Annotated in this window: 61 protein-coding genes, 2 pseudogenes and 1 riboswitch; of the genes and pseudogenes, 13 read left to right on the top strand and 50 right to left on the bottom strand. The window is 52.2% G+C overall.

Annotation, left to right across the window (positions count from 1 at the left end; translation table 11 throughout):
* The coding region (locus QET40_RS06525; protein ID WP_280126371.1) for a hypothetical protein at positions 1-7,009 on the bottom strand (7,009 nt) is incomplete at its 3' end.
* 510 nt (positions 7,010-7,519) lie between these two features.
* Here QET40_RS06525 and thrS point away from each other — a divergent pair.
* A complete protein-coding gene (gene thrS / locus QET40_RS06520; RefSeq protein ID WP_280126370.1) occupies positions 7,520-9,412 on the top strand; it encodes a threonine--tRNA ligase in 1,893 nt (630 codons plus the stop codon).
* Between the two features lie 40 nt (positions 9,413-9,452).
* On the top strand, positions 9,453-10,091 hold the full coding sequence (infC, locus tag QET40_RS06515) for a translation initiation factor IF-3 (RefSeq protein ID WP_280126369.1): 639 nt from the start codon (positions 9,453-9,455) through the stop codon (positions 10,089-10,091).
* A gap of 106 nt (positions 10,092-10,197) precedes the next feature.
* Here the strand turns inward: infC and QET40_RS06510 are convergent, their stop codons facing one another.
* Positions 10,198-11,148, bottom strand: a complete 951-nt coding sequence (locus tag QET40_RS06510; RefSeq protein ID WP_280126368.1) for an RluA family pseudouridine synthase — start codon at positions 11,146-11,148, stop codon at positions 10,198-10,200.
* Positions 11,149-11,175: 27 nt separating this feature from the next.
* Positions 11,176-11,955 carry a Nif3-like dinuclear metal center hexameric protein gene (locus tag QET40_RS06505; RefSeq protein ID WP_280126367.1) on the bottom strand — a complete coding sequence of 260 codons (780 nt, stop codon included), beginning with the start codon at positions 11,953-11,955 and terminating at the stop codon, positions 11,176-11,178.
* A 176-nt stretch (positions 11,956-12,131) separates the two neighbouring features.
* Between QET40_RS06505 and pheS the strand changes: the two genes are divergently transcribed.
* A complete protein-coding gene (gene pheS / locus QET40_RS06500; RefSeq protein WP_280126366.1) occupies positions 12,132-13,142 on the top strand; it encodes a phenylalanine--tRNA ligase subunit alpha in 1,011 nt (336 codons plus the stop codon).
* A 30-nt stretch (positions 13,143-13,172) separates the two neighbouring features.
* Entirely contained in the window at positions 13,173-15,665 is a 2,493-nt protein-coding gene (pheT, locus tag QET40_RS06495) for a phenylalanine--tRNA ligase subunit beta (RefSeq protein ID WP_280126365.1), read from the top strand.
* Positions 15,666-15,796: 131 nt separating this feature from the next.
* Here pheT and QET40_RS06490 read toward each other — a convergent pair whose 3' ends face one another.
* From QET40_RS06490 to QET40_RS06455, 8 genes are all read right to left on the bottom strand, one after another.
* Positions 15,797-18,148, bottom strand: coding sequence for a beta-galactosidase (locus QET40_RS06490; protein ID WP_280126364.1), 2,352 nt, complete (start codon positions 18,146-18,148; stop codon positions 15,797-15,799).
* A 91-nt stretch (positions 18,149-18,239) separates the two neighbouring features.
* Complete coding sequence (locus QET40_RS06485) at positions 18,240-19,274, bottom strand: oligopeptide/dipeptide ABC transporter ATP-binding protein (RefSeq protein ID WP_280126363.1); 1,035 nt, start codon at positions 19,272-19,274, stop codon at positions 18,240-18,242.
* Between the two features lie 42 nt (positions 19,275-19,316).
* Complete coding sequence (locus QET40_RS06480; RefSeq protein ID WP_280126362.1) at positions 19,317-20,300, bottom strand: ABC transporter ATP-binding protein; 984 nt, start codon at positions 20,298-20,300, stop codon at positions 19,317-19,319.
* The gene (locus tag QET40_RS06475) at positions 20,297-22,558 is read right to left on the bottom strand and encodes an extracellular solute-binding protein (protein WP_280126361.1); all 2,262 of its coding nucleotides are present in this window, start codon (positions 22,556-22,558) and stop codon (positions 20,297-20,299) included. The genes QET40_RS06480 and QET40_RS06475 overlap by 4 nt, the downstream gene beginning before the upstream one ends.
* Before the next feature lie 20 nt (positions 22,559-22,578).
* On the bottom strand, positions 22,579-24,189 hold the full coding sequence (locus tag QET40_RS06470; RefSeq protein ID WP_280126360.1) for an ABC transporter permease subunit: 1,611 nt from the start codon (positions 24,187-24,189) through the stop codon (positions 22,579-22,581).
* Between the two features lie 7 nt (positions 24,190-24,196).
* A complete protein-coding gene (locus tag QET40_RS06465) occupies positions 24,197-25,582 on the bottom strand; it encodes an ABC transporter permease (RefSeq protein ID WP_280126359.1) in 1,386 nt (461 codons plus the stop codon).
* A gap of 158 nt (positions 25,583-25,740) precedes the next feature.
* Positions 25,741-26,823 (bottom strand): ankyrin repeat domain-containing protein, encoded by a 1,083-nt coding sequence (locus QET40_RS06460; protein ID WP_280126358.1) that lies wholly within the window; start codon positions 26,821-26,823, stop codon positions 25,741-25,743.
* Between the two features lie 52 nt (positions 26,824-26,875).
* Complete coding sequence (locus QET40_RS06455) at positions 26,876-27,295, bottom strand: pyridoxamine 5'-phosphate oxidase family protein (RefSeq protein WP_280126357.1); 420 nt, start codon at positions 27,293-27,295, stop codon at positions 26,876-26,878.
* Between the two features lie 106 nt (positions 27,296-27,401).
* Between QET40_RS06455 and QET40_RS06450 the strand changes: the two genes are divergently transcribed.
* Positions 27,402-29,189, top strand: coding sequence for a sialidase family protein (locus QET40_RS06450; protein ID WP_280126356.1), 1,788 nt, complete (start codon positions 27,402-27,404; stop codon positions 29,187-29,189).
* Between the two features lie 225 nt (positions 29,190-29,414).
* Here the strand turns inward: QET40_RS06450 and QET40_RS06445 are convergent, their stop codons facing one another.
* The 14 genes from QET40_RS06445 to QET40_RS06380 form a co-directional block, all read right to left on the bottom strand.
* Complete coding sequence (locus QET40_RS06445) at positions 29,415-31,760, bottom strand: glycoside hydrolase N-terminal domain-containing protein (RefSeq protein ID WP_280126355.1); 2,346 nt, start codon at positions 31,758-31,760, stop codon at positions 29,415-29,417.
* A 373-nt stretch (positions 31,761-32,133) separates the two neighbouring features.
* Entirely contained in the window at positions 32,134-35,106 is a 2,973-nt protein-coding gene (locus tag QET40_RS06440) for an autotransporter outer membrane beta-barrel domain-containing protein (protein WP_280126354.1), read from the bottom strand.
* A 160-nt stretch (positions 35,107-35,266) separates the two neighbouring features.
* Positions 35,267-35,851, bottom strand: a complete 585-nt coding sequence (locus QET40_RS06435) for a prepilin-type N-terminal cleavage/methylation domain-containing protein (RefSeq protein WP_280126353.1) — start codon at positions 35,849-35,851, stop codon at positions 35,267-35,269.
* 15 nt (positions 35,852-35,866) lie between these two features.
* The gene (locus QET40_RS06430) at positions 35,867-37,144 is read right to left on the bottom strand and encodes a type II secretion system F family protein (protein ID WP_280126352.1); all 1,278 of its coding nucleotides are present in this window, start codon (positions 37,142-37,144) and stop codon (positions 35,867-35,869) included.
* A gap of 69 nt (positions 37,145-37,213) precedes the next feature.
* The gene (locus QET40_RS06425) at positions 37,214-38,881 is read right to left on the bottom strand and encodes a GspE/PulE family protein (RefSeq protein WP_280126351.1); all 1,668 of its coding nucleotides are present in this window, start codon (positions 38,879-38,881) and stop codon (positions 37,214-37,216) included.
* A 30-nt stretch (positions 38,882-38,911) separates the two neighbouring features.
* Entirely contained in the window at positions 38,912-40,597 is a 1,686-nt protein-coding gene (locus tag QET40_RS06420) for an ATPase, T2SS/T4P/T4SS family (protein ID WP_280126350.1), read from the bottom strand.
* 129 nt (positions 40,598-40,726) lie between these two features.
* A complete protein-coding gene (gene dusB / locus QET40_RS06415; RefSeq protein ID WP_280126349.1) occupies positions 40,727-41,698 on the bottom strand; it encodes a tRNA dihydrouridine synthase DusB in 972 nt (323 codons plus the stop codon).
* A gap of 18 nt (positions 41,699-41,716) precedes the next feature.
* Positions 41,717-42,445, bottom strand: a complete 729-nt coding sequence (locus QET40_RS06410) for a metallophosphoesterase family protein (RefSeq protein WP_280126348.1) — start codon at positions 42,443-42,445, stop codon at positions 41,717-41,719.
* 52 nt (positions 42,446-42,497) lie between these two features.
* Positions 42,498-43,382 (bottom strand): hypothetical protein, encoded by an 885-nt coding sequence (locus QET40_RS06405; protein WP_280126347.1) that lies wholly within the window; start codon positions 43,380-43,382, stop codon positions 42,498-42,500.
* A 21-nt stretch (positions 43,383-43,403) separates the two neighbouring features.
* A complete protein-coding gene (locus QET40_RS06400) occupies positions 43,404-44,327 on the bottom strand; it encodes a 2-dehydropantoate 2-reductase (RefSeq protein ID WP_280126346.1) in 924 nt (307 codons plus the stop codon).
* A gap of 87 nt (positions 44,328-44,414) precedes the next feature.
* Positions 44,415-46,037: a formate--tetrahydrofolate ligase gene (locus QET40_RS06395; protein WP_280126345.1), complete on the bottom strand. Its 1,623-nt coding sequence runs from the start codon at positions 46,035-46,037 to the stop codon at positions 44,415-44,417.
* A gap of 72 nt (positions 46,038-46,109) precedes the next feature.
* Positions 46,110-47,105, bottom strand: a complete 996-nt coding sequence (locus tag QET40_RS06390) for a hypothetical protein (protein WP_280126344.1) — start codon at positions 47,103-47,105, stop codon at positions 46,110-46,112.
* 98 nt (positions 47,106-47,203) lie between these two features.
* The gene (locus QET40_RS06385; RefSeq protein WP_280126343.1) at positions 47,204-47,584 is read right to left on the bottom strand and encodes an ApaG domain; all 381 of its coding nucleotides are present in this window, start codon (positions 47,582-47,584) and stop codon (positions 47,204-47,206) included.
* A gap of 11 nt (positions 47,585-47,595) precedes the next feature.
* Positions 47,596-48,444, bottom strand: a complete 849-nt coding sequence (locus tag QET40_RS06380) for a hypothetical protein (protein WP_280126342.1) — start codon at positions 48,442-48,444, stop codon at positions 47,596-47,598.
* 130 nt (positions 48,445-48,574) lie between these two features.
* On the opposite strand from QET40_RS06380, the gene QET40_RS06375 reads away from it, so the two are divergent.
* From QET40_RS06375 to ptsP, 5 genes are all read left to right on the top strand, one after another.
* Complete coding sequence (locus QET40_RS06375; protein WP_280126341.1) at positions 48,575-50,083, top strand: glycosyltransferase family 2 protein; 1,509 nt, start codon at positions 48,575-48,577, stop codon at positions 50,081-50,083.
* A gap of 116 nt (positions 50,084-50,199) precedes the next feature.
* Positions 50,200-50,949, top strand: a complete 750-nt coding sequence (locus QET40_RS06370) for a L,D-transpeptidase (protein WP_280126340.1) — start codon at positions 50,200-50,202, stop codon at positions 50,947-50,949.
* Positions 50,950-51,009: 60 nt separating this feature from the next.
* Positions 51,010-51,984, top strand: coding sequence for an HPr(Ser) kinase/phosphatase (gene hprK, locus QET40_RS06365; RefSeq protein WP_280126339.1), 975 nt, complete (start codon positions 51,010-51,012; stop codon positions 51,982-51,984).
* A gap of 66 nt (positions 51,985-52,050) precedes the next feature.
* Complete coding sequence (locus QET40_RS06360; RefSeq protein ID WP_280126338.1) at positions 52,051-52,320, top strand: HPr family phosphocarrier protein; 270 nt, start codon at positions 52,051-52,053, stop codon at positions 52,318-52,320.
* A 102-nt stretch (positions 52,321-52,422) separates the two neighbouring features.
* Positions 52,423-54,213, top strand: coding sequence for a phosphoenolpyruvate--protein phosphotransferase (gene ptsP, locus QET40_RS06355; protein WP_280126337.1), 1,791 nt, complete (start codon positions 52,423-52,425; stop codon positions 54,211-54,213).
* A gap of 85 nt (positions 54,214-54,298) precedes the next feature.
* Here the strand turns inward: ptsP and fucU are convergent, their stop codons facing one another.
* The 4 genes and pseudogenes from fucU to QET40_RS06335 all read right to left on the bottom strand — a co-directional run.
* Entirely contained in the window at positions 54,299-54,718 is a 420-nt protein-coding gene (fucU, locus tag QET40_RS06350; RefSeq protein WP_280126336.1) for an L-fucose mutarotase, read from the bottom strand.
* A gap of 34 nt (positions 54,719-54,752) precedes the next feature.
* Positions 54,753-56,177 carry an L-fuculokinase gene (fucK, locus tag QET40_RS06345; RefSeq protein ID WP_280126335.1) on the bottom strand — a complete coding sequence of 475 codons (1,425 nt, stop codon included), beginning with the start codon at positions 56,175-56,177 and terminating at the stop codon, positions 54,753-54,755.
* A 115-nt stretch (positions 56,178-56,292) separates the two neighbouring features.
* The gene (locus QET40_RS06340; protein WP_280126334.1) at positions 56,293-58,065 is read right to left on the bottom strand and encodes an L-fucose isomerase; all 1,773 of its coding nucleotides are present in this window, start codon (positions 58,063-58,065) and stop codon (positions 56,293-56,295) included.
* A 635-nt stretch (positions 58,066-58,700) separates the two neighbouring features.
* Positions 58,701-60,047 (bottom strand): annotated as a pseudogene (locus tag QET40_RS06335) (sugar MFS transporter); the annotation flags it as partial.
* A gap of 275 nt (positions 60,048-60,322) precedes the next feature.
* On the opposite strand from QET40_RS06335, the gene QET40_RS06330 reads away from it, so the two are divergent.
* Complete coding sequence (locus QET40_RS06330) at positions 60,323-61,285, top strand: bile acid:sodium symporter (RefSeq protein WP_280126332.1); 963 nt, start codon at positions 60,323-60,325, stop codon at positions 61,283-61,285.
* Positions 61,286-61,359: 74 nt separating this feature from the next.
* Positions 61,360-61,878, top strand: coding sequence for a ferritin (locus tag QET40_RS06325; protein ID WP_280126331.1), 519 nt, complete (start codon positions 61,360-61,362; stop codon positions 61,876-61,878).
* Positions 61,879-61,998: 120 nt separating this feature from the next.
* Here the strand turns inward: QET40_RS06325 and QET40_RS06320 are convergent, their stop codons facing one another.
* The 10 genes from QET40_RS06320 to QET40_RS06275 form a co-directional block, all read right to left on the bottom strand.
* Positions 61,999-64,767, bottom strand: coding sequence for a Sip1-related alpha-galactosidase (locus QET40_RS06320; RefSeq protein WP_280126330.1), 2,769 nt, complete (start codon positions 64,765-64,767; stop codon positions 61,999-62,001).
* 65 nt (positions 64,768-64,832) lie between these two features.
* Entirely contained in the window at positions 64,833-66,362 is a 1,530-nt protein-coding gene (locus QET40_RS06315) for an arylsulfatase (RefSeq protein WP_280126329.1), read from the bottom strand.
* 260 nt (positions 66,363-66,622) lie between these two features.
* The gene (locus QET40_RS06310) at positions 66,623-67,930 is read right to left on the bottom strand and encodes a hypothetical protein (RefSeq protein WP_280126328.1); all 1,308 of its coding nucleotides are present in this window, start codon (positions 67,928-67,930) and stop codon (positions 66,623-66,625) included.
* A gap of 103 nt (positions 67,931-68,033) precedes the next feature.
* Positions 68,034-68,777, bottom strand: coding sequence for a hypothetical protein (locus tag QET40_RS06305; RefSeq protein ID WP_280126327.1), 744 nt, complete (start codon positions 68,775-68,777; stop codon positions 68,034-68,036).
* Complete coding sequence (locus QET40_RS06300) at positions 68,774-69,949, bottom strand: serine hydrolase domain-containing protein (RefSeq protein WP_280126326.1); 1,176 nt, start codon at positions 69,947-69,949, stop codon at positions 68,774-68,776. Before QET40_RS06300 ends, QET40_RS06305 begins: the two co-directional genes overlap by 4 nt.
* 4 nt (positions 69,950-69,953) lie before the next feature.
* Positions 69,954-70,625 carry a tRNA (N6-threonylcarbamoyladenosine(37)-N6)-methyltransferase TrmO gene (gene tsaA / locus QET40_RS06295; protein WP_280126325.1) on the bottom strand — a complete coding sequence of 224 codons (672 nt, stop codon included), beginning with the start codon at positions 70,623-70,625 and terminating at the stop codon, positions 69,954-69,956.
* A 77-nt stretch (positions 70,626-70,702) separates the two neighbouring features.
* Positions 70,703-71,974 carry a dihydroorotase gene (locus tag QET40_RS06290; RefSeq protein WP_280126324.1) on the bottom strand — a complete coding sequence of 424 codons (1,272 nt, stop codon included), beginning with the start codon at positions 71,972-71,974 and terminating at the stop codon, positions 70,703-70,705.
* A gap of 13 nt (positions 71,975-71,987) precedes the next feature.
* Positions 71,988-72,914: an aspartate carbamoyltransferase catalytic subunit gene (locus tag QET40_RS06285; protein ID WP_280126323.1), complete on the bottom strand. Its 927-nt coding sequence runs from the start codon at positions 72,912-72,914 to the stop codon at positions 71,988-71,990.
* Between the two features lie 66 nt (positions 72,915-72,980).
* The gene (gene pyrR, locus QET40_RS06280) at positions 72,981-73,514 is read right to left on the bottom strand and encodes a bifunctional pyr operon transcriptional regulator/uracil phosphoribosyltransferase PyrR (protein WP_280126322.1); all 534 of its coding nucleotides are present in this window, start codon (positions 73,512-73,514) and stop codon (positions 72,981-72,983) included.
* 55 nt (positions 73,515-73,569) lie between these two features.
* The gene (locus QET40_RS06275) at positions 73,570-73,980 is read right to left on the bottom strand and encodes a 5-(carboxyamino)imidazole ribonucleotide mutase (protein WP_280126321.1); all 411 of its coding nucleotides are present in this window, start codon (positions 73,978-73,980) and stop codon (positions 73,570-73,572) included.
* 364 nt (positions 73,981-74,344) lie between these two features.
* Here QET40_RS06275 and QET40_RS06270 point away from each other — a divergent pair, with 364 nt between their 5' ends.
* Positions 74,345-75,391, top strand: a complete 1,047-nt coding sequence (locus QET40_RS06270) for a tyrosine-type recombinase/integrase (RefSeq protein WP_280126320.1) — start codon at positions 74,345-74,347, stop codon at positions 75,389-75,391.
* 157 nt (positions 75,392-75,548) lie between these two features.
* Here QET40_RS06270 and QET40_RS06265 read toward each other — a convergent pair whose 3' ends face one another.
* From QET40_RS06265 to QET40_RS06215, 11 genes and pseudogenes are all read right to left on the bottom strand, one after another.
* Positions 75,549-75,944, bottom strand: a complete 396-nt coding sequence (locus QET40_RS06265; RefSeq protein ID WP_280126319.1) for a hypothetical protein — start codon at positions 75,942-75,944, stop codon at positions 75,549-75,551.
* A gap of 51 nt (positions 75,945-75,995) precedes the next feature.
* Positions 75,996-76,763, bottom strand: a complete 768-nt coding sequence (locus tag QET40_RS06260; protein WP_280126318.1) for a hypothetical protein — start codon at positions 76,761-76,763, stop codon at positions 75,996-75,998.
* Positions 76,764-76,795: 32 nt separating this feature from the next.
* Positions 76,796-77,620 (bottom strand): 1,4-dihydroxy-2-naphthoyl-CoA synthase, encoded by an 825-nt coding sequence (gene menB, locus QET40_RS06255; protein ID WP_280126317.1) that lies wholly within the window; start codon positions 77,618-77,620, stop codon positions 76,796-76,798.
* A gap of 217 nt (positions 77,621-77,837) precedes the next feature.
* Positions 77,838-79,442, bottom strand: a complete 1,605-nt coding sequence (locus QET40_RS06250) for an aspartate:alanine exchanger family transporter (RefSeq protein WP_280126316.1) — start codon at positions 79,440-79,442, stop codon at positions 77,838-77,840.
* An 81-nt stretch (positions 79,443-79,523) separates the two neighbouring features.
* Positions 79,524-80,249: an anaerobic ribonucleoside-triphosphate reductase activating protein gene (locus QET40_RS06245; protein ID WP_280126315.1), complete on the bottom strand. Its 726-nt coding sequence runs from the start codon at positions 80,247-80,249 to the stop codon at positions 79,524-79,526.
* A gap of 112 nt (positions 80,250-80,361) precedes the next feature.
* A pseudogene (locus tag QET40_RS06240) lies at positions 80,362-82,677 on the bottom strand (ribonucleoside triphosphate reductase); the annotation flags it as partial.
* A 230-nt stretch (positions 82,678-82,907) separates the two neighbouring features.
* A riboswitch (cobalamin riboswitch) is annotated at positions 82,908-83,034 on the bottom strand.
* 216 nt (positions 83,035-83,250) lie between these two features.
* Entirely contained in the window at positions 83,251-84,246 is a 996-nt protein-coding gene (locus QET40_RS06235; RefSeq protein ID WP_280126314.1) for a LamG-like jellyroll fold domain-containing protein, read from the bottom strand.
* A 180-nt stretch (positions 84,247-84,426) separates the two neighbouring features.
* Complete coding sequence (locus QET40_RS06230; RefSeq protein ID WP_280126313.1) at positions 84,427-85,656, bottom strand: LamG domain-containing protein; 1,230 nt, start codon at positions 85,654-85,656, stop codon at positions 84,427-84,429.
* A 186-nt stretch (positions 85,657-85,842) separates the two neighbouring features.
* Positions 85,843-87,639, bottom strand: coding sequence for a hypothetical protein (locus QET40_RS06225; RefSeq protein ID WP_280126312.1), 1,797 nt, complete (start codon positions 87,637-87,639; stop codon positions 85,843-85,845).
* A 35-nt stretch (positions 87,640-87,674) separates the two neighbouring features.
* Positions 87,675-88,268, bottom strand: a complete 594-nt coding sequence (locus QET40_RS06220) for a hypothetical protein (RefSeq protein WP_280126311.1) — start codon at positions 88,266-88,268, stop codon at positions 87,675-87,677.
* Positions 88,269-88,270: 2 nt separating this feature from the next.
* On the bottom strand, positions 88,271-89,926 hold the full coding sequence (locus QET40_RS06215) for a hypothetical protein (RefSeq protein ID WP_280126310.1): 1,656 nt from the start codon (positions 89,924-89,926) through the stop codon (positions 88,271-88,273).
* Between the last annotated feature and the right edge of the window lie 225 nt (positions 89,927-90,151).

Raw genomic sequence — 90,151 nt, 5'->3', positions numbered from 1 at the left:
CCAGGGAACCGCCTGTGAGGAAGACTTTGTTGGCGAGGGTTTTTCCGTTGACGTCCAAGGCGCCGGTGCCCGACACGTCAATGTCGCTGTTCCCCAGGGCCGTGTTCGACCCGGCGCGCAGCGTGCCGCCCGAGACCGAGACGGCGCCGGTAAAGGCGGAATCTCCGGTGTTAGCGCCAGAAATGGTCACATCGCCTCCCGTGACGGAGAAGGAGCCATTGCCGGACAGATCGGAGGCATTCATGTTGCCTTGGAGGGTCAGCGAAGCTCCGGCACCAACAAGCAGTTTGCCGTTGAAGTCGGCGTTGTTGCCCGACAGGGTCAGTTTGCGGTTCTCTGCGACTTCGACCGTTCCGCTTCCTCCGTCGTAGCCGGAGAGTGTGTTCCCGTACAGATACCCCGTTTCCTTGATCGTGTCGAAAACGAGTGTGGCGTTTTCCGCAATGGAGATACCGGTGGCATTCAACGTTGCATCGGCATTGCTCAGAATCAATCTGCCTTCATGAATCTCAATCGTTTTGTCGATGGAGTACTTCCCGGCAATGTTCATCGTGCCGGCTCCCTGCTTGATCAGGGTACGGGTGACAGCTTCCTGACCGGCCATAATGAAATCACCGGAAACAAGCAGGTCATTGGCGGCGGCGCCATCTGCAACCTTGAAGACGTTGTCATTTTGGCGAAGCGTGACTTGCGTCGAAATGACGGATTCCTTGTCGGATGCCAGGGTTTCCAATCCCGTCGTCGTACCGTAGAAGTCAATACGGGAACCGTCAACGCCGGAAATTGTCCCACCCTGCAGGGTGATGGCAAGGTCTTTCAATGTCTGGTTGTTTGAGGTCGTCAGCTTGATTTCGCCGTTTTCCCTGACAGCCAGGCTTGATATTCTGCTTGCGGCATCGTCTCCGTAGCCGGTGAGGTCTCCCGCATCAAGGGAGAGAATACCGTTGACTACGTCAATGCCGCCCTTGACCGCAGCGGCACCGTTGTTTCCGCCGCCTGTAATCGAGACAGTTCCGCCGGATACGGTTTGGGTGCCGATCGTCAGGGAACCGGAGATGCGTCCTGCTCCGTTCAATGTTAATTTACCGTCGCCGAGTTTTGTCACATGGCCCTTGTTGGCAACAGATGTTCCGAATAGGACGTTGTCATCGGAACCGGCAACGTTGAGTGAAACGTGGGAATCATCACTCCATGTGAGGCGGGACGACACATCCTGCGCATTGCCGGTCAGCCAGGTCAACGTCGCTCCTTCGTTCAAGGTAATTTTTCCTGTTCCCAGGGCACCGTTGATGAACTTCAGTTCGCTGCCGGTTACGCTGATCTCACCGTCCCATCCGGCATTGACCAGGTTCATTGTCAGGCTTCCGCCTTTCAGCGACAGGGAACCGCTCCCGGAAATGGTCCCGTCCGTTTCGGCATTGAAGGTATAGTCCCCTCCCGTCACTTCCATGGAACGGGGCTTGACCGTTCCCTTGATCAATACCGTTTTCTCGGCGGCAGTATCGGTAAAGACGACTTTGTCGTTGCTGTAGAACTGATTGTCGTCGCTTCCTTCGGCGATCCAGGGAGTCAGGCCGCCCTTTGTCTGCCACGTATTGCCGTCGGAATCCCCGGCCCATGTCAGCGTGACGTCTGTCTTGTCGTAAACGAGCTGGAGCAGATTGTCGGCTCCCAGACGATAGTCGATTTTGTCGCGGGAATCCTCGTCGATCGACATCCCGGTGATGGAAATCCTGGACTTATCCAACCCACCGGTCAGCGTGAACATATTGTAGGTATAGCTCCCGGAGCCTCGGGAAGCCAATGCGGAAATATCGAAGACAACACCTGATCCAAGAGTGATGCTGCCGCCGTCCGAAACGGCATATTGCAGCGTGTCCGTATCATCCAGGACGACGATGCTGCCGCCGTCCAATGACAACGTCCCCGTCAACGAGCCATTGGAGGCCGATGTCGTCGTCAAGGTGGAACCGGCGATCAACGACGGGAAACTCAATTTGCCGCCGTCAAGATTGAACCGGGTACCCGAACCCACCACGGGAAGAGTCGTCCCTTCTTCTGCTCCGGCAACCGCTTTGCCATTTACCGTCAGCTGTCCGTCCTGCGCCGTGAAGGTACCGTTGAACGCGGTCAAATCGCCATCAAAGATCTGGGTCCCCGTTCCCGTTTTGACCAAATTCACACCTGCCTCAATACTGCCGGCATAGGTCATGTTATCCGTTCCATTGTAATGGACAATCAATGAGGCGGAATCCAATCCCGATTTGTTCACGATCCCGGAATTAAATGCCGAAGTCAAACCGGCAATGGTCGTTTCGGCAACACCCAGGGCAAGCCTGGTGCCATCATGATCGAGAGAAATCACAGCATTTTGAGCTGCAAATTCATGACCCAAAACAAGATAAAGTACTTTATGAATATTGCCTCCCGTAACTCCTCCATCCCCATTACTCAGGTGAATTGTTCCCGTAAAACGATTGCTTTCAATAGCATCGGCACCGTTGATTTCCAATCTATTTTGATCATTAGGAGAGCTATCCGAAGCGCCTGCTTGCCGTTCGACAAGAAGATTTCCGGCACCATTCAATTGGGAAAGAATCAGAGGCTTGCCCCAGTTATTCAAGTTGATCTTCGCCTGATCCCCTTCCTCAGCCGTCTGCTCAATCGTCAATCCGCGATTGATCCTATTGTTGGCGGCACCCATCGTCATGGTGCCTCCTTCCTGAAGGGTAAAGGCTGTATCAATGTTATTCAGACGATTATCTCCACCTGCTTCATCCGGAAGAGTGATCACAAGAGTAGCACCGGAAGAAACAACCGCTCGTTCACCCAGTCTAAACACCGTATCCAAAGGCATGGAAGCATGATCATTCGTCGTATTCTGCCAGGTTAATGTACCGGACAGAACATTGACCGTTTCCACGTCAATGTCCGTATCGACAAGTTTCAGTGTCGTACTGGACTCGATCGTCCCCAATCCGTTTCCGACAATATTGCCTTTAAAGGCAAAATCAGCATTCATGGTCGTACCGCCGAACACAAGCTTGCTTCCGTCCTGAAGAGTCACGACGGCATTGTCTCCGCCGAGGGTCTTGTTATTGTCGCCCGTAGCCGTCAAGGTCGCTCCCGATTCAATAGTGATACCTCCTTGATAATTACCGTTGGCACCGGTCAGGATCACTTCCCCTTTCCCCGCAATCGTCAAGTTAGCCGTACCGGCAACGCCCGTCAGGCCGCCGCTGATCGTAATCGTCCCCACCCCTCCCAGATAACCGTCGTAATCGGAACCTTGGGCTGTTGTGTCCGGTGTATATTTGTCCGTATTAAGCGTGACGGAACCTCCGATAGTCATTGCCTTGACTCCTGTCCAGGAATCCACGGTATTCAGAATACCCAGTGTTCCTCCATTGAGATTCAATGTGAAATTGGCATCATTGTCCGTTTTAATACCATCTCCACCGATATTGATTGTGCCGCCTTCGTTGAGGATGACGGATACTCCCGCTCCTGAGTCTCTTTTGTATGCCAGATACAAGCCTTTAATATTCAGAATGCCACCTTCGTTAACGTTGAGCTTTGCCTGGTCTTTTGTTGCGGTAACCCCGCTGAAATGAGCCGACAGAACATTCATTACCCCCGATAAGTTAATAACGGAAGGCCTGCCCCAGTGTCCTACGATAAGAGCCCCTGTTCCACTTGTTCCGTCGCTAGTGCCAGTGATATTGAACACGTTGCCGGGCTTGATATTCATGGTTGTGTTCGTGGAACTCCCATCACCACCGAGAAACCTGATGGTATTTAGAACACCTGTGCTTCCGCTATCATCTCCTAAAGTAAAGGAAGTCTCATTGCCTCTTAAGTTCAGGTTTTCCAGCGTCAGGGAAGAACCATTCTTCAGAACCAAATTGGTATTTGCCGTTTGGTTGAATCCTTTCTCTGCAATGATTTCAGCTTTTTCATCATTACCATTCCCTAAAGTCAACGTCGTACCATTAAAGTTCAGACTCGCCAATGTTGTCGTCCCCGACTGAATGATCGTATTTTTGGATACAACGAGTGAACCGGATCCCGTAATACTCCCTATCGTAGACGCCGTATTCAACGTCAGTGTTCCCGCCCCAAGAAGGGAAAGCTGTCCCGCTTCGAGACTACCGGCAGTCTCACCATCATTGATTGCATAAGCGTCGGAAGAGGTAAAAGTCAGAGAATCCGCAGAAAGAGCCGCTCCGTTCAGGATGATTTCATCCGTCGTCGCCTCATCGGCATCACCGTTGATCAGAAGGGAATTCATCGAATATTCCGACTGGGACAGGGTAACGGAACCTCCATTGCGGTAATAGTATTTGTCGGCACCGGACTCACTCTCATTCACCAAAAGGTCAATTTCGGAGAAGGAGACATTATTCCCTGTATAACCGCTTGCCGTATACAACTTGTTGCCGGCGGATACCGTCAAGGAACCTCGAAGAACATCCAAAGACGTCCCCGTAGCAGTCAGGGAAAACTGACTGAGATCATCGGTATTGGACAGATCGATCCGCAGAAAATCACCTGTCGTTCCGATGCTAAAATTCCCCAAATCAAGAGTTCCCGCCGAGGAATTCAAATCCATGCCGATCATTCCAGCACCCGTTACCGTCGTCGAAGCGAATGCCGATGCAGTTCCCGTGACAACAATTTGCCCTCCGGCAGTCAGAGATAGAGTCAAAGATGATGAATCGGCCGAGAGCAAATTCACTTTCACTCCCGTCGTTAAATTCCCCTGGCTCATGGACAGATTGACTCCATCAGCGGAAGAACTTCCCGAAAGGGTCAAATTGGAGGCGGTATTGTCGGCAACAGTAATCGTTCCGGTGAAAGCGCTCAAATCTCCCGACAGAACATGCTCCACTCCTCCGGCAAGGTCTAGACTGAGGTTTCCGCCTATTTTTCCGGCGTAATTGGCAATTCCCTTGACGGTCAGAGTATAGGGAGTTTCGTTCGTTAAATTAGGGAGAACTTCAATTCTGGCTGTTGCCTGTGGCGATTCCAAACCGGTGACAATAACATTATCCGCCCCAAGGAAAAGGCCGGAAAACGTACCTTGCAATGATATCTTGGCTTTTTGTGCCGCAAGTTGATGATTAAGCGACAAATAAGTATATTTAGTTCCGTCGTTTGGACTATTGACGACGATTTCTCCCGTAAACCGATTGGTTTCATTATCATCAACTCCATCAATGGCGAAGGTTGATTGACTAAAGAGACCTGGGTCGTTGTTATACCCATTTAATCTTTGAATGGTCAGTGTACCGGAACCATTCAACTTGGATGTCGCAATCCCTCTCATGTAACCAGGAACTTTGATGGTAGCGGAATCATCTGTAACACCTTGGGTCTCTACAATCGTAATCCCATTCGTATAAGTAGCATTAAACTTATTGCCATTGACTACACCATGAGACAATGTCCCCCCCTCGGAAAGATTGATGGTTGTCCCAATGAGGCGAGATGCAGCCTTGTCATCAGGAAGACGCATATTTAAAGAAGCTCCCTTCGCGATATGAAGGACCATGCCATCCATACCAAGGGTGAGAATTTGCTCTAAAGGCACGTTCATGCTGCTGTAATCGAAAACAGATTCTCCTGCTCCTTTCAAAGTCAATGCCCCACCGAAATTGTCTAAAAGCGTATGTACTTCGGGAAGAGTATCTTTGTTAAATCCCATGGCTGTCGCCAAAACAAGTTCACCATTCCCTGAAAGGGATGTTACATTCAGAGTATCAAGGGGACTCTGATAGAGGAATACGGATCCCCCCTGTTCAATAGAGAGTGAGCCAGTCGTAAGAGTCCCCCCATTTGCAACACTTACGGAACCACCCGATGAAACAGTCACTGATTGGGCATCGAAAGTAGCAGTATTTCCTATCCATATATTGCTTTCATTCCGTACTGTCGTATCTCCCGAAACATTGAGAGTACCTCCCGTTACATCCACAGAAAGAGGAAGATACGATAAATCCGAAATCTCGTATGTGCCTGAACCCGATAAGACCAGGGTACCACTTGAAGTAACGGTGGTTCCATCAAACTTGATCGTGCTTGCCTGCCCCGTCACAAACGCGGCCGGTCCCGTCATATTAAGCGTTCCTCCGGAAAGAATCAATTTCCCGGATTGAAGGATAACGCCGTCCGATACGACCGTCCCGGACAAAGTCAATGTCGATCCGCCTGCGTCCGCCTTGAGAACGGCTCCATTCCCCGCTCCACCCCAGGCAAGAGTACCGGCTGTACCATCCGTCTCAGACCATAGAGCATCGGACCACGCCCCACCCGTGGAATCAAGCGTCCGATACAAATAGGTTCCCTCATATGTATCGACAACCTGTATCCCCGCAATCGTCCCTCGCCCAGAGCTAAGTACATTAGAAATGGAAATGTTGCCCCCGATAATGTCATCGACCTGCAAGACATTGATTCCCAATGTCAAAGTTCCTTGATTGGCGCTGCGATTTCCCCAAGCTTCGGTTCCCTCGGCCATTGCTCCGTCTTTATAAGTCCAGTTGGTTCCATTGACATTCATGGCGGTGAATTTTCCTCCGTCGCCGGACATGATTAAGTAGAGTGTCGAGGACAAATAAGGAACTCCGGCTATGGACACGGAGTAGGAATTCCCTGCCGATGCATCAATATAGCTTGAGAGAAGCTTGTCTGTCTGAGTTGTCGTCCGACCGGGATGCCAGTCATTGACCGCCCGAGTCGATGTGACGGTAATTCCGCTCATCTCCTGCCCCAGATTATTTAGAGTCACACCGTAAGCTTTGTTGGCTTCCGTCGGTGAAATATTATTCCAGTATTTCGCTGCTGTTTCCACTCCTTCCATGCCTACCAAGTCGTCACCGCTCAAAGTAGCACCTCCAATGGAATAAAAATTGATACTGAAACCATTGGCAGTGTCAGCAGAGAGAGAAACATGGGAATAGCAAGCCATAACGGCCGCAGCCAGCAGGAGAGGTAGTCTGAGTTTCATCGCAAAAGAGAATACGGTAATATTTTTCTCTTTCGTAGCAGTTTGGTAATCCGTTGTCAAGGCCAAATTTCTCTCAGAAAATAGCCTCAATGTATGTTTCTACAATAAGTGTTTATTCTTCTTGTTATTGTATTATTAACTATTTATAATAAGCGACTTATTGTTACTCATAACGGATTACCAAACCGCTTCAACAAAGTCGGCATAATGAGGGTTAATTAACTGTAATTTTTCCCCACATCCACCAAATAATTAATCATAACAAACTTATAATCAGTAAAATGAAATCAATTGCAGATTATGACAATATTCCTTATTAGCCTAGGCAAGTACTGTTGCCTGCTTCGGTGAGTGAAATGTTGCAAGAATTGACGAAGAAAGGTCTTGTGGAAGAGGATGTAACCCAACCGGAAAGAACTGCTGTGATACAAGGAAAACGGGTGAAGTTTTTGTCAGATGTTGTTTTTTTGCATTGATAATCCGGGCGGAATGGGGTTTGTAGAGGGGCGTATGTCTGAACACAAGGAGCGAAAAACTCTCGACGAACGCAATCAAGCATCCGATTTGGAACGGCTGCGCCATTCGTGCGCGCACGTGCTGGCCCAGGCTATCAGCCATATCTGGCCCGAGGCTCAATTGGCCGCCGGCCCCTCGGTCGACAACGGTTTCTACTACGATGTGGAGCTGGACCACCGGATCAGTACGGAAGATTTTGAAATGATCGAGGCCGAGATGAAGAAAATCGTCAAAGCCAACTATCCCTTTGAACGCCAGACAATTACTCGTGAAGAAGCGATGCGCATGGCAATGTCGGGTGAACTCGGCTCCTGCGGCTCCCGTGATGTGTGCTCGCAGTTCAAATTGGATTTGTTGAACGACATCCCCGAAGGCGAGGAGATTTCCCTGTATCGCAACGGCGATTTTGTTGATCTGTGCGCCGGCCCCCATGTCGGGCGTACGGGCAATTGCAAGGCGTTCAAGATTATGAGTGTTGCCAGCGCTTTCTACAAGGGGGACAAGAGCCGTCCCATGCTGCAGCGTGTGTACGGGACGTGTTTCCCGAACAGGACCCAGCTTGACGAACATCTTCAGCGTCTCGAGGAAGCCAAGCGCCGCGATCATCGCCGCATTGGACGCGAAATGGGAATTTTCGCCATTGACGAAGCCGTCGGGCAGGGGTTGATCCTCTGGAAACCGAAGGGGGCTCTGATCCGCCGTTCCCTTCAGGATTTCATTACCGAAGAACTCGATAAGCTGGAGTACTCGCAGGTCTATACGCCCAATATCGGCAAACTGGATCTGTACCGGACCTCCGGCCACTTCCCATATTATAAAGACAGTCAATATGCCCCCATCCCGGAACGGGACATGATGCAGAAGTTGTGCGAGGAAGGGGCTTCCTGCGCGGAACTTTTCAACGGATTGAGCGACGGAACGCTGGAAGGCTACATGCTCAAGCCGATGAACTGTCCGCATCACATCAAAATTTATGCCAGCGATGCCCATTCCTATCGCGATCTTCCCGTGAGACTGGCCGAGTTCGGCACCGTGTACCGCTGGGAGCAGAGCGGGGAGCTGGGAGGCATGACGCGTGTCCGCGGATTTACGCAGGACGATGCCCACATTTTCTGCACGCCCGACCAGCTTGCCCATGAAATCCAGCAGTGCCTCGGCATCGTCAAGACGATCTTCAGTACGTTGAACATGACGGACTACCGCGTCCGCATCTCCCTCCGCGACCCGGACAGTACGAAGTACGTCGGTTCTCCGGAAAACTGGGACAAAGCCGAAGAAGCATTGCGCGAAGCCGCCAAGTGGCTGGGTGCCAGCTATACGGAAGAACCGGGAGAAGCCGCCTTCTACGGTCCGAAGATTGATTTCATCGTCAAGGATGCCATTGGCCGCGAGTGGCAGCTTGGAACCGTCCAGGTGGATTACAATCTGCCGGAACGGTTTGACCTGACTTATACGGGATCGGACAACAAGCCTCACCGTCCGGTGATGGTGCACCGCGCTCCCTTCGGTTCCATGGAACGTTTTACGGGGTTGCTTATTGAACATTTTGAAGGAAAATTCCCGACATGGCTTGCTCCGGAACAGGTCCGAATTCTGCCTATTTCAGAGAAAGTACTGGAAAATGCAATATCTCTGAAGAAGCAGCTTGCTGCTGAAGGAGTTCGGGTTTCCCTTGATGAATCTCCGGACAAAATTGGAGCCAAGATTCGCAATGCCCAGTTGGACAAAGTGCCCTACATGGCCGTTATCGGCCACCGCGAAGCGGAAGAGGGTACTGTATCCGTTCGTCACCGTGATGCAGGAGACTTGGGATGTTACCCAACGGTGGAATTTGTTGACAAAGTGGCTTCTGAAGTCAAAAATAGGCTGATTAAGCCAGCGAATTGAGTTGCTTTTTCACACTTGATACTTTAAAGATCCTGACAACGTGCCAATCAAGCCATCCAATAATAATAGAGATAACCGTCGCCGTGATAATGGCGACCAGACCCGAGTCAATGAACGCATCCGTGCTCCTCGCGTCCGCGTGGTGAGTGCTTCCGGTGAACAGCTCGGTATTTTAAATACTCGTGAAGCTTTGGAAAAAGCCAAAATGCTGGGTCTCGACCTTGTCGAAGTTGCTTCCACTGCGGATCCTCCCGTGTGCCGACTTGTCGATTACGGCAGGTACAAGTACCAGCAGGCCAAACTCCAGAAGAACAACAAGAGCAAGATCGTCCGCATGAAGGAAGTGAAGCTCCGTATCGGTACGGATACCAATGACTATAACGTCAAGATGGCACGCACGGAGGACTTTCTGGATCACGGTCACAAGGTACGCTTCCAGCTCCGCTTCCGCGGTCGTGAGAATGCCCACCATGAATTGGGCTTCGACATGATGCAACGCGTTATTGACGATCTAAAGACGATGGGTCAGGTAGATCAGGCTCCCCGCTTGGCGGGCAATACCATGAATATGGTACTGGCTCCGTTGCCTGCCGCTCAGCGCGTCAAGAAGTTTAGAGCGCACCTCGACGAAGGTTTCGATTCGGAATCGGAAGAATTCGATGCCGCCGACGATGAATAAGAGGGTTTTCTAAACACCAGTTTTCAACCAACCTAACAGCCTGCCCTGCATCATGTGGGGCAGGCTGTTGGCATGAATGGATACAGGAATCAGCGGCAATTGGGACTTAGGGATTCGGATGTTCATCGTGAACTTCGGGTATGCTGCCGGGGAAGGATTGCATCCAGGGCGTGTATTCGGCAGGGATGGGAGCTTCGAGTTCGACTCTTTTCCCGGTACGCGGATGGTCGAAACCGAGCCTCCAGGCGTGGAGCATGAGGCGGCCCGGTCGGGCTTTTTGGCGTTTGGGGTTGGAGTAGATGGGATCGCCGATGAGAGGGTGGCCCAAGTGCAGCATGTGGACGCGGATCTGGTGCGTGCGTCCGGTGTGGAGGGTACAAAGGACGAGGGATGATTCGGTGGCGGGATCGGTACAGAGCACTTCCCAGTCCGTGATGGCCGGCTTGCCTGTGCCGGGATTGACGACAGCCATTTTCAGACGATTGACCGGGTGGCGGCCGATGTGGGTGAAGACGGTGCCGGTGCGTTCCTTCGGGCACCCTTGGACGACGGCGAGGTAGAGTTTTTGGGTGGTGCGTTCGGAAAACTGTGTGGTGAGGGATTGATGGGCATTGTCGTTTTTGGCGACAACGAGGCAGCCGGATGTATCTTTATCAAGCCTGTGGACGATTCCGGGGCGTTCGATGCCACCGATGCCCGATAGGTCGCCGCAGTGGTGGAGCAGGGCGTTGACCACGGTACCGTCCGGGTTGCCTGCGGCCGGATGGACAACCATGCCGCTTTCCTTGTTGATAACGACGACGTCGGCATCTTCGTAAAGAATGTGGAGAGGTATGTCCTGGGGCTGGGCTTCAGCGGGTTCGGGTTCGGGGATGTTGACGTCGATGGTGTCTCCACGTTCAACGGGAGTTTTGGCCTTGGCGGGTTTTCCGTTGAGTGTGATGTCCCCGCTTTTGATGAGGCTCTGGATGCGGGAGCGGGAGAGGTCGGGAAGGAGTCCGACGAGGTATTGATCCAGCCGGGTTTTCCCGTCGGCATCGTCCGTGGTGAAAATCATGATGGAAAGCGTATCGGGGGGGGGAGATTAGGCAATGGGGGCGGAATAACGGGAGGGGGGAATGTCAAGATCGGAACAGGGGAGTCCGAAACGCTCCGAAAGCAGGCGGCCCAGGGCACGGACTCCAAATGTTTCCGTGGCGTAGTGGCCTCCGAAGATGAGGTTGACGCCCAGTTCTTCCGCCATCGGGATGTTCCAGTGGGCTCCCTCGCCGGTGATGTAGGTCTGCGCTCCTTCGAGGACGGCTTCTTCCAGATCTCCCCCGGCTCCGCCGGAACAAACGATGATGTCGCCCGGGGTGTCATGGGGAAGGTGAAGGTAGGATTCGACGGGAGCGTTGACGGCTTGTGCTACGGCAGCGGCCAATTCGGCGGCGGTGCCGGGGAAAGTTCCACGGATGCCCATATCGTGTCCCTTGGAGGGCAAAGCCCCTCCTGTGATGGATATTCCGCATGCCTTGGCCAGCAGGACATTGTTGCCGAGGGTGGGGTGGATGTCGAGCGGGAGGTGGACGGAATAAACGGCGAGGTTGTGATCCATGGCGAGCTGGAGTTTGCGTTTCCAGGCTCCCGTGACAGGCCGGAGCCCCGACCAGTACAGTCCATGGTGGACAATCAGCAGGTCGGCGCCATGATCGACGGCTTCCCGCATGGCGCGTTCGGAGGCATCGACAGCGGTGGCGATGCTGGATATTTCTCCTGCATTTTCGATTTGCAATCCGTTGAATGCATTCGGGTAGTCTTGAATTTCGCCGAGTTTGAGCTCGTCGTTCAGGAAGGAGACGATGGTCTGCAAGGGGCAAATCATGATGCGGGAAGAATAGGGTAGTCCGAGCCCGAATTCAAGAGAACACGTCGCACTGTACCTTCTTCGGGTTCCGGTATGTCATGGTGAGACGGAGAAATGCGTTTTTCTTGCACCTCCGGGGCAAGCCTCCTTGACGCTTGCCATTGGCGGAGGTAGGTTGTCGGTAGCAGAAATTTATGAAAGACCAGATCACACGTATTGAGAGCGAAGCCTTGGCTGTCATTGCCGCGGTGGCCGACATGCGCGGATTGGAAGACGCCCGCGTCGCCATCCTCGGCAAAAAGGGGACGCTGACCCTGGCCCAGTCCGGAATGAAAGATGTCCCCAAGGAAGACAAACCGGCCGTGGGGCAGATGTTGAACGATGCCCGCAGAACGATCACGAATGCCTTGGAGGAAAAGCAGACTGCTCTCCAGAAGCAGGCCGATGCAGCCGAAGTGGCGGGGGTGGATGTGACTCTTCCTTCCCGCAAACTTGAGAAAGGCGGCCTGCATCCCTTGAGCATGATCCGCGATGAAGCGGTAGGCATCCTGCGTCGCATGGGGTTTTCCGTGGCGGAAGGTCCGGAAATCGAAGACGAATTCCACTGTTTCGATGCCTTGAATACTCCTGCGGACCACCCGGCTCGCAATGAGAAGGACTCGTTCTACTTTGATTCCGGCAAGCTCCTGCGCCCCCATACTTCTTCCGTGCAAATCCGTGCGATGGAACGCCTGACTCCTCCGGTACGCATCATTGCTCCCGGTTCCGCCTACCGTCGCGACGAAATTGATGCTACTCACTTATCCGCTTTCAGTCAGTTGGAAGGCTTGTATGTAGACCGCGACGTGAGTGTAGGAGATTTGAAAGGTACGTTGGAATACCTGCTGAAGGCTCTTTTCGGGCAGGAGACGGAAGTCCGTTTCCGGCCTCACTTCTTCCCGTTTACGGAACCGAGCTTCGAAATCGACGTGAAACTTCAGGCTACCGGACAAGCTCCCCGCTGGATTGAGATTGCCGGTTGCGGCATGGTGGATCCTGCTGTGTTTGCTGCGGTAGACAAGGAACGCGGTGTCCCCATGTATGAGGGGCTGACCGGTTTTGCCTTCGGTATCGGCCTGGAACGCCTGGCTATGATCCGCTGGGGCATCAAGGACATTCGTGCCTTGATTGAGAATGACGTGCGTTTCTTGTCCCAGTTCCAATAATTCCATCCTATTACCCCTTTTTTTACCAATATGAAGATTTCCCTCAACTGGCTTTCCGAATACCTTGACCTGGACGGGCTGTGCGTGAACGAAATGTCCGACATGCTCACCTTCGCGGGTATTGAAGTGGAAGATATCCACCAACAGGGTGTTGATTCACCCCTCGTCGTTGTTGCCCAGGTTGTTGCTGCGGAACAGCATCCCCAGGCGGATCGTCTCAAGGTCTGTAAAGTGGATGTCGGCGATGGAGGCCCTCTCCGTCAAATTGTCTGCGGAGCCCAGAATTACAAGGTGGGCGACAAGGTGCCTTGCTCTCTGCCGGGAGCTATCCTGCCCGGAGGCATTGAGATCAAGACGGGCAAATTGCGCGGGATCGATTCCTGCGGGATGCTTTGTTCCGCCTCGGAACTCGGTCTTCCGGACAAGGAACACGGACTCTGGATTTTACCGCAGGATCTCAAACTCGGGACTCCGATTTCCGAGATTGTCAAGGCAGACACGATTGTGGAAGTGGAAGTGACGCCCAATCGTCCGGATTTGCTCTCTCACTGGGGCATGGCCCGTGAATTGTCCGCCATTACAGGACGTGCGCTGAAGAAGGATCCCTCTTGCAAGCGCGCCACCTGTGCCGCTGGCAGCCTTATTACGCTGGAAGCTCCTGAAGTTTGTCCTTTTTACACGGTGGTGAGGATTGATGGGGTGAAGGTACAGGAGAGTCCGGAATGGATGAAGGAACACCTGGCCGCCATCGGTCTCCGGCCGATCAACAACATTGTCGATATTACCAACTTCGTACTTCATGAACTGGGGTCTCCCCTGCATGCGTTCGATGCGGACAAGATCCAGGGAGGCCTGGTTATCCGATCTGCCCGCAACGGGGAAGAATTCCTGGCTTTGGATGGCGTTACGTATGCATTGAATGAATCCGACCTTGTCATTGCCGACCAATCCGGTCAGGCCAAATGCCTGGCGGGAGTTATGGGGGGGGAAGAGAGCGGCGTTTCCGACGGTACGACTTCTATTTTGCTGGAGGCGGCCTGGTTCCTTCCTTCGAGTGTTCGAGCTACGTCCCGCCGTCTGGGGTTGAGCTCCGATTCTTCCTACCGTTTTGAACGCGGTACTTCACCGTGGAATGTATTGCGGACCTCCGGTCGCGCGGTGGAATTGATCCTTGAGCTGGCGGGCGGCACGGCCAGTCCGGCGCATGTTGCGGGTAAAGCTCCGTCCATGTATCCGGGCGACGATGTGACCGGCCGCAAGAATGCAACATTCTCCGAACAGGGGACGGAGGTTTCCGTGACACACCTTCTGCATACCGTCAAGCTCGATTGGAAACAGCTCGACCAAATTAGCGGCGGTGTCATTCCCCATGAACGGGGAGCCGCCATTCTGAAAGGACTTGGTCTCGAATCTCCCGATAACGACGGTATTTGGGTCATTCCTCCGTGGCGTCTGGATCTGGGCCGTCCCTGCGACCTGCTGGAAGAAATCGTCCGTGTTTACGGTATTGATAACATTCCTTCCCGTTACTCCGGTCCCTTCTCGGAAGAATCCGCCTGCGACAAAGCTCACAATTATCAGATGCAATTGCGTTACAAGCTGGCAGCACTGGGCTTTTACGAAACTCAGACGATCAAGCTGATTGCTTCGGAAGCCGGTGACAATACAATTGCCCAGGTGAAGGATGCTCTTCCGATCCGTCCCTTGTTCGACGGGGATTTGATCCGTGTCTCGTTGCCACTTAGCGAAGATCATGCCGTGATGCGCCCGGCACACACCCCCGGTTTGATCGCCGCCGCCGTTCGTAACTCCAACCAGGGGGCAGAATCTCTGCGGTTCTTTGAAATCGGTCGTGTTTTCCGCAATACCGGCGGAGGCAAGGGCAAGGATATCGAGCAGGATACTCTCGGTATTCTGATCTCCGGTTCACGCGAAGCTTCGTCCTGGAGGAATCCTCGTCCGGAAACCGCCTCTTTTGAAGATTTGCTGGCTGTTCTGGAAGCTCTGGCTCCTTCCCATACCTGGACGGCTGTTCCCGCCAAGCCTCGCGACATGGCGGCCTATGGAGCCGACGTCCAGATCGATGGCAAGCCCTGTGGCTACATGGCCAGATTGTCCCTTTCCCGATGCCGGGAACTGGGGTTGGACCGCCCCATGTATGTGGCGGAACTGGATCTCCGCAAGCTTCAGGAAATCGCGACGTCATCCGTCAAGGCAGCCGATTTGCCCCAGTTTCCCGGGTCGTCACGCGACGCAGCTATGGAAGTGCCCGCTACGACAAAGAACTCCGATATCGAGAAGGCCATTGGATCAGCCCGGCAGAAGCTGTTGGTAGACCATTCCTGTTTCGATGTGTTCTCCGACCCGTCCGGTGTGAAGTTGCTGTCCGATCGCAAATCCATTGCCTACACGTTCCTCTACAGGGCTGCCGACCGCACTCTGACGGCAGCTGAGGTGGATGCGGCACACAAGGCTCTTCTGGAACACCTTGCCAAACAAATCAAGGGATTGAATTTCAGATAAACACTTTCATCGCCGGCATATGAAACCGGCTTTTCCCGCAAAGGGGCTGCCTTGCAGGATGGTTTCTTCGGAAACTGGCGTGAGGACAGCCTCTTTCTTTTTGTCTCCGAATGAAAAATTCTCGGGGCGCTTTATTCTCCAGGAGGAAAGGGTGTCGTGGAAGCGTAAATTTCGAAGTCTTTGATGCGCCCGTTGGTGGAATGCTGGCGAGGCAGGTAACGGAAACCGGACAAGGTGTGTTCCTTCCCCAGATCAAGGACGATCATGTGTGGATAGCAGGGGGCGAGTCCGTTCCACTGGGTATGCCAGTGTGTGTTGGGCTGACCGTCCATGATTTTGTCGGCCTCGGCGGATTCCCCGACGGTTTCATGGGAGTCCGCATAGACGATGGACCACGGGGCGCGATTGATGAAACCACCTCCAGCATCAATCAGATTCAATTCGGCAATGGCGGCGTAAGGAAGATCCTTGTGGGAGGAAAGAGCTTTAAAAGCAATGTATCTGGCTGTTACCAGTGAACTGAACAGGATTTCCTGTTCTTCACTGCCTGGAGAAAACGTGCCCTGATAGATGCGTTGGCTGCGGGACGGTGTGACGGGCTTGCCCTCGCAGGAAGACTCGGCCATCGATGGGTCGCGCCGGACTTGGTAGAGGGGCTCTTTATTGCCCTTGACGGAACCGAAGCCTCCGTCAAGTTCCAGAACAACGATTTCATTGTCTCCCTGCTTCAGGAAGGACGCGGGGCAATAAAGGGTTTGTTGAGAGCCGATGAACCAGTAACGGCCCAGATTGTGACCGTTGACCCAGACGACACCTTTTTTCCAACCTTTGTACATATTGATATAAGTATCCTTGGGAGATTCGGTCTTGAAGTGAGACCGATGGAAGACGGGTTGGTCACCCGCAGGCGCTTTGTCGGAAAACCGGAGTTGCCGGATGGCTTCGGTAGGGCAAGGAAGGGAGTAAATTTCAAAGTTTTTTACTTCTTTATCATTCCATGTGACAGGTGCGGCGATTCCTTTACGTTCTGTCAGCATGGGTCGGCCATAGTTGATGCGTCCCATGTTTTCGACGAGGATGTCGAGCGTATGTTCTCCATCCGGAACGGAGAGCTGGCAGGAGTTTTGTTTGAAGCGCCTATCGAGGATGGCAATCTGTTTGCCGTCGATGTAGATGGAGGCGCGATCCTGCATGTGTGGGAAATTGAGCTGGCCTTCACCGGGGCCTTTGACTTTGGTACGGTAGAGGATAAAACCGTAGTTTTGTCCGACGTCTTCCATAGATTGGGGCTGTTGGGAAGCAATCGCCGTGGGAAGGTTGTCGAACATACCGGCTTTTTCCGTGAATACGACTTCGGGGAGGTCCATCATAACGGGTTGCGCCGGGGGATCGGGAAGTTTGAACGATTCTCCGTAATATTTCTGGATAATGTCCCGGATTTTAAAGAAGCGTTCCGTGAGGAAACCGTTTTCCGCAATAGGTGCTCCGTAGTCGTAATTAGTGACTTCGGGGGCGTATGTTTCCGTCATATTGGCTCCGTTCATGAATCCGAAGGTGGTTCCCCCGTGGGCCATGTAGATGTTGGGGGATGTATTTTTATCCAGCATCCATTGGAGGTCTCTTTCAAACTCGGAGGTGTCGGCGTCGAAGTATTTCGGTTTACCCCATGTGTCGAACCATCCTGCCCAGAATTCGCTGTTCATCTGAGGAGTTTTTCCTTTGACCTTCCGGACAATATTAAAGGCATTGTCTGCACCGTGTAGGAACGTGACGGAAGCGAGGACATCGGGTAGGGAACCGTATTTGAGGCTCCATTCGACAGAGGTATCCGAGGTAAAAGGGATGATGTCTGGGAGATTTTTTTTGACGGTTTCAAGATGTTTTTCCAGATAGGATTTATCGGAACCGAACGAGCCGTATTCGTTTTCGATCTGTACCATGATTACGGGGCCTCCTTGCGTGATCTGGAGCGGAGCGAGCATGGAAGTGACCTTATCCAAGTAGTTCATTGCCGGGGAGAGATAGGCAGGATCGCTGGAACGGAGGGCTGCGGCAGGTGTTTTCAGAAGCCATGCCGGAAGTCCTCCCAGTTCCCATTCTCCGCAAATGTAGGGGCCGGGACGGACGATTACCCAGAGGCCTTCACTGCGGGCTTCCTTGATGAATTCGATAAAGTCGAGATTTCCCGAGAAGTCCCATTGTCCGGGGTGTTGTTCGTGGGCATTCCAGAATATGTAGGTACTAATGGTGTTGATGCCCATGGCTTTCATGCGCTGGAGGCGGTCTTTCCAGTACATGCGGGGGACACGCGGATAGTGGAGTTCCCCGGAGATTATTTTGACGGGTTTACCGTCCATGAGGAAGTTTTCCTCGTCCATCGAGAATGTATGAGGCTGCCCGTCGTTAGAGGGCGGCATGGGCATGGGGGCAGCCCATCCCGTGTGGATGGATAATAGCAAAATGAAGAAAAGAATGAATTTCATGATAATACCTCCCCTTATGTTCCCAAACATATTACGGGGAAAAATTTCGGAATCTTGCAGGTATTGTTCCATGGGATGGGGGAATGTGTGTTTACCGTCGGATGGTTTGGGGGGAACGGTTGCGCTCTCTGATCATCTGAAGGTTTTCCGGGGACAGGGAACAGGGATCGGGCGCGACGCGGTGGCCGGGCTCGATTTCCAGAGGAGTGAGGTTGAGACCGATCGTGTCCGCGTAGCCGGGATGGTTGATGCGATGGCCGAAGGCCGAGCCCAAAGGTGGATCAATGGGGGAGGGAACATCGCCGGGCAGAGGTTCGTGTTCATTCCTATGAAGGGGATCAGGTTCGGGAATCGCGGAGAGGAGGGCTTTGGTGTAGGCGTGGCGCGGGTTTTTGTAGATTGTTTCAGCATCGGCTTCTTCCACGATTTTACCAAGGTACATGACGGCGACGCGGTCAGAGACGTGTTTGACGACGGCGAGGTCATGCGCGATGAAGAGGTAGGAGAGTTTGCGCTCTTCCTGAAGTTCCAGAAGGAGGTTGAGGACCTGCGACTGGATGGAGACGTCGAGGGCGGAGACGGGTTCGTCGAGGATGATCAGACTGGGGTTGAGCGTTAGAGCCCGGGCGATGCCGATGCGTTGCCGCTGTCCCCCGGAGAATTCGAACGGGAAGCGGTCGATGGCGCTGGCAGGCAGGCCGACGCGATCCAGCAGCCCCAGCACCCATTCCCGGCGCTGGATGGCTGAACCGAGTCCGTGGATGACGTAGGGTTCGGCAATGATCTGGCCGATGGAGAGGCGCTGGTTGAGGGATTCCGCCGGATCCTGGAAGACCATCTGAATGTGGGAACGCAGGGGGCGCATTCTGCGTTGGGAGATTTTCGAGATATCCTGTCCTCGGAAGTAGATGTGGCCGGATGTAGGGGCAAGGAGGCGAATCAGGCATTTACCCATGGTGGATTTGCCACAGCCGGATTCTCCGACAAGTCCGAGCGTTTCTCCCTGCCGGATGGTCAGGGAAACGTCGTCAACTGCTTTGACCCACCCGGCGCGGCGCATGAAGACGCCTTTGCGGATGGGAAAGTACATTTTGAGGTTTTTGGCTTCCAGAAGTGGTTCAGACATGGATGAGAAAACTAGTGGGATGTAGGCGAAAGGGGGAGAGTATTAGCGGAAACTCCGGCAGCGGGGGCAGTCTTCCACCCAGTGACCGGGTGCGACTTCTATCAGACGGGGGCGTTCCGTCAGTTCTTCCACAGGGATACCCATGCGTTGGCAGAAGCGGCAGCCATTGACATATTCGCTGATAGGGGCTACCTGGCCGGGGATGGTGGGCAGGTAACTCTTGGGAACTGAGGTCAGGCGCGGGATGGATTCCAAGAGACTGCGGGTGTAGGCGTGCATGGGATTGGCAAAGAGTTCCCGGACGGGAGCACGTTCCACAACGCGTCCGGCGTACATGACGACGACAGAGTCGCAGGATTGGGCGATAACTCCGAGGTCGTGGGTGATGAGGATGGATGAAGCGTTCATTTCTTCCCTCAGTTCCTGGAGAAGGTTGAGAATTTGAGCCTGAACAGTGACGTCAAGAGCCGTTGTAGGTTCGTCGGCAATGATGAGGTTGGGGTGACACGCCAGAGCGATGGCGACGACGACTCTCTGTCTCATGCCGCCGGACATTTGATGGGGAAATTCATCGACTCGCGATTCCGGGGCGGGAATACGTACTTTGCGAAGTAGTTCAATGGCTGCCTGGCGGGCCTCTCTGGCGTTGAAACCACGGTGGAGCATCAGGGACTCTCCGATCTGTTTGCCGATGGTGTGAACGGGGTTGAGAGCTGTCATAGGCTCCTGAAAGATGACTCCGATATCTTTGCCCCGGATTGAATACATGTCATCGACGGAGGCAGTGACGAGATCCTGTCCTTTGAAGATAATTTTACCGCCGACGATTTTGCCCATGGGCTGAGGCAGGAGGCGGATGATGGACATGGCGGTGACACTTTTGCCGCAACCGGATTCTCCGACAATGCCGACGCATGAACTACGGGGAACATCAAAGCAGACACCGTCCACAGCTCGGAGCAGGCCGGCTTCCGTGTCGAATGCCGTACTGAGGTTGCGGACTTCGAGGAGGTTTTCAACAATCATGGCTTGTCTGGTTGGCTGGGGGGTGATGCGGGGGGAACCTGAGGAACTGGCACGGCTTCCGGTACTGCCGGGACGGAGGGAAGGGCATTGTCCTCCGTATTTCTTTCGGCATCGGGGAGGCTGGTTTGATAGCGGTATTGGTCGTACACGGCATCGACTTCTGGAAACGTGATGCCTTTGTGTTTGGCATTGAGGGTTTCTTTCTCCAAGTCTTCGTCAACCCAGTAGAGATGGCTTTCCGTGGGTTCGAAAATGAGGGGATAGCAAAACTGGGTCGTTTTGCTATTGGGCCAGCGGACCCACCTCCAGTAGCAAAGACGGGCGAATTCCGTGGTCCATCCCGGTACCCAGAGTCCTTCGTCGTGGACCATGCGCTGGATAGCATGGGCGTTTTGTTCCAGTTCAGCTTCGGTATGGACGTGTTTCTCCGCATCGAGCAGGCGATCCATTTCCGGGTTGGCGTATGAGTTGATGTTGTTGGTGTAAGGGATTGTATTGCCTTTTGTATCATAGGCATAGAACGAATGGAAGCACTGTGCCAGGGTGGGATGCGGAGGCGTAAATCCCCAGGCCATGAAACATGCTTGGTGGCGTTTTTCCATAAGCTTGCGGAAGTTGACCATGGAGTCCAGGGGATCGAGTTGGAGATCCAATCCGCATTTACGTGCATCTTCCTTGAGCTGGCTCATGATAGTGGCCAAGGAGGTGGAGGCGTTAGGGAAGGTGACTTCGGCCGTCAGGCGCGTACCGTCCGGTTTGCGGAGGATACCGTCGGGGCAGGTGATGGTGAAACCGGCGGCGGAGAAGTATTGGCGCGCTTTTTCAGGGGAGAATTCGCGGGCTTTGATCGATGCGTCAGTGTACCTGCCGTAGCCGGAGGCGATGGAACCGAGCCTCTGGTAGTCGCCGCGGAAGTTGATATCGATGATTTTCTGAATATTGAGTGCGTGGTGGAATCCGAGGCGGATGTTTTTATCGTTGAACGGAGGACGGGCCGTGTTGAGGAAAATGCCGAAGGGTGGCCTCGGATAGATGGTGAAGAAGGTGGCGCGCTGGATGTAGCCGTTGTGGACTTCGGGGATTTCCATGCGTTCGTGCCAAAGTTCCGGCTTGTTCATGAACATGATGTCGAGTTCACCGATGCGGAAGAGTTCCAGAGCCTTGGATTCTTCCGCGATGAAATTGTACACGATGCGGTCGACATTGAAGGTATTTTTTGTGTACTTTTTATCGCGAGCCCACCAATTGTCGACCCTCTTGAGGGTAATCTGGCGCCCGCGGATCATGTCCTCCGGACTGATGGTGTAGGCACCTGTCGTGGGTGGGACGCGCCACTGGTATTTTTCTACGTAGTTGGGACCGAATTCGCTGTAGAAATGAGGTGGTGCCGGGGTGAATATCGTGCAATAAAATGGCAGGAGAGGACGAGCTTCCGGGAGGGTGACGGCGATGATGTCGTCACCATAGAGCGTGACGTGGGAGACTTCCTCTTTGTACATGGTTTCGTAGAGAATGTCCTTGGTATAATCCGAGGTCCGCACGAACATGTTGACGATGAAGTCGATAGCTCTTACCTTGGCTCCGTCGGAATAGGAAGCGGCGGGATCGAGGTGGAAATAGACCGTCCGTCCGTCTGTCCCGACTGCCCAACGGTCCGAGAGGGAGGGAATGACCCGGCCGGTTGCAGGATGGATGTTGATCAAGCCCATGTCGATTTCATCGTAGAGCCTGCCGCGGAAGGAATTGTTGCTGTTGGGCCCGATCGGACGGAAGGTGTCCGGAAACGAACCTGCTTCCCACAAGCGGATGGAACCTCCTTTTTTGGCGTTCGGATCGCCGATTTCAGGTTCGTCCATGCCGTCTTCCCAGACGAGTTCCGTGGGGAGCTCTTCCCCTTTCCGTATTCGGATGAAGTCGCCTTCCGACAGGCGTTGCCTCATGATCTCCAATTGAGAAGTTTTGGCGACGAGACGGCTTTGAATGGATTCCCTTTCCTTGGTGTCCTGGGTGTGGAAGTAGGTGTTACGGAGTGAGTTGACTTCTTTTTCGAGCGATTCTACTTCTGTACGGAGCCATTTATCGACTTTCTTGTTCCATCGGGGGATGAATGTGTCGAATCCATGCGGCATGGTTCCTTCCGGGAGAGTAGAATGCCAGCCGACGCCCCGGGAACGGGAGTTGTCGGTGCAGCCCGACAACAGAAACAAAGCGGTCAGGGATATCAGCAACAGGCGAATGGTAAGGGAGATTTGAACCATGGAGGGGGACGGCGTTTCCTTTATTTGTAGGTGGTGAATTTCTTTGGGTCGAAGGCTTCCCTGATGGCTTCTCCGATGAAGGTGACGAGCAGGAGAATACTGACCAGGGCAACGAAAGCGGAGGTAACGACCCAGGGAGCGGACAGGTTGGAAAGTCCGTCGTTGAGGAGCCGGCCCCAGCTGGCATACGTATCCGGCAAGCCGAAACCGAGGTAGTCCAGAGATGCAAGAGCCAGGATCAGGGCCGAAACACTGAAAGGTACGAGTGTGACGAGGATGGCGACCAGGTTGGGGAGGATGTGGATGAAGAGGATGCGGGCAGTGGAGGCTCCGAGCACGCGGGCGGCAGAGACGTAGTCCCGCGATTTTTCCTTCATCGTGGAGGTACGGAGTTGATAGGTCATTTCCATCCATCCGAACATGATGAGCAGACCGAGAATGAGGAACATGCCTTTCATTTCCAACGGCACCATGTCTGAGATGATCATGATGATGAAGAGGAAGGGGACTTGGGAGAGGATTTCGATCAGGCGTTGGAATGTGATGTCGAATTTGCCTCCAAAGTATCCCATGAGCATGCCGAAGGTAATGCCGATGAAATAGACGAAGGGCAGGTAGAACAATGCCGCTTTGATGTTGACCTGGAGACCTCCGTAGAGGTAGGCGAGGATATCCGCTCCCTGAGTGTTGGTACCGAGGAGGTGTCCGCTCTTCAAGGGAGGAGCGGGATGGTAGTAAATCATGTAGATTTTGCCGGGGTCGCTTCCTTTCAGAAATTCTTCCCTGGTCCCGGGACCCGTGTATTGTTCCGAGACGAGTTTATTGTTTTCGTAGGTGGCGGAATAGACTTCACTTCTGTCGGGCAGCCAGCCAATGGTGCCTTTTTCCAATTTTCCCTGACGGTAGCAGTAGCGGATGTGGGGCAGGGCTTCTTCTTCGTTGTAAAGGCGGGCGGCGAGACCGGAGTACGGTTTGTGAGTGTCGGGATTCAGAACGAGGCCGTCCGGGGAAATTTCCAAGAGTTCCGTGGCAGGGTTGGCGGAGTCTCCCGTGGGATCGTAGGGAACAAGGGGCATGATGACGCACGAAGGTCGTCCAGTCTGGCCGGATTCGCGTTTCAGCTTACGGTAGTCGGCTTCGGCTTCGGCACTGTCGCCGTTCTCTCCGAAGGTAGCTCCGTTGTACGGTGAACGGACGAGTGCCGGGAAATAGGGATGACCGTCGTAAAGAACAAAAAGTGCTCGTTTGCCGACGAGGCACTGGTCCATGCAAGCCAGGAGAACCATGGTGACGAGGATCATCAACGAGATGTGACCGCGGCGGATTGTTTTGAAACGGGCTAGCCGCCGGGCGGTGATGGGAGTGGGCTGGAAACGGTGCTTCGGCTGGCGGTAAAGCCAGAGGCCGATGAGGAACAGGACAAGCGAACAGACCCATCCGAACCACAGGAAGCTGCCTTGGTACAGGAAGGGATTGGCACTGTCCGGCATACCGCAGTGCCATTGCAGGATGGACATCTCCCGGGCAACGGTGAAAGGCCAGCTTAGTGTAGGGATCAGAAGCCCGAAGTATTCTCCCACTGCGGAGAGAATGGCACAGGCGATGAGGATGAAGGCAATCTTGCGAACCATGGGGGAGTTATTCGAATTTGACGCGGGGATCGACGGCGGCGACGATGATGTCCGAGAGCAGGTTGCCTAGTACCATCAGGAAGGAGGTGAGAAGCAGAGTGCCCATGATAAGCGAGTAATCCTTGTCCATCAGGGCTTGGTAGCTCAACATGCCGAAGCCTTGAATATCGAAGACGCGTTCTACGAGCATGGAACCTGCGACGATGACGCTGATGAGGCTGCCCAGAGTGGTGGCTATCGGGATAAAGGAGTTGCGAAAGGCGTGTTTGTATACCGCTCCTTTGAAGCTGACGCCTTTGGCCATGGCGGTGCGGACGTAGTCTGCCGAGAGATTGTCCATGAGGTTGTTTTTCATCATCATGGTAGTGACGGCAAACGAACCGACGACGTAGCAGAGCAGGGGAAGAACGGTGTGGTGCGCCAGATCCTTGATTTGTCCGGCGAGGTCCATCTGGTTGAAGTCCGGGGAGGTCAGTCCGCACAGGGGGAACCATTCCAGGCGGGCTCCCAGGTATACGACGAGGAGGGCTCCCAGAGCGAATCCCGGAACGGAATATCCGAGGAAGATCAGGACGGAAGAAAGATTGTCTGCCAGGGAGCGGTGGTGAATAGCCTTGAAGATGCCCAGAGGGATACAGACGGAATAAGTCAGAATAGCGCTGAGAATGCCGAAGTAGAGAGAAATGGGGATGCGCTCCTTGATCATGTCCCAGACAGGCTCATTGTATTTGAAAGAATTGCCCAGGGTTCCCTGAAGCAGGCCATCGAAACGGTTTTTATAGATTTCAGCACGCCAGGCATAAGTTCCGGCCTTGTCGTCGATGACGTTCTGGTCGCTTTCCCTCATGCGTTGCGCCCAGCGTTCGGCGCGGTGCCGGGGGGATTCCAGGATGATGTTCCAGCCTTCGTCGGCTGCTTTGCGAGCATGGTTTCCGGCAAAGAAGGCATCTTTGACGGTTTCACTGTCGGGAGACGTGCGAGTGACGATGATTTCTTCTCCCGTTTCAGGGACGAGGACGCGCGTATGCAGGCGGGAGCTGCCTCCGTAAGCTGGATCCGGAGTATCATCTGCCGGTGTGGGATGGGAAAGGAAGTCTTCCTTGGCAATCTCAATTTTCCGGGGCAGGATGCCCAGCCATTGGGCATAGGCGACGAGGATAGGTTCCTGAAGCCCGAATTGTTCCTCCAGTTTTTCCATGTCCGCCTCGCTGATGGAGGTGTTGCTTTGCTGGCCTCCGGCTTTTTTACCGGAGAGGGCGCTCATGGCCTGTTGCTGCATCATTTGCTCTACCGGCCCGCCGGGGACAAAACGCGTGATACAGAAGACAATGAAGGTGACGCCAAGCAATGTGAAGGGCATGAGCAGGAGGCGTCGCAGGATATAAGTCTTCATGAGGGCGCGGGGATGTTAGCCCAGACTATGATTCGTGACAAGCTTGTAAATTGCCACGGGCGAAGCCCAGAAAAAAGAAGCTGGTGCTTGGATTTACCGGGTATTCCGGATAGACGGATGCAGGGGGACGTTGGGAAGACGTTGGAAAATACTGGTGGTCAGGATTCGGAATTAACTGGCTTTTGTTGCGTTCTTTCTTTCATCCGGGTTTCGATCAATCGGATGAGTTCGTCGTTATCCTTGAAGTTCAGGAACATGTCGCTTGCCGTTACTCCATTAGGTGTTTTGGCGAACAAGTCGGCTCCTTTTTTAATCATGAATAGAGCTATTTGAGTGACGGCATCCCTGTTTTGGGCGTTTCGAATTTTTTGACCGAGATAATGCAAGGCGGAGAGCCCATCTTGATTGACGGCGTTGATGTCGACTCCGTGTTGCAGGAGCAGATCAATCTGGTGGATCAATTCTTGTGCCTGGTGTTTCCCGTTTGCCTGCATGTATATATTACCTGTTTTGAACAGATGATGGAGGAGAGTATTCCCCTCTTGGTCCTTGAGGGTAGCGTCGGCTCCTTGGCTGAGGAGGATTCCGGCAACATCGAAGGAATAGCTGGTGATGGCATTTTGCAATGCATACTGACCGGCTTTGCCTTCGAGCAGGGTATTGCCATATTTGGAGAGGAGGTAGCGTGTCATTTGGACATTGTTATTATCGGCGAACATCATGAGAGGGGTTTCTCCATCGCTGTTGTATGCCTCGGGACTTGCTCCCTTGTCGAAGAAGAGCCGGGCGATTTCATTGTTTTCTGATTCCACAACTCGGGATACAACGGAGGTCCATTCTTCCCCTGCTTCTACCTTGGCATTGGGGTCGGCCCCGGCGGCAAGTAACAGGCGCACGATTTCCCAATTCTGTTTTCCGAGCGCTGTCCACAGCGGGAAGGTAGCTTCTTCCTCGGAATGATCTTTCAGATTGGGATCCGCCCCCATTTTCAACAGGAGGGCAACGGTCTCGTATTCACCTAGTTCCGTAGCAAGGTTCAGTGCGGTTTTGTTGTTGAAGTACGCATTGATACCAGTTTCTCCGCGCTGGAACCTGTTGAGCTGGAAGCCGAGCTGGCGAGTGGCGGGCTGGCTTTTCAGTTCCTTGATGGTGTCGTGGAGTTGTTCTTTGTTTTCATCGCAGGCCGTGAGGGCAAGCGCTAGTATCAGCAGGATGGGAGAGTGTACGAATTGAAGTTTCATTCTATGAAGGATAACGGTCCGGAGATCAAAATTTGTTTTCATATAAAAGCAGTTAAATAATCTTGAAATCTTCCGATTTGAAATTGGCATAGTATCGTCCCGATTGTGCTGTGAAACATAGGACACAGTAATCCGGATCCGTTACTCCTCCGGGATAATACATGGTGTCTCCATCCTGCCAGATCATTTTCTTGCTGACTTGGTCTTCGAGCACATTCATTGTTCCAATCAGCATGACGCCGCGGAAGAAGCGTCTGTCGCAGAAATATATGCAGGCTTTGGGGTTTTTCTTGTATTGGGCGACTCTCATGGACGAAGTGTTCGTCGTGAAATAGAATTTTTTGATTCCCTCTCTTTTTCTGGGGGGAAGCATGGCTTTCGCGTTGGGGAAAGCGCTTTCATCAATGGAAGCAATGAAAGCGACACCCTGTTTATCGATCATGTTTCCGATTGTTTGTTCGGGATCTTTCATGGTAATTGATCATCCTTGATTTTTTGATAAAGACAATGAGTAAATTCCTTTGTCTTCGAATTCTTCTTGTCTGCCGGAATTCTGTTTTTTATCATATATATCCCGTATGAAAGTACTCCCCCTGATATTGATTGCCTGTTTTCCGGGTTTTTGCGAGGCTCAACATCCTGCGGCTGCCGGATTGGAACCAATAGTTGTCGCAACGCCTCCATCCGATGCCGGACGAGGTTTGGTGCGTGTCAGTCAGAAAGAGATCCGTCACTATTCCGGGACGCGGAATGCTCCCGATTATCTTGTGAGCCTGGACAACGGGAGTACTTGGGAGATGCGGAATGCTTCGGATTCCTATCCTCCCAATTTCGGGGGGATTCCCAAGGAATCTCCGGCTTTTTCCCGGAATCCTGCGACAGGGGAGTGGATTCGTGTTCAGCCGATCGGTGGTTTCATCTTTATCTCCCGGGGTGGTTTGGACGGGACATGGCTGGCTGTAACGAATGATGGGAAGCTGGAAGCTGACTGGAAGGATCCGGAGAAGAGGAAGAATTTGAAAAAACTGGGAGGAATCATGCGAACGCCCCTGTTTATCAATAAGGGGAAAAGGATTCTCATCCCGTTTCATGTCATGGCTAATGGAACCCGGTTTCATATTTCCGACGACGGAGGATTGACGTGGAAGGTGTCCAAGGATGCCATTACGTCTCCACGGCACGACGTAAAGCCGCCGCACCAGGGTACCCGGTGGTATAACAATGCGGTGGAAGCTACGGTTCTGGAAATGAAAAACGGTATGTTGTGGGCTCTTGTCAGGACATCTCAGGATCAGGCGTGGCAGTCTTTTTCCAAGGATGGAGGGGATACGTGGAGCAAGGCAGAACCTTCCCGTTTTTTCGGAACATTGACGATGAATACTCTGGCTCGCCTGAATGACGGAACTATCGTTTCCCTTTGGACTAATACCATGGCTCTGCCTGAGAATGCCGAGGCGGGGAACGGGCAGTGGGAAGATGTTTTTACCAACCGGGATTCCCACCACATTGCCATGTCCGATGACGAGGGTAAATCGTGGTACGGTTTCCGTGAAATTATCTTGGATGAATTACGGAATCACCCGGAATATGCGACATTGAACGGTCCGGAAGACAGGGGCAAGCATCAGAGTGAACTGGTACAACTGGATAAGAACCGCATGCTTGTCTCCCTCGGACAGCATAAGAATCACAGAAAGCTGGTTATTGTAGATCGCCGATGGGTGGCAGGGAAAGAACGGAGTACCCAAACCGGAAAGGATCTGGATGCACAGTGGACTGTTCATACCTACATTCCGCAGAAGAGGGGACATTGCAGCTATAATCGCAAGCAGGGTGCGATACTGGTGGAGGATCCGGATGATGCATCACGCCGCGTGTTGCAAATTCGTCGTCTGGATGATTCCTCTCTTGTTAATGAGAAAGCGAAGGTGGATTATCAAAACGGCGGAGCAACCTGGAATTTCCCCAATGGAACGACAGGAATCGTGAAGTTCCGGTTCCGCGTGCCATCCGGAGGACAGACAGATGATTCCGGCTTGCAGGTTTCCCTGATGGACCGTCTGTTCAACGCGTGCGATACAACGGCGAAGGATTATGCCTTGTTCACGTTTCCCATACGCTTGTCTCCTTCTCCCCACCTGTCGATTGGGATGAAGAAGGTACCTTTTAAGACCGACTCCTGGCATGAAGCGACAATTGCCTGGAAGAATAAAGCCGCCCTGGTTTTTCTGGATGGCGTGAAGGTAGGAAATCTGAATATGTCGACTCCGTCTCCCAATGGAGTGAGCTACATTCATTTCATTAGCACGGGAACCCATCCTGATACCGGCGTGTTGCTGGATACGGTGCATGCGAAGGTAAAGTAATGGAAGAGGATTTACTTTCAGAATTCCGGAATCCAGCCATGGAGCATTGGGAACAGAGGTAAATTTGGGGAGAAGAGGTTGGAATTTACCTGTGAGTACCCCAGTAGAACGATATTGGGGCTGGTTTCGACAAACAGGGAGTAGACGGCAATAAAAAACTCCGTCCATCCAGTATAGTTGCCGGATAGACGGAGTTGTATGGGGGGATAGACGGGGTTATTGGGATTATTGCCGAATCCGAGGGAATGTGACCTGGCGGGATTCTCCCTGCTTCATGCTGGTATTAAGGAATTGACCATTGTATTCCAGAAGGAAGGTTCCGGGGCGCGTGGCACGGATGTCGGCGGTGATTTCCTTATCCGTCCAATGAATGTCTACGTTGATGCCTCCGCGGGCTCTGAGACCAGTGACCGAGCCTTCCTTCCAATCTTTGGAGAGGGCGGGTGCAATGCTGATGACGCGTTTGCCGTTTTTGACAATCTGGCTTTGGAGCATGCATTGGGCGAGGCCGGCCGTCATGCCGAAGTTTCCGTCGATCTGGAATGGGGGATGCATGTCGAAGAGGTTGACTCCGATACGTGTTCTCAGCAGTTTGTCGATGTATTCGGCTGCTTTTTCTCCATCCCGGAGGGAAGCATAGAGGTTGATGAGCCAGGAGGCGCTCCAGCCTGTCTGGCCTCCACCGTGCGAACAGCGGTAGTCGATGGACTTGCGGACGGCATTGGCGTAGTCCGGCGTGTTGAAGACGTCGAATTCATTGCCGGGGAAGATACCGTAGCAGTGGTTGAGATGGCGGTGTCCGGGATCCTGAATCGTTTGTCCACGGCGCCATTCCTCCAGGCGTCCGTCCGGGGCGATGGCCGGGATGGCGACACGAGGCAGGGTTGTCCTGACTTGTGTGTAGAGTTCGTCGTTGGTTTTTCCGAGTTCTTCACAGGCTTCCAGGTAGTTACGGAGGGCTTCCCGGGCAACGAGTATGTCGTGAGTAGTACCGTTGCTGATGGTGGCTTTAGCTTGTTTGCCTTCCTTGTCGGTATAGATGAAACCGCATTCGGGCGAGTTGGCGGGGCCGGTGATCAGCAATCCGGTTTCAGGTTCGGGCTGCAGCCAGGAGAGCAGGAAACGGGCACTTTCCCGGAGGATGGGAAGGGATTTGGCAAGGTATTCCTTGTCGCCTCCATAGCGGTAGTGTTCCAGAATGTGGCTGGTTGCCCAAGCGCCGTTGAGGAGAGCCGGAGCCGCCGTAATGACCCTGTGACGGAAGTACGACTCACGCCAGCAGTCCGTGTTGTGAGCCAGACAGAATCCGGGGTAACCGAGCGTTTTTGCCAGTTTTTGTCCTCCGGGCAGGAGGCCGTTGACGAAGTCGGTAAAGGGGATGTGGAATTTTCCGAGATTGGTTGTCTCAACAGGCCAGTAGTTCATCTGACAGTTGATGTTGAGGAAGTAACATGATTGCCAGGGGGGATTCATCGAGGGGTTCCAGAGGCCCTGCAAGGTACTGGGGAGACCGCCGGGACGGGAATTGGAGATCACGCAGTAACGTCCGAATTGGAAGAGTTGTTCGACGAGATCGGGATCCTTTTCCCCTTTCTTGATGCGTTTGATGCGTTCCGGAGTGGTCATGGCACGTACTTCGTCAGGACTGTCGCCGATGTCGATGCTGCAACGATCCATGAGAGGGGCATAGTAGGATTCCGCTTCCCGGGCAAGCTTGCTCCAGCCGAGTTGGCTGGCTTTGTCGAGAATGGCTTTGTTGGCCTGTGAGAGGTTTATATCGAGCGGCTGGGAAGGGGTATCAATGTTGTAATCGGTGACAGTGGATGCAAGCAGGATGAGCTCATTGCCGCCGGTAACGACCAGTTTGTCTCCATCCTGTTGGATGACGCCTTTGCCGGGAAGAATGCGGACGCGTGTTTCATACCGCGTACCTCCGTTGGGAGCTTGTCCCTTGAGGACGAGTTCTCCGCGTTTTTCGTCGAGGTCGGCTTTAAGCTGAGGGTGATCCAGCGAGAAGGAAAGACGAAGTGACTTACCGGAGTTGGTTGTGATACGGGTGGCGATACAATCCGTTTTGGGAGCTGCAAGAACCTGCATTTCCTGGGTGCCGTCCGGCAGGGTGAATCCGTTAGTGGCGACACCTTTGCGCATGTCGAGAGTACGGAATACGTCGAAAGCGGCGTCTCCCGAGGGGAAGCCGATGCGCAGGAATCCGGCTGGCAGGTAGCTGCCGCTTTCCGAAGGTGGAGTCAAAATGCGTTCATTGAAGACTTTGTCGGCCTGTTGGTATTCTCCCTTGTTGCAGAGCTCCCGTGCTTCGCGGATGGCTTTGTCCACATTCGGGGGAATAGAGAAGATCTTTTTGGAGAAGATTGAGCTTTCGTTCAGCAGAATGACGGCATTGGGAAAACCTTCGTAGACAAGGGCGGCCACACGGCCATTGCCGACACCGTATCCCTGGTCCCATTTCGGTGCTGGGGCGTTGTCTCGCAGAATGAGTTCGGAGGGGGATGCCCATGCGCATGTCAGGCACGTGGCGGCAATGAGAAGAGCATGAATGGAAAATTTCATGAAATAGACAAATCGTTCAGTGTTGATACGGTGGCATGCTTATTGTTCTTTCAACAAAAAGAAGGAGCGACTCTTGGTTGAAGTATTTCTACCACCATCTTCCTCAATATTGTAAAGCACTGTTCGGTCATTGTCTTGAACAGAATAATGAAAAATATATTCGCCTCATTGTCAATAGATTAACTCCTCCGACTTTCGGCTGAAGGTCGGAGGAGCTTATTTTGGAAGCGACCCAATCTACGGTTTTGCAAGAGAACCGTCCTGAGCCTACTCCCGTTTCCGGATCTCAGAGAATACCGCAATTCTCTTCGAACGGAAAATCAAGGAACCTCTCCTGGTTCTCCGGTGAACCGGAGAGGTATCCGGAAGAAACTCAGAATTCGTAAATGAGACTGACGCTTCCCGTCTGCATGAGGCTCTTCTCGGCCGCTTCAAGATTGTAGTTCGCCGAGGCGCTCAGACCTTCCGTAAGCTGCAAACGCATGCCCGACGCCGTGCTCAGCGACGTCCTTCCCGGTTTACTGCCGCAGGCTGTCCAGAAATGGCTATTGCCCTGGACGTCGACCCGGGGCGTCTTACGGTTCAAGTCCTGGATCACTCCCGCCTTCGCGTAGGCCGTGAAGGCCTTGCTTCCTAGATGACCCCGGTAACGGAGACCGGTTCCCACGGTAGCGCGCAGCTCGTTCATGCTGCCGTCCGAGAGACGGTACTGGTACTTCTCGCCGCTGAGGGTGTAGTCGTTCTGGTCGGCGAAGGTGTACTGGAGCCCGGTGAAGGTTTCCAGGAAAAGCCTTTCGTTCAATTGATGGCTCCAGATCGCCTTCACGTCCAGCATCCAGGCCTGGTCGGTCCATTTCCCGCCCAGGTTGTCCTCGGATACGGCCTGCATCCTCGTTGTACCTTTGTTGCTGGAGCGGGCATAGCCGGCCTGCATGTCCAGGATGAAGGCATTTTGCCGGTTGAGAGCCATCCCGTAGGTTCCGTAGAGGAGGCCGATGTTGGTGTCTTTGTCGATGCGCCCCAGGCCGTTGTTGACGTCATGGTCTCCCCAGAGGGTGCCGACGGCCATGCCCATCGTCCAGTTGTTGGCGAAGGCGTACTCGCCGCCCGCCGCGTATCCCAGGGAACGGTAGCGGTACCCCGTGGAAAAGTCCTGGTTTTCCTGGGTGTAGTAGTTGCCGATGCCGGAAACCCAGAAGGCCACGTTGCGTTCCAGCTTGAGGTTGTACCGGGTATTGGTCCGGGCATTGTCGGAGAAGGACCAGAGAGACCGGACGGAGGTCCAAAGCGTGTTGACCTGGACGGTGCCGACGCCGAGGGGGGCGTTCCAGGCCGGAGCGGGAGGCGTCGGAGGATCTACCGGGAATTCAGGGTCGACCGGGAACTCCGGATCGATGGGGGATGGTGGCTGGGGGAGTTCCACTCCGTATTGACCGGACAGGAAGTCGAAGCGGTCGTAGGTCGTCCCGTTGGCGGTATAGGGTTCGTATTCGAGGGACCATCCATCGTCATCGACGAGGTAGACGTGTTTGGCACCGGCCACGCTTGCCTGGGTGGTTTCGGTGGATTGCGTGTGGGAGAAGATGAAGGGGTGGAGTTCCTCCGGCCTGGACTGGATGCCGCTGATGTCCAGCACGAAGACGAGCTTGCCCGGCCCGGCATTCAGAGAGGAGCCGTCGGCGAAGTTCCAGACGGGGTTGGTATCCGTGGCGGCGACCATGGCGTCGTTCATCCGGACTCGGATGGTGTGTTCGTCTTCCGTTCCCGTGACATTGTAGTTTCCGTCCGTGCCCGGAGTTGGGGGTCCCAGGATTTCCAAGGCGAACTTTTCTCCCTGGGCTATGGTAGTGAATCCGTCGATCAGGAGGGCGGTGCCCGTCCTTGCGTTGACGGTTCCCTTGATGAAGGTTTTGTCGCCGACGCGGAGGGAACCGTTGTCCAGGTTGACCGTGAAGTTGTTGACGGTTACGCCGTCGTTGAACTGTACTTCTCCGTCATGGGAGTACGGGTTGTCGACCTTTTCATTCGTTTCGTTGTTCAGAGCGATGGTATCCGGGTTGATGTTGAGTGGCGTGTCATTATTGGCAGCCATTAGGGAGTCGTCGAAAACGATTTTGGCCTGGGAGGCGGCGACGAGGTTGAGGAAACCGCCGGCGCGTGTTGTAATGGCGTTGGAGAGTCCGTCTTGGGCCAGCCCGTTTTCGACTTGGGTGACGAAGTGCCTGTTGCCACTGAAGACGACGTCCTTCGTTTCCGCAATCAGGTTGAGAGGTCCGGCAGTGTCGATGGCTCCACCGTAGTAGTTGGAAGAGGCGTTGAAATTATTGAAGAAAGAACTGTCGATGATCGTGTTGAGAGCTGTCCCCCGGAGGCAGATGGCTCCCCCCATGGCTTGGCGATAGAGAGTCTGGATGTAGTTGTTTTCGAAGACCGAGTTGCGAATGGTGAGAGAATTGATGGAATTCAGATCGCAAATTGACCAGATAGCCCCGCCGTAGATGGCTGCGCTTAAGGCAGCAGTATTCCCGGTAGAAACGACATGGTTGCCCGAGAAAGAACATCCATCAATTTCCATGGGACCAAAGTCACCAATAGCTCCTCCTCCGGAGGTATTACCCGTTCCCATTTTGTTGACGATTATGTAATTGTTGTTAAATACGCATTGGCGTACTATGGAAGGAGATATTTCATCATTGTAGAAAGCGCCACCCTGAGCCGAGTGATCGATAGCGGGATCGGTTGTGGCAAAATTGCCGGTGAAGGTGCAATCGATGAGAAGGGTTGTACTGGGTCTTATCGGATCATTTTGGATGGGCCAGGCCGAGGCAATAGCTCCTCCGCCGCAGAATCGGTCATATCCTCTGATGCCGTTGCCGTTAAAATCGCAAGAACGAACTTCCAACGTTCCTCCGAAATTAGCGATAGCTCCACCGAGGGGAGCCGTTCTTCCTTTCCTATAGTAATAGCAATTGTCGAATGTGAGATTTTCCAGTTTCATGCTGGCTCCATTCTGGTTGAGTAGAGGCCGGGTCAAATCGACGAACTCCGTTCTTTCTCCGCCGGTGAAAGACGATTTTTGTCCATTGCTTTGAAGACCGGAAATTTGAAGTGTGACTCCTTCGGGATTGATGATCGCGCCCCACTCTTGAGCGGCATAAGGATCGCCACCGACCTGATGAGAAGGTATGAGGATATCTTCCTGAATTGGGAAATCTACGGTTTCTCCCGTGGATGCCTGTTGAATAGCTTGATTGATAGTGTCAATGGTTGATACGGCAAAAGAAGCAGGCGATCCTGTAGCAAGAAGTGCTGCGAGGAAACGTCTGAGAGAGTATGAATTCAACATGAAAAAATAATAGCGGATTATTCATCCGTCTTTTCCGCCAAATTAGGATGATGATTATGATTCAATTTTGTGTTTTCTAGCTTCGGAAAATACAAAAAAAGGCTGTTCCACCAGATGATGGAACAGCCTTTTTGAGTAATTGTTGAATAAGTTGGTAGCTTTACATGTTGCCGATATTATCGGCATTGACGCCAAGATTGCTTTCCGTCAGATTCCCCTGACCGTCCTGACCCAGGGACCAGAAGTCAAAGTCGGGATTGATTCCTCTGCCGAAGGCTCCCTTGGAATCTTTTTCTTGGAAACCGAGGCGGTAACGGTAGGGTGCCCCCCAAGGATCCATCAGACAGAATTTGCCTTTGAATTTGACGACATAAGGCTCACTCTTGTTCTGCTGGAGCGGATTGAGTTCCTCCACATAAATGGGAAGGCGAGCCTTGGTTACAGGATCTTTATCCGGAATGCCGTCTTCGTTGTAATCGCCGAAGAGGGCTTGGTAAACCGTATTGGTGCTGCTTTCAGAACCGTCACCGTCGGGGAGGAATCCGTTGTCCATTTTGAATTCCTCAAGAGCCGAGGAGATTCGCTGGACAAACACCTGCGCCGTGCGTTCCCGCTTGCTGGTTTCGACCCAGCCGAAGGCTGCTACGACGAAGGTCATCAGGATGACGATGATGAACATCACCGTCAGGATTTCCACGAGTGAAAACCCCCTGCGGGCGCGAGTTGTATAGGATCCGAGTTTCATGAGCTGATTTTCTCTTTAGCCCATCTTTTCGATAACCTGAAGGAGGGGCAGGAACATGGCGAACACGATACCACCGACGATGACGGCAAGGAAGACGATCATCAAGGGTTCCATCATGGACGTCATGGCACCGACGGCGTTATCCACTTCATCATCATACACATCGGCAACTTTCAGAAGCATTTCCGGGAGCTGACCTGTTTCTTCACCGACGTCCACCATGGAGATGACCATCGGCGGGAAAATATGGGAAGATGTCATCGGGGTTACGATAGATTCACCTTCCTTGACGGAGTTATATACGCGTTCAATAGCATCGGCGACGATGGCATTGCCTGCGGTGTCCTTGGTGATGTTCAGGGCCTGGAGGATGGGTACACCGGAAGTCACGAGAGTACCGAGCGTACGAGCGAAACGGGCAACTGCGCTACGGCGTTGAATCGGGCCGATCAACGGGATGTTGAGGATGGTTTCATCGATCTTGCGGCGTCCCTTGGGAGATTTGCTGAGCGTCCTGTATACGCCGACGAAAACGGGTACGAGGATGATGAGCCATGCTCCGTTGGGAAGCAGGAAGGCAGGTTCCATGAACCAGTCACTGATACCGAAGACGAACTGGGAGATGGCGGGCAAATCCGTTCCCATATCGGCAAACATGGTTTTGAACTTGGGCACGATAACCATCATGAGGAAGATCAAGATACCGACGGCGATGCAAAGCACGATGGTCGGATACACCATGGCGGAGACGATCTTGCTCTTAAGCTTCTGAGCCTTTTCCTGATATTCGGCCAGTCGGTTCAAAACGATTTCCAACACACCGCCAAGTTCACCGGCCTTCACCATATTGACAAAAAGTTTGTTGAAAATCCTCGGGTGCTGAGCCAGAGATTCGGAGAAAGTAGCTCCACTCTGGACGGCATCTCCGAGAGCATTGATTGTTGCCTTAAGGTTTGGGTTGGCTTCCTGCTTGCCGAGAACGGTAAGGGATTGGAGGAGGGGAAGGCCAGCATCAATCAGGGTAGCGAGCTGGCGTGTGAAGATCATGAGGGTTTTGGTCTTGATCTTGCCGCCTGTTTTGCCCTTTTTGCCTGAATCTCCCTTCTTTTTAGATCCTGACTTTTTAGGTTTGGCTGTAGCCTGGAGCTTGCCTTTGCCTGCTTCAACGATTTCCGTTGGATATAGGCCTGTGGCGCGGATTTTTTCCAAAGCTTCTGCTTCGGAATTGGCCTCGAGAGTTCCCGTCTGGGTTTCGCCCTTGTGGTCAAGAGCAGCGTATTGGTATTTAGCCATAGGTTGTTATTGGTAGTGTTTAAATCAATGAAGTTTGTAACATGGGGATACGAAGATTCGGAGATGTCTTTAGGTGTATTTGAGAACTTCTTCGATGGTTGTTCTACCTTCGTAAATGTTCCGGAGACCGTCTTCGCGAAGTGTCGACATACCCATTTCGATGGCCTTTTGCTTGAGAACCACGCTGGGGGCTTTCTCCGTAATCATGTCGCGAAGAGTGTCGTTGATGTCGAGCAGTTCGTAAATACCTTTTCGCCCCTTGTATCCGGAGTTCGAGCAGCGATCGCACCCCTGTCCGGTGTAGAACTTCTTGTCTCCCAGTTCATAGGGAGATACTCCCAATTGGCTCAGGATGGTGGAGGATGGTTCGTAGGGGGTCTTGCAGTCAGCACAAATGGTACGGACGAGTCGCTGGGCCAGGACGCCTTCCAGAGATGCGGCGACGAGGAAAGGTTCGCAACCCATGTCAACAAGTCGTGTGACGGCACCGGCAGAGTCGTTGGTATGGAGGGTGGAGAGAACAAGGTGGCCTGTCAGGGATGCCTGGATGGCAATCTGCGCGGTTTCCATGTCTCGCATTTCCCCCACCATGATGCGGTCGGGGTCCTGACGGAGGAAGGCTCGGAGTACCATGGGGAAGTCAAGCCCGATGGCTTCATTGACGGGGATCTGGACAATGCCGTCGATATCGTATTCGACGGGATCTTCGGCGGTGAGAACCTTGGCATCAATGGTATTGATTTCCCGGAGAGCGGCGTAGAGTGTCGTTGTTTTACCGGCGCCGGTCGGTCCCGTCACGATGAAGATGCCGTTAGGCTTGTTGACGGTTTCCAGAATGTATTCATGGATGTGTCGTGGAAGCCCGAGGTTATCCAGATTGAGGTTGACGGAGGAGCGGTCAAGAATACGAAGCACGACGGACTCACCATATTGAGTGGGCAGAGTCGATACACGCATATCCACCGAGTGGTCTCCAACCTGTTTGACGATACGACCGTCCTGCGGGACGCGGCGTTCGGCAATGTTCATGTTGGACATGACTTTGACGCGGGAGATAACGGGCACGGCAAGGTGAATAGGCGGAGGCTGCATTTCCAGCAAGGCCCCATCGACGCGGTAACGGATCTTGAATTCCTTTTCGAAGGGCTCGAAGTGAATGTCGGATGCGCGTTCCTTGATGGCCTGAAGGAGGACGAGATCCACAAATTTGATGATGGGGGCGGCGTTGGCTTCGTCAGTTCCGTCACCGTTATCTGCTGTCTGCATTTTGTCCAACTCGCTCATGAGGTCGTTCATGGCGGCTTCCGCACCTCCGTAGTATTCGTTAATGCGGGCCTGGACCTGATAGTCCGGGGCAACGAGCAGGAAGATGTCTTTACCGGCGGCAAAACGGAGATCTTCAACCGTTTGCGGATTGAGGGGATCGACGAGGCAGACGTAGATGCCTTCCGGACCGACACGGACGGGAAGGGCTCCGTGCAGGCGGACGAGGGAAGCGGGCAATTGATTGAGGATGACAGGATCGGGCGTGAAATTATCCAGATTGATGCATTCGACGCCGAGGTCGCTGGCGATGACTTGCCAGATGTCGTCCTTGTTTCCGATGATGCCGAAGTTGGAGAGGACTTCCGGGAGTTCCTTGCCGCTGTTCATCATTTCTTCTTTGATGTCGCGGGCAAGGGAACGGTCAATCATTCCTCTGCCGATGAAAAGTTCCAGTGTAAGATTGGTGTCCATGGAAAATAGCTGTTGTGAGTGGCAATAGGATTAGTTGGAGTCGCCCATGGTGACATGGAATACTTCATCGGCGGAGGTGAGCCCGGCCAGGATTTTACGGACGCCGTCTTCGCGGAGGGTTCTCATGCCGAGTTCCCGCGCCCGGTGTCTCAATTGGGGCGTGGTGAGGTTGTCATTGATCATGTTGCGCACTTCGTCGTCGATTTCGAAGATTTCAAAAAGTCCCATACGGCCTTTGTAACCCTTGTTGCGGCATTTGTCGCAACCGCGCGGCCCCTTGATCTGACCGGGGACGAGGCGGGAAACGTCGATATTGAGTGTCTGTGCCTGGCGATCGGTGAGGGAACCGTCCCGTTTGCAGTTGTCGCAAAGTTTGCGGACGAGTCGCTGGGCCATGACGGCACGGACGGCGGAAGCGATAAGGAATCGCTTGATGCCCATGTCTGCGAGACGGGCAACGGAGCTTGGAGCGTCATTGGTGTGGAGGGTCGAGAGGACAAGGTGACCCGTCAGGGATGCGTTGATGGCGATATTGGCAGTCTCGGCATCTCGAATTTCCCCGATCATGATGATGTTGGGAGCTTGTCGGAGCATGGCTCGGAGGGCTGCGGCGAATGTCATGCCGATGTCGGCCTTGACCATAACCTGATTGATCCCGGAAAGTTCGTATTCGACAGGGTCTTCCACGGTGATGATCTTCTTGTCCGGACGGTTAATGTAGTTCAAACAGGCGTAGAGCGTCGTTGTCTTACCGGAACCGGTGGGACCCGTTACCAGAATGATGCCGTCGGGCAGAGTGATGAGACGGTCAAAAGTAGCTTCATCGTCCGAGAAGAAACCGAGCTGAGGGAGACCGAGAACAAGAGCGGATTTATCCAGAATACGCATGACGATACTTTCGCCGTGGTTACTGGGGACGGAGGAGACACGGAGGTCGATTTGCTTGTCTTCTCCGACATTGGCTTGGATTCGTCCGTCCTGAGGCATTCGTTTTTCGGCGATGCTCATGGTAGAGCTCATAACCTTGATACGGGCGATGATAGGGCCGAGGAGCTTTTTGGGGTGCGTGGCGGTTTCGATGAGTTTGCCGTCCACACGGAAACGAATGCGAAGGCGGTCTTCCATCGGTTCGATATGGATGTCGGATGCCCGCATCTTGTGGGCGTCGACGAGCATTTGCTGGACGAGGCGAATGATAGGAGCGTCTCCGTCTTCGTCGCCGAAGGACATACCGGCAGCCGGCATGATTTGTTCCGGATAGTATTCTTCGAGGGCTTTTTTGATAGCCGATGCCGTGGCGACATGGAAGATGACGTCACGCTTCAGGATGGCGGGAAGGCTGTCGAGCGTTTCAAAATTGAGCGGATCGGCAATGGCGATGTTGAGCGAAAAACCGTCGTCTGCAAAGGGAATAGCTTTGAAACGGCGGGCCGTATCAGCTGGAATCATGGCGATGATTTCCGGAGGGACAGACATGGAAGCCAGGTCGATGACAGCCATTGCTGCGTTGTTGGCGCATACGGCGGCAATGATGTCTTCCGTCAGGTACTGAAGTCTGATCAGGGCATCAATCAGTGATTCGGGCGGAGAGATCTGGCTCTGCGCGTACTGAATGATTTCCGGAGACAGGTAGCCCGCCTCCGTTAGAAGCTCAATGAGATAGGATTCGTTAGAATACACGTCGGGATGAGGATTGATTTTCGAGAGAGACAGCACGTTTCCGCACCGTATTCAATATCCCTTATTCTATGACAGATGGGAGGGGGAAAGTCAACCGAAGGAAGCCCGGGAAGTCGTTAAAAGTGCTATTTTTTTGTAGGATAGGCACTTTGGTATGTACATTGGCTATACAGACTGGGCTAAATCTATGAGTTCGTCCATTGTTTTGATGTGAACGAGCCGGGATCGGAGGTCTTTTGCTCCCGGGAATCCTTTGGTGTAGGCGACGAAGCGGGCGCGCATGAATTTCATGGTGTGAAGTTCGTCTCCGTATCTGCCGGATTCCAGAGAAAGCCTGGCGTGCCGTATGATGAGATCCCATTTGTCGCGGATACTTTTGCGGGGGAGGTGTTCGCCGTGAGTGAGGTAGTGTTTGGCTTCGGAGAATATCCAAGGATTTTCCATGGCGGCACGGCCAATCATGATTCCACGGACGGCGGAGGTGTTCCGGATATGTTCTACCATTTGAGCGGAATTGACGTCGCCGTTTCCGATGATGGGAACGGAAGCGGCGCGTGCGCAGAAATCGATCATATCCCAGTCAGCTTTGCCGGAGTATTGCTGGGCGCGCGTTCTGCCATGGATGGTGATCATGGAGATACCTTCATCCGTGAGGATCCTGCAGGTTTCCGGAGTACAAATGGAGTCGGCGTCCCAACCGGTTCTGATTTTGGCGGTGACGGGGACGAGGTCTCCGACGGCCAGGATAACTCCCCGTGCGACGGAGGCAAGGAGGGGAAGGTTTTTGAGAAGGGATGAACCTCCGTTTTTACCGACGACTCTGGAGACGGGGCAGCCGCAGTTGATATCAATGAAGTCCGGGCGGAGTTCGTTGACAATGATTTTAGCGGCTTCGCCCATGTTGCGACCGTCCGCCCCGAAGAGCTGGATACCAATGGGGCGGTGGACTTCTTCGAATTCTGTGTAACGCCTGTTGCGTTCCCAGCAGGCAAGAACGCCTTCAGCAGAGACGAATTCTGTGACGACGACATCGGCCCCCATTTCTTTGCACAAGGAACGGAAGACTGGATCGGTGACTCCGGCCATGGGAGCCAGGAACAATGGGAATGCTCCGTTGTCGAACCAAGGCTGATGCATGGGTATTGATTGGCGGGGTCAGACGCCCTTCCCAAGACGTTCGGCCAGCATGGGTGGAAGGCCGGCATTCAGAATTTTTTGCTGGGTTTTGGCAATGTCGTATTCGACGCGGCGGAAGTACACGGCATTGGTATCGGTGTCGAACACACAGTAGCTGGCGCGCCAGTCGTTGTCGCGCGGCTGACCGACGGAACCGACGTTGATGAAGTATTTCTTACCGGGTTCCGGGCAGAAGTCGTTGGCCGCGTATTCGGTGGCTCCTCCGTTTTCGAAGACGAAGATTTTGGGCACGTGGGTATGCCCGTGGAAGCAGATGTTGGTAAACTGGAAGTTGAAGTTGGAAACTGCGTCGAATTTATTGACGATGTAATGCCAGAGGGAGGGCTGGTCCAGTGTGGAGTGGACGATGGTGAAGGGGGGGACGTTACGTACCATGCGGAGCCGTCTCAGCCATTCCTTTTGTTCTTCCGAGAGCTGGCTGCGCGTCCACATCAGGGCGTTGTAAGCCACGGGATTCATTTTTTCCGGGTTGTTGTCGCTGGAGGCGGCTTCGTCATGGTTGCCTTTGACGACTGGGCAATCGAGGGTTCGGATGATTTCCAGGCATTCGGATGGCGATGCATTGTAACCGACGATGTCTCCCAGGCAAGCGATGGAGGTACACCCCATGGCCTGGATGTCTTGCTGGACGGCTTCCAGGGCTTCCTGATTGGCATGAATGTCGCTGATGATTGCAAATCTGCTCATGGTACTTGGGACAATATGAAGGTGAAGAGAGGCTTTGCCAAGCCGGGAATGCTTATTTTTTCTTCTCCGGTGCGGGAGGGAGGGCATCCAGAGCTTCCCTGATTCCGTCCGTCGGGTAGCCGAGGCCGTTGGAGAGCTGGTTGATGAAGGAGACCCTGGCTAGTTTGTCGGAGGGGAAGAGTTCCCGGAAAGGGATTCTGTCCTTTTCCGGTACGTTCAATCTGTTTTGCAAGGCAAAGAGAGTTGTTGCCATGCTGGGGAGGCGGTTATCGGGGGTTTTGTAGAGTTCTTTTCCGAGTTCCCAGGCTTCTTTCGCCTTGCCGGGGATGCGCGCGAGGGAATAGAATTGCTGACGGGAAACAATAGAAGGGGCGCCCAGTTCTTTGGCGCGGGCATAGGCATCGGCGGCTTGCTGGAAGTCGGGATAGCGTTTGGTGTCGCTGAGGATGTTGCCGAGGCGGGACTGGACTAACCAGTCGTCGGGGTTGGTTGCAGCTCCTTTGCGGAGGAAGTTCTTGCCTTTGTCGATGTATTCTCTGTAAAGGCGTCTTTTTTCCGACATCGGGAGGTGATCGTGGTCGTCACGCAGAAATGAGGATGCGGCGTTGTAGGCCAGATGCCAGGCTCCCGTGTCCCAGTAAAAGGCTGTATGGGGGGCCAGGGTAACAATTTGTTTGTAACGGCGTTCGACTCCGTGCCAGTCTCCCTGGCGAAAGCTTTCGAAGGCTTCCAGACTTAGGAATGCGGCAACGAGGGAACGTAGTCCTCCAAGGGAGATCATGGCCATTTGCTGGTTGAGGGCATCGCCGCCGGCAAGCGTCTCCTCGGGGAGAAGTCCTGCTTGATTTTCTCTCCTGAGGATGGAGTTTTCCCAAGGCATGAGAGCTGTACCGAATAAGCCGCAGGAGATCAGAAGGACGAGAATGTTTTTCAACATGGGAGGGAAGGCAGGGGAAAATCAAGAGGGTTGCATGCCAAGACGTTCGCGGATCTCACGGTCGAGTTGTTCCCATTCCGGGATGCTGGCTCCGGCTTCGCGAGCTTTGGCTATAGGAGCCCCCCAGATGGCTTCGTACTCAATGGGGCGGCCCATGTTGTAGTCGATAGCGCTGGACGGGGTGAAGCCTCCCATGGTTTCCGTCCTCTGCATGTGGTAGTCGACGAGATCGTCGCGGAGGGTATAGCCCCGGGCTTTGGCCGCAGAAACTACTTCTTCCATGATACGGCGTGCACGCTCGACATTGGATGGGTCTTTGTAGAGTTCACCGACAGAGATGCCGCCCTTGGCCAGGCACATGCCGTTGAAGGGGATGTTCCAGACGAGTTTGAACCACTGGATTTTTTCCGCTTCGGCAAAGGCTCGGGTCGGGATGGGGGCTTTACCGAACAGTTCGGCCAGCTCTTCCGCTTTGGCTGTGCCTTCCGGGGTTGGGATGAAGGGGGCGAACTGGATGTTGCCTCCTTCCAGATGGGAAATGACGCCAGGATCAGTCCTCATGGCACAGATGAAACAGAGTCCGACGAATATTTTTTCCGCAGGGATGACTTGTGCGATGGCTTCTGCATTGCCCATGCCGTTCTGGAGCGTGAGGACGATGGTGCCGGGACCCATCAGGGGAGGCAGGGCTTCCTTGAGATGGGAATTGGCTGTTGTTTTCCAGGCTACGATGACCAGGTCGACCGGGCCGACTTCTTCCGGAGTTCGGTATACTTGTACGTTAGGGAGACTGATGTCCCCATGGAGGCTGCGGACTTGAAGTCCATGTGTTTTAACGTAGTCGTATTCCGACCGCATGATGAAGCGGACGTCGTTTCCGGTTTCGACGAGGCGGGAGCCGTAGTAACATCCAAGGGCTCCTGCTCCGAGAACGGCTATTTTCATAATTGATGGCAATGGCTTGAATCGTATCGTCAGAGTAGTTTTTGACGACAATGAGGGAAATAATGCTGTGGAGGAGGCGGCAAAACGTCAGACGCCGTGGATGGTGCCGTCGTCGTCCAGTTCAATGCTCGTGGCATTGGGAATGCGGGGCAGGGCGGGCATGCGCATGATTTCCCCGCAGAGGGCGACGAGGAAGCCTGCTCCGTTGGCAATTTCGAAGTCTCGTACGGTAACGGTGAATCCTTTGGGGCGGCCGCGGAGTTTGGCATTGTCGGAGAGGGAATTCTGCGTTTTGGCCATGCAGACGGGAAGATTGGTCAAACCGCAGGACTCGAAGAGTGCGAGTTTTTTGCGTGCAGCAGGGGTTAGTTCCACTCCATCGGCACCGTAGATTTTCGTAGCGATCGTGCGGATTTTTTCTTCGACGGGAATGTTGACTTCATACAGAGGTTTGAAGTTGGGGCTGGGGCGGTCGGCGGCGGCGATGACTTTTTCCGCGAGTTCCCTGCCTCCTTCTCCTCCATTGGCGAAAATGTCCGCCACGGCGCAGTCGACTCCGCGGTCTTTGCAGAATTCGCGGATCGCCAGGAGTTCTTCTTCGTTGTCATCTGCAAATTTGTTAATGGCGACGACAACGGGCCGCTGGAAATTGGCTGCGGCATCCAGGTGGGCTGCCAGATTGGGAAGGCCGGCTCGGACGGCATCGACATTGGGGACTTTGAGGTCGGCCAGGGCCGTACCTCCGTGCATTTTGAGGGCGCGGGCCGTGGTGACGATCACGATGGCGTCTGGAGCGAGGCCAGTCTGACGGCATTTGATGTCGAGGAATTTTTCAGCGCCGAGGTCGAATGCGAATCCGGCTTCCGTGACGGCGTAGTCCCCATATCGGAGAGCCATCCTGGTGGCCAGGACGGAGTTGCAACCGTGGGCGATGTTGGCAAACGGGCCTCCGTGGAGAAAACAAGGGACTCCTTCCATGGAACGAACGAGGTTGGGCATCATGGCGTCTTTAAGGAGAGCCATGACGGCTCCCGTGATACCGAGTTCTTTGGCGAATACGGGTTTGTCGTCTACGGTGAAGCCGATGACGATACGGTCGATGCGGCTTCTCATGTCGGCATAGGAAGTGGCTAGGCAGAGACAGGCCATGATTTCCGAGGCGGGCGTAATGTCGAACGAGCTTTCGCGAGGAAATCCTTGTTTGTTGAGACCGACGATGATGGAACGCAGGCAACGGTCGTTCATGTCCATGACCCGCTTCCATGTGACTTTGCGCTCATCAAGGTTGATGGTACGGTAGAAAAGGGCGTTGTCGATGACGGCGCTGATGAGGTTATGGGCGGAAGTGATGGCGTGGAAGTCGCCGGTGAAATGCATGTTGATTTCTTCCGTCGGGATAATCGTACTCTTTCCTCCGCCGGTAGCGCCGCCCTTACGTCCGAAAACGGGACCCATGGATGGCTGGCGCAGAGCTAGGCAAACTTTTTTCCCCAGAACCTGCAATCCCTGTGCAAGGCCTACGGAGATGGTGGTTTTCCCTTCTCCCGATGGGGTGGGGGTGATGGCGGAAACCAGGATGAGCTTTCCCTGCTTATGATTGTCATCCAGTGCTTTAATGGAGACTTTGGCTTTGTTGCGGCCCATGGGCAGAATATATTCCGGTTCTGCACCGATGCGTTCCAGACAGTCTGAGAAAGTAGATTGTTCCATAAATGAATATCATGCAGAATATTCGCGGGAAATCAACAATTCATCGCGTTTATTCTTCCATGAGACGATTCATTAGGAAAAACTGGAAATCCTGCGGGACGACTTGAAGAAGGCGAAAAGCGTTAGTGCCGCGATAATTCCGCAAATGGTTAGGGACGCTTTCTTAATGTCGGAGAGCCGGATGCGGTTTTCTTCCATGCGTTTGCTGAGGATGGTGCCGGCTTCGAAGCGTTTGCTTTCCAGTTCGTCGCTGATGCGCGAGCATTCGATCTGGGCGGAGTGAAGAATTCCTGTCAGAATGTTGCGTTCCATCTTGTATTCTTCTTCCAGTTGCTCCAGAAGGTTGATAGAGACTATGGTTCTGGAATGGTTTTGCCTGCTGTTTTTGACGGCATCGGAACGATGGTCTATTTTTCTGAGGAGGGTGATGAGTTCTTTTCGTTCCTGAGCGTATTTCAATTCTCCTTCCTTGATTTGAAGCTCTTGCGAGAGGCGATTTTTATAATCTTCCTGTTTGAGTGCCCTGTGTTTTTTATTCATGTTGTTTCTGGCCTGGGCGACGACGCTGGGGACTGTGCCGGATTGTCTGCCGCGGAAGATGCGGTGCTCTTTTTTGAGGTTTTCCAACAGTTGCCAATCCCGTGAAATGATATGGTCGATTTTGGCGGAACGGTCGGACATCCTGGTTTCAAGGTTCTGGAGGGTTTCTTCAAATTGAATTTGCTTTTTTTCCAGAGCTTCTTCGATGCATCTGCGCTGGGCTCGCAGACGGTTCAATTCGTTTTGGACGGTTTGCGAGCGAACCTTGGTTTTGGATTTGTTCAGTTCTTCCTCCTTGCGGATGCTGGTTTTGATGGTGCGGTATTGGCTGGCGAAGGTTGTCTCCGTCTGTCGGATTTCCTCCTGGGTGACAGTCAGATAGATCTGGGCGTGTTCCAGCGATTGTTCAAGTTCCTTGCATTCTTCATGGAGACGGTTGATTTCTGCCTGAACAAGGGAAGGGGAGAGCTTTTTTTCCTGGACGGAGTAGTAGTAGAAGCCTGAACAGCAGACAAGAATAAGAACCATGAACAAAAGGTACCGCATGCAGAAAGAGAAGATTATTGCCCGGAATACATACAAATTTTCCGGTGTAACTCAACTAAAAAATCGAGATAGGATGGCTTCTAGGAGGATTTATCGATCCTGATAACCAAAGGAGGAGTAATGAAATTTTCTCCGTGATTGTCTTTTCCAAGGAGAGTAAGACTGAGAGATGCTGGTTGACGGACGATATGGAAACCGGAGATGCTGAATATCTGACCGGGGCATAGCAAGGGATGGGTGTTGAACACGGTATCTCCCTCTACCACATCCGACTGGTCTTCCGCCGAGTTGATAATCCACTTGCGGCCGATGAGTCTGACTGGTTCCTTGGAAATATTGCGCATGCTGATGTTCAGCATGATAGAGTCATAGCCATCAGGCAGTGAAGAAGGCTGCTCCGACACCATCACGGAGGCCGCGATGCGGAATTCCAGACATTCGGATACGGGCAGTTGCTTCATGACGGGGTCTGTCAGGCGGAGAAGCCCCCGAGAGCCGTTTTGACGAGGCTGACGGCGGTCTCGCGCAACTTTTTGATGGTTTCTTCGGTCGGTTCCGGAGTTTCCGGGGAGAGCGTCATTTGTGCCTGGATGCGTTCAAGGAGTTTTCGGATACCCTGAATGTCGCGGCGTTGCTGCATTTCCGGTTCCAGTCCGCCAAGGATTTCCACAAAATATTCGGGGACGTCGGGTTGGAAGACGACTTTTGCCTGATCCGGCGAGAATTTTTTGTCAAGCGCGGCAGTGGCGGCGTCAAGGGCGCGGATCCATCCTCCGAGTGCAATCAGATGGGCCATATCGGGATCGCGAAGGGAAGCGAGTTCCTGTTCGACGTCGTTCTGGGTCAGGGCCAGATTGTTTTTAAAGTTGGTGAGATCTCCGTCTTCCGCGTTTTTCAACAGGCTGGCCGCATGGCGGTTGACGCGTTCGCCGGCGCCCATGGCTTTGGCGTAACGAGAGAGATCAAGAGCGATGGGACGTACTTCGTTCATTTTACCGCACTGGACAATGATGAATCCGTCCGCCATCAGGAACCCCATTTCCAGAGCGAGGGAGGAACGGTCGACTGGCAATTTGTCCGGGCGTTTTCGGATGGCTGTTTCTTCCGGGATCGGGGGAAGGCCTTCCAGGTCTTCAAAGATCTTTTTGATAGATGGCGCCGTGAATTCATTGACGCCCAGCTCTTCTTTCATATGTGATTCGTCAAGCAGGCGTTCAGGAATGACCGGTTGACTCTTTTCTTCAACTACAGGTTTTTCCTGGGCCCAGGCATACGTCAGAGAAGCAGCGCCTGCCAATGTCAGCATAGAAAGTTTATTCATGGAAGCTGGTGAGAAAAGGTGTGATGTATCAATGTACTTGACTCCGCCCTCATGGTGGCTTATGCAAGCCGTTCGTCAAGAAAATCTGCCAAAATTGACGCAGATGTGACAAAGAATCCCTCTCCACGCCATGCCTACTCAAGATATCATCTGGTATTCTGCTTATATTCTCGTCCTCATTGGAATGTCAGGTTATGGCTTACACCGTTTGATTATTGTGTACCTCTATTGGAAAAACGTACGCAACCGGCCCGAACCACGAGCTCATTTTGACGAATTGCCGGTTGTGACTGTTCAACTTCCGATGTATAATGAAATGTTTGTGGTGGATCGTCTTCTTGAATCCGTGGCTGCGCTGGATTATCCCAAAGAGAAGTTGGAGATACAGATTCTAGACGATTCTACTGACGGGACAACGGAACTGTGCATGAAGAAAGCAGAAGAATTGCGTTCCCGTGGCTATGATGCAGTTTGCCTGCATCGTACGGACCGGACAGGTTTTAAGGCCGGAGCCCTTGAAGAGGCCACGCAGGTGGCCAAGGGGGATTTTCTGTTTATTCTTGATGCGGATTTTCAGCCTCATTCCGACGTTCTGATGAAACAGATCCATTATTTTACCGATGACAAGGTGGGACTGGTTCAAACACGCTGGGAACATATTAACCGCAATTACAATCTGTTGACCCGCGTGCAGGCGTTGTTTCTGGACGGTCACTTCATGATGGAGCAAACTGCCCGCAACCGTTCCGGACGGTTTTTCACCTTCAACGGAACGGCCGGCATTTGGCGCAAAACAGCCATTACCGATGCCGGCGGCTGGGAACACGACACGCTGACGGAGGATATGGATCTTTCCTACCGTGCCCAGATGAAGGGGTGGCATTTCATCTTCCTGAACGATGTGGTGACTCCGGCGGAGCTTCCCGTGGATATGAACGGCTTCAAGGCTCAGCAGCATCGTTGGACGAAAGGCTCCATCCAAGTGTGCCAGAAAATGCTCTTCGATATTCTTCGTTCGTCCGCCCCTCTGAAAGCCAAACTGGAAGCGACGACGCACCTGACAGCCAATTATTCCTATCTTCTGCTCATCCTTTTGTGTTGCCTGATTTATCCGGTTGCCATGGGGAATTTTAATTTTCAGCATTCGATTTATATTATTTTGATTAATCTGCTTCTTTTTTTCTTTGCTTCGATTGCTGTTTGCATCTTTTATGTGAGCGCCCAGATTGCCATCCGTCCTCGTAGTTGGTGGAAGGAACTGCCTTACCTCCCCGTGCTCCTGGCACTGGGTATCGGTATGGCCGTCAACAATGCCAAGGCAGTACTGGAGGCTATTGTGGGACACCAGTCCAGTTTTGTGCGTACTCCCAAATATGGTATCGGAGGCGAAGACGGACGCAAGGAAGGATCGCTCTTGAAGAAGCGCGGATACAAGGCGATCAAGTCGGTGATTGTGCCCGTTCTTGAACTGGCGTTTGGTTGCTTTTTCCTGTGGATGATTATTGAGTTATTGATCAGAGGCAATATCATTTCCGCCGTGCTGATGAGCCCGTTCCTTGGTTTTTTCTATACGTCTTTGTGTTCCTTTGGACAGATGTTGTCCTGTCTGTCCTCGAAAAAAGATGAGGTCCAGGCATAATTGTCCTAGGCAAGAGTGATTTTTTTTGCTTTATATTTCCTAATTAATCCGTTTTACTACTTTTATTAGGTTTATCTATGTTTAGCCGTCTCTTTTCATGGGCTGTTATATCAGGCATGGCTGTATGTTCCATGGTGTCCTGCCGCCATTCGGAGCCTTCCCCTTCGGCTGTTGTTACGGATGGGGTTGTTATTAGTGTCAAGGATCAGAAACTTGCCTTGATGCGTAAGGGAAAAATTGTTCGTACCTATCCCGTTAGCACTTCCAAATTCGGTTTAGGCGACCAGCGAGGCAGTTGCCGCACGCCTTTGGGCGTTCACAGCGTTGCCGCCAAGATCGGAGATAACCAGCCTCGTGGCATGGTTTTTAAGAGCCGGAGGCCGACAGGCGAAGTTGTAGTTCCCAATTCTCCCGGCCGCGATCCCATCGTGACGCGCATTCTCTGGTTGAAAGGCGAGGAAAACCGTAACAAAAATGCCTTTGCCCGCAATATTTACATTCATGGCACGGCCGAGGAACGTTCGATAGGCAGGCCTTCGTCCTACGGTTGCATCCGGATGAAGAGCAGCGATATTCTGGACGTGTACCAGTATGTACAGAGGGGGGAACCTGTCGTGATTGACCGTTGTTCTCTGGCTGCTTCTGAACAGATGGCAGGCAAACTCATGGTGGATCGCAATATGCAGGCCCAGGCCATACAGTCGGCGAATATGAATGCGCAACGCCGTTCATCCCGATCCTCTTCTTCCAAGGCCATTGCTTCGAGCAGAAAGTCCGGCAAGGCGAAAAAGAGCCGATCCTCTCGCCGGGTCGGAAATGAATTGGCAAAAATTTCTCGTAGTGGCGGACGGGTGAGTAAGGGATGAATCCCCCCCCTCTGCGAGAGACTTCCCCTGTCCATTCGGTTACTTCGATATCTTTGAATTATGTTGAGAACATCCCGCATCAAGAAAGTCGATTTTGTTACGGTTCACCAGTTTTACACGAAGTACAAGGATTCCTTGCAGCTTGAACTGATCAACAGCCCCGCCGGGTTGACCCGGAAGATTAGCGAACCGGCTATTAATCGTCCCGGTCTGGCTATTGCTGGATTTTATACCTATTTCGCCCACAAGCGCATCCAGGTGTTTGGCGCGGCGGAAGTGGCCTATCTGTTCCGCCTTCCGGCAGGAATGCGTCGTTCGCGCGTGCTTAGGATGTACAAGTGCGAAGTGCCTTGCATTGTCTTTTCCCGCGACCAGGAACCGCCGGCCGAAGTTTTGGAATTGGCCGATGAAGCGAATGTCTGTGTGTTCCGGACGAGCTTGGTTACAATGAAATTTGTCAATGCGGCAACGATTATTCTGGAAAACGAGTTTGCCGAAAGTACCACCGTGCATGGCTGCATGTTGGATTTGCGTGGAATCGGCATTCTGATTTGCGGCAAGAGCGGCGTAGGGAAGAGTGAAGCAGCCTTGGGATTGATCGAACGCGGAGGGGCTCTTGTCGCCGATGATGTTGTTCAGATCCGCAACATTGGCGGAGAACTGGTGACGAGCGCTCCGGAGATGAGCCGCGGCTTTTTGGAAGTGCGGGGCCTTGGCATCGTCAATGTGACAAACCTGTTCGGATTGAAGGCTTCCCGCAATCACAAGAGACTGGATCTGATTATTACTCTGAAAGCGGCTGCCGATATGTCTGATGTCGATCGTCTGGGACTGGAACGGAAAAAGATTACTGTCATGGGAGAACAGATTTATCACGTTGAACTTCCCGTGGCTCCCGGCCGTGATACGGCGCGTTTGATTGAAGTGGCTGCCATTGACCAGCAGTTGAAAAGCAATGGATATGACATGGCCGGCGAGTTTAATAAACGACTTTTGGACAAACTCTCCGAGGGCAGTGTCGAGGAAAGAAATTAAAAAAGAAGCTTGGAGTCTTTCGTCATTTCGTGTAGAAACCCTCTGAAGCAATCCCTCGAACTCTCCATGGTCACCAAGGAACTTACCATCATCAATAAACTCGGTATTCACGCTCGTCCCGCTGCTCAATTCGTGAAAGCGGCCAGTAAGTTCGTTTCCGATATTATTGTTGAAAAAGATGGAGAAGAAGTTGACGGGAAGAGCATTATGGGATTGATGATGCTGGCGGTAGGACATGGCTCCAAGATTACGGTTTCTGCGACCGGGGAGGATGAAGAGGAAGCGCTCAATGCATTGGAATCTTTGATCGAACGCAAGTTCGAAGAAGACGAATAAAATTTTCCACATGATTGTTCCGGTTCTCCGGATCGGGGCTATATTCTTCCGGGAGAATTCCGGGAAACCTCATCATTACTAACGAAGGGAAGACGAAAAACGATGCCATCCCAGACGATTGGGCTTACCTCTGAAGAATTGTGTTTGAAGGGGGTAGCTGTATCTTCCGGTATTGCCATCGGCGAACTCCTTCTCCGGTTTTCCTCCCATTTGTGTCCGGAAAAGTTTCCGATTACGAAAGATGCCGTGGAGCAGGAATTGGAACGTTTCCAGAAGGCTTTGGAAATTACTGAACAGCAAATTGAAGCTCTTCAGGAAAGAACCCGGACTGTTTCCGGTGAGAAGAACGCTTCGATTTTCGATGCCCACATTCTGTTTCTGAAGGATAGCATGATGCTTTCCCAGGTCAGGAAGGGAGTCGAGGAATCGCTATTGAATGTGGAGTATGTGTTCTACAATACGGTGCAGAGATACTTGCTGGTTATGCAAAGTCTCGGGGACGATTATTTGAGGAACCGTGGTATCGATCTGGAAGATGTCCGTTCCCGCGTCCTGCACAACATGCACTTGCAACAGGAGGACGAACTGGCAAAAGCTTACTATGCCAGCAGCCATATTCTAGTCGCCAACGACTTGAATCCATCCGACACGGCGGCTATGGATGTGGACCAGGTGCTGGGATTTGTTACCGAGCAGGGGTCTGCCATGTCCCATACCGCTATTCTTGCTCGTTCAATGGGTATTCCGGCTATTGTCGGTATGGAGGATGCCATGCAGAGGATTACTGACATGCACGCCCGTTGCGCCATTCTTGATGGCTATGAAGGGGTGCTGATTATTAATCCGTCCCAGGAGACGATTTCGAAATACAAGCGGATCCAGATGGAGAAGAAACGCGCATACCGTGCGTTGGAGAAGATGAAGAATCTTCCAACCGTGACGCTTGACGGCCATCATGTCTGCCTGGCTCTCAATGTGGAATTCCCGCACGAACATGAAGGGATGCGCGAAGTCGGGGCCGAAGGAATCGGATTGTTCAGAACGGAGTTTTTCCTTCTAGGGGACGGGGAACACCCGATGCCCGGAGAGGATGAACAAACGCGCCGTTATGAAGAACTCGTGACGGGATGTGCCCCCTACGAAGTCGTTTTCAGGACGCTTGATGCGGGAGGCGATAAATTGCCGATGGAAAAATCCGATCCCGAACCCAATCCATTCCTGGGATGGAGGGGGATCCGTGTTTCTTTGAGTTGCCGGGAAATGTTCAAGACCCAGCTGAAAGCGATTTTGCGGGCTAGCGCCAAAGGGGCTGCTTCCGTGATGTTTCCAATGGTGTCAGGTCGCACCGAGGTAATTCTGGCTAAGACGATTTTGCAGGAATGCCGGGATGAATTGGATGCTGCGGGCATTCCTTATGGCAAGGATTTGAAAGTGGGGATCATGGTGGAAGTGCCGAGTGCCGCCATGCTGGCGGATGTTCTGGCACAAGAAGTGGACTTTTTCTCCATCGGAACCAATGATTTGACTCAGTACGCCATTGCCGTGGATCGCATTAACAGCCGTGTTGCCCATATGTTCCGTCCGACTCATCCCGGAGTCGTACGCATGATGGATATGACGATTCGGGCCGGTAAAAAGCATGGGATTCCGACCACGATTTGCGGCGAGGTAGCGGGGGATATCCTGCTGCTTCCCCTGATTGTAGGTTTGGGAGCCAGGGAACTTTCCGTTGGGGGGCATTTAGTGCCTATTTTGCGTTATGCCATTCGGAGCTTGAATTATGAAGAGTGCAAACGCATTGCTCAGGAAGCCCTGATGGCTCCGGATAGCCACACCGTTTTCAAACTGAGTTCGGAACTGGCAAGAAAGTCGTACCCGATTCTTTTTGAATAATCGGACGAGGACATGAAAAAAGCTGTGCCTGCCTTGATGATGCAGATCACAGCTTCGATATATGGAAATGTTTCCAAAGAGAAATTCAAGAAAGAGGCGTTACTCCCTTTTTCAAGATGATGTTGCCGTATTTGGCTGTTTCTCCGGAAAGAACAACGGCATAGGCGGACATGGCGCGTTCGTAGAAAGCGAAACGTTCCATACGTTCGATTTCTCCTTCGTATCCGAGGGCTTCCCGGTATTTGGCTTCGACTGTCGGGTCGAGCGTATCTCCGGGAACGGCGTCCATCATGACGACGGGCGTGGCATAGGCATCCAGTTCGAACAGGGGAATGATGCCGGAGAGCAGAGTGGTTGCACCGATCCCGTCCGCGCGGACGACATTGGCATTGAAGGTGTGGGCGGGGAAGTGGGCGTCGGAGATGACGATTTCGTCTCCATGACCCATTTCGGCGAGGATCTTGAGTAGTTCAGGGCTGATGGCCGGAGAAATTCCTTTAAGCATATGATTTGGTTGTGAATTGGTTGAAAGGGGGGTATTAGCGCGAAAAGATGTTCCGGTACAGAGCGGCATCCGGACCGGGTTCGTAGGTTTCGTAGGCGATGCCGAAGGCATCCCGGGCTGCTTCCGGAGTGGGATAGATTCCTGCACCGGCAAAGGCGAACATGGAAGCTCCCAAAACAGTACTTTCAGAAACTTTGGAGACTTTGACAGGGATATTGAGGATGTCGGCACGGATTTGCGTCCATACTTTGTTGCGGGCTCCCCCTCCGACGAGAACGAGGCATTTGCTTTGGAAGCCTCCGACGGATTCCAGGCGTTCCAGGCGGGATTTGAGCCTGAGCGTGAGAGCTTCCATGGCTGCCCGGTAGATATGAGCGCGCGTCCTTCCGAGGACAAGGCCGTTGATGGAGCCTTTATGTGGATCGGAGGGTAGGAAGTCGGGGACAAGCGTAACTCCGTTGCTGCCGGGCGGGATGGCTGCGGCTTCGGCATCCATCGTGTCGTAGGATTCGCCATTGAAGCAGGTGCTCTTGACCCATTCGATGATGCCGGAACCGATCCACTGGAGACCGGGATTGCGCAGGGCGGGGTCGGCATCAAGTTCGGCAGTGGCTCCGTCATGGTAATCCTCGGGAGAAAGACTGGCCTGAGCGGAGCGAACCATGAGAATTTCCCAAGTTCCGGAGGAGAGGACTGGCTGGTCTTTTTCCGCTCCCGAGCCAAAGACGGCAAACTGAGTATCGTGGCCGGTGGAGATGACGGGGACGCCAGCCAGGGGAAGTCCCAGGGCTTCTGCGGCTTTCGAGGTGATTGTTCCGATGGTTTCTCCAGCATTGACCATGGCAGGGAAGAGGCTGCGTTCCAATCCGAGAGCGGAGAGTATTTCCGGGGAAAAATCTCCCGTGGAGAGATCCGTCATTTGAGAGGTACCGGCCATGGTGCGGTCCGTAGCCATGATTCCTGTGAGGCGGTAGGCCAGGATGTTTGAGATGAAGAGCCAAGCATGGGCTTGCCCGATGAGTTCCGGGCGATTTTCCTTGAGCCAGATCAGTTTGTAGATCGTGTTGAAAGCGAAGGCTCCGACGCCGGAAATACGGTTCAGTTCCTCTTGGGGCATATAGGAACCTACTTGTTCCATCACGTCTGCCGTCCGGGGACATTTCCAGGAAATGACGGGATAGAGGAGTTTTCCTTCCCGGTCAACGAGGGTTCCGTCGACTCCGAATGTTGTGATTGTAACCGCCTTGATTCGTGTTGGATCCAGTCCCTCCAGAGTTTTGCGGGCACAGGCGGCAAGCTGTTCCAGGATGCGATCCGCATCCCAGACATGGAAATCGGGATTTTCGCTTCCAGGGGTGGTACTGTTGGGCTGGGAGGCTTTGGCGACGATGGTTCCCTTGTCGTCGACGACCATGGCTCGCACGTTGGTTGCTCCGCAATCAAGACATAAGACAAACATGATGAATGAGTATGGAAATTATATATTCGGAATGACAGACCCCGGCTGAGGATAGGATATGAAAAAGAAGCGGGGGAGGCAATACCTCCCCCGCCCACACGCGGTACGGAATTAATTAATACTTGCCGTAGATTGGGCCGTAGGCTGCACAGGCACGGTAGTCGGAACCTTCCTTGTCCATTCCGAAGGAAGCCCAGGCGGACGGACGGAAGATTTGGCTGTCTTCGATGTTGTGCATGCAAACGGGGATGCGAAGCATCGAAGCCAGTGTAATAACGTCGGCACCGATATGACCATGAACGAGAACACCGTGGTTGGCTCCCCAGTTGGCCATGACGGAGTAAACGTCCGTGAAGGCTCCCTTGCCGGTCAGGCGGGGAGCAAACCAAGTGGTTGGCCAGGAGGGGTCGGTACGCAGGTTGAGCGTATTGTGCACGTCTGCCGGGAGGTCGACGCTCCATCCTTCGGCAAGCTGCAGGACGGGGCCGAGTCCCTTGACCATGTTGACGCGCAGCATGGTGAATGGTACGCCTCCTTTCGTCAGGAAGCAGGAAGAGTAACCACCTCCACGGAAATATTCCGAGATGGCCGGACACCATTTAGTGGCTTGCATGCAGAGTTTGGTGTCTTCACAGGTCACTTCCCAGTGGGGCTTCATGGTCGGCTTGCCTTCGGCATCCGTCATGGCGCAGGAACCGTCGAGGGCGGCAGCACCGGAGTTGATCAGGTGGATGAACCCGTTGGAAGCGGTACCTTCCAGAGTGTGTCCGGTAACGCGCTTGACGGCATCCGGAGACCAATAGGTTCGGACATCGGCGAATATGGAGGCCTTGCCAGTCAACTGATAACCCAACAGGAGGCAGATGCCGTTGAGTGAGTCGTTTTCCGTGGCGACGGGCATGGGCGCACGGGGACCGTTCCAGTCGAAGGTGCTGTTAAGGAGGGCTTCCATCGTGTCGCCGTTCGGGTAAAAGTCCGTCCAGTGGCGCTGGCCTTGGAACCCGCCAAGGATGGCGTTGTAACCCATGCCTTCTTCGATGAACCCTTTGTCGCGGACGGCTTTGTTGCCCTGCATCATGTCGCGGACGATCATGGTCATCATGACGCATTCTTTGAGGATCTTTTTGTTTTCTTCCGGAGTCTTGCGGCTCTTTTCCGAGTTGCGATCCTCGCCCATGATGAAATTATCATTTACCCAGGACATGGCGAGCTGGAGTTCCTGAACATCGTAGATGCCCAGTTCCATGCGGCGGCGAAGTTCCGTCATGTCAACGGCTTGAACACGCATGCCGAGGTAGTTTTCGAAAAGACTCTGGTCCACGATGGAGCCGGCAATGCCCATAGAGCAACCTCCGAGAGACATGTAGCTCTTGCCGCGGATGTCGGCGACGACAAGGCCTGCACGGACGAAGCGGAGGATTTTTTCTTCGACATCGGCAGGGATGGTATCGTCCTGAGCGTCCTGGACGTCATGACCGTAAATGGAGAATGCGGGCAGACCTTTTTGAGTGTGCCCGGCGAGGGCGGCAGCCAGATAGACGGCTCCCGGCCGTTCCGTGCCGTTGAATCCCCAAATGGCCTTGGGGAGCAGGGGATCCATATCCATCGTTTCACTGCCGTAGCACCAGCAGGGCGTTACCGTGAGCGTCATGCCGACATTGTTGGCCTTGAATTTATCTGCGCACATGCAGGCTTCCGCCGTACCGCCGATGGTTGTGTCGGCAATGACGCATTTGACGGGGGAACCGTCAGCGTGGCGAAGAGTTGATTCGATGAGTTTGGCCGCACTGCGAGCCATGTTCATGGTCTGTTCTTCCAATGATTCGCGGACTCCGCGACGACGTCCGTCAATGACTGGACGAATACCTATCGTGGGATTTGTTTTCATATGATGAGAAAGATGTATCATTATGTATAATATACAGCAAGTGATTTTTATGCGGCACCATCTTCATTTTCTTCTTTGATGTGAGCATTGCGGAAGAAAAAGGCATAGAGAAGGACGATAGCGAAGCAAATGACGGGAATGAAGAAGGATTCGCGAACGGAAGATTCTACAATTTGCTGCTGCTGAGACTGGAATGCATTCATCTCCAGAGGCTTGGCGACAAGATCCGAAATTAGGGACGCCTGACCGGGGCTTGTTGAGACGAGAGCGGGAAGAAGTGTGAAGTTTCGGATTTGTTCCGTCCGGTCAGAGGGGGAGGGCAGTTTGGCCAGGTTGCCTTGGAGATTCTCGATTTCGGCATCGGAGATCAGAGCGCAACCGGGCAGAGTTTTGACTGCTACCTTGAATTGATCGCCGGACAGGGTCGGGAGGGTGTTGAAGGTGGCTAGATTTTTTTCAAATTTATCGCGTGTCTGCTTGTCCTGTCCCGTAGCATCGGCAGGGATTTCGGACATTTTGTAAATAGCCAGCATGGAGCTGGTAATGGACTTTTTGGCGTCTGCCTCTTCAGCACGGGCAATGACGGGTCTGTTGATGGAGTCGAAGTACTGTACCTGGTTGGAGACGGTTTGCTGGTCGATGAAATCGCCCATGAACGGGGTGATGATGGCTCCCCCGAGAATAGCCATGATCAAGCCGGCGGCTCCTAGTTTGACTTCATTGCCCAATCCTCTCAGGGCAATACCGTAAATGGTGGGGAACATCAGGGACATGCAACCGGAAATGGCAACGAGGGCCCAGACGGACAGAGAGGAAGGAAGCCACATGGTTCCCAGGCAGCAGAGGATACCTGCTATGGCGAAGAGGGCCATCATATTGGCCGGATTGAATTTCTTCATCAGTGCGGTGGCTGTGGCTCGGCAGATAATGAAGAGAACGATGGAACAAAGGTAGTAGTTGGCGGCGGCGGCTTCCTGGGTACCCGGGAAGACGGCCATGACATATTTTACCGTCCATGTCCAGACGGTGATTTGGAGTCCGACATAGAAGAACTGGGCTATGACGCCGAAGCTGTAACGGGGAAGGCGGAGAAGCTTGAACAGAAGCTCCCGGTAATCGCGCATGAGCAAAAGGCACGCGAAGGGTCCGATCATCATGATCAGGATTTGGTTGATACGACCAAAGACGATACCGAACTGGTAATTGCAAACGATTTGGAAGATGAGGGGGATGATGATGCAGACGATGCACAGCCCGATACGTCCGAATTTGCGTCCGAGGTTATCTTTTCGGGACAGTGACGTTTCGTCCGTTGGCTTGTAGCGCATGAAGAAGAACCAGATAACGGCGGCAATGAGGACGAGGCCGACATAGGGAACGCAGACCCAGAAGAGCTCGTTGTTGACGATCTCGTTACGGATGGCAGGATCCATTGCCTTGCGGGTGTCGATGTCTGCGTCGCTCAGGTGGGAAAGGATGAAATACTGAGCCAGGAAAATGCCCGTCAGGGAACCGATCGGATTAAATGCCTGGGCAAAATTAAGTCGGCGTACGGCCGTGTCGTCCGGGCCCATGGAGAGGACGAACGGGTTGCATGTCGTTTCCAGCACGGACAGGCCGCCGGCAAGGATAAAGATGGCGTACAGGAAGAAGTCGAAACTCTGGCACCCGGCGGCGACGATGTAACCCAATGCTCCGATGATGTAGAATCCGAGGCCGATGAGAACACCTGTTTTGTAGGAGAACTCCTCAATCAGGATCGAGGCGAAGATGGCGAGTACCGCGTAAGCTCCGTAAAAGGAGATTTGAACGGCAGCCGATTCACCGGCATTGATCATGAAGATCTTACTGAAAGCGGGAACGAGGTTGTCCGTCATGTTGTTCAAAAGCCCCCATAGCGCGAAGCAGGAGACAAGCATGGCGAAAGGCACAAGATATTTCTTGGGTACAACAGGAGAGTTGGTAGGAATTGGCTTATCCATATTTCATTTGATGCTCTCATATTCTTCATGTCACGTCAATTTGGAAGTAAGCTGACGGCGCTTTTCATGTATAATGTCCTATTTACAACAACATAGGGCATTTCCAGTGGTGTGTTTTTGACGGGATTCGCGTTTTTGGAGGCTGTCCGGCATGAAAAATCCGGGGGGGGCCGATTTGAAAGAGTCGGCTCTTGTCCTGGAGGGAGAAGGGTGCTAGTTTCCGGCAAGCACGCCTGTTTTTTTTCCCTCCGGCGTGACGTACCTTCCTCAAAGTTATGGCAGCAGCTCTGATCCGAACATTGGCGATCATCCTGGCCTTCATCGCAGGCTATTTTCTTCCTTCCCTCAGTGGCCTGAGCTGGATGATCCGGTGGTTGATTGTCGGCATGCTGTTTATTACGTTTCTTGGGGTAAGGTTCGGCAAGTTGAAACCGGAACGCCGGCACTGGTTCATTGTCGTCGTGACTCTGGCAATGGGGCTTGGCCCCTTTTTTCTTTTGAAATGGCTCGGGTATGAGGATATTGCTATTGCCGCATTTTTTGTCGGTATTACCCCGACTGCGACGGCGGCTCCCGTCATCATGGGTTTTTTGAAGGGGAATGTGGAGTTTGTCCTGACTTCCCTGATTGTCGTGAATGCATCCATTTGTGCATTGATGCCTCTGATAATGCCCTTGGTGGTCGGGCGGGGAGGGATTGAAATTTACGGACAAGTAGCTGGGAGCGTCGGTTTTGTGATGATCGTTCCCTTCGTTCTGGCTATGATTGTGCGGAGGTGGAAACACAGATCTGTCTTGTGGCCCCGCAAGTTGAAAGATGTGTCTTTTGGAGCCTGGGTAGCCTGTCTTGTCCTGATTGCGGCGCATGCTTCGGACGATATTCATAACCGCCCCGAGCTTTCCCATTCCATTCTCTTGTGGATCGGGATTTTGTCTTTGGCAATTTGTGCGCTGAATTTCGGCATTGGTTATTTATTGGGAGGGCCGGATAGGAGGAGGGAATGCAGCCAGTCCCTGGGCCAGAAAAATACGACGCTGACTATCTTTCTGGCTATGATATACGCACCATCTCCCATTGCCTCCCTGGGGCCGACTTTTTACGTCCTGTGGCACAATTTGTGGAATGCCTGGCAGTTGAACCGTGCTGGCAGAGACAAGATGCGGGTTGTTCTCATGGATAATGAACGAACCGGCGAGTTGGAGAGTCTTTCCTATAAAGCCCGGAAATCCGGACGTTAACACTCTTCCCCGTAAATTCCTTGCGGGAGAAGGGAATGAATAGTATATCGGTGTCAACACCTAGGAGAATTAATATGATTAGCGATAAGATTGTCGAAGCACTCAATGAACAGTTGAAGTGGGAACTTTACTCTGCCAACCTTTACCTTTCCATGTCTGCATGGTTTCAGAATGAAGGCCTTCCGGGGTTTGCCAACTGGATGCGCGTGCAGTATCAGGAAGAAACGGCCCATGCTCTTAAATTCTACGATTTTGTCCTGAGTCGTGGAGGAAAGGTTAAGATGAGCTCTATCGAAGCTCCCGACCACAAATGGAAGAATATTCTGGATGTGTACGAGGCAACAGCCAAGCATGAAGCCGAAGTTACCCGCCGTATCAATGCCCTCACGAAGCTTAGCCGTGATGAAAACGATTATGCTTCGGAAATTTTCCTCCAGTGGTTTGTGACGGAACAAATCGAGGAAGAAGAAAATGTGAAGGAAATTCTCGGGCAGCTCAAGCTCATCGGCGGAGACGGTCAAGGCATCCTGATGCTGGACAAGGAATTTGCCACTCGTACCTTCGTGGCTCCTCCTGCCAATGGGAATAATTAATTGATTCCTTCGTCAATAATTTATCGGAGGGGCTGTCTCAGTCGGATTTTTCAATCCTTCGTGAGACAGCCCCTTTTTTAGGGATCACCGGGATGTTGGTAATGCTGTTTCAATCGTATTTCATTGCCTTTCGTTCAGGATGGTTACCCGGCGGACAGGCAGTTCCTCGGGAAATTCAACCAGATAAAAATCCGAACTCCCAGGCAGTTTACGGACAGAGGCTCCTTTCACAACGGGGCTACCGCCTTCCCGGTATATCAGGACACAGGCCGAATCCTTCAACGTAAAGATTATTTTCTCGTCTGTTCGGACGATTCCCTCTTCAATGCAGGAGGGAGAAAGATACTTGTCCGGATTTCCCAGAACTGCCCATCCTTTTTCAATGGGGGCAAGAAGGTAAAAAATGTCCTGCATGACGCCGCCCCGGAGGTTCGGCAAGCTCAGGGAGATCCCTTTGTCCGGCAGTTTGACTCCCTTCCGGTTTCTCCAATCATAGGCGACAAGACCTTCCTCAGGAATGTCCCATGAAGAAGTTGCTTTTTTACCCTGTATCATAGAAGGAGCCCATTTATACACGGAAGGCAACAACTTTCCGGAACGAGTGGAAGGTTCCGTGTTCAGATTATAATATACTACGGCCGCACATTTATTGTTGAGCGGAGCAATGACTCCATACAGGCTGTCGCTTTCCAGCGGATGGATGAAGCAGGATTCCGGGAGAGCCGTGGCCGGTGCCAGAGGGCGCAGGATCTTTCCCTTCTTGTTGATCAGGGGCCAAATCCTGTCCGGTTGGAAGTCCTCGGGTTTGTCAGACAAATAGACGGGAGCCCCGGAAAGAGCTTTGGATAGGGCCATTACATCCCCGCAGACGGGATCGGAGGAATGGAACATGTCGTGGTCCGGCCATACCGTTTGTCCTAGCAGGAGCGTATTGGTATAAGACTGAAAAAGATGACTGCGCGAGGCATTCAGGTTATTCAGGGAGTAGTCTATGCTGCATCGGGTGACCGGGCTGGTTCCGGTGTTGAATATGTGGAGTGTTCCCTGTGCCATGCAATTGATCATGCCCAGCAGACCGGAAGCATCAACCGCCCGATTGAGTGACCGGGAACACCAGACGGACTGCCTGGAGGGATTTCCGGTACCCGCCACTTTCTTGAGATATTCCGTTTGGTAGTCCACTTTGATGAAATCAAAGCCTTCTCCCTTCCGGTTGCGGACGGAATTCATGAAATCCCGGTAGAAATCCCGCGTGTCTTTCATGCTTTTTCCTGGAAAATACGTATTGTTTTTCCTGATGAATCTGGAGTTCATTCCCAGATCATTGTTTACGTCAATGCCGCCCGTGTCCCCATAAAAACAGTGCCAGAGTCCCATCCACCGAATTTTATCGGGACGGGAAGAATTACGCTGTTTCAGGAGAGGCTCCCATCCCTGAGGAAATTTTTTCTTGTCCGGCAGGAATGACCGTAGTTGAAACTGATTGCTGGTATTCTGAAATCCCGCGTCCACCAGCATCCAACGTACGGGCAGAGGGGATTCATTGATGGACTGGGCAGTGCGTAGCAGTAGATTCGAATTGATGCCATGGCGGTATTGTTCCCAGCTGCACCATCCCAGGTAACGGAAAGGCTCGGGATAATGGGAGTCCTTGGTCCATCTCCAATTAGAATGTCCTTTCAACTGCGGATGTGAGACGGCTTTTTTCCATGTCGCACGCATAGCTTCGTACAGGTTACCGGAAACACCGAAGCAAAGCATGGGCTCCTTTTCATTCGTGATGGATTCGGAGCCCAGAGTTCCGCTTTTAACCTGTAGAGCGTTTCCTTCCACCTCAAGCCAGGAGACTGACCCGTTGCCACACAATGGCAACATGACAAGATAGTTGCCGTTTTCCAAACGGAACAGGGCCAGCATGCCGTGGGAATCCGGACTGCCGCCAGCTGCCGGATTCCGCAAATTCAATGCCTCTTCCAATGAAGCCGCACTCCAGGGCAATACCCTGTTGCATCCTGACGGCCAACGACCGGCCTCTGCCGCAAACCATGTGACGCTTTCATATGGAGGAAGATTGATTCGCAAGGAATATTCCTCGCCTTCCTGGGCAGGATGGATTTTTCCGGCGGAGGAAACTTCCAGAAGGGCTGGCGCCTTTTCCGTTCCCCGGATGTCTAGTGAAGGGCTTGTGCCTTTCTCCATCCCCGTCTCCGGGGTCAGCACTATGCCGTTTAAGGAGCCGAAACCACCTTCCGCTTTTACCGTGAAAGCCAAGGTGCGGGAATCAGAGGATACCGTAACTACTTTGTTGAAATAAAGGCCACGTTCATTTTCTTGCGTTCCTACGGCACAGTTTCCGCCCACGGACAGTCCCGGAGTTCCATTCACGGCAATGGTCATGTGGGCGACTTTTTCAACGGAGCGTCCTGCAAAAATTTCCAGTCTGTAGGTTCCCGGTTTCAGGTTGGAAAAGGTCCAGGTCTGGGAGCCGTCTTTCAGGAAAACCCCATCCATCGCAGCGGAGGCCGGCCATTTTCCTACAGCGGTTCCCCCCAAGGCCATCTCAGGAACGTCTTCCTTCAGTGGTTCATACTTTTTTTGATCCAGTCCGGGTGTGCCATAAATACCTCCTTTTCCTGTTACGGTCAGGGAAAGGGGGGCAGCAATAGGATCAACGCTCAGAGAAGAAGCAATAAACACGACATTCTCCCGGGGTGCTTCTGTGACGGGACTGTCTAAAAACAAGGGAATCTTTTCCTGTGCGGATTTGTTTTGATTCTCCAAGGCAAGCTGATGCCATCCTTCTTTCTCCGTGCGGCCTGCATAACGGCCCAAGTCAAGCCGAAGGGATTCCGCTCCGGAAGAGGCGGAAAACAATATGCAGCCAATCACACAGAAAACATTAAAAATATTCTTTGAAATCCACATTTTTTACTATGAAACAGTATAATTTATTACTATTTAGCGGGTTGTTGTTGCTGTTTTAATTCCCGGTCCATCATTTTGGCAACATCGGGATGCCGGGAAATAATATTGCGACTTTCCCCCAAGTCATCCTTGAGGTTGAATAAAAGTCCATCGGGAGCATTTTTTCTTTCTTCCGATGAGAGGCTTTCCGGGGGGATGTACTTCCAATCTCCTTTGAGGAAAGCCAGATTTTTATCTCCGAACCCGTGTTCGACAAGTTCCTGACGTCCTTTCTTGCTGTGTCCTAGCAAGGCTGGCAGAAGATTCTGACTGTCGGGAAAAGCTCCGGCAGGTATGTTTTGTTTAGTCAGAGAGGCAAGAGATGCTCCCAAATCCATTTGGCAGACCAGGGCATCACTTGTTCCTGGATCTACTTTGCCGGGCCACCAAACGATGAAAGGGATCCGGGTACCTCCTTCGAAGACTGAGCATTTGCCTCCCCGCAGGTTTCCGGCAGGCCGGTGGTTGTTTAAATCCCGTTCGGCTCCATCGGCATATCCGTCGTCGACCACAGGGCCATTGTCACTCGAAAAAATAATGAGCGTATCGTCTTTGATTCCCTGTTGTTCCAGTACTTCCATGATCCGTCTCAGGCAATCGTCCATCTGAACGGTTGCATCTCCTCTGATACCGCATTGGCTTTTACCCAGAAACCTCTTATGGGGATCCCGGGGAACATGAATATCATTGGTGGCAAAGTACATGAAGAAAGGTTTTTCACTGTTGGCCCGAATGAATTTGACCGCCTCGTCGGTCAATGTATCGGCCAGATCGCCGTCTTTCCATAATGCGGCTTTCCCGCCTTTCATAAATCCGATCCGGCTGATGCCATCAACGATGGTTCCGTTATGCCCCATGCTGGGATGGAAACGCAAGAGTTCCGGATGATCCTTGCCGGTAGGTTCTCCCGGGAAATTCTTCTTATAGCTGACTTCAATCGGGTCGTTGGGATCGAGATTGACGACTTTGCCGTCCCTGAGATAGACGCAGGGCACCCGGTCGGCGGTGGCAGCCATAATAAAACTTTCGTCAAATCCGACTTCTTTGAGGCCGGGTGTTATGGGTTTGTTCCAGTCGATGTTACCCTTGCCCAAACCCAGATGCCATTTGCCGATGGCGCATGTTTTGTATCCGGCCTGTTTGAGCATGGAAGGAAGAGTCATTCTTTGATCGGCTGTGGGAACAACCATGGCTGCGTCCCCCGGCAGGATATGGACTCCTTTCTTTCTCCACGGATATTCTCCGGTCATGACGGCATAACGGGACGGGGTGCAGACCGATGTCGTACTGTGTGCGTTGGTAAACCGCAATCCCTGATCGGCCAGCTTGTCAATATTCGGAGTCGGTATCTTCGTCGCCCCATAACATCCCGTATCTCCATATCCCAGATCATCCGTGTAGAAGTAAATGATTGCTTTGGGGGCTTTCGGCAATGGCTGTTCTATTTCCTGATTGGCGGAAGGAGGCAATTGACCGGGTAATGGTTCTGCCTTTCCCGGTATGAGTGAAATGGACACCATGGCTGCGGCAAACCATAATTTTGGACGAAGCATCCAACAGGAATTATAGAGATAGGATCGTATTTTCATCAGTTTTTCATATCGTATGCATGGAGATGAGTAAGTCAATAAAACATCAATAATTAAAAAAATTAACATTCGGATTAGACGATGATCAAGAGTGTTGAAGCGGTAACATTCTTGGAGTTTGAACTGTCCGTAATGCTAAAATAGTTTCTTCAAACTATTCGGCAATAAGAGAGATAATTACCCTTTTTGTATTACGGTTGTCTATTATATGATCCCTTGAGCGTCCGGATGGCTTTGTTGTTGGAGAAAAGAATAAGGATGACGCAGAGTGTGAAAATGACCAGAGAAATGTACCATAGATAAGTTGGAAGCATCATTTCCGTACTACAAATCATAAATATTTGCATGATGATGCAGACGATGAAAAAGTTTCTGGTGTTACGTATCATGGGGATGTCGGCCCATTTGCCTGTTGAATAAACAACGAGGATGAGAAAGGAGGGCAGGAAGGAAACGATGAGGACGATGACGTTGATGATATAGTAATCAGGTGTCCAAAAGGATTGGGTCAGCATGCCGGGAAAGAAAGGAAAACCTGCTGTCAGGGAATTGGCTGCAAGTAGTACGACTAAACAGGTTATGGGAGACAGACTGGGGAAGATTTCAGTTCCGTCGGATAATTTCAGGCGAATTGCCAAGGTAAAACTCAAGGAGAGAAAGAACAGTAATTGTAGAAACCAATTCCAGTTGACGACAGTCAGAAATGCGAAATTATCATAAATAGAAAAGAAGGGAATCGATGATTTTAATAGAATTACTCCTATAATTATACCGGCTGCCACAAAACATAACAATGTCAGGATAAGCCATTTGGGAATGATGAGCGGAGGCCATTCCCGGAAGGCTGGTTCTCCTTTGTCCTGTCGATAGATGATAATGAGTTTGTTGGTAAGATAGACGACTCCCCCTTGCACGATGAAGGTACTCACGGATGAGATCCAATGAGAGTTCTCCTGGTAGAAGCTCAGAAAGCCCTTGAAGTTGTACCATTTGTCATTCTCAAACATATTGGCAGTTTGCATGAGCGCCAAGAGAATCAACAGGGATCCACATGTTTTGACCTGTTTATATCTTTTCCATTTGCCGTATGTCATCGTAATGGCCGGCACAAGGAGGGCGGCAAGACGTATGGGGGAGCGTAACTGGTAGCAGGAGAAAGGAAGTGAGGTCGCCAGAATGTTGAGACCGATGACTATTCCGGTGATGATCCATGGGTTGGATATGCGACTTGTGGATCGGTCTTCCATTCTCCTGATGACCATCAATCTGTAGATGCTGATGTAGAATAAAATATGCAGAATATACATCAGGTTGTCAAAGATACCTGACGGACCGCGAAGAGAGATTCTGTCTCCATAAAGGGTTGGCAGGGAGGGCCAGTTCCAATAAGGGGTAAGAGACAGTCCCAGAAGGAGCATGAATAAACCAGCCCATTTGAGTAAAGACGGCGAAATGGGGATGGGCAGTAAAATCCGGGAAGAATTTCCGATTTCTTGCATGATAGAACTACTTTTAGTCCTATTTGTCTGGAAGTAAAGAGGTAAAGGTAAGGGATAGATTCTCCCGGAAAGAAATCGTCCTTATTTTGGGACGGCAGTTTCTTTATCCACATGAAGAGTTCGGAACGGAGAGGGCAGGACTGCCGTTCCTGTAATAGCGGGCAACGAGCATGCGAGCTTCGTCCATGTTGTCTGTGAAGGCGAAAAAGTCAATGTTCCGGCATTTCAGTTGAAAGTAATGCGGGAAGAAAAGGACATCGGTGATGTCTTGCCAGTCTGCACTTTCTACGGTGCAGTAGTTGCCTGTGGTCAGCCAGTTGTTATCGTCTTTACCCGGGATAATCCAACGTACTCCCCGGTGGTCGACGAGGGAAATCATGTTTCCCTCTTTCATGTTCAAATACAGTCGTTTATAGTTTTTGAAAAGCCATATTCTCAAACCGGCCAGACAACACACGGCTATGATGAATAAAATGAGGTGGGAGGTAAGGTATGCATAGACGCCGATCCAGACGAGGAGGAGAAGGTTCAAAGAAGAACTAATGGGCATTCCCCAAGGAGAAAAGACGAGGTTCCATAGGAAATATCCGATGTGATCGGGATTGTTGTAAAGAGCCATTTGAGGAACATCCGACCAGTTTTTGGGACAGGAACCTACCTCTTTGAGGCGAATGATCGAACGATAAACTCCATGTCCCGACCAGAGTATGGCACAACCTAGCGAAAGCCCGGATTCCCAAGTAATCTTGCTGTTGTCGATGATCCTCATAAAGAGGAAGACAAGGGACACCAACAGACTGGCGCTGATGATGAGTCCTGCTGTGGCCCTGGTTTTGGTGACTTTCATCGGAGAAGGGAGGGGGGGGAGTGGTTGACCCTGGTGAGGGAGTTGACTAGGGCTTGGGTTTTGGTGCCGGGCAGGACATTGAGATCCATGTGGTTCATGGTGTAGGCGAAGGAGAGTCCATTGATGGGATCTGCAAAGGCGTGGGAGCCTCCAGCCCCTGCATGACCGAAACCCTCGTAGCCGAAAAGGTGGCGGAGGGGTATGCCGGTAGCTGGATCACGGGGATCCAGCATGAAACCGCAGGAATAGGCTGTGGGTGTGAGCATGGTTTTGTCTTCTCCGTCTGTAACGATCGTCGTCATCCAGGAACGGACTTCATCCGGAATGAAGGGAGAAGATGTACCAGGCGGATTCAGGCTGCCGAGGCAAATCTGGTAGAAGGAGGCCAGTCCTTGTGCGGATGCGACGGCACCGAATGCGGGGGAGGCGCATGTCCAGCCGGCTGGGGTATTCATCTGGCGGACGGTGTTGATGCCGACGAGGGAATGAAAGGCGCGGAAGATGGGCGTGCCGGGCTGGAGGTATTCCTTGTAGAAGGGGGTAGAGAGGCTTTCCTTGTCTGCTTTGCCGGGGTAGAGTGTCGCAACCCGGTCAAAATGCTCTTCCGGTAGCCCGATGAAAAGGTCCAGCCCGAAAATGGTACGGATATTGCGCTCCCACCAGGTACCGATGCGTTCTCCCGTGAGACGGATCATGAGTTCGTCCATGATGGGACCGTAGGTATGCGGGTGATAGCCGTGATCGGGAGGGTACCAGGCGGGGTCGGTTCTTTCGATAGCAGCCACGCAGGCTTCATGGTCGAACAGGTCTACGGGTCTGTCGAAGGCTGCCAGGCCGCACTGGTGAGACATGAGCTGGCGGACTGTGGCTCCGGGCATGGGGAAAGACGGCCAGATGTCTCCGATGACGAGCGAAGGATCGGCACCCTGGGAGTGCAAGGCCAGCAGGATACAAGCGGCGGCGGGTCCTTTGGTAGCGGAGTAAACGGGGACGAGTGTCCGGTTTGACCAGGGCGTTGTACGGGCGTGCGTCGTGTAACCTCGGTGGAGGGATAATATTTCCCGGCCATCCTTCCAAACGGATACTGAAGCTCCGATTTCGCCCCGAAAGTTGAAGTTGTCGTCAAAAGCGATATGCAGCCTTGAGGGGCGATTGGATAGGGAGGAAACCATTTTTTTATACGGGTTGGATGCTGCAAACGGTCAGAACGTTGATTTTGACTCGGAATTTGATGTCAAACCCGCCGTAGGTGAGGCCGTAGATACGGTCGGGGTCGTCCTGGTAGGAGGGGCGGGGATCCTGGGAGAGTGTTTGGCGTAGAGGGGAAAGATAACTTGGAGGAAGAACAGCTTCCCATTCGGGAGGTATCAAGACATCAAGGTTGTGGTCGAAGACCTGGCCAGCGAAGCCGTCTGATGCATCCGGGATACAGTCGGCAAACGGAAGGTAGGGTTTGATGTCCAGAATGGGGGTTCCGTCCATCAGGTCTGCTCCGAGGACATGGAGCAAGGGACCGAGTTCGGGGTGTACCTCCAGCCGGTCCAGTTTGACGGCAGACAAGCCTATGGGATTGGGGCGAAACGGGGAGCGCGTTGCAAAGACACCCATGCGCGTGTTGCCTCCAAGACGCGGCGGACGGACGGTGGGGCTCCAGGTGTCGCGTATGTTTTCACTGAACAGCCAGATGAGCCACAGATGGGAGAAGCCTTGCAGGCCGCGAATGGCATCGGGATTGCGGAATTCCGGCTCGAAGCGGATGGTTCCCGGATCATCGGGGATCAATCCGCTTTGCCGGGGAATTCCGAATTTTCCCGGGTAACATGTACGGATGGTCGCAATCGGGCGCATGGTCTGCGGCGAGGAGGAAATGGAGGGGGGACTGTTGTGTTCCGGAAACACCCTCAGACGGGAAATGTGATCCGGTTTTAGAACAGGTGCGCTTTGCCGTTGACGAAGACAGCCTGGACTTTACCGGGAATGGTTTGCCCGAGGAAGGGGGTGTTGCGGGAACGACTCTTGAGAAAGTCTTCCGTAACGACGGTGTTTTCGTCGGGATTGAAGAGAACGAAGTCCGCGCTGACGCCTGCTTCCAGAGTGGCGTTGGGGAGGTGCATGAGCTTCCGGGGGGTGTCACAACAGAGTGTGACGATCTGATGCCAGGTGAGGAGACCGGGTTTGACCAGATGGGCATATAATGCGGGCAGGAAGGTATCCAGAAGGGCCATTCCGTGGGGAGCGACGCAGAAGTCCTGCTTTTTCTCGAACGGGGTAGCCGGGGTGTGGTCGGAGACGATGCAGTCGATGGTGCCGTCCTGAAGAGCGGCGATCAGGGCGTCTTTGTCCTTTTGGTCGCGGAGGGGAGGAAGAGTTTTGTAGGTCGTGTCGTAGTCTCCAACGTTTTCATGGGTAAAAAGAAGATGATGGAGAGCGACTTCCGCGCTCAGGTTCGGACGTTCTTTTTTCCATTGGCGGATGGCTTCGGCTCCTCCGGCGGTCGAGACGGTCTGGATATGGAGGGAGGCCTCCGTAGCGGCGGCCAGGCGGATGATCGTGTCGATGCCGATTTCTTCTGCACAGACGGGAGAACCGGCCAGGCCGAGGCGGTATGAAGTGGGAGAGGGGTGCATGACTCCTTTGGCGGTCAGAGCCGGTACGTCTCCGCGTAGGGCGAAGGTGATGCCCAGGGGGGCTGCATACTGCATGGCTCGGTAGAGAAGGAGCATGTTGGACGGAACATGGTCCGCATCGGTGATGAACTGGACGCCTTTGGCTCTCAGGGAATCGTAAGAGACCTGTTCTTTTCCTTCAGCTCCTTTGGTGATGCATCCGGTCGGGATGACTGTTACGGGGGATTGTTCCTGGCACAATTCCAGCAAGGATTGGATTTGTGCGGAATTGTCCATGACGGGGGAAGTATCCGGCATGGCCTGGAGACCGGTGACTCCGCCGTGCAGGGCTGCGGCGGTAGCGGTGGCGATACGTTCGCGGTTTTCGTAGCCGGGCTGTCCGAGATGGGCGTGCAAGTCAAAGAGGCCGGGAAGAACGAGGGATCCGCCGGCATCAACGAGCGAGGCTCCTGAAGGGGCGGTCTGGGAACCGGCGGGAGAGATGCTTTCGATCATGCCTCCGGCAACCGTCATGTCGATTTTGTCTCCTGTCGTTGCGACGCAAGCATTGCGAATGAAATAGGTGCTCATGGAAAGAAAGGGCTCAGTGTTGGGTTTGGGGGCAAAGGTGGTAGAGGACGGACATGCGGCAGGCGATGCCGTTTTCTACCTGCGTGTTGATGAGGCAGCGTTCGTACTCCATCGCGGCATCGCAGATTTCCACGCCGCGGTTGACGGGACCGGGGTGCATGATGTACATGCCTTCGCCGGCGATGCGTTCCAGGCGTTCTTCCGTGACGCCGTAGATTTTGTTGTACTCGCGCGAGCTGGGGAAGAAGGGAGCGTCCTGGCGTTCCTTCTGGACGCGGAGGAGGTAGATGAAATCAGGTTTCCAGGCAAAGGCCTCGTCGAATGTTTTGAAGATCGGTATGCCGGAATGGGCTGTCGGAGGTACGAGCGAACCCGGCCCCAGATAGGCGACCTGGGCGCCCAGCCTTTTCAAGATGAGGGAGGTGGAACGTGCTACGCGGGAGTGGAGGATGTCTCCGATGATGACGATTTTCCTTCCGGCGATGCTGCCGGAGGCCTCGCGGATGGTGAAGGCGTCCAGCAGAGCCTGGGTGGGATGGGCGTGGGCGCCGTCCCCGGCATTGATGACACTGGCGTTGGTAGCACGGGCGATCACGGCGGGGAGGCCGCTGTTGTAGTGGCGCACGATGATATAGTCCATTTTCATGGACTGGAGGGTTGCGATCGTGTCGTGGACGGATTCTCCCTTGACGACGGATGAGGTGGATACTGTGAAGCTTGTGACATCGGCCGAGAGGCGTTCCGCGGCGACTTCAAATGAGGAGTGCGTGCGAGTGCTCGGTTCGTAGAACAGGGTGAGCACGGATTTCCCTTTGAGGGCGGGTACTTTTTTGACGCTTTTGGTGAACAGTTCTTTCATCGGCATGGCCGATTCAAGGAGAGTCGCAATTTCTTCGTCGCTCAGGGAGGATATGTTTAGTAGATCCTTGCGTGGATTCATTGTCGGTAGAGGAAGAATGTATTTCTGGGAAAACCTTGGGATGCGGATATGAAAAAGGGCCTATGATTAGGCCCTGGATTGAAGAAAGACAACGTCGATGTCGTCGATTTCCTGGAGTTTGACGATGACTTTATCGTCCGTGTTGTCCATTTGGTGACCGACGTAGTCAGGCTGGATGGGGACTTCCCGTCCGCTTCGATCAATCAGGCAGGCCAGTTCGATGCGGGCCGGACGGCCATAGTCGAAGATGGCGTTGAGAGCTGCACGAATGGTCCGGCCCGTGTTCAAGACATCATCGACCAGGACGATGCGCATGTCGTCAGTCGAAAAGGACAGGTTGGACGAACGCAAAGCAGGTTTTGCTTCGAGCTTGTAGATGTCGTCCCGGTAGAGTGAAATGTCAATGGCGCCGCACATGGTGTCGACGCCGAGTTCACGGATCATGGTCGCCAGGCGCATGGCCAGGACGTCTCCCCGGCTGAGAAGGCCGACGATGCCCAACGGCTCCCCGTTGTTGCGGGCAGCAATGCCCATGGCTATTCGGGTGAGAGCCAGCCGTATGCCTTCCTCGTCCAGAATCGGTTCAGTGATGTGTTTCATGGCTGGAGTGGATGGATGATCCCGGCAATGCCGGGGTGGGGAGATTGAAAGGCCTTTATTTGGCGGCCAGTTTGAGAATGCGGTGTGCAGCCATGGCAGCGTTGACGGGAGCCTTCTTGTGAAGTCCGACCGTCGTGCAGGGAACTCCGCCGGGCACTTGTGAAATAGCCAGCAGAGCGTCGATGCCGTTCAGGGGGCCGCCGGGAACCGGTACGCCGATAACGGGTAGGGAACAACTCATGACGACGACTCCCGGAAGGGCTGCGGAAAGGCCGGCTACGGCTAGAATAACAGCTTTTTCTCCGCTGTTTTCAAGATCTTGAAGGTACTGCATGAGTTCGGGAAGATCTCTGTGCGCGGAAAGAACCGTTTCCTCGTAAGAGACATGTTGCTCGTCGAAGTAGACGCGTGCGGGTTCCATGAAGGGTTTGTCGTTGGCGCTTCCGTAGATCACGATGACTTTCATTGTACAAATAAGGTTGAGTGGATGGGGTCTGGATGAGTTATTCCACGATTGGGGCATTCTGGCAAGAACGGAGTCAGGGTATTTTCCCGGAGGTTGTTTCCGGGGAGAAGTTCGTATCGGACATGTGGCTTATTTGAATATTTCCTTATTATAGGAAAAATATTCGATAAAACGGGAAATATATTTATATAATTATTCCAATTCAAGATTATATTTGCAAATTAGTGAATGATTTTGGATTTTGCAGTCTCACAGAAAGACTCGATGTCAAAATTTATAATAACCATTCTTGTCTTGAAGCTTTGAAAATTGAAATTTGAATTGTCACATATGAGAATACATGCCTCTCCAACTTAACCGATACATGCAACAAAACACAGAAATGAGACACAGTGAAAAGGACATCGCAGCCGCCCTGTTGGACGGAAGCGGCGTCAAGCTTCTGGATGCAGTATTACTTGCCTTGGATCTGCTGCGGGAATGCGGTGGACGAGGCAATAAACTACGTCGAGCAAGAAAAGGTATAGCCATGGGGGCGGATGCCCTTAGGCGACTTGAAAAAACAGTTACGTTTGACAAGGCTCTTCAAGCGACAATAGAAGCTAAAAGCCACCGGCGTTCGCGAACGGTGCGGGATATCCGCTACGTGATGGGGACGCTGATGCGTTCGTGTCCTGAAATTAAAAGGAGACATATCAGTGCCATGACCCCGGAGGAATGCCAGGAATATTTGGACAAGGCGTTTACCACAACGCGCCAGAAGTTCAAGGCCCGCGTGATTATGAATGGGATTTTTACATTGTCCCAGAAAAGAGGTTGGTGCGCGGACAATCCGATCGACCGGGTGGACGTGCCTGTCGTATATGAGCGGCAGATACGGGCTCTTTCGATCGATGAGATTCTTCAATTGAGGAATGTAGCCCTTGCAGATGAGGAATCCGGCTTATGTGCGCCGGCTTTCGGATTGATGCTCTATGCCGGGATCCGCCCCCGGGAAGTGGAGCGCCTCCGTTGGAAGGAACTGGACTTGAAGGACGGCGTGGTGCATATCATGCCCAATCACAGTAAGACCGGAGGGATGCGTCATGTGACCCTCTATCCTGTACTGAGGCGCTGGCTTGCCAAATTCCCGACCGGCAACCCCGATCAGAAGATCTGTCCCGTCCTTTGGCCTAAACGATGGAAGAGGATGCGTGCATTGGCCGGATGGGGAACGGAAAAGGGGCAGCGTCCCTGGCTTCAGGATTGCCTGAGGCATACGTTCGCATCTTACCATGCCAAGCATTTCAAGAGCCTTGACTCCCTCCAGATGGAGATGGGTCATCATTCCTCACTGTTGCTGAGAACCCGCTATCTCAATATGAGCGGAATCAGTGCAAAAAACGCAGAGGAATTTTGGAATATGGAATAAATTGAAAGGTTGCCGACTATGTGTAGGCTCCTCCATGGCTGATACCTGAGCGGGAATTGGCCATAAAAATGACCGGTAACGCTGCAGGAAGCGTTACCGGTCATTTTTTACTTTTTAAAGGGAGAAGGGCTGTCCCGGGGGATACCTCTCGGATTTGTTAAAAGATATTTATGTCGTTCGGGAGATAGAAGACTTTGCCGTCGTAGGGATCGATTACTTTTTGTCCGGGTTTCATACCGGTCGTATCCAGTCTGCGGTAGGGCTGATAGGGGGAATGGACGCAATTGCGGTACCCGGATTCCAGGCCATAGGGAATTTGGTCTCCTGCGTAATCAATTTTTCGAGTAGAAAGTTCGGAAGAAGCGGGCAGTTCATAGGGATCGACAGGCAGTAGTTTGACGTGTTGCTGGGTTCCTTCATAAGGGATGACTGTGGCCGGTTTGTCACCGACGTATTCCGGTTTGGGGCTCAGGTGGTCATACCAGTAGCTGACGCATGACGACAGTCCGGCACAGAGCGGAAGAAGCAGAAAAGAAAAAAACCGCAGGTTCATGGTAGAATGAGTCTTGGAGAGAGTGTAACGTTCAAATGCAGACCGGGAAAATCAGAATGTTTGCTGGGGTAGGGGGAGTAAATCTACACGGCCTTCGGAAATGCGGATGATTTTGCCGCTATCGACAATGGAATCCAGAATATCCTTGTAGGCATGTGCCAGGTTTTCAAAAGAGGGGCGCAGGAAGATCATGTAGCCTTGTGGAACGACGAGGCGTCCCAGGGTGCCTCCACGGCTGACAACGTTGTTTTTTTCAGCCGAGTCGCAGAATTCCAGCCGAGTGACGGGCAGAGAGGAATTGCCTGCAACTTCCTGCACGATGGTGATGTACATGGAGACGGTTTGCAAGGTGCTGATGCCGATACGGCGTTCGATGATGATTTCCATGTAGTTGTCATGGAAACGGATGCCGACGCCGTTAGGACGGGCCAAGGGGGAGAGGATACCGTTTTGCGATGCCTTCAACGTTGAGGCAAGGTACCGGTTTACGTCGCTTTCCGTCAGGGTCAGGGCTGCATTTTTTTTGTTAGCTTGGCGGAGGAGTTCCGGGATATTGGGGGCGACGTCTGCCTGGCGGTAGCCCGGCAAGTCGGAGAGGTCCTGGGGGAGCCACGTTTGGTACACGACCCAGCCGATACCGAGAATGATGGACAGTGTGAAGATGAAGATCAGATTGCCCAGAAGGGAAAAAGGAGTCCGTACAGGACGTTCTTCTTCCATTTCTTCATCGTCGTCGTCTTTACCGTACAAGCCTTCTTCCACACCGTTGCGGCGCGGATGCTGCTTGTTTTTGTCTTTCTTGTTGCGGAATAGTCCCATATGGAGAGCTCCTGAATCGATACAACTGCCGGTCAGGGCAGGCGGGGGAATTTGCTGAAGTCGGGTTTCCGTTTCTGGACGTAGGCATCACGGCCTTCCTGGGCTTCTTCGCTCATATAGTAGAGGAGTGTGGCGTTGCCGGCAAGGTCAAGCAAGCCCATTTGCCCGTCGCAGTCGGCATTCATGCAAGCCTTCAGGCAACGAAGGGACATTGGGCTGTGCTGAAGCATCTGACGGCACCAGGAGAGGGTTTCTTCTTCCAGTTGATCCAACGGGACAACCGTATTGACCAGCCCCATGTCCAATGCCTGCTGAGCATTGTACATGCGACAGAGATACCAGATTTCACGGGCTTTTTTTTGCCCGACAATGCGGGCGAGGTATGAGGAACCCAATCCTCCGTCAAATGAACCGACACGGGGGCCGGTCTGACCGAATTGGGCGTTGTCCGCAGCAATCGTCAAGTCACAGACGACATGCAGGACATGTCCGCCTCCGACGGCATAGCCGGCTACCATGGCAACTACGGGTTTGGGGATGGTGCGGATGGTGCGCTGGACATCAAGGATGTTCAAACGGGGAACTCCATCATCACCGACGTAGCCGGCATCGCCTCGTACCTTTTGGTCTCCTCCGGAACAGAAGGCGAGCGGGCCTTCTCCGGTCAGGATGATGACGCCGACTTTGGGATCTTCATGAGCCAGGTTGAAAGCATTGAGCAGTTCCTTGACAGTCTGGGGGCGGAATGCGTTGCGGACTTCCGGTCTGTTGATGGTGATTTTGGCAATGGCGCCGTGATCGGTCGTCTCGTATTTGATATCCGTGTAATCTTTAACCTTGATCCATTCTGTACTCATACCTGTGGTGGGATTGTAAAGTTACGCTTTCCAAAGTGAAGCATAAAATCAGGATATCATGGCGGGAGCAGGATGTTTTCCCCGATACGGAATACGTCCATAGACGTTCGCTTTTTGTCACAACGATTCATGAAAGGCGCACCAGGAAAAAACGCTCCGATGCTTTTCCCTGAAACAGGTGAAAAAGCATCGGAGAGGGAAAAGAGGTGTAACGGATTTAGGCGCCCAGCACGCTGATGATAGTCTTGGCTCCCAGCGTCATCAGAATCAGAGCGACGGGGTAGGCCGTGGCATAGCTGACGACCGGGGCCTGGGAATCCGTCTTGCTGGCGATGGCTCCCAGAGCGGGAGTTGACGTCATACCGCCGCAGATGCCGCCCAGGCATTCCAGAATGTTCATCTTGAAGTACCGCATGCCGATGACGTAGGCCAGGAACATGGGGATGCAGGTGACGAGCATGCCCATCAGGAAGACCGTTATCCCGTATTGCTGGACGGTGACAACGAGGTCGGCGCCGCCTTTGATTCCGGCGTCCGCCAGGAAGAAGACGAGCCCCAGGTCCTGCAGGAGCACCCGGGACGGGCGGGGGATGTATCCGACGAACGGCCCGAATTTGCCGAAGTGCCCCATGATCAGGGCAACGATGAGGGGACCTCCTGCCGTACCCAGGGAAATAGAGGCCCCGCCGGGCAAGCCGACTTCGACCATTCCGAGGATGATGCCGGCGCAAAGTCCGAATGCGAGGGACATGATGTCGGTGGCATTGATGGCACTGCTGCGGTGACCGATCTTCTGGGCGTATTGATCGATTTTTTCAGAAGTTCCGACGACAGTCAGTACGTCGTTTCTTTGGAGAATGGTACTTCCCGTCGGGATAAAAGTGAAGCCGAGCCGGGAGATGCGGGAAATGATGATGCTATCGTTGCTGAGGAGATCCAGTTCCTTGATGGTTTTCCCGGCATAGGACGGCGAGGTCAGGATGAGTTCCCGGCGTTCGTGGTCGGTATCGATCGCGTAGGGGTTGTCGCACATTTCACCGAGGTAATCGGCAGCCATGCGAAGGTCTTTTTTTGTACCGACGACCAGGATTTCCACACCGGGGTGGAATTCGTCCCGGGGTGTCAGGGGGAAGAGGCGGTTGTCTTTAACAATGCGAGTAATGCGGCAGTGGATTTTATCCATGATCCGGCAAGTGGAGATATTGGTGCCGTTCAGATCTTCACGCGTAACGCGGATGAGCTTGGTGGCAATGCTGCCATTGGAGCCTCCTTTGAAGTTGCGGGCTTCTTCCGTAAGGTTGAATTTGAACAAACGGGGAATGAGTTGTACGAACAGGACGACTCCGACTACGCCGAAGGGATATGCAATGCCGTAGCCGATACTGACGCCGGACGATTGTCCGGTTACCGTCGACATGACTTCCGAAGCGGCCGCCAAGGCTGGCGTGCTGGTACAGGCTCCGGCAAAAATACCGGATGATATGCCGCCGGGAACACCGAGCAATTTACCGAAAAGGCAGGTGACGATGGCTCCTGCGCCAACGATAATAGCGGAGAGAATAGCCAGTTTGCTTCCCTGTTTGGCCAGGGATGAGAAGAAGCGGTTGCCTGCACTCAACCCGACGCAATACACAAAGAGGGCCAGACCGAGGGAACCGACTCCTCCGGGGATTTTCAAACCATGGTGACCAGCCAGCAGCGCAGCAAACAGAACTCCTGAGAGCCCCAGGGAAAGCCCTTTGATTTGGATGCTGCCCAAGGCAATCCCCAGAAAGATGATTCCGAACAGGACTATGAGTGGTTGGTGGAGGATTTGGTCCATAGGAAGTGATTAGGAAAGATAGGAATGATGGAGAGAAGTGGAGGGGGGACAAGAAATGATACTTGAATTGTATTTTCAAGACTATTTGTCCGGCTCTGTCTTGAAATGGCGTAATACGACCGGAATGTTTCCGGGAAGCTTTCCGGGATCGAATGGCCTGACAGGACGTTCCAGCTGATCCATATTATGATCCGTATGGAAGTAATGCTGGAGATAATATGTACCGCGGTAACCGCGTGCCGCCAGATCCTTGATGATTCTGCCGACGGCCTTTTCATCAAGGAGGTCAGGATGGACTGTCGTTCGGACTTCAAAGGGGAATTCGCTGCCGATTAAATACTGCAACGTTTTGCCGAAAGCGGCGAACAAGTTTGCGGAACATCCGCCGGTGATGTTGGCAAACTCGTCGGACGGAGCTTTGTAATCCAGGGCAATGTAGTTGACAAGGCCCTGTTCGACAAGGAATCGAACGGTGTCGGGGCGGGTACCGTTTGTATCCATTTTCACCTCGTATCCGAGGGATTGAGCAAGCCGGCATATTTCCGGAAGATCAGGGCAGAGAGAACATTCTCCGCCCGATAGGACGACTCCGTCGAGGAATCCTGCACGTGTCTTCAGGAATTCTTCCAGAGATTTTTCCCGGAGATGGCTGGGAAAGGCTGCCTTCGCCTTACAGCCTTTCGCCAGGTCTGCGTTGTAGCAGTACCGGCAGCGCATGTTGCAGCCGCCGAACCACAGGATGCAGGCCGCCTTCCCCGGGTAGTCCAGAAGGGTGAGCGGAGTAATGTCCTCAATGCCCTGATGCATGCCTCCCAATAACGATACGGTTATGTGCGGGAAAAGGGATGATTGGTGGGAATTAGGCGCTTTGGGCGTTCCTGGTAGATTGGCAGGAACAGGTATCCGGTTGTGGGATGGGTTCCAGGAAGTGCTTTCTGTCGTGGAATTCTCCCTGTTTGCCGGCATTGAATGTTTCCACGGGGCGGTGATAGCCCATGACTCGGGTGTAAACTGTGCAGCGGGTGCGTTCTTCCGTGTGGAGGGCTAGTATTTCTTCTTGTTTCATGATGGTGATTGTTTTTGGGTTAGGGGTAAGGGGGAATTGGATCGGAGGAGGGATTCAGTCCAAGGTATCGGCAGTGTCCGATGCATGCCTGGCCAGGATTTCTTCGTCGCAGTAGGGGCAGTATTCGTGTTCCCCTTGCAGGTATCCGTGGCGGGAGCATACCGAGAAGAGGGGGGTAACCGTCAGGTAGGGGAGGCGGAAGTTGGTGAGTACTTTGCGAACGAGGTCTCGGCAGGCTTCGGGGGAGCTGATTCCTTCATTCATGTACATATGAAAGACGGTGCCTCCCGTGTAGCAGCATTGGAGGTCATCCTGGAGGGTGAGGGCCTGGAAGAGGTCGGACGTGAAATTGGCGGGAAGTTGGGAACTGTTCGAGTAGTACCGTTTCCCGACGGGGCCTTGCTGGATAATATCCGGATAGCGCTTGGCATCTTCGCGGGCGAAGCGGTGCGTGGTGCCTTCGGCCGGGGTTGCTTCCAGGTTGTAGAGGTTGCCGGTTTCCTCTTGGAAGAGGCGTATTTTATCCCGCATGAATTCCAGGATTTCCCGGGCCATGGCAATGCCTTGGCCGGTGCTGATGTCCATGGTATCGTTGGAGAAATTCCTCAGGAGTTCATTCATTCCGTTGACGCCGATGGTGGAGAAATGGTTGCGGAATCCGGGCAGATAGCGCCGGGTATAGGGATAGAGTCCGCGGTCATAGAGTTCCTGAATGAATGTGCGTTTTTTTTCCAGAGTGGATTTGGCCAGTTCCATGAGCCGGGAAAGGTGTTTGAAGAGGTTTTCCCTGTTTTGCTTGTAGAGGTAGCCGAGGCGGGCCAGGTTGATAGTGACGACGCCGATGGAGCCCGTCATTTCCGCAGAGCCGAACAGGCCTCCTCCGCGCTTGAGCAGTTCTCTCAGGTCGAGCTGCAGGCGGCAGCACATGGATCTTACGGCATCGGGTTTGTAGGCGCGTTCATCGGGAATTTTATTGCCGTTTTCGTCACGGGTATATTGACTGCCGATGAAGTTCTGGAAATAGGAAGAACCTATCTTGGCGGCATTTTCGAAGAGTAGGGGGACATTGGGGTTGTCCCAGTCGAAATCTTCCGTGATGTTGACGGTAGGGATGGGAAAGGTGAACGGTTGTCCGGTGCTGTCCCCTTCCGTGAGGACTTCGTAGAAAGCTTTGTTAATCAGGTCCATTTCAGGCTGGAAATGTTTGAACGTCATCTTCTCCGGAGATTCAGCCCCTCGTTCCCGGGCAAGAGCGTCAAGCCGGGGATCGTTGATTCCTTCAAGCAGGTGTTTACCTCCGCTGAAGGGGACTTGTTCGCGCAAGTCACGGGGTACCGTCCAGTCGATGGTTACATTGGTGAAGGGAGACTGTCCCCAGCGAGATGGCACGTTCAGGTTGTAAACGAATCCCCGTATGGCTTTTTTCAAGACCTGGAACGAGGGTTGATCTTTGAAGACATAGGGAGCCAGGAAGGTATCGAAGGAGCTGAAAGCCTGGGCTCCCGCCCATTCGCTTTGGAGGATTCCCAGGAAGTTTGCCATTTGTCCGAGAGCTTCCTTCAGATGTTTCGGGGGGCGGCTGTTCACTCGTGAACGGACGCCGTTGAACCCTTCGTTGAGAAGATTCCGCAGGCTCCAGCCGGCACAATAGCCTGTCAAACAATCCAGATCGTGGATATGGTAGTCACCGTTGCGATGGGCTGCTCCTTCCTCTTCCGAGTACACTTGGTCGAGCCAGTAATTGGCAATGACCTTGCCGGCGGTATTGTTGATCAGGCCGGCATTGGAATAGGTCGTGTTGGAGTTGGCCGCGATGCGCCAGTCCGTCCGTCCGATGTATTCTTCAACGGTTTGTTTGCAATCGACATAAGTATTGCCGTGGTAAATGCCTCCTATTTGTTCTCGCTGCATCTTGTGCAGGAAACGGTAGGTGATAAAAGAACGAGCCGTCTCGAAACATCCGCACTTGAACAAGGTTCGTTCGATCAGATCCTGGACTTCTTCTACGGTCACGGATTCACGGGAACCCAGCGATGCGAGGACTCGGACATAGACGAAATCGTCATATTTTGTCCCGGAACTGTGGAAGGCTTTCCGGATTGCTTCCTCGATCTTGTATCCTTGGAAGCTCTCGGATTTACCGTTTCTTTTGATGATTGTGGAGACCATGCGGCGCAGATATTTGAAGGTGGCGTAAGAGACGCATCGCGCGGCATGTACACACGACATCCCCGGGAAGGGGATGGGGCGGGTACAAAAGAAAACAAATACAAAAAAGAATTGCGGAGGTGGGGATAGCTTGGAGGATCCATTCAGATTGCCTTTGCCGACCGGTTGCCGGAATTCCGATTCGTACGCGCATCCTTTCGCGAGATGGTGATACTATGGTTGCCCAGGTCGTCTTCTGGCTTCCGGTTCTTGACCATGTTTTTCGGGATGAACTTCCCACTTCCTCTCGGGAGCAGTGTCCACTCCGGGATCAACCGGTTACAGCGGCGCGTCCGCGACGGATTTTCACCGTCTTCCGTTACCTGTGCTGGAGCGGTTTCTACATCAATCAAGCGCGAGGATGCAAGAGAATTTTCTCATTTTGTATGTAAATATTATCATGCATACAATATATTGTAGTTTATAGAGAAAACCTGACTTGAATTGTGTGAGGCGCATTTGGCGGTTTTATCGAAGTATGAACAACCGGATAATTCGGGCGTAGGATAGGGATGAAAATTCACTTCAAATGGGTCAACGCTTGTTCGGTACAGCAGAGTCCTCTTTCGATGGCGTCTTGAAAAAGAGAAGGGAAGGCTCCGTGTCCTCAATTGTTTTTATTATTTTTTGGATTTCGACGGTTTTGTCGAATTGCTTCTTCTGAGCATATTGGGCTTGTTGCTGGAGAATTGTTTTCAAATAAGCCTTCTTGATTTGTTCTCCCTGTTGCTCTTTCTGAATTGTGTAGGCCGTGGCAAGGCGGAGAACTTCCCGGGGAAGCTTTTCTTCCTTGACCGGAGAATCAGGAGATTTGACGATATTCTGGATCAGTGTAACGGTGGCGAAGTCCTGTTTCTTGACGTACTTTTGCTGAATTTTCTGGAGAGAAGCGATGTATTTGTTTCTCAGGATGTCACTGCGCGAATGGAACATTTTTGAGAACTCCGGCATGAGCGGCATGTCGGCGAAGAGAGAACCTGGCGGAACGGCATCGTTGTAGAAATTGACGTTGTTGATTTTTATCGTGCCGCTCATGGTATGGACTTTTCCGAATGCTTGACCGAACTGGGCGCCAGTAAGGGCCGGATGTTTCGGGTTCCAGTTTGTGATGGAACCAGCCATGGAACCGTTGACGTAGATGGAAAGAGTATGTGCGGACAAATCGGAAACGATGCAGAATTTGATCCATTTGTCCGACTGAAGATCCTGACTGGTCAAACCAGTATCGATGAATTTGACATTTCCGGTTTCTTCTCCTCCAAAGGACACGGCGCCATTGATCATATTGTAGAAATAAAGTTTCCCTTGGTCGTTGAATTGCAATTGGAGAGAATGAGTATCGGAACTGTAGTAATTATTATTGGAATACAAGCTCAGAAGCGTTTTCCCATTCGAGTTGGCACAGGAGAGGCTTTTTACGTCGAAGCTGACAGTAAAATTAGCGGGGAAGTCGGTCAATTTTGTATGAAACGGTATAGTGCCGGCGCCAAAACTAGCATAATCGTCACCGGGTTTGTATGTGAAGGTCATATCCCATCCAGTTGCGTTAATGTGTGCTCCTTCCGGTGTGTATTTCCATGAATAAACGGTTACCGCAGCATCGGATATCGCTATGGCAAAGAGTAAAATAAAGATGATGAAAAATCGTTTCGCTAAATCAATCATAGGATTAAACATGTGTTCATATTTTAACTTGCCTTAAGAAAATTCTTATTCCTCGTTCGTATCCGTAAAGAGTTCGGAAGGGGATGTTTGATTGACGAATTTGATTGCTTTTTGAATTTCGATAATTTTTTCCAATTGTTGTTTTTTAGCACATTGGGCTTGAATCTGTTGAAGTTTTTTCAAATATGAATGCTTAATCTGTTCTTTAATTTGATGTTTCTGATTAGTATATTCTTTGACAAAATGTAATATGTTTTTTGGAAGTTCATCTATTTGAGGAGGAACATTTGGTTCTTTGAGTATTTTCTGGATGAGGGAAACTGATGCGAAATCCTTATTTTTTACATAATTCTGCTGGAGTTTTTTTAAGGAGGCAACATACTTGTTTTCCAGTTTACTCATTTCTATAGAGTACAAATTTTCGAATTGATCAAAAAAAGGCATGGTATTATTCGAGTATTCCAACAGATATTTGATACTTTGTCCTTTCCGAGCATTGATTGACGCTATTTCTTTTTCTGTCAGGCTTCGATTCCATGTTGCCATATCATCCAGTCCGTTATTGGCAATGAATGCGACGTTTGCATCAATGTTATGGTTGGAATTTCGGAAATGAAAATTGGGAGAAAATTCCCGGAACCACTCGTCTTTTCCGGGTTTGATGTCGGCTTGTGGAGGCAATTGGGCATTACCCATATGCTTTCCATTGATGTAGAGAGCCAAAATTGTTTTCTTTCTCGTGATAATGACGTTGTTCCACGCTGGTTTATTTTCAGTTGGTTCTGCCCATATGTCACTAACGTCAACGTCCAAAGCCAATGTTCGGGATCTTGCTGTTTCCACAGCATAATAAAGTTGGACACGGTTGTTGTTGGCAAGCCATATGGACCAGCCTCCTGCTCCTCCATAAGATGCGGATGCTCCTAAAGTTGCCCCGCAGGATACAATACAGCTTCCGGTGCGTGCCGATTGGTTACCACTGACGCTGAACCATGCTGATAACGTCCAGTCTCCAGTACCGGGATAAAGTGTTGTATCCGTTCTTCCAGTGTTTGATCTTAAGATGTCTCCCTTTCCCATGCCTTGTCCGAATTTTCCGGGATGATTTCCGATACGGGCTGTGAACAAATCGGGCATGTCTTTGTTTGTGAGTGTATTTTTGAAATTGCCTTCAAATTCATAATACGAAGTCAACCCATTTTGAATTCCTGCCATGGACGGTAGAGTGAATACGGCAACTCCATAAAAGAGAATATTGGTAAGAGGTAGTTTCATAATGGGAAAACAATTTGAGGCAACCGATACTTGAAAATGATTAGAATATGGCTAATTTTTTTTGTCTTTTTGAAATATAATTTATTTTTTATAAGATTTATTAACTTTTTGAAAAGAAACTCGGAAGGGAAAATTAATGTCGAATTTAGTGATAGGATAGAAAGCGCAATAAAAGATTTTCACAAACTATTCCTTTTTTCTTTTGTAGAGGCATGAACCATGCCATGGCATGTCGAACGTATCATCATCGACGAAGTGGAATCTTCCCAGGATTTCTTTGATAGATGGAGAAAAGAAGATGAATTGATTGTCACCCGTTTTCCGGACTTGGAAAGCCCATCCCCATTGAGCCTTTGGTTTTTGTCCATTATCCAGTCTTGTGCATTGTCCGTCCGGATTAATCGTAATAGATGTACGGATATTGTTTTTACCTATACATTCCCATGTTCCGACGAGATAACGGATGGATGATTTTTCCCGTTGTTGTGTGAAAAGTTCTTTCGGCGACTTTTCTTCCACGTTTTTGACGATCTTCTGAATTTCGGCAATTTGGTCGAATTGCTGTTTTTCGGCAAAACCGGCCTGCAACTGTCTCAACTCCTGGAGATAGGATTGTTTGATTTGTTCTTCAAGCTGATTGTTTTGAATTTCGTAGGCTTTGACGAAGCGGATAGTCTCGTTGGGGAATCCGGTATCTTTTGGCGGAGTATTCGGATTTTTGATAATTTCCTGAATGGCTGCAACAGCCGCAAAATCCTGATATTGCACATATTTTTGTTGAAGCTTTTTCAACGTGGCGATGTATTTGTTTCTCAATCTTTCTGTTTTTGTCTTGTAGATTTCCGTGAACTGATCCTGCGCAATGAGGGGATTTTCAGATTCGGGTCGTTTTGCAAGTTCCGGGAAAACTGCTACTCCAAAATAGGGAACGTCTTTGCTTTTGCCTGGAGTCGGGGAAGATGATGGAACGGTAGTTGGAGCGGGGGCATTTTGTCGGAGGATCTCAGTGATAGCAACGGTTTCCTGGGAAGATAAGGGGATTAAGGTAACCAGAAGGATTCCGAAATCGGATTCCATGACGGTTTCTTCCGCTCTAAGAGAAATTTTGTAGTGTCCTTTATTCAGTTGCAGAACGCCGACTGTTTTCGTCATGAACCGTCCCTGGGTCGGTTCCGCTTTCCAAGGGATGTTCATAGAATGGGAGGGTAGTAAAACCACAAAATCCTTGGAGGATTCCAGTCGGGATTGGTAGTCGACTTCTACTGCGTACGAACCTGTTTCAGGAATGTCGAATTCCCAGGTTCCACCTTGATTCTTATCCTTAAAATTTTTCCAGACGCTCACGTTCTCGTGAGGGATACAACGCGGGCCATTTGTATCCAGCCAGGCGCTTTCGGCTCTCAACACGAGTTGGGAAGCAGGAAAAATTGCCGGAATCAACCTCATTGAAGAGAGGCAAAGAGAGCTTTCCTGATTGTTTTGCTGGATAATAGCCAATGGGCATTCTCCGGCCGGGAGAGTTAGTGGCCCTATCACATAGGGTTGAAAAAGAAAGGAAGGTTGGGTTTCCCAGTTGAAAGTCCGGTTCCCGATCTTAATGGTAAAAGGAGAAGGCTGTCGACTGCCAGTTCTGTATACCAATTCCAGATTATAGGTTCCAGCAGCGGGAATTTTAAAATTTCCTTTAACGGCGGTTCCTTTGGAATCGAAGTATCCGATGATGTCCCGGTTGCTGTAATATTCTATCTTGCTTCCTTGTTCGAATGTGAGGGATTTGAGAGGCAGAGGAATTTCAGCTTTGTAGCGTTCGCTGGGTCGGAACAGAGATATGTTTTTGAGGGGCCGGCGGTTTCGGTCCCTTTGAGAGGCTTGCTCAAGTTCTTCTTTAGTGCGACCAAATCCCTGGGCACAGGCTACTTGTAAACTGCTATCAAGGGAAAGCAGGCATAGTATGAAGAGAGTCCATTGTTTTTTGGGATTCATGGATATAGTGTCGGTTGTGAGTTAAGTGCCGCAAGTTATTGCTTTTTTCTTTTGTAGAAGGCAGATCCGACGTATGGCATGTCAATCGTATCGTCATCGACGAAGTGGAATCTTCCTAAGATGGAGTTGGTACTAGGAGAGTAGAAAATGAACTTATTTTCTCCGATTTTCCTGACCTGAAATGCCCACTGCCATGCTCCCAGTACGGCTTTTTGATTCTTGTTGTGTCGGGAGCATGTTCCGTCAGGATTGATCGTAATGGAAATAGTGGGTTGACCGTTGTGAATGTATTCCCATGTTCCGACGAGATGTCGGATAGGTATTTCTTGTTTTTTAGGCGCGAAGAGTTCCGAAGGAGGCATGCTTTCCGCAGCCTGGATCACTTTCTGGATTTCGGCGATTTGATCGAATTGCTGCTTTTGAGCATATTCGGCTTGTCGTTGACGGAGGAGCCGGAGATATGATTGCTTGATTTGTTCCTCCAGTTTTTCTTTTTGGCTGGCGTAGATACGCGCCATGTTCAAGGCTTCTTTCGGCAGGTCGTCCGTGTTGGAGGCATACAGGATTGAAGGCGATACGGAAACAGTCGTCCAAAGAACGGCGTTAAGAAATGATGGTGAGAGTTTCATGGTTATTCTTCTCCTTTCAGTCGTTTGAATTCTTTCCCTTCGATATTGAGGGTATCCTTGTCCGTTTGATAAACTCTTGTGGTTAAATTCCCTTCATCAGATAAGACCGATAAATAATTGCCGTATCGGTAATACGATTTCGCTTTCTTGCTGCGCTTGCCGTTTTCGACACATTTGACGCGTTTTCGAGTCCAGAATGTATAAACGGTATCCTGGGTTGTTGATTTCCAGCGACCGAGAAACGATGTATCGCTCATGGTAAAGACTACCTCTTTTTTAGGGGTAGCGGTGGTTGCGGAATCCTGTTTATCTGTCGGAACGGAAGTATTGGAGGATGTTTGAGCCTCGGATATATCTTTGGTTGGAGAGATGATCAGGTTATCCGGATTGGAAATGAGTTCCTGAATAGCGGCAACAGCGGAAAAATCCTGATTCTGGACATATTTCTGTTGGAGTTTTTTAAGAGATGCGACGTATTTGTCTTTCAGGTTTTTAGTTCGCATTTCATAATTTTTCGTAAATTCCTGAAGGAATGGCATTTCCCCATTCATGGCAGGTGGAGCGGAGAGTTCCGGGAACGTGCTTATACCAAATTCTTCTTCCTTTTTACTGGCGGGAGAAGGGGGGGGGCCGGCAGGCATGTTTTTGGAAAGCAACTGCCGGAGCGTGGAGGCATCTTGTTCCGAAATGGGGCGTAATTTAATGGCGAGAATAGCTGGAGTGTCGTTCTGTTCCGAAGGCGAAGGGTTGCTTTCGGGAACGAGGCTGGCTTTGTTGGAGGCCTGGATCAGATTAGCGATACCTATTGTTTTTGTGATGTATTTTTCGCCAGTTGGTTCGGCATTCCATTGAAAGGAAGGAACGGCGCCTGCTTGACGATTCCAGTTGTGTAACCGGAAAGAGAACGGTTTTGCATAGGAGAGAGACGATTTGTAATCGACTTCAACCGCGTAGAGTGAGGAAAGCGGTATATTGATTTCCCAGGCAGCCCCGGCTCCTTTTTCCTGAAATTTTCCGAGGCTTGCTGTATTGTCCTGGAACAGACGGCGCGGACCTTTCGATTCTACCCAGGCAGCTTCCGGACGTATGGTCACGCATGTTTCGGAGATGTGTTCCGGGATGAGCCTGATTGAGGAAATGATTAGAGGTCCTCCCGGTCCCTGTTCTTTTTCGGACCGTGTGATGGTGACGGTGCATGATCCTTTTTCAACCGGTATGTTTCTCAAAACGATAAAGGTGAACAGGCCAAAGATTTTCCAGTTAGGTGATTGCCATGTATATTTTTGATTGCCTACCGTGATGTCGAACGGGAATGATATGTTGGAAGAATTGCTAATCGTCAATTCGAGTCTATACTTCCCTCGGACAGGTATTTGAAAAGAGCCGGAACAGGACGATCCCGGTACATTCAGAGAGACAATCGGCTGGTATCTGGAAGTACTTAGTTGACATTCCCCCGATCGGATAAGTGAACGGATGTCTGTAGTGATTTCCTTGCCAAACAGATCACTGGGGCGCACAAGAGCTGTTACGGGATTGCCGTTGGCATCTTTGGCACTTTTGAAAGACGCATCATCAAGTGCTTCCCGGGTAACTCCAAAAGCTCCCTGGGAAAAACCAGGAAGTTCTCCCCAAATGAATAGGAGTAACAGATTCACAAAGAAATAATAGGTGGTGTGAGTTCTCATAAATTCGATAAAATTGGAAATTCCGCATTGACGTTTTTTGTGCGGACATAACTAGACCATAGCGGATTGATCATCCGCTTGAATTTTATGTTACATGCTGATAATAATGATGTAAAATAGGTAAATTATAGCTTCTCATTTTCATGCGGTTAATAATAAGGGATTTGCAAATCCCTTATTATTATCTATTTCCAT

Source organism: Akkermansia sp. N21169 (assembly GCF_029854675.1).
Classification (GTDB): Bacteria; Verrucomicrobiota; Verrucomicrobiia; order Verrucomicrobiales; family Akkermansiaceae; genus Akkermansia.
The sequence above is the reverse complement of the archived record's forward strand: the minus strand, read 5'-3'. Positions and strand labels throughout refer to the sequence as shown.

Bases quoted from the DNA above. Each gene is read 5' to 3' on its own strand.
- QET40_RS06435 (WP_280126353.1), bottom strand. From the start codon at position 35,851: ATGAAACTCGGATCCTATACAACTCGCGCCCGCAGGGGGTTTTCACTC.
- QET40_RS06330 (WP_280126332.1), top strand. From the start codon at position 60,323: ATGGCAGCAGCTCTGATCCGAACATTGGCGATCATCCTGGCCTTCATC.
- hprK (WP_280126339.1), top strand. From the start codon at position 51,010: ATGTTGAGAACATCCCGCATCAAGAAAGTCGATTTTGTTACGGTTCAC.
- QET40_RS06275 (WP_280126321.1), bottom strand. From the start codon at position 73,980: ATGAAAGTCATCGTGATCTACGGAAGCGCCAACGACAAACCCTTCATG.
- QET40_RS06305 (WP_280126327.1), bottom strand. From the start codon at position 68,777: ATGAAAGTCACCAAAACCAGGGCCACAGCAGGACTCATCATCAGCGCC.
- QET40_RS06310 (WP_280126328.1), bottom strand. From the start codon at position 67,930: ATGCAAGAAATCGGAAATTCTTCCCGGATTTTACTGCCCATCCCCATT.
- QET40_RS06490 (WP_280126364.1), bottom strand. From the start codon at position 18,148: ATGAAATTCATTCTTTTCTTCATTTTGCTATTATCCATCCACACGGGA.
- QET40_RS06475 (WP_280126361.1), bottom strand. From the start codon at position 22,558: ATGGTTCAAATCTCCCTTACCATTCGCCTGTTGCTGATATCCCTGACC.
- QET40_RS06405 (WP_280126347.1), bottom strand. From the start codon at position 43,382: ATGTTGAAAAACATTCTCGTCCTTCTGATCTCCTGCGGCTTATTCGGT.
- menB (WP_280126317.1), bottom strand. From the start codon at position 77,620: ATGAGTACAGAATGGATCAAGGTTAAAGATTACACGGATATCAAATAC.
- QET40_RS06360 (WP_280126338.1), top strand. From the start codon at position 52,051: ATGGTCACCAAGGAACTTACCATCATCAATAAACTCGGTATTCACGCT.
- dusB (WP_280126349.1), bottom strand. From the start codon at position 41,698: ATGCATCAGCCTTGGTTCGACAACGGAGCATTCCCATTGTTCCTGGCT.
- QET40_RS06395 (WP_280126345.1), bottom strand. From the start codon at position 46,037: ATGGAACAATCTACTTTCTCAGACTGTCTGGAACGCATCGGTGCAGAA.
- QET40_RS06225 (WP_280126312.1), bottom strand. From the start codon at position 87,639: ATGAATCCCAAAAAACAATGGACTCTCTTCATACTATGCCTGCTTTCC.
- QET40_RS06410 (WP_280126348.1), bottom strand. From the start codon at position 42,445: ATGAGCAGATTTGCAATCATCAGCGACATTCATGCCAATCAGGAAGCC.
- QET40_RS06300 (WP_280126326.1), bottom strand. From the start codon at position 69,949: ATGGTTTCCTCCCTATCCAATCGCCCCTCAAGGCTGCATATCGCTTTT.
- pyrR (WP_280126322.1), bottom strand. From the start codon at position 73,514: ATGAAACACATCACTGAACCGATTCTGGACGAGGAAGGCATACGGCTG.
- QET40_RS06315 (WP_280126329.1), bottom strand. From the start codon at position 66,362: ATGGTGTCCATTTCACTCATACCGGGAAAGGCAGAACCATTACCCGGT.
- QET40_RS06250 (WP_280126316.1), bottom strand. From the start codon at position 79,442: ATGGACCAAATCCTCCACCAACCACTCATAGTCCTGTTCGGAATCATC.
- QET40_RS06455 (WP_280126357.1), bottom strand. From the start codon at position 27,295: ATGAAAGATCCCGAACAAACAATCGGAAACATGATCGATAAACAGGGT.
- ptsP (WP_280126337.1), top strand. From the start codon at position 52,423: ATGCCATCCCAGACGATTGGGCTTACCTCTGAAGAATTGTGTTTGAAG.
- QET40_RS06235 (WP_280126314.1), bottom strand. From the start codon at position 84,246: ATGACCTTCACATACAAACCCGGTGACGATTATGCTAGTTTTGGCGCC.
- fucK (WP_280126335.1), bottom strand. From the start codon at position 56,177: ATGTTTGTCTTATGTCTTGATTGCGGAGCAACCAACGTGCGAGCCATG.
- QET40_RS06440 (WP_280126354.1), bottom strand. From the start codon at position 35,106: ATGTTGAATTCATACTCTCTCAGACGTTTCCTCGCAGCACTTCTTGCT.
- QET40_RS06465 (WP_280126359.1), bottom strand. From the start codon at position 25,582: ATGAAGACTTATATCCTGCGACGCCTCCTGCTCATGCCCTTCACATTG.
- QET40_RS06450 (WP_280126356.1), top strand. From the start codon at position 27,402: ATGAAAGTACTCCCCCTGATATTGATTGCCTGTTTTCCGGGTTTTTGC.
- QET40_RS06510 (WP_280126368.1), bottom strand. From the start codon at position 11,148: ATGATTTTCACCACGGACGATGCCGACGGGAAAACCCGGCTGGATCAA.
- fucU (WP_280126336.1), bottom strand. From the start codon at position 54,718: ATGCTTAAAGGAATTTCTCCGGCCATCAGCCCTGAACTACTCAAGATC.
- QET40_RS06285 (WP_280126323.1), bottom strand. From the start codon at position 72,914: ATGAATCCACGCAAGGATCTACTAAACATATCCTCCCTGAGCGACGAA.
- QET40_RS06425 (WP_280126351.1), bottom strand. From the start codon at position 38,881: ATGGACACCAATCTTACACTGGAACTTTTCATCGGCAGAGGAATGATT.
- QET40_RS06325 (WP_280126331.1), top strand. From the start codon at position 61,360: ATGATTAGCGATAAGATTGTCGAAGCACTCAATGAACAGTTGAAGTGG.
- QET40_RS06230 (WP_280126313.1), bottom strand. From the start codon at position 85,656: ATGAAACTACCTCTTACCAATATTCTCTTTTATGGAGTTGCCGTATTC.
- QET40_RS06390 (WP_280126344.1), bottom strand. From the start codon at position 47,105: ATGGTTCTTATTCTTGTCTGCTGTTCAGGCTTCTACTACTACTCCGTC.
- tsaA (WP_280126325.1), bottom strand. From the start codon at position 70,625: ATGCGCCCGATTGCGACCATCCGTACATGTTACCCGGGAAAATTCGGA.
- QET40_RS06270 (WP_280126320.1), top strand. From the start codon at position 74,345: ATGCAACAAAACACAGAAATGAGACACAGTGAAAAGGACATCGCAGCC.
- QET40_RS06375 (WP_280126341.1), top strand. From the start codon at position 48,575: ATGCCTACTCAAGATATCATCTGGTATTCTGCTTATATTCTCGTCCTC.
- QET40_RS06370 (WP_280126340.1), top strand. From the start codon at position 50,200: ATGGCTGTATGTTCCATGGTGTCCTGCCGCCATTCGGAGCCTTCCCCT.
- QET40_RS06445 (WP_280126355.1), bottom strand. From the start codon at position 31,760: ATGAAATTTTCCATTCATGCTCTTCTCATTGCCGCCACGTGCCTGACA.
- pheS (WP_280126366.1), top strand. From the start codon at position 12,132: ATGAAAGACCAGATCACACGTATTGAGAGCGAAGCCTTGGCTGTCATT.
- QET40_RS06505 (WP_280126367.1), bottom strand. From the start codon at position 11,955: ATGATTTGCCCCTTGCAGACCATCGTCTCCTTCCTGAACGACGAGCTC.
- QET40_RS06220 (WP_280126311.1), bottom strand. From the start codon at position 88,268: ATGAAACTCTCACCATCATTTCTTAACGCCGTTCTTTGGACGACTGTT.
- QET40_RS06485 (WP_280126363.1), bottom strand. From the start codon at position 19,274: ATGTCTGAACCACTTCTGGAAGCCAAAAACCTCAAAATGTACTTTCCC.
- QET40_RS06380 (WP_280126342.1), bottom strand. From the start codon at position 48,444: ATGAATAAACTTTCTATGCTGACATTGGCAGGCGCTGCTTCTCTGACG.
- QET40_RS06260 (WP_280126318.1), bottom strand. From the start codon at position 76,763: ATGGGACTATTCCGCAACAAGAAAGACAAAAACAAGCAGCATCCGCGC.
- QET40_RS06460 (WP_280126358.1), bottom strand. From the start codon at position 26,823: ATGAAACTTCAATTCGTACACTCTCCCATCCTGCTGATACTAGCGCTT.
- QET40_RS06340 (WP_280126334.1), bottom strand. From the start codon at position 58,065: ATGAAAACAAATCCCACGATAGGTATTCGTCCAGTCATTGACGGACGT.
- QET40_RS06400 (WP_280126346.1), bottom strand. From the start codon at position 44,327: ATGAAAATAGCCGTTCTCGGAGCAGGAGCCCTTGGATGTTACTACGGC.
- thrS (WP_280126370.1), top strand. From the start codon at position 7,520: ATGTCTGAACACAAGGAGCGAAAAACTCTCGACGAACGCAATCAAGCA.
- QET40_RS06480 (WP_280126362.1), bottom strand. From the start codon at position 20,300: ATGATTGTTGAAAACCTCCTCGAAGTCCGCAACCTCAGTACGGCATTC.
- QET40_RS06430 (WP_280126352.1), bottom strand. From the start codon at position 37,144: ATGGCTAAATACCAATACGCTGCTCTTGACCACAAGGGCGAAACCCAG.
- QET40_RS06245 (WP_280126315.1), bottom strand. From the start codon at position 80,249: ATGCATCAGGGCATTGAGGACATTACTCCGCTCACCCTTCTGGACTAC.
- QET40_RS06385 (WP_280126343.1), bottom strand. From the start codon at position 47,584: ATGAAGCAACTGCCCGTATCCGAATGTCTGGAATTCCGCATCGCGGCC.
- QET40_RS06470 (WP_280126360.1), bottom strand. From the start codon at position 24,189: ATGGTTCGCAAGATTGCCTTCATCCTCATCGCCTGTGCCATTCTCTCC.
- QET40_RS06290 (WP_280126324.1), bottom strand. From the start codon at position 71,974: ATGAGCACCTATTTCATTCGCAATGCTTGCGTCGCAACGACAGGAGAC.
- QET40_RS06265 (WP_280126319.1), bottom strand. From the start codon at position 75,944: ATGAACCTGCGGTTTTTTTCTTTTCTGCTTCTTCCGCTCTGTGCCGGA.
- pheT (WP_280126365.1), top strand. From the start codon at position 13,173: ATGAAGATTTCCCTCAACTGGCTTTCCGAATACCTTGACCTGGACGGG.